This window comes from Marininema halotolerans (assembly GCF_900116235.1).
Lineage (GTDB): Bacteria > Bacillota > Bacilli > Thermoactinomycetales > DSM-45169 > Marininema > Marininema halotolerans.
Window position 1 is genome coordinate 115,344 of the sequence record NZ_FPAA01000006.1, and the last position, 115,343, is coordinate 230,686.

Annotated in this window: 103 protein-coding genes, 4 tRNA genes, 2 riboswitches and 1 other annotated feature (1 of these 110 only partly in view); of the genes, 92 read left to right on the forward strand and 15 right to left on the reverse strand. The window is 45.7% G+C overall.

The window, feature by feature from the left end; genetic code table 11:
- From cobA to CHX35_RS09455, 11 genes are all read left to right on the forward strand, one after another.
- Positions 1-423, forward strand: the 3' portion of a protein-coding gene (gene cobA / locus CHX35_RS09410) for a uroporphyrinogen-III C-methyltransferase (RefSeq protein ID WP_091836897.1). The gene continues 348 nt to the left of window position 1, outside the view; the window shows 423 of its 771 coding nt (coding positions 349-771); its start codon lies beyond the left edge, outside the window; its stop codon occupies positions 421-423.
- A 164-nt stretch (positions 424-587) separates the two neighbouring features.
- Positions 588-1,157 (forward strand): NAD(P)-dependent oxidoreductase, encoded by a 570-nt coding sequence (locus CHX35_RS09415; protein ID WP_176392002.1) that lies wholly within the window; start codon positions 588-590, stop codon positions 1,155-1,157.
- A 132-nt stretch (positions 1,158-1,289) separates the two neighbouring features.
- Positions 1,290-1,427, forward strand: a complete 138-nt coding sequence (locus CHX35_RS17540; protein WP_176392003.1) for a hypothetical protein — start codon at positions 1,290-1,292, stop codon at positions 1,425-1,427.
- Positions 1,428-1,678: 251 nt separating this feature from the next.
- Entirely contained in the window at positions 1,679-2,884 is a 1,206-nt protein-coding gene (gene ystJ, locus CHX35_RS09420) for an NADP-dependent malic enzyme (protein WP_091837082.1), read from the forward strand.
- A 23-nt stretch (positions 2,885-2,907) separates the two neighbouring features.
- Positions 2,908-3,591, forward strand: coding sequence for a FadR/GntR family transcriptional regulator (locus CHX35_RS09425; protein WP_245838722.1), 684 nt, complete (start codon positions 2,908-2,910; stop codon positions 3,589-3,591).
- A gap of 251 nt (positions 3,592-3,842) precedes the next feature.
- Positions 3,843-4,706, forward strand: a complete 864-nt coding sequence (accD, locus tag CHX35_RS09430; protein ID WP_091836901.1) for an acetyl-CoA carboxylase, carboxyltransferase subunit beta — start codon at positions 3,843-3,845, stop codon at positions 4,704-4,706.
- Positions 4,699-5,661, forward strand: a complete 963-nt coding sequence (locus tag CHX35_RS09435; protein ID WP_091836903.1) for an acetyl-CoA carboxylase carboxyltransferase subunit alpha — start codon at positions 4,699-4,701, stop codon at positions 5,659-5,661. Before accD ends, CHX35_RS09435 begins: the two co-directional genes overlap by 8 nt.
- 126 nt (positions 5,662-5,787) lie before the next feature.
- A complete protein-coding gene (gene pfkA, locus CHX35_RS09440; protein WP_091836905.1) occupies positions 5,788-6,747 on the forward strand; it encodes a 6-phosphofructokinase in 960 nt (319 codons plus the stop codon).
- Positions 6,748-6,764: 17 nt separating this feature from the next.
- Positions 6,765-8,513, forward strand: a complete 1,749-nt coding sequence (pyk, locus tag CHX35_RS09445) for a pyruvate kinase (RefSeq protein ID WP_091836907.1) — start codon at positions 6,765-6,767, stop codon at positions 8,511-8,513.
- Positions 8,514-8,991: 478 nt separating this feature from the next.
- A complete protein-coding gene (locus CHX35_RS09450) occupies positions 8,992-9,405 on the forward strand; it encodes an acyl-CoA thioesterase (RefSeq protein ID WP_176392004.1) in 414 nt (137 codons plus the stop codon).
- 22 nt (positions 9,406-9,427) lie between these two features.
- The gene (locus tag CHX35_RS09455; protein ID WP_091836911.1) at positions 9,428-9,829 is read left to right on the forward strand and encodes an FxsA family protein; all 402 of its coding nucleotides are present in this window, start codon (positions 9,428-9,430) and stop codon (positions 9,827-9,829) included.
- A 44-nt stretch (positions 9,830-9,873) separates the two neighbouring features.
- Here the strand turns inward: CHX35_RS09455 and ytvI are convergent, their stop codons facing one another.
- Entirely contained in the window at positions 9,874-11,007 is a 1,134-nt protein-coding gene (gene ytvI / locus CHX35_RS09460) for a sporulation integral membrane protein YtvI (protein WP_091836913.1), read from the reverse strand.
- 495 nt (positions 11,008-11,502) lie between these two features.
- On the reverse strand, positions 11,503-12,600 hold the full coding sequence (locus CHX35_RS09465) for an SDR family oxidoreductase (RefSeq protein WP_091836915.1): 1,098 nt from the start codon (positions 12,598-12,600) through the stop codon (positions 11,503-11,505).
- Positions 12,601-12,694: 94 nt separating this feature from the next.
- Between CHX35_RS09465 and CHX35_RS09470 the strand changes: the two genes are divergently transcribed.
- From CHX35_RS09470 to CHX35_RS09690, 41 genes are all read left to right on the forward strand, one after another.
- Positions 12,695-12,766 (forward strand) — tRNA-Ala (locus CHX35_RS09470).
- 206 nt (positions 12,767-12,972) lie between these two features.
- Entirely contained in the window at positions 12,973-13,344 is a 372-nt protein-coding gene (locus CHX35_RS09475) for a hypothetical protein (protein WP_091836917.1), read from the forward strand.
- Between the two features lie 353 nt (positions 13,345-13,697).
- Entirely contained in the window at positions 13,698-14,810 is a 1,113-nt protein-coding gene (locus tag CHX35_RS09480) for a citrate synthase (RefSeq protein ID WP_091836919.1), read from the forward strand.
- A gap of 75 nt (positions 14,811-14,885) precedes the next feature.
- Complete coding sequence (gene icd, locus CHX35_RS09485; RefSeq protein WP_091836921.1) at positions 14,886-16,172, forward strand: NADP-dependent isocitrate dehydrogenase; 1,287 nt, start codon at positions 14,886-14,888, stop codon at positions 16,170-16,172.
- Positions 16,173-16,207: 35 nt separating this feature from the next.
- Positions 16,208-17,146 carry a malate dehydrogenase gene (gene mdh, locus CHX35_RS09490; RefSeq protein WP_091836922.1) on the forward strand — a complete coding sequence of 313 codons (939 nt, stop codon included), beginning with the start codon at positions 16,208-16,210 and terminating at the stop codon, positions 17,144-17,146.
- A 270-nt stretch (positions 17,147-17,416) separates the two neighbouring features.
- Positions 17,417-18,127 (forward strand): response regulator transcription factor, encoded by a 711-nt coding sequence (locus CHX35_RS09495; RefSeq protein ID WP_091836924.1) that lies wholly within the window; start codon positions 17,417-17,419, stop codon positions 18,125-18,127.
- Positions 18,128-18,130: 3 nt separating this feature from the next.
- A complete protein-coding gene (gene pnpS / locus CHX35_RS09500) occupies positions 18,131-19,873 on the forward strand; it encodes a two-component system histidine kinase PnpS (RefSeq protein WP_140413587.1) in 1,743 nt (580 codons plus the stop codon).
- A gap of 139 nt (positions 19,874-20,012) precedes the next feature.
- A complete protein-coding gene (locus tag CHX35_RS09505; protein ID WP_091836927.1) occupies positions 20,013-20,957 on the forward strand; it encodes a PstS family phosphate ABC transporter substrate-binding protein in 945 nt (314 codons plus the stop codon).
- 84 nt (positions 20,958-21,041) lie between these two features.
- Positions 21,042-21,974: a phosphate ABC transporter permease subunit PstC gene (pstC, locus tag CHX35_RS09510; RefSeq protein ID WP_425435326.1), complete on the forward strand. Its 933-nt coding sequence runs from the start codon at positions 21,042-21,044 to the stop codon at positions 21,972-21,974.
- Positions 21,974-22,906, forward strand: coding sequence for a phosphate ABC transporter permease PstA (pstA, locus tag CHX35_RS09515; RefSeq protein WP_091836929.1), 933 nt, complete (start codon positions 21,974-21,976; stop codon positions 22,904-22,906). Before pstC ends, pstA begins: the two co-directional genes overlap by 1 nt.
- A 12-nt stretch (positions 22,907-22,918) precedes the next feature.
- The gene (pstB, locus tag CHX35_RS09520) at positions 22,919-23,692 is read left to right on the forward strand and encodes a phosphate ABC transporter ATP-binding protein PstB (RefSeq protein ID WP_091836931.1); all 774 of its coding nucleotides are present in this window, start codon (positions 22,919-22,921) and stop codon (positions 23,690-23,692) included.
- Positions 23,693-23,710: 18 nt separating this feature from the next.
- Entirely contained in the window at positions 23,711-24,367 is a 657-nt protein-coding gene (gene phoU, locus CHX35_RS09525; RefSeq protein ID WP_091836933.1) for a phosphate signaling complex protein PhoU, read from the forward strand.
- Positions 24,368-24,577: 210 nt separating this feature from the next.
- Positions 24,578-25,621 carry a CHAP domain-containing protein gene (locus CHX35_RS09530; protein WP_140413588.1) on the forward strand — a complete coding sequence of 348 codons (1,044 nt, stop codon included), beginning with the start codon at positions 24,578-24,580 and terminating at the stop codon, positions 25,619-25,621.
- Positions 25,622-25,731: 110 nt separating this feature from the next.
- Entirely contained in the window at positions 25,732-25,932 is a 201-nt protein-coding gene (locus CHX35_RS09535) for a heavy-metal-associated domain-containing protein (RefSeq protein ID WP_091836936.1), read from the forward strand.
- Between the two features lie 421 nt (positions 25,933-26,353).
- Positions 26,354-26,746, forward strand: a complete 393-nt coding sequence (locus CHX35_RS09540) for a DoxX family protein (protein WP_245838725.1) — start codon at positions 26,354-26,356, stop codon at positions 26,744-26,746.
- A gap of 223 nt (positions 26,747-26,969) precedes the next feature.
- Entirely contained in the window at positions 26,970-29,618 is a 2,649-nt protein-coding gene (polA, locus tag CHX35_RS09545; RefSeq protein WP_091836938.1) for a DNA polymerase I, read from the forward strand.
- Between the two features lie 22 nt (positions 29,619-29,640).
- The gene (gene mutM / locus CHX35_RS09550) at positions 29,641-30,465 is read left to right on the forward strand and encodes a DNA-formamidopyrimidine glycosylase (protein WP_091836940.1); all 825 of its coding nucleotides are present in this window, start codon (positions 29,641-29,643) and stop codon (positions 30,463-30,465) included.
- An 84-nt stretch (positions 30,466-30,549) separates the two neighbouring features.
- Positions 30,550-31,206 carry a sporulation membrane protein YtaF gene (gene ytaF, locus CHX35_RS09555; protein WP_245838728.1) on the forward strand — a complete coding sequence of 219 codons (657 nt, stop codon included), beginning with the start codon at positions 30,550-30,552 and terminating at the stop codon, positions 31,204-31,206.
- 29 nt (positions 31,207-31,235) lie between these two features.
- A complete protein-coding gene (coaE, locus tag CHX35_RS09560; RefSeq protein WP_091836943.1) occupies positions 31,236-31,844 on the forward strand; it encodes a dephospho-CoA kinase in 609 nt (202 codons plus the stop codon).
- Positions 31,805-32,440 carry a lytic transglycosylase domain-containing protein gene (locus CHX35_RS09565; protein ID WP_091836944.1) on the forward strand — a complete coding sequence of 212 codons (636 nt, stop codon included), beginning with the start codon at positions 31,805-31,807 and terminating at the stop codon, positions 32,438-32,440. The genes coaE and CHX35_RS09565 overlap by 40 nt, the downstream gene beginning before the upstream one ends.
- Positions 32,441-32,647: 207 nt before the next feature.
- Positions 32,648-33,688 carry a glyceraldehyde-3-phosphate dehydrogenase gene (locus CHX35_RS09570; protein WP_091837089.1) on the forward strand — a complete coding sequence of 347 codons (1,041 nt, stop codon included), beginning with the start codon at positions 32,648-32,650 and terminating at the stop codon, positions 33,686-33,688.
- A 590-nt stretch (positions 33,689-34,278) separates the two neighbouring features.
- Positions 34,279-35,544, forward strand: coding sequence for an LPXTG cell wall anchor domain-containing protein (locus CHX35_RS09575; protein WP_091836946.1), 1,266 nt, complete (start codon positions 34,279-34,281; stop codon positions 35,542-35,544).
- Positions 35,545-35,725: 181 nt separating this feature from the next.
- Positions 35,726-36,967 (forward strand): hypothetical protein, encoded by a 1,242-nt coding sequence (locus CHX35_RS09580; RefSeq protein WP_091836948.1) that lies wholly within the window; start codon positions 35,726-35,728, stop codon positions 36,965-36,967.
- A 171-nt stretch (positions 36,968-37,138) separates the two neighbouring features.
- A complete protein-coding gene (gene nrdR, locus CHX35_RS09585) occupies positions 37,139-37,594 on the forward strand; it encodes a transcriptional regulator NrdR (protein ID WP_091836949.1) in 456 nt (151 codons plus the stop codon).
- 132 nt (positions 37,595-37,726) lie between these two features.
- Complete coding sequence (locus CHX35_RS09590) at positions 37,727-39,250, forward strand: replication initiation and membrane attachment family protein (RefSeq protein ID WP_176392005.1); 1,524 nt, start codon at positions 37,727-37,729, stop codon at positions 39,248-39,250.
- Entirely contained in the window at positions 39,250-40,182 is a 933-nt protein-coding gene (gene dnaI, locus CHX35_RS09595; protein ID WP_091836952.1) for a primosomal protein DnaI, read from the forward strand. Before CHX35_RS09590 ends, dnaI begins: the two co-directional genes overlap by 1 nt.
- An 89-nt stretch (positions 40,183-40,271) precedes the next feature.
- Positions 40,272-40,347 (forward strand) — tRNA-Phe (locus tag CHX35_RS09600).
- A gap of 14 nt (positions 40,348-40,361) precedes the next feature.
- Positions 40,362-40,436: transfer RNA gene (locus CHX35_RS09605), tRNA-Gly, on the forward strand.
- 11 nt (positions 40,437-40,447) lie between these two features.
- Positions 40,448-40,535 (forward strand) — tRNA-Leu (locus CHX35_RS09610).
- Positions 40,536-40,798: 263 nt separating this feature from the next.
- The gene (gene sph / locus CHX35_RS09615) at positions 40,799-41,686 is read left to right on the forward strand and encodes a sphingomyelin phosphodiesterase (protein WP_091836955.1); all 888 of its coding nucleotides are present in this window, start codon (positions 40,799-40,801) and stop codon (positions 41,684-41,686) included.
- 309 nt (positions 41,687-41,995) lie between these two features.
- Entirely contained in the window at positions 41,996-42,658 is a 663-nt protein-coding gene (locus CHX35_RS09620) for a metal-dependent hydrolase (RefSeq protein WP_176392006.1), read from the forward strand.
- A 162-nt stretch (positions 42,659-42,820) separates the two neighbouring features.
- A complete protein-coding gene (gene ytxC, locus CHX35_RS09625; protein ID WP_176392007.1) occupies positions 42,821-43,669 on the forward strand; it encodes a putative sporulation protein YtxC in 849 nt (282 codons plus the stop codon).
- A gap of 329 nt (positions 43,670-43,998) precedes the next feature.
- Positions 43,999-45,933, forward strand: coding sequence for a threonine--tRNA ligase (gene thrS, locus CHX35_RS09630; protein ID WP_091836960.1), 1,935 nt, complete (start codon positions 43,999-44,001; stop codon positions 45,931-45,933).
- 310 nt (positions 45,934-46,243) lie between these two features.
- Positions 46,244-48,151 (forward strand): threonine--tRNA ligase, encoded by a 1,908-nt coding sequence (gene thrS / locus CHX35_RS09635; RefSeq protein WP_091836961.1) that lies wholly within the window; start codon positions 46,244-46,246, stop codon positions 48,149-48,151.
- Between the two features lie 342 nt (positions 48,152-48,493).
- On the forward strand, positions 48,494-49,015 hold the full coding sequence (gene infC, locus CHX35_RS09640) for a translation initiation factor IF-3 (RefSeq protein ID WP_091836963.1): 522 nt from the start codon (positions 48,494-48,496) through the stop codon (positions 49,013-49,015).
- Between the two features lie 12 nt (positions 49,016-49,027).
- Complete coding sequence (gene rpmI / locus CHX35_RS09645; protein ID WP_091836964.1) at positions 49,028-49,225, forward strand: 50S ribosomal protein L35; 198 nt, start codon at positions 49,028-49,030, stop codon at positions 49,223-49,225.
- A 39-nt stretch (positions 49,226-49,264) separates the two neighbouring features.
- Positions 49,265-49,624, forward strand: coding sequence for a 50S ribosomal protein L20 (gene rplT / locus CHX35_RS09650; protein ID WP_091836966.1), 360 nt, complete (start codon positions 49,265-49,267; stop codon positions 49,622-49,624).
- 168 nt (positions 49,625-49,792) lie between these two features.
- The gene (locus CHX35_RS18020) at positions 49,793-51,121 is read left to right on the forward strand and encodes an HYR domain-containing protein (protein ID WP_140413591.1); all 1,329 of its coding nucleotides are present in this window, start codon (positions 49,793-49,795) and stop codon (positions 51,119-51,121) included.
- A gap of 171 nt (positions 51,122-51,292) precedes the next feature.
- Positions 51,293-52,621, forward strand: coding sequence for an HYR domain-containing protein (locus CHX35_RS18025; RefSeq protein WP_091836969.1), 1,329 nt, complete (start codon positions 51,293-51,295; stop codon positions 52,619-52,621).
- Between the two features lie 251 nt (positions 52,622-52,872).
- Complete coding sequence (locus CHX35_RS18030) at positions 52,873-54,216, forward strand: HYR domain-containing protein (RefSeq protein WP_176392008.1); 1,344 nt, start codon at positions 52,873-52,875, stop codon at positions 54,214-54,216.
- A gap of 220 nt (positions 54,217-54,436) precedes the next feature.
- Entirely contained in the window at positions 54,437-55,087 is a 651-nt protein-coding gene (locus CHX35_RS09690; RefSeq protein WP_091836972.1) for a TVP38/TMEM64 family protein, read from the forward strand.
- A 60-nt stretch (positions 55,088-55,147) separates the two neighbouring features.
- Here CHX35_RS09690 and CHX35_RS09695 read toward each other — a convergent pair whose 3' ends face one another.
- Positions 55,148-55,567: a MarR family winged helix-turn-helix transcriptional regulator gene (locus tag CHX35_RS09695; RefSeq protein ID WP_091836974.1), complete on the reverse strand. Its 420-nt coding sequence runs from the start codon at positions 55,565-55,567 to the stop codon at positions 55,148-55,150.
- A 261-nt stretch (positions 55,568-55,828) separates the two neighbouring features.
- Here CHX35_RS09695 and ilvD point away from each other — a divergent pair, with 261 nt between their 5' ends.
- From ilvD to corA, 10 genes are all read left to right on the forward strand, one after another.
- On the forward strand, positions 55,829-57,517 hold the full coding sequence (ilvD, locus tag CHX35_RS09700) for a dihydroxy-acid dehydratase (protein WP_091836976.1): 1,689 nt from the start codon (positions 55,829-55,831) through the stop codon (positions 57,515-57,517).
- Positions 57,518-57,883: 366 nt separating this feature from the next.
- A complete protein-coding gene (locus CHX35_RS17275) occupies positions 57,884-58,090 on the forward strand; it encodes a hypothetical protein (protein ID WP_140413592.1) in 207 nt (68 codons plus the stop codon).
- Positions 58,091-58,177: 87 nt separating this feature from the next.
- Positions 58,178-59,899 (forward strand): biosynthetic-type acetolactate synthase large subunit, encoded by a 1,722-nt coding sequence (gene ilvB / locus CHX35_RS09705; protein ID WP_245838749.1) that lies wholly within the window; start codon positions 58,178-58,180, stop codon positions 59,897-59,899.
- Positions 59,896-60,387, forward strand: a complete 492-nt coding sequence (gene ilvN, locus CHX35_RS09710) for an acetolactate synthase small subunit (protein WP_091836980.1) — start codon at positions 59,896-59,898, stop codon at positions 60,385-60,387. Before ilvB ends, ilvN begins: the two co-directional genes overlap by 4 nt.
- A gap of 55 nt (positions 60,388-60,442) precedes the next feature.
- Positions 60,443-61,450, forward strand: coding sequence for a ketol-acid reductoisomerase (ilvC, locus tag CHX35_RS09715; protein ID WP_091836982.1), 1,008 nt, complete (start codon positions 60,443-60,445; stop codon positions 61,448-61,450).
- Between the two features lie 129 nt (positions 61,451-61,579).
- The gene (locus CHX35_RS09720; RefSeq protein WP_091836983.1) at positions 61,580-63,142 is read left to right on the forward strand and encodes a 2-isopropylmalate synthase; all 1,563 of its coding nucleotides are present in this window, start codon (positions 61,580-61,582) and stop codon (positions 63,140-63,142) included.
- A gap of 22 nt (positions 63,143-63,164) precedes the next feature.
- Positions 63,165-64,283: a 3-isopropylmalate dehydrogenase gene (gene leuB, locus CHX35_RS09725; protein ID WP_091837093.1), complete on the forward strand. Its 1,119-nt coding sequence runs from the start codon at positions 63,165-63,167 to the stop codon at positions 64,281-64,283.
- A gap of 173 nt (positions 64,284-64,456) precedes the next feature.
- The gene (locus CHX35_RS09730) at positions 64,457-64,825 is read left to right on the forward strand and encodes a hypothetical protein (protein ID WP_091836985.1); all 369 of its coding nucleotides are present in this window, start codon (positions 64,457-64,459) and stop codon (positions 64,823-64,825) included.
- A 226-nt stretch (positions 64,826-65,051) separates the two neighbouring features.
- Entirely contained in the window at positions 65,052-66,668 is a 1,617-nt protein-coding gene (locus tag CHX35_RS09735) for a long-chain fatty acid--CoA ligase (RefSeq protein ID WP_091836987.1), read from the forward strand.
- Positions 66,669-66,765: 97 nt separating this feature from the next.
- Positions 66,766-67,713 (forward strand): magnesium/cobalt transporter CorA, encoded by a 948-nt coding sequence (gene corA, locus CHX35_RS09740; RefSeq protein ID WP_091836989.1) that lies wholly within the window; start codon positions 66,766-66,768, stop codon positions 67,711-67,713.
- Positions 67,714-67,779: 66 nt separating this feature from the next.
- Here corA and CHX35_RS09745 read toward each other — a convergent pair whose 3' ends face one another.
- On the reverse strand, positions 67,780-69,012 hold the full coding sequence (locus CHX35_RS09745; protein ID WP_091836991.1) for an MFS transporter: 1,233 nt from the start codon (positions 69,010-69,012) through the stop codon (positions 67,780-67,782).
- A 193-nt stretch (positions 69,013-69,205) separates the two neighbouring features.
- Between CHX35_RS09745 and CHX35_RS09750 the strand changes: the two genes are divergently transcribed.
- From CHX35_RS09750 to CHX35_RS09760, 4 genes are all read left to right on the forward strand, one after another.
- Positions 69,206-69,754 carry a DJ-1/PfpI family protein gene (locus CHX35_RS09750; RefSeq protein WP_091836993.1) on the forward strand — a complete coding sequence of 183 codons (549 nt, stop codon included), beginning with the start codon at positions 69,206-69,208 and terminating at the stop codon, positions 69,752-69,754.
- 146 nt (positions 69,755-69,900) lie between these two features.
- Positions 69,901-70,056, forward strand: a complete 156-nt coding sequence (locus CHX35_RS17550; protein WP_176392009.1) for a hypothetical protein — start codon at positions 69,901-69,903, stop codon at positions 70,054-70,056.
- Between the two features lie 59 nt (positions 70,057-70,115).
- Complete coding sequence (locus tag CHX35_RS09755) at positions 70,116-70,484, forward strand: Hsp20/alpha crystallin family protein (protein WP_091836995.1); 369 nt, start codon at positions 70,116-70,118, stop codon at positions 70,482-70,484.
- 192 nt (positions 70,485-70,676) lie between these two features.
- Complete coding sequence (locus tag CHX35_RS09760; protein WP_245838731.1) at positions 70,677-71,765, forward strand: M42 family metallopeptidase; 1,089 nt, start codon at positions 70,677-70,679, stop codon at positions 71,763-71,765.
- A 74-nt stretch (positions 71,766-71,839) separates the two neighbouring features.
- On the opposite strand, the gene sspI is transcribed toward CHX35_RS09760, so the two are convergent.
- Positions 71,840-72,076 (reverse strand): small acid-soluble spore protein SspI, encoded by a 237-nt coding sequence (gene sspI / locus CHX35_RS09765; protein ID WP_091836998.1) that lies wholly within the window; start codon positions 72,074-72,076, stop codon positions 71,840-71,842.
- 312 nt (positions 72,077-72,388) lie between these two features.
- On the opposite strand from sspI, the gene CHX35_RS09770 reads away from it, so the two are divergent.
- From CHX35_RS09770 to CHX35_RS09805, 8 genes are all read left to right on the forward strand, one after another.
- Complete coding sequence (locus CHX35_RS09770; RefSeq protein ID WP_091837000.1) at positions 72,389-73,180, forward strand: TrmH family RNA methyltransferase; 792 nt, start codon at positions 72,389-72,391, stop codon at positions 73,178-73,180.
- Between the two features lie 57 nt (positions 73,181-73,237).
- Positions 73,238-73,483, forward strand: a binding site (T-box leader).
- Positions 73,484-73,533: 50 nt separating this feature from the next.
- On the forward strand, positions 73,534-74,568 hold the full coding sequence (pheS, locus tag CHX35_RS09775) for a phenylalanine--tRNA ligase subunit alpha (protein WP_091837001.1): 1,035 nt from the start codon (positions 73,534-73,536) through the stop codon (positions 74,566-74,568).
- A gap of 21 nt (positions 74,569-74,589) precedes the next feature.
- Positions 74,590-77,013 carry a phenylalanine--tRNA ligase subunit beta gene (gene pheT / locus CHX35_RS09780; protein ID WP_091837003.1) on the forward strand — a complete coding sequence of 808 codons (2,424 nt, stop codon included), beginning with the start codon at positions 74,590-74,592 and terminating at the stop codon, positions 77,011-77,013.
- A 93-nt stretch (positions 77,014-77,106) separates the two neighbouring features.
- Positions 77,107-77,358 (forward strand): cell division protein ZapA, encoded by a 252-nt coding sequence (gene zapA / locus CHX35_RS09785; RefSeq protein ID WP_091837005.1) that lies wholly within the window; start codon positions 77,107-77,109, stop codon positions 77,356-77,358.
- 19 nt (positions 77,359-77,377) lie between these two features.
- On the forward strand, positions 77,378-77,905 hold the full coding sequence (locus CHX35_RS09790; RefSeq protein WP_091837007.1) for a CvpA family protein: 528 nt from the start codon (positions 77,378-77,380) through the stop codon (positions 77,903-77,905).
- A gap of 70 nt (positions 77,906-77,975) precedes the next feature.
- A complete protein-coding gene (polX, locus tag CHX35_RS09795; protein ID WP_091837009.1) occupies positions 77,976-79,709 on the forward strand; it encodes a DNA polymerase/3'-5' exonuclease PolX in 1,734 nt (577 codons plus the stop codon).
- Between the two features lie 107 nt (positions 79,710-79,816).
- A complete protein-coding gene (sleB, locus tag CHX35_RS09800) occupies positions 79,817-80,833 on the forward strand; it encodes a spore cortex-lytic enzyme (protein WP_245838734.1) in 1,017 nt (338 codons plus the stop codon).
- Positions 80,834-80,925: 92 nt separating this feature from the next.
- Positions 80,926-83,283, forward strand: a complete 2,358-nt coding sequence (locus CHX35_RS09805; RefSeq protein ID WP_091837011.1) for an endonuclease MutS2 — start codon at positions 80,926-80,928, stop codon at positions 83,281-83,283.
- A gap of 293 nt (positions 83,284-83,576) precedes the next feature.
- On the opposite strand, the gene CHX35_RS09810 is transcribed toward CHX35_RS09805, so the two are convergent.
- From CHX35_RS09810 to CHX35_RS09840, 7 genes are all read right to left on the reverse strand, one after another.
- Positions 83,577-84,194 carry a DUF2238 domain-containing protein gene (locus tag CHX35_RS09810; RefSeq protein ID WP_176392010.1) on the reverse strand — a complete coding sequence of 206 codons (618 nt, stop codon included), beginning with the start codon at positions 84,192-84,194 and terminating at the stop codon, positions 83,577-83,579.
- Positions 84,195-84,432: 238 nt separating this feature from the next.
- Positions 84,433-85,563: a S8 family serine peptidase gene (locus tag CHX35_RS09815; RefSeq protein WP_091837096.1), complete on the reverse strand. Its 1,131-nt coding sequence runs from the start codon at positions 85,561-85,563 to the stop codon at positions 84,433-84,435.
- Positions 85,564-85,979: 416 nt separating this feature from the next.
- A complete protein-coding gene (locus CHX35_RS09820; RefSeq protein ID WP_091837015.1) occupies positions 85,980-86,195 on the reverse strand; it encodes a hypothetical protein in 216 nt (71 codons plus the stop codon).
- Between the two features lie 53 nt (positions 86,196-86,248).
- The gene (locus CHX35_RS09825) at positions 86,249-86,890 is read right to left on the reverse strand and encodes a lysoplasmalogenase (RefSeq protein ID WP_091837017.1); all 642 of its coding nucleotides are present in this window, start codon (positions 86,888-86,890) and stop codon (positions 86,249-86,251) included.
- Between the two features lie 133 nt (positions 86,891-87,023).
- Positions 87,024-88,403 (reverse strand): RsmF rRNA methyltransferase first C-terminal domain-containing protein, encoded by a 1,380-nt coding sequence (locus CHX35_RS09830; RefSeq protein WP_091837019.1) that lies wholly within the window; start codon positions 88,401-88,403, stop codon positions 87,024-87,026.
- A gap of 43 nt (positions 88,404-88,446) precedes the next feature.
- Positions 88,447-90,189: an adenine deaminase gene (gene ade / locus CHX35_RS09835; protein WP_091837021.1), complete on the reverse strand. Its 1,743-nt coding sequence runs from the start codon at positions 90,187-90,189 to the stop codon at positions 88,447-88,449.
- A gap of 86 nt (positions 90,190-90,275) precedes the next feature.
- The gene (locus CHX35_RS09840; RefSeq protein WP_091837023.1) at positions 90,276-91,541 is read right to left on the reverse strand and encodes a BaiN/RdsA family NAD(P)/FAD-dependent oxidoreductase; all 1,266 of its coding nucleotides are present in this window, start codon (positions 91,539-91,541) and stop codon (positions 90,276-90,278) included.
- 338 nt (positions 91,542-91,879) lie between these two features.
- Here CHX35_RS09840 and CHX35_RS09845 point away from each other — a divergent pair, with 338 nt between their 5' ends.
- The 5 genes from CHX35_RS09845 (at position 91,880) to trxA (ending at position 96,675) form a co-directional block, all read left to right on the forward strand.
- A complete protein-coding gene (locus tag CHX35_RS09845) occupies positions 91,880-93,583 on the forward strand; it encodes a long-chain-fatty-acid--CoA ligase (protein WP_091837024.1) in 1,704 nt (567 codons plus the stop codon).
- A gap of 172 nt (positions 93,584-93,755) precedes the next feature.
- Positions 93,756-94,343 carry a fatty acid metabolism transcriptional regulator FadR gene (locus tag CHX35_RS09850; RefSeq protein ID WP_091837026.1) on the forward strand — a complete coding sequence of 196 codons (588 nt, stop codon included), beginning with the start codon at positions 93,756-93,758 and terminating at the stop codon, positions 94,341-94,343.
- A 59-nt stretch (positions 94,344-94,402) separates the two neighbouring features.
- The gene (locus tag CHX35_RS09855) at positions 94,403-95,173 is read left to right on the forward strand and encodes an electron transfer flavoprotein subunit beta/FixA family protein (protein ID WP_091837028.1); all 771 of its coding nucleotides are present in this window, start codon (positions 94,403-94,405) and stop codon (positions 95,171-95,173) included.
- Positions 95,174-95,194: 21 nt separating this feature from the next.
- The gene (locus CHX35_RS09860; RefSeq protein WP_091837030.1) at positions 95,195-96,178 is read left to right on the forward strand and encodes an electron transfer flavoprotein subunit alpha/FixB family protein; all 984 of its coding nucleotides are present in this window, start codon (positions 95,195-95,197) and stop codon (positions 96,176-96,178) included.
- Between the two features lie 182 nt (positions 96,179-96,360).
- Positions 96,361-96,675 carry a thioredoxin gene (gene trxA / locus CHX35_RS09865; RefSeq protein ID WP_091837032.1) on the forward strand — a complete coding sequence of 105 codons (315 nt, stop codon included), beginning with the start codon at positions 96,361-96,363 and terminating at the stop codon, positions 96,673-96,675.
- Between the two features lie 104 nt (positions 96,676-96,779).
- Here the strand turns inward: trxA and CHX35_RS09870 are convergent, their stop codons facing one another.
- Together CHX35_RS09870 and CHX35_RS09875 are read right to left on the reverse strand one after the other, a co-directional pair.
- The gene (locus tag CHX35_RS09870) at positions 96,780-97,862 is read right to left on the reverse strand and encodes a hypothetical protein (RefSeq protein WP_091837034.1); all 1,083 of its coding nucleotides are present in this window, start codon (positions 97,860-97,862) and stop codon (positions 96,780-96,782) included.
- Between the two features lie 165 nt (positions 97,863-98,027).
- Entirely contained in the window at positions 98,028-99,002 is a 975-nt protein-coding gene (locus tag CHX35_RS09875) for a hypothetical protein (protein WP_091837035.1), read from the reverse strand.
- A gap of 152 nt (positions 99,003-99,154) precedes the next feature.
- On the opposite strand from CHX35_RS09875, the gene uvrC reads away from it, so the two are divergent.
- Both uvrC and mobA read left to right on the forward strand, forming a co-directional pair.
- The gene (gene uvrC, locus CHX35_RS09880) at positions 99,155-100,972 is read left to right on the forward strand and encodes an excinuclease ABC subunit UvrC (protein WP_091837037.1); all 1,818 of its coding nucleotides are present in this window, start codon (positions 99,155-99,157) and stop codon (positions 100,970-100,972) included.
- Positions 100,969-101,589 carry a molybdenum cofactor guanylyltransferase gene (gene mobA, locus CHX35_RS09885; protein WP_091837039.1) on the forward strand — a complete coding sequence of 207 codons (621 nt, stop codon included), beginning with the start codon at positions 100,969-100,971 and terminating at the stop codon, positions 101,587-101,589. The genes uvrC and mobA overlap by 4 nt, the downstream gene beginning before the upstream one ends.
- 53 nt (positions 101,590-101,642) lie before the next feature.
- Here the strand turns inward: mobA and CHX35_RS09890 are convergent, their stop codons facing one another.
- Positions 101,643-101,855, reverse strand: a complete 213-nt coding sequence (locus CHX35_RS09890) for a twin-arginine translocase TatA/TatE family subunit (protein WP_425435329.1) — start codon at positions 101,853-101,855, stop codon at positions 101,643-101,645.
- Between the two features lie 175 nt (positions 101,856-102,030).
- On the opposite strand from CHX35_RS09890, the gene CHX35_RS09895 reads away from it, so the two are divergent.
- The 11 genes from CHX35_RS09895 to CHX35_RS09945 all read left to right on the forward strand — a co-directional run bounded on the left by CHX35_RS09895 (position 102,031) and on the right by CHX35_RS09945 (position 115,236).
- On the forward strand, positions 102,031-102,363 hold the full coding sequence (locus CHX35_RS09895) for an SCP2 sterol-binding domain-containing protein (RefSeq protein WP_091837042.1): 333 nt from the start codon (positions 102,031-102,033) through the stop codon (positions 102,361-102,363).
- A 156-nt stretch (positions 102,364-102,519) separates the two neighbouring features.
- Positions 102,520-102,697: riboswitch (Lysine riboswitch) on the forward strand.
- Between the two features lie 120 nt (positions 102,698-102,817).
- Positions 102,818-104,056, forward strand: a complete 1,239-nt coding sequence (locus CHX35_RS09900) for an aspartate kinase (protein ID WP_091837044.1) — start codon at positions 102,818-102,820, stop codon at positions 104,054-104,056.
- Between the two features lie 913 nt (positions 104,057-104,969).
- A complete protein-coding gene (locus CHX35_RS09905) occupies positions 104,970-106,619 on the forward strand; it encodes a peptide ABC transporter substrate-binding protein (RefSeq protein ID WP_176392011.1) in 1,650 nt (549 codons plus the stop codon).
- 88 nt (positions 106,620-106,707) lie between these two features.
- Positions 106,708-107,640 carry an ABC transporter permease gene (locus CHX35_RS09910; protein WP_091837048.1) on the forward strand — a complete coding sequence of 311 codons (933 nt, stop codon included), beginning with the start codon at positions 106,708-106,710 and terminating at the stop codon, positions 107,638-107,640.
- A gap of 3 nt (positions 107,641-107,643) precedes the next feature.
- Positions 107,644-108,567 carry an ABC transporter permease gene (locus CHX35_RS09915; RefSeq protein ID WP_091837049.1) on the forward strand — a complete coding sequence of 308 codons (924 nt, stop codon included), beginning with the start codon at positions 107,644-107,646 and terminating at the stop codon, positions 108,565-108,567.
- 15 nt (positions 108,568-108,582) lie between these two features.
- Positions 108,583-109,611: an ABC transporter ATP-binding protein gene (locus CHX35_RS09920; protein ID WP_091837051.1), complete on the forward strand. Its 1,029-nt coding sequence runs from the start codon at positions 108,583-108,585 to the stop codon at positions 109,609-109,611.
- A gap of 65 nt (positions 109,612-109,676) precedes the next feature.
- A riboswitch (SAM riboswitch) is annotated at positions 109,677-109,794 on the forward strand.
- Between the two features lie 103 nt (positions 109,795-109,897).
- Positions 109,898-111,019: a homoserine O-acetyltransferase MetX gene (metX, locus tag CHX35_RS09925; protein WP_091837052.1), complete on the forward strand. Its 1,122-nt coding sequence runs from the start codon at positions 109,898-109,900 to the stop codon at positions 111,017-111,019.
- A 266-nt stretch (positions 111,020-111,285) separates the two neighbouring features.
- Complete coding sequence (locus CHX35_RS09930; RefSeq protein ID WP_091837054.1) at positions 111,286-111,936, forward strand: succinate dehydrogenase cytochrome b558 subunit; 651 nt, start codon at positions 111,286-111,288, stop codon at positions 111,934-111,936.
- Positions 111,937-111,951: 15 nt separating this feature from the next.
- A complete protein-coding gene (sdhA, locus tag CHX35_RS09935; protein WP_091837056.1) occupies positions 111,952-113,727 on the forward strand; it encodes a succinate dehydrogenase flavoprotein subunit in 1,776 nt (591 codons plus the stop codon).
- Positions 113,724-114,494: a succinate dehydrogenase iron-sulfur subunit gene (sdhB, locus tag CHX35_RS09940; RefSeq protein WP_091837057.1), complete on the forward strand. Its 771-nt coding sequence runs from the start codon at positions 113,724-113,726 to the stop codon at positions 114,492-114,494. Before sdhA ends, sdhB begins: the two co-directional genes overlap by 4 nt.
- 196 nt (positions 114,495-114,690) lie before the next feature.
- Complete coding sequence (locus CHX35_RS09945) at positions 114,691-115,236, forward strand: DUF6143 family protein (RefSeq protein ID WP_091837059.1); 546 nt, start codon at positions 114,691-114,693, stop codon at positions 115,234-115,236.
- Positions 115,237-115,343 lie beyond the last annotated feature (107 nt).

Here is a 115,343-nt window from a genome sequence, read left to right on the forward strand (position 1 = left end):
ACTGCGGGGATTGCGGCGCCTGCCTATGCGGGTATACCCGTCACTCATCGCGAACATGCGGCTACCTTTGCCTTTGTGACGGGTCATCGTAAAGAAGGAGAAAACGAAGATATTAAGTGGTCAAGCTTAGCCAAGGGAATCGATACCCTAGCGATTTATATGGGAGTGAAAAATCTCCCTTATATCCAAGAGCAGTTATTAATGCATGGAAAGTCCCCGACTACACCGGTTGCCCTTGTACAATGGGGAACTACCGAGGGGCAACGCACAGTGACGACGACCCTTGCTACGGTTGTTGAAGAGGCACGTCGCAAGGAAGTGAAAAACCCTACCTTGATTCTTATTGGAGAAGTGGTTGGGCTAAGGGATCAACTAAACTGGTTTGAAATAAGCGCAGAATCGAAGGGGGCTGTGGGGGAATGAGGTGGAACTCTCCTTCCCTTACGCATGATCCGATCCAATCTAGCAAACGCTATTTGTTTACTAGATTGGATTGTTTTATTGTGATGAAAAGAGTCTAATCGTGGCTAAAATAAAGAGAGAACTTGATTAAGTAGTTTGAGATTAATAAGGAAGGGGGAGGGATGATGACGCATATTCCACTCATGGTAGATCTTCGTAGTTGCATATCCGTCGTAATTGGAGGGGGGAGAATTGCGGCAAGACGTGTAGGAACTCTTTGTGATGCAGGGGCAAAGGTGACCATTATTTCTCCGGATCTTGTGCCGTCATTATTGGAAGGTGTGCAGATAGGAAAATGGCAATGGAAAAGAAAATACTTTGAACCCTCTGATTTGGAGAACGCTTTTATTATTGTTGCAGCCACTGATGATACAGCGACGAATCGGGTAGTTGCACAAGCTGCACCTCCCCACGCCCTTGTCAATGTAGTGGATGATCCTTCTTTAGGAAACTTTCATGTTCCTGTTTCTTTGAAAAGGGGACGTTTCACCCTAAGTGTTGCTACTGGAGGTGCGAGCCCGATTCTGGCGCGGCGTATCAGGGATGAATTAGCACGCCAGTATGACGAATCCTTTGGTGAGAAGGTGGAGCAGTTGTATCAATTACGCATGGCATTAAAAAGTAGTGAAGACGATCCAGAGGCAAGATTAAAACGCTTAGAGAATATGGTGGACTCAATCTTCGACAATGAATAAGGATAAAGCGATTGAAAAATGACTCACTAAACGCAATCCCCACATGATTTACGTTATGATAGGGACAGAAGGAAGTTAACGATTGGAGTAGGGTGAGTCAGGATGTAGTATGGTTTTAAAGGGGGGAGTCGGATGAACAACAAGAACGTGATGGACCAAGAAAAGGAACGGTTGCAAAAAGAACGGTGGATTCTTTTAACTTTGGCCTGTTGTGCAGTAACCTTTGCGGGTTTGGTATTAGTGTGTGGAATCGCATTGATCAGCAAATGAACAAGGGCGAAGATTAGGAATCATTGTCTCAATATTTAAAATTAGTGAAGCGAGTGTGTGAAAAGCGAAAAAGCAGGGAAAGTAGCTGGACGGTGGCCAACCAACTAAAGGAAATACCCTATTAAGCTAGGGTGTGTTTTCCATTGAACTCTCATCTGGTATAATTACACTGTGGCAACTGGTCTGACCACTGCTGTCATGGAGCTGAAGGAGTGAATAGCTTGTCCACTTTACGAGAAGAAGCGTTGAAAATGCACCGCGATAATCAGGGTAAACTAACGGTAAAGTCCAAAGTAACGGTAAACAATGCAGAAGATCTATCCTTGGCCTATTCTCCGGGAGTAGCAGAACCGTGTAAGGAAATCCATGCGGATGAAGGCCAAGTATACGACTATACGATGAAGGGGAACCTGGTTGCCATCGTCTCTGATGGAACAGCGGTACTTGGCTTGGGCAACATTGGCCCCCATGCCGCAATGCCAGTGATGGAAGGAAAGGCGGTTCTTTTCAAAGCTTTTGCTGGGGTGGATGCCTTCCCCCTATGTGTAGACACCAATGAAGTGGACAAAATCGTAGAGACAGTCAAGCTTTTAGCACCTACTTTTGGTGGTGTGAATCTCGAAGATATTGCCGCACCCAAATGCTTTTTAATCGAAGAGCGTTTAAAACGTGAGCTAGATATTCCTATTTTTCATGATGACCAACATGGGACTGCGATTGTTACCCTTGCAGGTTTGATCAATGCCCTTAAGGTCGTTAATAAAAAAATGGACGAGATTAGAGTGGTGGCCAATGGAGCGGGCGCTGCAGGAATTGCGATAATTAAGTTGCTCCTCTCTCTTGGTGTGAAGGATATTATTATGTGTGATAGCAAAGGAGCTATCTATGAAGGTCGCACGGATGGGATGAATAGTATCAAAGAACATATCGCAAAGGTTACGAACCAGAGTGGTATTCAAGGGGACCTTTCTGAGGCGATGAAGGACGCTGATGTATTTATAGGGGTCTCCGTTGCGGGTGCGGTAACCCCTGACATGATTCGTTCGATGAATCGTGATCCGATCATCTTTGCGATGGCGAACCCCGTTCCTGAAATTATGCCAGAAGACGCATATGAAGCTGGAGCGACAGTGGTTGGCACAGGACGATCAGACTTTCCAAATCAGGTAAATAATGTCCTTGCCTTTCCAGGAATCTTTCGCGGAGCGTTGGATGTGCGGGCACGTAGTATTAATGAAGAAATGAAGGTAGCGGCTGCCTATGCCATTGCTGAATTAATCAGTGAGGAAGAACTTTCTGCAAACTATGTGATTCCAGCTCCCTTTAATGAGAATGTCGCGCCACGTGTGGCAGCAGAAGTTGCAAGGGCCGCGATGGAAACGAACCAGGCACGCATTCAACGAGAACCAAGTGAAGTGGCTGAGAGAACCCGTCAACTAACACGTAGTGATGGTTGAGGAGCTGAAAATCGAGGTGTTACGTGGACAGGTATCCCATCTCAACAGATAGTAAATTTAATTCCATTGTTTTAAGGATCCATGATTTAATTGAAGAGGATAATTTATCACCGGGAGAGAAGTTGCCATCTGAACGTGAGTTAGTCTCTCGCCTTCAAGTGGGTCGCTCTACGGTTCGGGAAGCTCTACGAGCGCTTGAGCTTTTGGGTATTATTACGACGCGTCGTGGGGAAGGAACTTATCTTCAACCTTACGAATCTCATCGTTTAGTGGATCTGTTAGCTTTTTATATCCTGCGGGATGAACCGACCAAACAACACCTTTCGGAAATGCGTACCCTGCTTGAAACGGGAGCAGCGCGCCAAGCAGCTCTTCGAGGGACCATAGAGGATTGGGATGCCCTCGAAGGAATTTGCTTGGAGATGGCGAAAAAAATTTCTCAAGGTGATATTCCATTTGAAGAAGATTTCCGTTTTCATCGACGATTGGTAAAGGCGTCACACAATCATTTGTTATTGCGCGTTTGGTATCCAGTGGTGCAATATGGACAGGCCATGCGACAATCCGCACTTACGCGTGAGGGAAGAGTTTATAAAGCGCTTGAACAGCACCGGGAAATTGTAACCTATTTACGCCATGGGAATGCGGATGCTGCAGCGACTGCAGTGGAAAAGCACCTAACTGAAGCAGGCTTTCCCCTTGTTTGAAACCGTATGGTTACAATTGCGATGTGAAATCGTTCTATGCTATGATGACTCCGGTGTAATGAGGACGGCTGTGGAAGCTGAGCGTATCTCATTCCAAAATGTTCGTTGCGGAGTTCCTGTATGGATTGGATTACGCCAAATACCAAGGATGTAGTTATTTAATGAAGGTATGAAACAGGTGCAGAAAATAAGGAGCTGTTAATTTCTGTACTAGGAATTCCCACAATATACGCTCGGATGAGGTGTTTTTCGTGTTAAAGGACTTATTCCGGAAACAAAAGAAATACGCCACGATCCCTTCGGAACATGCAAAAAAGGATATTCCGGAGGGGATTATGCAGAAATGTCCCCGTTGTGGGACCATCCTCATCACCAAAGAACTGGAGAAGAACTTGAAAGTATGTAAGAGTTGTCAGTATCACTTCTCCATGTCTGCTCCAGATCGAATTCAATCATTGGTGGATGATGGACGCTTTTTTGAATATGATGCGGATTTGATATCCATGGACCCCCTTCAATTTCCTAATTACGAGGATAAGGTGAAATTGGATATCGAAAAAACAAAATTAAATGAAGCGGTAATGACAGGGGAAGGAACAATGGGGGGCTATCCTGCTGTCATTGGCGTGATGGACTCTCGCTTTCGGATGGGAAGCATGGGGTCGGTAGTGGGAGAAAAAATTGCACGTGCGGCGATTCGAGCCACAAAAAAAAGATATCCTTTTATCTTGTTCTCTGCTTCCGGTGGAGCCCGGATGCAAGAAGGGGTTCTTTCTCTGATGCAAATGGCGAAGACCAGTGCTGCCCTAGAGAGAATGCACCGGGAGAAAGTGCTTTTTGTGTCGGTATTGACGAATCCTACTACAGGAGGCGTATCTGCTAGTTTCTCTTCACTTGGCGATATTAACATCGCTGAACCCGAGGCCTTGATTGGGTTTGCTGGAAGACGAGTCATCGAGCAAACCGTCCGCCAACAGCTACCCGATGATTTTCAGACGGCAGAATTTCTCCTTAAGCATGGTCAATTAGACCAGGTAGTCCCTCGGGGAGAGATGCGAGAAATGTTGACTCGGATTCTAGACTTGCATGCAGGAGGAAGAGAGAGCCATGAATAATGGACAGCTCACCTTTGAAAAACCACTTAATGAATTGCGAGGCAAGATCGCAGAGTTACGGAAATTTACCCAGGAAAAAGAGATTGACCTGTCAGAGGAGATTGCTACTTTAGAGGAGAAAGCGCGCCGTTTGGAAGAGCAAATCTATGGTAACTTGTCGACTTGGCAAAAAGTACAAATCGCACGACATGTCGCACGTCCCACCACATTGGACTACATCCAGCAAATTTTCACAGACTTTGTTGAATTACACGGAGATCGTCTGTATGGCGATGATCCTGCCATTGTTGGAGGGATTGCGAAATTCAATGGTTCTCCAGTTACCGTAATTGGTCATGAGCGTGGGAAAGATACAAAGGATAAAATTGCTCGCAATTTTGGCCTCCCGCACCCTGAAGGGTATCGGAAAGCGCTCCGCTTAATGCAACAGGCAGATAAATTTAATCGCCCCATTATCTGTTTTATTGATACCCAAGGGGCACATCCCGGAATTGAAGCAGAAGAGCGAGGGCAATCTGAAGCAATTGCTAGAAATCTACGAGAGATGGCAGGGTTTCGTGTCCCGATTATCTGTGTGGTGACAGGCGAAGGAGGGAGCGGGGGAGCACTTGCCATTAGTGTAGGCAATCGCTTGCTTATGTTAGAGAACGCTTATTACTCTGTAATTTCTCCTGAAGGTGCCGCCGCTATTTTGTGGCGGGATGCGACCAAAGCGCAGGAAGCTGCAGAAGCGCTAAAAATTACAGCACAAGATCTTTATTCCCTTGGTGTTGTTGATGAAATCATAAAGGAGCCAAAGGGTGGGGCACATAAAGATGTGACAGCTCAGTCAATTGCCATAAAAGAGGCGATTAGCCAATCCTTATCACCGTTGTTGGCAATGAGTGATGAGGAACGAATGATCGATCGACATACCAAATTTGAAAAGATCGGGGTTTTTACAACCGTGGGTTGAGGGAAATCACCCCTCGGTTTTCTCTTTTTGTCCCACAGGGACATAAAAAGTCCCTGTGGGAGAGTATCGTCGTGCGATGGTAAAAAGGCTGAGCTGGGTATAACTATCATTGAGGTGAAAGCATCGATGGAACGTATTGCAGTGTTGACCAGTGGTGGGGATTCCCCAGGAATGAATGCGGCGATCCGTGCAGTTGTTCGTAAAGGTCGTCATCATGGATTAGATGTTGTTGGGGTTCAAAGGGGATATACGGGTTTGATTCAAGGGGATTACCTTTCGATGAACTTAGGTTCTGTGGGAGATATCATTCATCGAGGGGGCACAATTCTTCGTTCAGCCCGTTGTGAAGAATTTCGAACGCCAGAAGGGCGTGAAAAAGCCGTTTTGAATTTACAACAGCATGAAATTGGCGGGCTTGTGGTGATTGGTGGCGATGGAAGTTTTCGTGGAGCACAGCACTTAACAGCCCTTGGATTTCCAACCATCGGTGTACCAGGAACGATTGACAATGATATCCCAGGAACAGACTTTACAATTGGTTTTGATACGGCGGTGAATACCGCTATTCAAAACATTGATCGCATTCGTGATACAGCCTCTTCCCATGAACGCACCTATATTGTTGAGGTAATGGGGCGTAACGCGGGGGATATTGCTTTGTGGGCCGGGCTAGCTGATGGTGCGGAATCAATTCTTATTCCCGAGGCACCCTATGAGTTGGATGACATAGTGGAACGCCTTGCAAGAGGCGATCGACGGGATAAAAAACATAGCATTATCATTGTAGCGGAGGGTGTAGGAAGTGCTATTGAAATCGGTCAAATGATTAAAGAAAAGACCGGCGAAGAGAATCGAGTCACCGTGTTGGGACATATCCAGCGTGGTGGCTCTCCGACGGCATTTGATCGCGTGCTTGCAAGTCGAATGGGAGCAGAGGCGGTTGATTTGTTGTTGGCTGGGGAGCGAGATAAAATGGTTGCGATTCGCAACAATGAAATTACCAGCCTTCCCTTTGATACAGCTTTTGCCATGCAACATCAACCGGATATGTCAATCTATGACTTGGCTAGCATATTGGCGATTTAAGAAAGGATGGAAGTTGAATGAGGAAAACAAAAATCGTCTGCACGATTGGACCGACGAGTGAGAATCCTGAGGTTCTTCGGAGCTTAATGGAAGCCGGAATGAATGTGGCACGGCTTAATTTTTCTCATGGATCTCATGAGGAGCATAAAGAACGGATGGACCGTATTCGTGCAGTTGGAAAAGAGCTTGGAAAAAATATAGCCATATTACTGGATACTAAGGGACCTGAGATTCGTACGGGTGTGCTAGGGGTCGATGAGATTCAATTGGTAGCGGGTCAACGTTTTACCTTAACTGCTGAGACCGTTGAGGGAGATGCTTCTCGAGTTTCAATTTCTTATCCTGGACTGGTGAACGATGTTCATCCTGGTTCGACGATTCTTATCGATGATGGTCTTATCGGGTTGACAGTCGAAGAGGTTGAAGGAAACGAAATTCATTGTCACATCGATAATGGGGGCCCATTAAAAAGTCGTAAGGGTGTCAATGTGCCAGGCGTCTCCGTTAACCTTCCTGGAATTACTGAAAAGGATGTAGCGGATATTCTTTTTGGTATTCAAGAGGGTGTTGATTTTATTGCGGCCTCATTTGTACGTAAAGCGGCAGATGTGATGGAGATCCGCCGATTATTAGAGGAAAATGATGCGGATATCCATATTATTTCCAAGATCGAGAACAAGGAAGGAATCCAAAATCTTGATGCGATCTTAGAAGCATCCGATGGGTTAATGGTTGCTCGGGGAGATCTTGGTGTTGAGGTGCCAGCCGAAGATGTGCCGATTTATCAAAAGCGGTTGATTGAAAAATGTAACGATCGAGGAAAACCGGTCATTACAGCGACACAAATGCTTGATTCTATGCAGCGTAATCCTCGTCCGACGAGAGCGGAGGCAAGTGATGTAGCCAATGCGATCTTTGATGGTACGGATGCGATTATGCTCTCGGGTGAGACGGCTAACGGAAAATATCCGATTGAAGCCGTTAACACGATGGCTCGGATTGCCTGCCGCGCAGAAAGTTCACTAAGGTATCAAGATCTTTTCCGTGATCGCAAGGAAGCACAGGAAGTTAGCATCCCTGATTCAATCAGCCAAGCAGTTGTTCACACGGCCTCGATCATGAAATCCTCTGCGATCATTACTGCAACGGAAAGCGGTCGAACTGCACGACTGGTTTCCAAATATCGCCCCCAGGCTTCGATTATTGCGGTGACTGTTCATGACGATGTAATGCGTAAGTTAGCTCTTATATGGGGAGTGCATCCCGTCCGGAGTGAACCCGTTACCACTACGGATGAAATGTTGCAAACCGCAATCCGTTCTTCATTGGGAGCAGGATATGTGAACCATGGCGACTCTGTCGTCATTACTGGGGGAGTGCCAGTAGGACAGTCAGGTACAACCAACCTGATGAAAGTGCATATGATTGGTGATATTCTTGCCAAAGGTCAAGGGATTGGCCGCAAAGTGCTGACGGGTAAAGTGGTTGTGGGCACCTCCCCTGAGGAAATTCGTGGAAAAATGAAAGACGGAGCGATTTTGATCACTCCTGCGACGGACCGTGATATGATGGATTCCTTTGAAAGGGCTGCTGCCGTGATTGTTGAAGAAGGTGGGCTAACCTGTCACACAGCTGTCGTCGGTATTAATATCGGGGTTCCTGTCGTTGTTGGTGTGCAAAACGCGACGAGGATTTTTGGTGATGGAATGCAAGTAACGGTGGATTGTGAGCGGGGTCATATTTATTCTGGACGATCTGTTTTGTAAAGTACTAAAAAAGCACTGGGGCTTCCCCAGTGCTTTTTTAGTACTTATTCACCTAACGGAAGCCGACGGTAGATTAAAGAACGCGCAAACGGGGAAATATCCACCAACGCATTTTTTTTCGCCGCTTCTGGCGTTGTCGGCGTTTCATCAGGGACAACTCCTTTCGTTGACGGTTGCCGAGACGCTTATATTTGATGAGTGCCTTTATTGTATCTCCTTGAAAAAGGTTTGGCTATTCACAGGATGCGTAATATCGGAGTGAATTATGTAACTTTTCAACACAAGTTCACTGAGAGGCGATGATTCACACAATATCGCCTAAATCATCCAAATAAGCGGTCATGCATGGGATCGGGCTGTTTAAAGAGAAAAAATTTGGCTATCTGACACGGAGGTAGACGGCCTGGGGGCAAATCCTGCGCTATAATAGGGTCAATAAACGTAGGACCATAAGAATATTCAGGAGGAAAGAATGGTTATGGCCAAGACCCAGGTTCGTGTACGGTATCAAGAAACCGATCAAATGGGAATTGTACATCATAGTGTTTATGCCATATGGTTTGAGGTGGGTAGGAGTGAACTGATTCGAGAACTTGGATATTCTTATCAGTTCTTTGAGGAACGAGGACTTTTGTTGCCAGTGGTCGACTACCATTGCCGATTTGTTTCACCCGCACGTTTTGATGATCAAATCATCATTCAAACGACGATCAAAGAATTACGAGGTGCGAAAATGGTCTTTGCCTACGAATTATTTCATGAAACGGGTGCTCGCATTGCCCATGGAGAGACCATTCATCTATGGGTGGATCAGACAATGAAGCCGGTTCGCTTTCAAGAAGCACACCCAACTCTTTACAATAAATTTCAGGGTCGCTTGAAGGATATATAATGATCCGGGAGTGTGAATGCAAATGTTTCGCATCGGGATGTTAATGGTATTGGTTGTTGCGATGATAGAGATTTGGGGTCTTGTTGCCGCGGGCAATTGGATCGGACCACTACCGACTATTGGGATGGTAATTGGAAGTAGCTTAATTGGAGCGTGGTTCGCTCGAAAACAGGGATTGGCTGTCATTCGCTTGGCGAAGGTGCAATTGGATCATCGTCAAATCCCGGGCGAAGCAATCATCGATGGAATTTGTATCCTGTTCGGTGGTCTTCTGTTAATTATGCCTGGCTTTTTAACAGACAGTGTAGGAATTTTGCTATTGATTCCGCTCACTCGTGGAATCGTCAAGATCTTGGCGAAGCAGAAATTGCTATCTTGGATTCAAAATGGAAAGTTTACTTGGATTGATCGGCGAACTCCTTAAACGAAAAATGCCCTTGTATAAGGGCATTTTTCGTTTTGAAAGGATTATTTTTGTAAAGGGGTTCTACCGTTTCGTATGTAATTCCACAAATCGCGAAAGACATGGGCGCGATAAAGGGCGATTAGAATTACCGCGAGTGTTGGACCTGCGATTAAACCAATCACTCCCATCAGTTTGAGACCCACAAAAAGGGCAAACAACGTAAAGAGCGGGTTGAGCCCAATGTTGCTAGCAACCAACTTGGGTTCAATCGTCTGACGGACCAAAATGATAATTAAGTATAGGATGGCGAGGCCGATTCCTACTTCGATGTCCCCAGTAAGAAGGAGAACAAGTGACCAGGGGATTAAGACGGAGCCGACTCCTAAGTAAGGAAGTAAGTCAACAATCGCAGTAACGATAGCGATCGTCAGTGCATAGCGAATGCCAATGATCATCAGGCCAATCCATACGATAAAACCGGTAATTGAAATTAAGGTGAGTTGGGCTCTCATAAAACCAAACAGGGCGCGTTTTAAATCGACGATAATTAAACTTCCGGTATGTTGTACATGATGTGGAATTAAATTTTGCAAACTTCGTTTCAAACGGGGCCAATCAAAGGCAATAAAAAATGCAGCAAGTACACAAAATACCAATACAGTGGCAAAGTACGGGAGATTACCCAGGAAAGTCCCGATTCCTGAGATAATATCGGTAATTAATTGAGTGCCTTTGTTTGCCACGATGCCAATGTTGTTTTGAATGCTATTGACGATTTCTGATCGTTGCTGTGGATTTTTTTCAAGGTAGTTTTGAATATTGTCGATCAACTGGCTTAGCTCAGAGTGACCATTAAAAAAGGTGGATAGGATATAGGTATTGATATCATTAATCCAAGCAGGAATCCAATCAGATAATCGAATGAGTACGACAACGATTTCAGAGACAAGTAAGATCAAGAGAGTGAGCAAAATTGCGATTAATAGAAGCAATGTAATCGTGACACCAGCCCATCGAGGAACACGAAATCGTAATTCCAACCAGCGAACGATAGGCTCTGCTAGCATGGCAATCATCCAACCAATAAAAAATGGGTAAACGAGTGGAACAGCAAAGAGTAAAAAATAGTAACCCACGATGGCAACTGCTATGACTAGGAGACCCCGTGCAATGGGCCAGACAACTTCACGGTTCAACGTTTTGCTCCTCCATTCACGTAGTTTTTTCCAGCATTCCCCTTTAGGGGTTTGTAAAACCTAAAGTTTTTCATACAATGTGTTCAGTTTATCACGTTTTTCCCATCACCATTGTGATGATAAGGTTTTGATGTTGTGAACACGGTAAAAGGTTACGACATGATGATTTAAGGTCTGTTCAAAGCGGAAAGGAACGGATAAGCTTGAAATAAATGCCGTTTATTAGAGAATCACCGGGTTCAGATAAGTAGAGGTTTTGAGTAACCCGCTCTTGATTTTATCGAAAGAAGCTACCCTAAAAAATTTCAGGGCAGCTTCTTTCATATCAACGAGTACCGCTGATACCTAGTCTAATTTATTGAGGTAAATTAATCTAGAAGTAAATCACCAATAAGCAATACGGATCCTTTTTTAATGATGATCCACTCAGTTCGCTATGGAATCTTCGTGGATTCTTCTGTTCAAAATGCTTTTCAGCCATATTTCATACGTCCATTACCAATCGACTTGTTTATAGTCTTTAAAATAGACACCGGTCGTAGGTCGTTCAATATCCTTCCCTTCATAGATTGGATCGCAAATACGGGCAGCCGCATCGTGAAAATCAAGGGGGAGTTGTACTGAATTTTGCCCCTGTAATTTTTCAGGAAAGAGACTAGAAACCCACCCGGGATCAACACTTGATATAAAAATTTGATGTTTTTTGTACTCTTTTGCCATGGTTAATGTCATCATATTTAATGATGCCTTGGACATATTGGTATGAACATGGTTTTTACCTTTTCGTTTCACATTAAACTTTCCTTCGACGGAGGTCACATTAATAATAAAGCGGTTACGATTCGGGCTTCTTAACATCGAATTTTTTAGACGACTATTTAATAAAAATGGTGCTGTTACATTAATCAGTTGCACTTCTAGCATTTCCATTAATGAAATATCTTGAGATTTAGCAATCCAAGAATTATAATCTGCTAAATGCTTTTTTGGTACCTCGACTTCTTGATTAATCAATTGTAAAGGCATAAATTTTTCTGATATGTGTGGAGTTGATGTAAATTCTTGCTTTTCCCCCGAAGATAGTTGTAACAATGCTGGACTGAAAAGCTGAGTTTTTAAATTGGATTCGTTTAAAAGTAATGTATGATACTCCTCTTCTGGCATTCGAACCGTCTGAGCTGCGTTATTAATAATGATGTCGATATGAGAGAAGGATTGATCGAGTAAGTAAGCAAATTGTTCGACTTGATCAATATAGCGAAAATCGAGGCCGAAAATATGAATGCGATCTTTCCAAGTCTCATAATCATGCTCTTGTATATACTGTTGTAGGGCATCATACGGAAAGCGCGTTGTGATAATGACTCGAGCACCATCACGTAATAAACGTAATGCCGTAAAATATCCTATTTTTGTTCTACCTCCAGTAACTAGGGAGGTATATTGATGTAAATCATGCCTTCCTATTCGTTTCTTCTCATTTAAGTCTCCACATGATGGGCAAAGCTTTGAATAGTGTGGATGGGGAATAGTTAATGGTTGCTTACAAACATAGCAGGGGTAGCGTTTATTTTCGCTCTCTAGTCTTGTCATCTTTATCACCTAATGAGATAGTTTATCGAAAATTAATTTTCATAAAGTATGAAGTCATTATTTACATAAATAGTATCACTCGTTATAATCATTGTACAGGGTAGCTCAATTAGTAGAGTAATCGCCTTGCAAGCGAATGGTGAAGGTGCAAATCCTTCCCCTGTAGTGTTGGTAGTTTAATTAAAATTCCGACCTTTCAAGTCGGCGATGAAGGTAAAATCCTTCCCACACGAAAAAGCCTCCATTATGGAGGCTTTTTTATTAACTTTTACCAATTTTCTTAGGGCTGTCGTTAACCAAAGATAGGGTGTAGCCTGTTATAAATTATTCATTGAAGTATGGATCAAAAACATTCAAATTATAGGAGGGTCATTGGTCATTGCATCAGCAATAAACCAAGGAGAAATTCAAGGTAATGTTTGTCAAAGGTTCGATGAGGTGGAAAGGGATATCAGCCATATAAAAAGAAACAGGGCTTCTCATAATGAGCAGATTGATGCTCGAGGGTTTAAACACATGGACAGAACAATCGAGGAGGAAGCCATAGATGAAGTAACAAGAATTATAAGCAGGGCGAAGAACATAATAGACAATAACAACGACATCGTTGAAAGAAAAGATGATATCAATGAGTGTTTTAAAGCGATGCGTCATGTTATTGATCGATTGATAGACGAAATAATAGGGACATTTAATGAGAAACGTGGTGACTTTAAATTCAAGATGGTATTTTGTGTAATATAATCAAAAATGTGTTAAAAATTTTCACTAATGCTATCCATTCAATAGATGGAAATAACCTTTTACCGTGTACGCAACGTTTTTTTTTTTGTGGTACACTGGTATGGGCGAAACGGGGCACCCAAGCAGTTAGTTTTTAAGTAATTGAGCTGAAGAGACTGTGGGTCAAATACGGTTCTATTACTTCAACTTTCATGCGGAGCGCCTGTGTACAGGTTACGAATGCGACCTTTCCCGCATTCGTAAGCGCTTCGCCTTCATACTTATATAAACTGTAATCTTTCCTTCCAAGCGGTAGGAAAGGATTACCTTGTGCCCAGAATACCAAACCATATGAAGTAAAGGAGAGATTGAAAGTGTCGGTTTCTAAAGGATTGGAGGGTGTCGTTGCTCTCACTTCCCAGATCAGCTCAATTATTGATGGGGTTCTCACCTATAGAGGATACAACATCGATGAGTTAACCGAAAAAGCGAATTTTGAGGAGACTGCTTTTCTCCTTTGGAAAGGTCATCTACCTAACCGGGAAGAGCTGGCGCAACTAAACAAAGAATTGTCAGAGGAAGCTGTGCTACCTGAAGCAATTCTAGCCCAGTTAAAAACATATCCAAAGAGTGCGCATCCGATGGCTGCCCTTCGTACAGCAGTTTCTGCCCTCGGTCTGTATGATGATAATCCAAACGATAAGACTGTGGAAGGGAACTACAAAAAAGCAGTTAGCCTAACTGCGAAGTTGCCAACCATTGTCGCAGCATTGTATCGGATGGATAAAGGACTCGAGCCAGTTGCCCCACACCCAGAGTATGGGTTTGCGCAAAACTTTGTTTATATGCTTCATGGGGAAGAACCGTCGGCGGTTGCTGTTGAGGCGATTGACAAAGCATTGATCCTTCATGCGGATCACGAATTAAATGCATCCACCTTTGCGGCTCGGGTAACTACGGCGACCTTGACCGATCTTTATTCTGCGGTTACAGCAGCGATCAGCGCTTTGAAAGGACCTCTTCACGGTGGTGCTAACGAACAAGTGATGTGCACCTTGGAAGAGATCGGAAGTGTGGACCGTGCCCAAGAAGTGATTGAAAAGAAATTAGCTAACAAAGAAAAGATCATGGGCTTTGGTCACCGTGTGTACAAAGATGGAGATCCTCGTGCAAAACACTTGCGTGAAATGTCCCGTCAACTGGGTGATCAAACGGGCGATACCAAGTGGTATGAGATGTCCATTAAAATTGATGAAATTGTTCAAGCTGAGAAGGGCTTAAAGCCAAATGTGGACTTCTATTCGGCATCCACTTATCATTACCTCGGGATTCCGCTCAGCTTGTTTACACCCATATTTGCAATTAGCCGGGTAACAGGTTGGACTGCTCACATTCTGGAACAGTATGGAGATAATCGTCTCATTCGTCCTCGAGCAGAATATGTGGGTCCAACAAACCAATCCTACATTCCGATTGATGAACGCTAATTTTTAATTACTAAACAGAGAGATAGCTCGGACTGAAGCGAATCAAAAGTATGTACGATCAGGAGGAGTGATTCCATGGCACAGTATGAAGCGCCTAAAGCAGGAGAAAAAATCACCCTAAACAATGGTGAATTGCAAGTTCCCGATAAACCAATTATCCCCTTTATCGAAGGAGATGGAATCGGTCCAGATATCTGGGCAGCAGCACAACGTGTATTTGATGCGGCTGTGGAAAAAGCATACGGTTCAAAGAAAAAAATTGAGTGGTATGAAATCTACGCAGGTGAAAAAGCTCATGATCGTTTTGGTGAGTGGTTGCCAGAGGCTACGCTAAAAGCAATTGAAGAATACTATGTTGCGATTAAAGGTCCTCTGACTACACCTGTAGGTGGTGGAATTCGCTCCTTAAATGTAGCCCTCCGTCAAGAATTGGACCTCTTTGTTTGTTTGCGTCCCGTTCGTTACTTTAATGGTGTTCCCTCCCCTGTAAAGAAGCCTGAACAAGTCGATATGGTGATCTTCCGGGAAAACTCCGAGGACATCTATGCAGGAATTGAGTGGGAAGCTGAAACCGATGAAGCGAAAAAGATGATTCGCTTTATGCAAGAGGAGATGGGTGTGAAGAAAATTCGCTTCCCTGAGACCTCAGGGATTGGTATCAAACCAGTCTCCAAAGAAGGTACGGAACGATTGGTTCGTGCCGCGATTCAGTATGCCCTTGATCACGGTCGTAAAAGTGTCACCCTTGTTCATAAAGGCAACATCATGAAATATACAGAAGGTGCCTTTAAGAGCTGGGGGTATGAATTGGCTCACAAGGAATTCCGTGACCAAGTATTCACATGGCAGGATTATGATGCCATCAAAGATAAGCATGGTGTCGAAGCGGCTAACCAAGCTCAATCGGAAGCAGAAGCGGCCGGGAAACTATTGGTGAAAGACTCCATCGCAGATGCGTTCTTGCAACAAATTCTTACCCGTCCGGCTGAGTATGATGTGATTGCAACCCTCAACCTCAACGGGGATTATGTCTCGGATGCACTTGCTGCTCAGGTTGGTGGAATTGGGATTGCTCCAGGTGCGAACATTAACTTTGAGAGCGGTCATGCAATTTTTGAAGCGACCCATGGGACTGCTCCGAAATATGCTGGAATGGATAAGGTGAACCCGGGTTCTGTCATCCTTTCAGGTGTATTGATGTTAGAGCACCTTGGTTGGCAAGAAGCGGCTGACCGAATTTATCGTGCGATGGATAAAACAATTGGTCAAAAGACGGTGACCTATGACTTTGCACGTTTGATGGATGGTGCCGAAGAGCTGAAATGCTCTGAGTTTGCAACAAAGCTGATTGAAAACCTGTAATCATTTAAGGGATATGAATCGGGAGGTTACGTAACATGTCGATCCGCAGAAGAAAGATCTCCGTCATCGGTAGCGGGTTTACCGGGGCAACAACTGCATTGATGTTGGCACAAAAAGAATTAGGGGATGTCGTACTGGTAGATATTCCTCAAGCGGAGGGTCCTACCAAAGGGAAAGCCCTTGATATGATGGAAGCTTCACCCGTCGAAGGTTTTGATGCAAACATCATTGGAACGGTTGATTATGCAGATACCGCTGATTCCGACTTGGTAATTATTACAGCTGGTATTGCTCGCAAGCCCGGTATGAGCCGAGATGATCTTGTCAGTACGAACGCGAAAGTGATGCGTGCAGTTACTGAGCAAGTCGTAAAGTACTCTCCGGAAACGATTATCCTTGTCTTGACCAATCCTGTGGATGCCATGAGCTTTGAAGTTTTCCGGACCTCTGGCTTCCCAAAACATCGCGTCATTGGGCAATCCGGTGTGCTTGATACCGCTCGCTTCCGTACCTTCGTTGCACAAGAGCTGAATCTTTCGGTTGAAGATGTGACTGGCTTTGTGTTGGGTGGTCATGGCGACGATATGGTGCCGCTTGTTCGTTATTCCTATGCAGGGGGAATTCCTCTGACCAACTGGTTGTCTAAAGAACGGTTGGATGCCATTGTTGAACGGACTCGGAAAGGTGGCGGGGAAATCGTAGGACTCTTAGGAAATGGTAGTGCCTATTATGCTCCTGCAGCTTCCCTCGTACAAATGGCAGAAGCGATTCTAAAAGACAAACGTCGGGTCTTGCCGGCTATTGCATACCTCGAAGGTGAGTATGGTTACCAGGATATGTACTTAGGGGTACCCGTTGTTCTTGGTGGAAATGGACTGGAGAAGATCGTTGAGCTTGAACTGACGAAGGAAGAGAAAGCGGAACTGGACAAGTCTGCTGATTCAGTGCGTTCCGTAATGAAAGTATTAAACTAAGATACGTCTTTGGACAGTCCGAAAGGACTCGGTTCTTCCGAGTCCTTTCCCATCCTTGGATATGTAAGCGCTATCATAAAGGGTTTTGAAAAAAAAGAATTTGGATGAATAAGGAACGTCCGGCGTGATTTAGCGATGGATATTCCTTTTTATTTTGCTCTTAAAACATGTTCTTGTCCGATTGGGGTCTTTACGAAGAGAGAGTGAACCATGTACCATGATGAATGAATGGAGAGGAATTTCACTACAAATTAAGCGGAGGATGGGAAGATGAGTAAAAAGGTGCTGGTCGTCGATGATGAACCCTCGATTGTAAAGTTAGTCCAGTTCAACCTCGAAAAAGAAGGGTATCAAGTGCTTGTAGCAAGTGATGGAGAAGCTGCGTTAAGCAAAGTATCCGAAGAACAACCTGATCTGATTGTTCTTGATCTCATGCTTCCAAAAGTGGATGGTCTTGAGGTTTGTAAACAGGTACGAGCCCAAAATCATCACCTACCAATCCTTATGCTGACAGCGAAAACCGAAGAATTTGACAAAGTGTTAGGTTTAGAACTCGGAGCCGATGATTATATGACAAAGCCCTTCAGTCCCCGGGAACTGACAGCGCGAGTGAAAGCGATCCTTCGCAGAATGGAAGCCATGCGGCAGACGGATGAGAACACACCGAATCAGTTGCTGAAAATTGGTGATCTTATTATTGATATTGAAGGGTACGAAGTGCGCCATCATCAAAGGACGATTGACCTTACCCCCAAGGAATTTGAACTCTTGATTTATCTAGCGAATCATCGGGGGAAAGTATTATCCCGAGACCAATTACTCAACGCTGTTTGGGACTATGATTATATTGGGGATACTCGGATTGTAGATGTGCATGTGAGCCATCTTCGGGAAAAAGTCGAGGAGGATTCACGAAATCCACTCTATATAAAAACCGTACGCGGAATTGGTTATAAATTTGAAGGTCCCAAGGAGGGCTAGTTGGTGCGTGGGCGATTGTTCGTCACTTTTTTATGGTTGACTGGTTTATCCGTATTGATCACAGGATTGTTAGTCTCCTTCTTGATGAGGGCAGCATATATGGATTCCCTTGGAGAAAGGATGGGGAAAGAAGGGCAACTCCTTGCAAAAAGTTTAGATTGGGAGAGTACAGCGCCTGGAAAGCCTAATTTCAGAAGACAGACTAGGCTGTACAGTCAAACATTGGACGCTCACGTTACTTTGATGGATAAGAATGGAGATGTGCTCAGTGATTCCGATCAGCGTTCAAAGAAAGGGAAAAATAATAAAAATAACTCTGCGGTAAAAAGGATTTTGCAAAAAAAGGAACGATCGACCTATGAGCGTGTGGTTACTGACAACCAATTAGCGGTCTATGTGCCTGTTGATTACAATGGAGAACGAAAAGGGGTTCTACGTATTACAGTAGAGTTAGATTCCATCAATCATTCCCTGCGCCAAGTGTGGGTGTCGATGATTATTGGTCTCATCTTTGCATATGCAGTGGCCGCTCTAGTTAGTTCACGGTTGGCTTCACGCTTTACTCGCCCCATTGAGGAAATTACCCAAGTCGCAGTCGATGTTGCCCGTAATAAGTATCATCGACGCATTCCTGTGAAGAAACAGGATGAGATTGGACGCTTAGCAACCGCGATCAATCGGATGGGGGCCGGCCTTCGTTATCAGCTAGAAACCATCCGTAAAAGCGAGCGCCGGTTAACCGGTGTCATTGAAACGATGGAAAGTGGCCTTTTAATGGTGGATGCTGAAGGGAAGGTCACCGTCGCTAACCAAGCCATCCTATCGTTATTTGATCTTGGTTCGACTAGCTTGATCAACAAGTCCCTGACAGATTTACCCGTTTTCCATGAGTTGCAGGGGCTGGTCCATCATTGCAAAGAGTCACAGGAATCGGTTAGGGATGAACTTCACTTATATTTTCCTACCGAGCGAATTTTAGCTGCTTCATTAACACCGATATGGGGCGGTGAGACGACGGGTATGGGTGTGGTTATCGTGCTACATGATATCACCCCCATTCGTTATCTAGAAAAGTTACGCACGGAATTTGTGGCCAATGTTTCCCATGAATTAAAAACCCCTGTCACGTCGCTGCGTGGATTTGCCGAGACGCTTCTCGATGGCGGGGTGGATGATCCGAAGATGCGACGAGAATTTCTAGAGATTATTCATTTTGAAAGCCTACGCTTAGAACGATTGATCGGCGATTTATTAGACCTTTCCAAGATTGAATCCCGCAAGGTACGTCTGAATGTGGTGAAAGTGAGTATTGATGATTTGCTTCGTCCTACCATCAAGACAATGGAAGAAGAGATACGAAAACTAGATTTGCAATTGCATATGAAAGGGGAACGTGGGTTTAACGTTCGTGTTGACCCTGATCGTTTTTCTCAGATTGTCATCAACCTGGTTGCCAATGCAATGGCGTATACCCCTGCAGGTGGAAGCATTACCTTAACGACAGGGGTAGAGGAATCAAGTTGGTGGCTTCAAGTGGAGGATACAGGAATAGGGATTCCTAGTGAAGATCTCCCTCGTATATTTGAACGATTTTATCGTGTAGATAAAGCGAGATCCCGTGACTCAGGAGGGACAGGTCTAGGACTTGCCATTGTTAAACATCTCGTTGAGGCCCATCGAGGAACCATTGATGTAGAGAGCCAAGTTGGGGAAAAAACGGGTTTTACGCTCCGGTTTCCCCGCTAGGGGCTCTTTTTTTTGTGCATCGATTCTTTCGTCTTTACAAAACCTTTACAATCCATTCACTCTAGTACAAAAGACTCTCTTTATAGTAGTCAATGTAAGAAGGAAGAATGATTCCATCGACTCTAGGGGGTTACTTGTTATGTGGAAGAAAGGTTTGGCTGTTGCAGGGGCATTACTACTATCCGTCTCACTTGCGGCGTGTTCATCAAATGCTAGCGGTGGTGGGAGTGAAAAGGATAAAGGTCTCTCGGGTACCATCAGAATCGACGGCTCCAGCACGGTATTCCCAATCAGCCAGGCAGTAGCTGAAGAGTTTATGAAGAAAAACCCAAATGTCAATGTGACGGTTGCACAATCAGGAACAGGGGCTGGGTTTGACAAATGGACCAAACAAGAAACAGACTTGAGCGATGCTTCTCGTCTGATCAAAGATGAAGAAAAAGAAGCGGCTAAAAAATCGGGACTAGAGCCAAAGGAATTTCCAGTGGCCTTCGATGGAATCTCCGTTGTAGTCAATAAAGAAAATGACTTTGCGAAGACGATTACCACCAAGGAATTAAAAAAGATTTGGGAACCTGATTCCAAAGTGAAAACATGGAAAGACGTTCGATCCAACTGGCCTGATAAACCCATTAAATTATACGGTCCTGGAACTTCAGATGGTACCTTCGATTATTTCACAGGTGCGATCATCGGTGAAGAAGGAAAGAGCCGTACGGATTATACCCAGTCTGAAGACGATAATACCCTCGTAACAGGGGTTTCTGGTGATAAATACGCGCTTGGATATTTCGGATTCTCTTACTATGAAGAGAATAAAGATAAACTCAATGTTCTCAAGGTTGACAATGGTAAAGGTGGAGTTGCACCGTCCTTTGAAACAATTAAAAATGGTACCTATTCTCCGCTCTCCCGTTCCATCTACGTTTACGCTGATGAAAAAACGATGACTGAGAATAAGGCGATCAAAGAATTCCTCTCCTTCTATCTGAAAGAAGGGAAGCAGTTGGTATCCGACGTCGGATATGTCCCTCTAACAGATAAGGATTATGAAAAGGGAATTGCCTTGCTAGAAGATAAGTAACCTTGAACGACTGGGAGTGTGGACCTCCTCTACTAAGAGGGAGGGGCCACACTTTCCCGTGTTTATTGAAAGGAGTCAAACGTGGTGAAAAATCACTCACTGGGAACAGCAGGTCGCTTTCGACGAAGTCGTTCTTTGGGAAGAACCTGGGAAAATATGATTCCAAAACTTCTTCTCGCTTGTGCACTGATTTCTGTTTTTACAACGCTTGGAATCATCGGTACGCTCATTTCTGAGACGACCTCCTTTTTTAGTCAAGTTTCTTTTGGCGAATTTTTCACGGAGACAAAGTGGACAGCACTTTTTCATGAATCACAACAGCACTTTGGGGTATGGCCTTTAATTGCGGGTACCCTCTTAGTGACAGGGATCGCAGCAATCGTCGCTGTGCCAATCGGCCTGGCAAGTGCGATTTATCTGAGTGAGTATGCGAATCCCAAAGTAAGTAAAGTGTTAAAACCGATTCTAGAAGTATTGGCAGGAGTACCCACGATTGTATATGGCTTTTTTGCACTCACCTTTGTTACTCCCTTATTGCGCGGTCTTTTGCCAGAGATGGGTGTTTTCAATGCGCTGTCAGCAGGGATCGTGGTTGGGATTATGATCATCCCACTGATCGCTTCCCTGTCTGAAGATGCGATGAGTGCTGTACCAAAAAATATTCGTGAAGCGGCTTATGCGATGGGCTGTACCAAATTTGAGGTAGCATTAAAAGTGGTTGTACCAGCTGCCTTATCGGGAATTATTGCTTCCTTTGTACTGGGTCTTTCCCGGGCAATTGGAGAGACGATGATTGTGACGATTGCTGCTGGAAGTACCCCCCAATTGACCTTAGATCCTACGGAATCCGTTCAGACAATGACTTCCTTTATTGTTCAAGCAGCAACGGGTGACAATAGCTTTGGCTCGACTGCGTATGGAGCCATCTATGCGGTTGGGATGACCCTATTCTTATTTACACTGGTAATGAATCTGTTAGCGCAATATATCTCTCGTCGCTTTAAGGAGGAGTACTGATGAGTGCAGAAGAAGTTGTTATCCACCATCAAGAGGGGGAGTCAGGATCCCCTACGCTCTCACTTGTAGAGAAGAGAGAAAGAAGTCACTTTGGATTCCGTCGGTGGAAAAATCGTTTGGCCCACGGTCTATTCTTGATTAGCACAATGATTGGGGTCATTGTACTTGGTGCTCTACTTTGGAACGTAGTGAAGGATGGATGGGCATGGGTAACGCCAACCTTCTTCAATAATTTTGCTTCACGCCTTCCCGAACAAGCAGGCATTAAAGCTGCCTTCTGGGGAACGATCTGGGTAATTGGACTAACAGTTCCCCTCACCTTTATCTTTGGTGTGGGTACGGCGATCTATCTAGAAGAATATGCACGTAAAAATCGGTTTACTCGTTTTATTCAACTGAACATCAGTAATTTAGCGGGTGTTCCTTCCATTGTATTTGGTATTTTAGGTTTGACCTTGTTCGTACGGTTGATGGGATTGGGCAAAACAGTCTTAGCCGGTTCGCTCACGATGACCTTATTAGTATTACCCATAGTCATTGTGGCTGCTCGTGAGGCGATTAGCAGTGTGCCGAATAATTTACGGTTGGCATCCCTTGCAATGGGAGCAACTCAATGGCAGACGATCCGACGTGTGGTACTACCCTATTCCATGCCTGGTATTTTGACTGGGGTGATCTTAGCATTATCCCGTGCGATAGGAGAAACTGCACCCCTCATTATGATCGGGGCTGTATCTTTTATCGCTTTTACACCGGGATATGCACTCGACGCCTTCACTGTAATGCCGATTCAGATCTATAGTTGGGTAAGTTTACCACAACCAGCTTTTCAACATTTGGCTGCAGCAGGGATTTTAGTCCTATTGGCCATGTTGTTATCGATGAACGCGTTCGCTGTGTTTTTGCGAAACCGTTTTTCGAAGGATAAATAAGGGGGAACTTCTATGAGTCAGGCAACCATGACGCGGAATGCGATTCAGATCAAGGATCTTGATCTTTATTATGGGGAGAAACAGGCCCTTAAAAAGATAAATATGTCAATTGAAGAAAAAACGGTGGTTGCCTTAATCGGACCATCCGGTTGTGGGAAATCGACTTTTTTGCGGACGTTAAATCGCATGAATGACATGATTCCGGGTGTTCGCATCGATGGGACGATTACCATGCATGATGAAGATATCTATAACAAAGAGATTGATGTGGAAATGCTTCGCAAGGAAGTGGGGATGGTGTTTCAAGCGCCAAATCCGTTTCCAAAAAGTATTTATGATAACGTAGCGTATGGGCCTCGTGTACATGGGCAGAGGAATCGGAAGATACTGGATGAGATTGTTGAGCGAAGCCTACGTCAAGCGGCTCTGTGGGAAGAAGTGAAGGATCGCTTAAAAGATCGGGCGACGGGTTTATCCGGCGGACAACAGCAGCGGCTTTGTATCGCTCGAACCCTTGCAGTAGAGCCTGAAATTGTTTTGATGGATGAACCAACCTCAGCACTGGATCCAATTTCAACAGCGAAGATTGAAGAATTGATTCAAGAATTGAAACAAAAATATACCATCATCATTGTTACTCATAATATGCAACAAGCCGCTCGCATTTCAGATCGAACGGCATTTTTTCTCAATGGTGAGTTGGTGGAGGAGGATAAGACAGAGCGTCTGTTCTCCAATCCAAAAGATCAACGAACTGAAGATTATATTACGGGCCGTTTTGGTTAATGAAAGGAGAGAAATGCGATGATTCGACCCTTTGATACTTCGCTAAAAGAAGTAAAAGAGAGTCTTCTCACTATGGGCGAAAAGCTGGAGGTAGCGATAAATAAGGCAGTTAAATCCTTAGCAAATCTTGATGCTTCATTGGGTAGGGAAGTGATGCGCCACGATGCAGAGGTGGATAAAATTGAAGAAGAATTGGATATGAAAGTGGCGACCCTCATTGCAACCCAACAGCCTGTAGCAAAGGATTTGCGCAAGCTAATATCTGCCCTCAAAATCGCCTCTGACATGGAGCGAATGGCGGATCTGGCTGGAAACATTGCTGAAACAACGGTCAACTTGGTGGAAAATGATCAAAAACTCTTTAAAAAGCTTGAGAAAATCCCTGAAATGGCTCTCATTACACAGAAGATGGTTCATGACGGGATTAATAGTTATATCGATGGGAATGTCGAGTTAGCGAAAGAGATGGCACGGCGGGACGATGAAGTCGACCAAATGTATGAGGAAATTGTAAAGGAACTCCTTGAACGGATGATCCATGAGCAACAATTTACAGAGGTTTCCTTACGGCTTTGTTTTGTTGCTCGTTATCTGGAACGGATTGCTGATCATGCGACGAACATTGCTGAAGAAATTGTTTATATTGAAACAGGTAAAAGGGTCGATCTGAACTAGTTCGTTAGCAGTAAACCGTCTCGGAGAGGGACGGATTTTTTTATTGAATGGACCTATCACTTGTGATGGAGTCGTGTCGCTTTTTATATGTAGATGGCGTAATTGGCTGTTTTTTGTCAATGGATAGGGGTTGCCGTCAGACAATATTTATGTAAAATGAACAGGAGAGACCGGGAAATAGAGAGAGACTGGGAAACAGGGAGAGGTTTCATGAAACGAAGTTTTCTTGTCGGATTCCTTGCGGCTTGTCTGTTAGTAGGGACAATGCCTGCAGAGCACACCTTTGCAAATAGTAAGGTGGATTCAAAGAAATCTAAGTTAAAAGATGTGAAGAAGGAAAAAGAGAAGGCGAAGGAAGCCATTGAAGAGTTAAAGAAAGAGATTCAACCAAGTAAAGAAAAAGTGGAAGAGATTGAGAAAAAAATCTCGGAAACCAACAAAAAAATACATGAAGCTGAAAAAGAAAAAAAGAAAAATGAAGAGAAACTAAAATACTATGAGCATCTCTTTAAAGATCGCTTTAAGTTAATGTATCAACAAGGCGAAATGGCATCTATGCAGTCCTTGTTAGAGTCAAAAAACTTAGCTACCTTCTTGGAACGTTTTGAAACACTGCGGTTGATTTTGATGCGGGATCATGCCTTGTTTGATAAATATGACCAGATACGTAGGAAGCAAGAAGCACTGAAAGAGAAACACGAAGAGTTAGCTAAAGAACAGAAGAATGAGGCGGAAAAGGCACGGAAAATCTACGAAAAAGTACAAAAAGAGATGGAGAAAACCCGCGAGAAACTGTCCAAGCTGGATGATCAGGCGGATTCTATTCAATCGGAACTGGATCGCTTAACCATGGTTAGTGCCTCTCTTTATCCTTATAAATTTGCAGGTACAGCAGGGGTAGACCCTTGGGGTTTTTATAACCGTCAATGTACTTCGTTTGTCGCTTGGCGAATGAACCAGCATGGACTAAAGTTTACAAACTCCATGCGAGGGGGACATTTTGGAAATGCGGGACATTGGGATGAAAACGCACGAGCAATCGGGATGAAAGTAGATCAAGTGCCTCGAGTGGGTGCAATTGCTCAGTTTAATCCTGGAGTTAGTCGCGCAGGAAGTGTCGGTCATGTTGCCTATGTAACCGATGTGAATGGTTCTTCCGTTGTGATCGAAGAATACAACATGGAAACCTCACATGGCTATGGGAAGCGTGTCCTTCCCGCATCCGGGGTTAGCAACTATATTCATGTTCAGTAGAACCATCTTTCTCACACCGCCTTTTATGGCGGTTTCTTTTCTCTGAAGTAGGAAAAAGGTGTGTGGATAAGGAAATGATTATGAAGGGATTCTTTGAATGAGGTGATGGTGTGCGACAAGCGAAATTTGTGGTAACTGGATTACAAGGGGAAGAGAGTATTCAACACTTGCAAGAGGCCCTAGCGAGTATAGGAGTGGAAGGGCGGGTCGATCTAACCACAGGCAGTGTGGAAGTTGCTTTTGATGAGACGACGCTCTCCCTTGAAGAGATTAATCAAGTGATTGCAGGGCAAGGGTATGAAGTGATGTAATATGATTGTAAGCAATAGGGGGAAGGCGGATTTCCTGACCCCTATCTTCATAAAGGCTAAAGAAGTGGGATTCGCAAAGGTTGTTAGATAGAACGGATCCTGCCTCTTCAATTTGATTTCTTCGAATCGCTAAGTCCTTCCTGTTCACTTCTCACTTGCCCCCTTTTTCCTCATATAATTAATTGCAAAAAAATATAATTTTATTTATTGAGACGATGCATCCCTGAATAATATGATACAGAATACGTGGAAGCTTGTTTTATACCCTGAACATTTTTTGTTTTTTTAAAATAATTTAAACAAATCACCAACTTATTATGGTATGATAATTGCGAACAAGTGTTTTGCGAGTGTTTTTGTGGTGCATTTCTGGTGTTGGGTTTATCAACAACTATCCTTGTGGGTGAAAAGGAGTGTGGTTATGGTGAGCAAGGGATGGAAGGTAGTGGGCTGGATTGGCCTCATTTTGGTTGCGTTGCTTTTCTTACAATCCGGTGTGATGAAATTATTGGGAGTGGAGACGGCTGTTAAAGGCTTTCATAAATTAGGCTACCCTGACTGGTTCCGCCTCGTTATTGGGGCCCTTGAAGTCATTGGAGGGGCTGCCTTGTTGTTCCGTAAAGTTGCCCGTTATGGCGTTGCACTGTTAAGTGTGATTATGGTTGGAGCCATTGTCTCCATCCTGATGAAAGGCGATGCCATCCAAGCGATTATGCCTGGAGCCACACTCATCGCCCTGTTGGTGATCGGTAATTATAGAAAGCCTTTGAACCAAGCTGGACTTGATCACCCTTCCGAAAAACAAGTGATGTAGTCAACTAAAATAGTACAATCAATCTCCTTTCTGTATGGAGGTTTCGGTTGCGGGTGGTATACCCTCTTTGATGGGGTATACCACCCGTTTTTTCATCGTGATGTGTTTGTAATGGTGCTGTAGTGGAGTGGGGCGTGTCATCATGATAAAATGATAGTTAACGTCATTGAACGCACAAATGGATGAATACGGGTAAAGCCCGAGCTTACGGATGGAGGCTTCCATGGATAAATTAGTTTTAATTGATGGGAACAGTATTGCTTTTCGTGCATTTTATGCGCTGCCGTTGTTAACGAATCAACAAGGTACGTATACCAATGCCGCTTATGGTTTCACAATGATGTTGATGAAGGTATTGGAAGAAGAGAAACCCACCCATGTATTGGTTGCCTTTGATGCAGGACGGGTGACCTTTCGGCATTCCGATTACGAAGAGTATAAAGGGAAACGGGACAAGACTCCGAGTGAGCTTTCCGAACAATTTCCTTTGATCAAGAAGATCTTAGATACCATGGGGATTCGCCATCATGAGCTTGATGGATATGAAGCCGACGATATTATCGGGACGATGGCTTGTCAAGGTGATCAACAAAAAATGAAGACCACCATTGTTACAGGGGATAAGGATCTTCTCCAGTTGGTCACGGAGTACGTCACGGTTCTGATGACGAAAAAAGGCGTATCGGATGCCCAGCGTTATGATATTGCTGAAATCGATCAACGTTATGGATTAACACCCAAACAGATTATTGATTTGAAGGGGCTAATGGGAGATTCCTCTGATAATATCCCTGGAGTTCCAGGTGTAGGTGAAAAAACCGCACTTAAATTACTGCACGAATATGGTTCCGTGGAAGAAGTATTGGCCCATATTGATAAACTTCCCGGAAAAAAATTGAAGGAACGCGTCGCAGAACATCAGGAACAAGCAAAGATGAGTAAGCAGTTGGCGACAATTTTATGCGAGACTCCCCTCGATTTTGACCTTTCGGATCTTGAATATCATTCCTTTGATTCAGCAAAAGTGGCCCCGTTATTTAAACAATTGGAGTTTAAGACCCTTCTCCAGCGGATAAGTTCAGCGGATGAAGAGCTACCTGTTTCTACACAAGCGAAAGACCTAACCATTCATCATATTACCGAGGAGAATTTTGCTAAGTGGGATTCCTTATTTGATGAAGATCAGCTTTCTCTATTTGTAGAAATGAATCATCCAAATTATCACCGTGCCGAAGTATTGGCACTGGCTCTTTCCAGTGAAGAGAATCACCTTTATATTCCGATCTCAGTGGCTCAAAAATGGGAAGCCTTTAAGAATTGGCTAGCGGATCCGAAGAAAGAGAAGTGTGCTTACGATGGAAAAGGAGCCCATGTAGCGTTAAGACGATATGGACTATTGGCAACGGGGATCTCCTTTGATGTCATGTTGGCCTCTTATCTGATCAACCCTTCAGAATCAGGTCATGAGTTATCGGATATCGTTACGAGAAAGCTGGATGCTTCCTTGCCCGCAGATGAGGATGTATATGGGAAAGGAGCCAAACGGCGTCAGTTAGAGGGAGAGGAACTGGCTGTTCATCTTACTCGAAAAACCGAAGCCATGGTCAAGTTACAGTCCATCTTAGAAGAGGAGCTCGAAAATACAGGGCTTTCTTCGCTCTTTTTTCAGGTGGAATTGCCAGTTAGCCACGTACTCGCAGAAATGGAGTGGCAAGGGGTAAAGGTTGATAAAGAAGGGCTTCAAGAGCTTGGCAAAGAGTTGTCTTCTCGCTTGAAGGAGCTGACTTCCAATATCTTTGACCTGGCTGGCACGGAGTTTAATATTAACTCCCCAAAACAATTGGGGGAGATCCTCTTTGATCGATTGGGGCTACCCGTTTTGAAAAAAACGAAGACGGGATATTCCACGAGTGCGGATGTGTTGGAAAAGTTAGCACCCCAACATGAGATTGTAGAGGAAATCCTGCACTATCGACAGGTATCCAAGCTGATCTCCACCTATGTGGAAGGCTTGATGAAAGAGCGTTCTGAGGACGATGGGAAGATTCATACCCGTTTTCAACAGGCAATTGCCGCAACGGGTCGGCTCTCTAGTACGGATCCAAACCTACAAAACATCCCGATCCGTATGGAAGAGGGAAGAAGGATTCGTAAAGTCTTTATTCCTTCACAAGAAAATTGGCTACTGTTAGCAGCGGACTATTCCCAGATTGAGTTACGGGTACTGGCTCATTTGTCAGGGGATGAGAATTTGATCGAGGCTTTCCATTCCAATATGGACATTCATACAAAAACGGCGATGGATGTATTTGATGTAGAGGCTGATGATGTCACCCCTGAGATGCGTCGGCACGCCAAAGCGGTCAACTTTGGGATCGTATACGGAATCAGTGATTATGGCCTATCACAGAATCTCAACATCACGCGCAAGGAAGCCGGGGAATTTATCGAACGATATTTGGAGAGTTATCCAGGGGTGCGCAAGTATATGGATGATATTGTGAAGAAGGCGAAGCAGGATGGATATGTAACGACGATGCTGGATCGTCGTCGCTATCTTCCGGATATCAACTCTCCTAATTTTAATCGTCGTAGTTTTGCGGAGCGAACGGCAATGAATACACCCATTCAAGGGTCGGCAGCGGACATTATTAAAAAAGCGATGGTCGAGATGAAAAGTGCCTTGGATGAGGCTCATCTATCGGCGGTGATGCTTCTACAAGTCCATGATGAATTGATCTTTGAGGCTCCTGAAGAGGAATTGGAAAAATTGACAGAGGTTGTGCGTCGCGTCATGGAAGATGCGGTGGAATTAACAGTCCCGCTCAGAGTGGATGTGGATGCGGGAAAAACTTGGTATGATGCAAAATAAATGATGATTGGGAGAGAGAGAAGTGCCAGAGTTACCCGAGGTAGAGACCGTCAAAAAGACGTTACAAGCGTTAACTAAGGGTAAGACGATTGAAGAGGTGGTGGTGAGCTTGCCCCGGATTATTCAGGAGCCACCATCGCCTGCCCTTTTTCAAGCGATGCTAAAGGGCCAGACCATTCATGATGTCGGACGGCGGGGAAAATTTTTGCGATTTTTCTTAGATACCCACGTCTTAGTGTCCCATCTACGAATGGAAGGTCGATATTGTCTTGCTGAGAAAACCGATCCCATCGAAAAACATACACATGTTCGTTTTTCCTTTTCCGATGGAACGGAGCTACGTTATAAAGATGTGCGTCAATTTGGAACGATGCACCTATATCCAATGGGGGAAGATTTACACCTCCCCCCATTGGTAAAGTTGGGTCCTGAACCCCTTTCAGAAGATTTTACTCTGGATGGATTTCAACGCGCGTTAAGCGGGAGACGGACCAATGTGAAGGCGCTCTTGTTAAATCAGGCATTTTTGAGTGGGCTGGGCAATATCTATGTGGACGAGGCATTGTATACTGCTTCGATTCTTCCTGAGCGCCTTGTGGAGACATTAAGTATGGATGAGATACAACGCCTTTACACGAGTATTCGTACCGTTCTTGCCAATGCTGTTAAAGCGGGAGGTTCCTCGGTGCGATCCTATGTGGATGGCCATGGTGAGATGGGGATGTTTCAATTACAAATTAAGGTGTATGGAAGAAAGGGAGAAGCCTGTCATCAGTGTGGCAATCCCATTCAAAAGATCGTTCTCGCAGGGCGAGGCACTCATTTTTGTAAGACTTGTCAACGTTAACCTGAACAATTGGATCGGTCACATCAACATTTGCCCGGAAATAAGATAGGGTATTCAATTTCCTGTCGAATGGAGGGGTGGCTGGTGGGGGCCGTCTTTTTTCACCTATTGTTAGCCATGGCAGTTAGTTTAGATGGCTTTGGAGTGGGCATTACTTATGGTCTAAGGCGGATACGGATACCATGGATGTCCATTTTAATTATTGGATGTTGTTCAGGTGGAGTAGCAGGGCTATCGATGCAATTGGGGCGTTTCGGAGCCATGTGGATTCCTCCGCGAGTGACCTCGGTAGCTGGTGCTTTGATTTTAGTTGTGATGGGGTTATATACCTTAATGCAAGTAAAACATAGTCAACCATCACCATCTCAACAATTAAAGAAGGAATCGACCCTTGAACGTACTCATATCGTTTCCTTTGAACTACGAAGTTTGGGTCTTGTGATCCAAATTTTAAAATCGCCGATTACTGCCGACCGGGACGACTCGGGTGTGATTAATGCGAAAGAAGCCCTTTGGCTTGGGATTGCCCTTTCACTCGATGCATTTGGTGTTGGGTTAGGAGCAGCGTTGCTTGGGTTTTCACCTTGGACTGCGGCGGGCGCCATTGCTTTAATGAGTGTGCTCTTTTTAGCGGGGGGAATGATGATCGGTTTTCGTTTCCCAGGAAAAACGTTTTTCTCCGCGGGGGCGTATGTGCCAGGAATATTGTTAATTTTGATGGGAATCTTGCGGTTTTTCTAAGTGGAAGGATCCAATGGAGGGTGTCTATTGTGTCAATTGGATTAACGGGTGGCATTGCAACAGGAAAAAGTACCGTAGCAAAGATGATTGCGAGTCGTGGTGGACATATTATCGATGCAGATCAAGTGGCAAGGGAAGTAGTAGAGCCAGGTACTGAAGGGAGTAGAAGGGTTCGAGAGCGATTTGGTAATCATCTTTTTACTTCCTCAGGGGAATTAGATCGTTTGGCTCTGCGAAAAGTGATCTTTCATGACGAGCGGGCTCGTAAAGATTTAAACCAACTTCTCCATCCGCTCATTTTGCATCGGATGAAATCGATGCGGGACAAGATAGAAAGTAAGCCAGGGAGAATGGCTGTGCTTGATATTCCCCTACTCATTGAAGAAGGACTGGCTTCTCTGGTGGATCAAGTGATTGTGGTGGTTGTTCCTGAGTCGCTACAATTACAGCGGTTGGTCGCGCGGGAAGGAATTAGTGAAGAACAAGCCTTAAAGATGATACAAGCGCAAATGCCGATTGAAGAAAAAAAGAAATTCGCTGATGTGATTATTGATAACTCGGGAACAATGGCGGACACAGAAAGACAGGTTGATGTCTTATGGGAAACATGGGTGCGCGACAATGGATTCGTCCGGTAATTGATTCGCTACCTTCAAAAAAGAAGATGGGTATCGCTGTAATCATTCTGTTAGCATTCTTAGTCCTAGCAACGCCATTATTTAATCGCTGGATGTATCCGATCCGATATGAAGACGATATTTTAAATAGTGCCGAAACAACCGGGGCCGATCCCTTCTTAGTCATGGCAATTATTCGCGTTGAAAGTAAATTTGATCCCAAGGTGCGCTCGCGGGCAGGAGCACAGGGTTTGATGCAGCTGACGCCAGAAACGGTGGATTTGGTGGTGGATCGTGGAAAGTTTTCACCGGCTTTTAAGGATTATGTGCATGATCCAGCCATCAATATTCATATGGGTGCTTGGTATATTGCTGCCTTGACTCGAGAGTATAAAGGGAATGAAGTTGCGGCAATCGCAGCTTACAATGCAGGTCCTGGCAATGTTCACAAATGGATGAGGCAAGGGCGGTGGAATGGAACGCGAAAAGAAGTGAAAAGGATTCCCTTTGGTGAAACGCGTCATTATATTCAGCGGGTGTTCTACTATAAAGAAAAATACCGTGCCATTTATGCGCATCTTACAAAGAAACGCAATTTTTATACGCGTCCTGAGTAAACTTTTATTGAGACAATTTCAACATTTACATATTGCTTGGAGAACGATAAAAAAATCAGGGATACGGGTCTTCCCTGATTTTTTTTGTGGAAAGAAACCTTGTCAAGAGTAAGGCATTTCAACACAACACATTGCAATATGTGACATACTGTTTATAATAGGAGAGGAACTGGTATGGATCATATGATGATCAGGAAGGGGTATCTTATGTCGCTACGTATTGCAATTAATGGGTTTGGCCGCATCGGGCGGATGGTATTCAGAAAGGCGATCCAAGAACAGGATATAGAAGTGGTGGCAGTCAATGCTAGCTACCCCGCTGAAACCTTAGCGCATCTTGTTAAATATGATACGATCCATGGGATCGTTGATGATGAAATTAAAGCAGAAAATGGTCAATTAAATGTAAACGGTCACCTTGTTCAACTAATTTCCGAACGAGATCCAGCAAAACTTCCTTGGGCTGACCTTAATATTGATATCGTTGTTGAAGCCACAGGGAAATTTCGAGATCGTGAAGGAGCTGGGCTCCATTTGCAAGCCGGAGCACAAAAAGTAGTCATTACCGCTCCAGGTAAAAATGAAGATGTCATGATTGTCATGGGTGTGAATGAAAGCGCATACGATCATGAGAAGCATCATATTATCTCCAATGCCAGTTGTACAACAAACTGCCTTGCACCTTTAGTAAAGGTACTGCATGAAGAGTTTGGCATTGAACAGGGATTAATGACGACGGTCCACTCCTACACGAACGATCAGAAAAATTTGGACAACCCACATAAGGACCTTCGCCGTGCGCGGGCCTGTGCACAATCGATTATTCCCACCAAGACAGGTGCTGCCACTGCCATGGGTGAAGTGTTTCCGGAATTAGCTGGTAAACTAAACGGATTGTCCCTACGGGTACCGACTCCCAATGTCTCCGTGGTGGATCTGGTTGTTGATTTAAATACGATGGTGACTGCAGAAGAAGTTAATGGGGCTTTACAAAAAGCTGCAACAACCAACATGAAGGGGATTATCCAATACTGTGAAGATCCATTGGTATCCTCTGATTTTAATGGGAACACTCATTCTACTATTGTCGATGCTTTAACCACGATGGTAGTTGGGGAGCGTCAAGTGAAAGTGCTTGCTTGGTATGATAATGAGTGGGGTTATTCTTGTCGCGTGGTCGACCTTGTAAAAAAGGTAGGCGAACCTTTTTTAGTAGGTAAGGTCATGAAGGAGCAAATTCCTGTGTAATTTTAAGGGCTCCTTGGTGTCCACATGCACATAAAAAAACGAGTGGCAGCAGGGCTGCCACTCGTTTTTTTTTATAAAAAATAAACAAAAAATAAAAATAAAAACTACATTCATTTATTAAAAATTTAAAATTACATAAAATACCAAACAAGTCTTTAATGGAAAAATAATACCCTATTGGTGAGAACATGTGGTTGGACATCATCGTATTGATGATAAGAAAGTAGAAATCAATGCATCTCTTAAATGATTGTCAAACAAACCCCTTTCTAAAGGGGTTTGTTTGACAATGGGTGCCCCCTTGATGGCAACGATCCTATTCCCCTAACCACTCCCTTTCTGCATGGAAAGGAGATGAATTCATGGATCTAATGGGTAGACAACCTTTTGCTTTGTAGGGAAAAAGAGGGATTTTATTTAGTGAAAATTAACCTAAATATATAAAATTGACTACGGTTTTTTGAGAGGAGCCAGAATGACGGAAAATTATATTACGAAAAGTGACACTAAAATGAAGACCTGTTGCGAAATAAGTATATGGGGACACTTTTTAAGCAACCCGAGAAAAAGAAAAAGATGAGGTGGACAATTTGCGAAGAGGTTGGTTCGTAGTCTTAACAGCGATGGCGCTTTTATGGAGTTTAGTCGCTCCTGGAGTCGTTTCAGCTGATGGAGATCCTGTACTGAGTGTTACAACTGAACAAAAGGCGGATGAATTGGCAGTAAAGGCATCCGTGTCCGGTGAAAAGGTTGAAGAGGGGCATTATACATTTACTATTGGGGAAGACAAGAAAGAAAGCGAAAACGGAGAAGTTTCTTTTAAAGGACTATCCAACGGCAAGCATCAGTTGGATGTTACCTTTAAAGGCAAAGTCGATGGTCAGGAGAAAGAATTAGCTAACAAAGTTGATGTAGCTATTACGGCTACGACTGATGAACAACCAAAAGCGGATGAGCCGGCAGCTGGGAATGAAGATGGCACCAAAGCCGACGATAAAAAAGGCGATAAAAAAGACGGCGAAGATGCGACCAAGCCGGGTGATAAAAAGGATCAAGATGAAAAGAAACCCCAAGAAATGAGCCTTGGCTTCTACCCTGAGATTTACGATAATTATGTGGAAGTACAATCTGCAATTATTGATGGTGATTTTAATCTCATTGATGCAAAGCAGGTAAAGGGTACTTGGAAGATTAAATTTAAAGGACAAGCCGAAAGTGTCTACAAGGAAGTGACGGATTCCGGTTTAAGAGTAACGGAAGGTTTCATCGTGGAACATCCAGGTACACACGATGTACGTGTTTCCTTTAAAGGGAAAGTGGATGGTAAGAAAGTAAACTTGGCTGAAGTATTTACCTTTTCTTTCCCAAAGGCTTCGATAAAACTGAACTTTGATGGTAAGGATACATTGGGTGCACAATTAACCAATGCGAAAGAAGCAGAAGGTAGCTGGTTTGTTGTTGTTGAGTCAATGGATTCTGAAGATGTTTACTATGATTATGAGTCCGATGTAAAAAAGGGTCTTCGATTCTCTCATAAGTTGAAAGATCTAAAACCTGGAAAATATTGGGTTTGGGCGGGTTTTGAAGGCAGTGTGGACGGATATGATGGAGGACTGTTTAACAGTATTGAAATTACAATCAAGAAAGATGGTACCGTAACCGTTGACAATGACGGTGAGGGTGGAAAAACAGCTGGTGGAACGACAAGTGAAAAAATGGATAAGATTGTGAAGGACATCAAACAGGGTGGAAAGATGCCAAAAACCGCATCAGACTTACCGATGTTCACCTTGCTAGGTGGCGTGCTGTTAGCTGCAGGGCTACTGCTTTTGAAACGGAAACCTGCACAAGATTAAGCGCAAAATAATGGATGACAACGACCGCTACTGATGCGGTCGTTGTTTTTTTTTTTGAAATCATTTCGAAAAAGTGACACTAAAATGAAGACCTGTTGCGAAATAAGTATATGGGGACACTTTTTAAGCAACCCGAGAAAAAGAAAAAGATGAGGTGGACAATTTGCGAAGAGGTTGGTTCATGGTATTCACAGCGATGGCGCTTTTATGGAGTTTAGTCGCTCCTGGAGTTGCTTCTGCGGAGGAAACATCGATCCTTGGGATTACTTCTGTGCAAACCGCAGGTGAATTGGCAGTCAAAGCGTCTGTAATAGGTGAGACGATGGATGATGGACAGTATACCTTTACCATCGGAGATCTCAAGCAAGAAAGTAATAACGGAGAGGTTACCTTTAAAGGCCTGTCCAATGGGAAACATCAGTTAAACGTTACTTTTAAGGGCAAAATTGATGGAAAGGAGCAATATTTAGTACAAAATAAAGAAGTGAATATAACAAAAGCTACCGGTGAAGAAGAATCATTCACCAATGGTGAAGCCAAGGATCAAGAAGGTGGCAAGCCGGCTGATGACAGCGAGGAAGCGGAGGATCAGCAGGATATAAAACAAGCACAGGAGATGGGTCTTCGCTTCAATACCCAGACCTATACCCAAGGTGGAAAGTATTACGCTTATTTACAGTCGGATATTGTTGACGAAAAGGGCGATATTGATTATTCAAAGAAAGCAAAGGGTACATGGAAGATTCAATTTATAGGTAAAGGTGAAGCTGAAAGTATTCACCAGGAGAATGCTGGATTATCGGTAACGGAGAGTTTCTGGGTGAAAAAGCCAGGTACACACGATGTTCGTGTTTCCTTTAATGGTGAAGTCGATGGAAAGAAAACGAATTTAACTAAAGAGTTTACCTTCTCTTTCCCTATGTCTTCAGTAAAACTTAACATCGATAGCAAGCAGACCTTGAGTGCGGAATTGATCGATGCCAAAAAAGCAGAAGGTAAATGGTACGTTGATGTAGAGACAAGGAATAATGGTTTCGATGATGACGGTGACGATTATTATCATTACACGACCCAAGTCCAGAAAGGTCTTCGATTTTCCCATCAATTAAATCTAAAACCAGGAAAGTATCTTGTGCAAGTTAGATTCGATGGGAATGTAGATGGATATGATGGAGAGAATCTAGAGTGGGAAGATCAACAATTACTTACCGTTGAGAAAGACGGTACAGTTACCCTATATCATAACGATCAGGGTGGAAAGTCCACCGATGAGCATCCCCCTAGCAAAATGGATCAGAATGTGAAAAAGATTGAACAAGGTGGAAAAATGCCGAATACAGCATCCAGCTTGCCGATGTATATCTTGCTAAGTGGTTTGCTTGTCGCTTCTGGTCTTTTGTTTTTAAAGCGGAGGCCTTCATAAGGGTAAGTGCATGAAATAATGGAAAACAACCATCCGCTGTTCTTAGACAGCGGATGGTTGTTTTCCTGGAGACAATTTCCTATCTTTCGGACATAGGGAGAACAAATGTGTTATATTTAGGAGACAATTAACGAGGATCCGGAAGGAAGTACAATGCAGGAGGAATGAAGGATGAAGTGCCCGTTTTGTTATTCCATGGGGAGCCGTGTGTTAGATTCGCGTCCTGCTCATGAAGGGAAATCCATTCGCCGTCGAAGACAATGCGAAGGTTGTGAACGACGATTTACCACCTTTGAAATGGTAGAGGAGAAGCCATTAATTGTCATTAAAAAAGATGGTAGTCGTGAAGAGTTCAAACGAGAAAAATTGCTACGGGGATTAATTCGGGCATGTGAGAAACGATCCGTTCCGATGGAACGGTTAGAAAAGTTGGTGGATGAGGTACAGCGTTCTTTACAAGAGCGTAATGAGTCAGAAGTGCCTACCCGTGAGATTGGGAGTATGGTGATGGAACGGTTACTTGATGTGGATGAAGTTGCGTACATTCGTTTTGTTTCTGTATATCGGCAATTTCAAGATATCAATATGTTTGTGAAAGAACTGGAAGAACTGTTGAATCGGTCCTGATTGTCGATATCCAGTGATTTCATCCCTTGTATGGGTCATTCCATGATCTTATGGGGAAATTCAGGGTTTGTCCATCAAGGCCACTCTTGGTACAATGGGAATCCAACTTTCGACCGGAGTGGGGGCATGATGATGTCAATGACTTGGAGAGATTGTACACCGCAGGATGGCTGGAGTGTTCGAAGTTGCCGTCCGCTTTCAATTGCCGATATGATCGCATTGACACGCCTCTATCAACCCATTATTGGTACGCAGGCGACTAGTTTATATACAACCTATTATTGTTACTTACCACTTCATCAGGCTGGCACTTCCCGGCTGATGAATCATCTTGATCTGATGAAGGGACTCAGCCTCTCATTGGAAGAAGTCGTCGAGGCACGCTATCTATTAGAAGGGGTGGGTCTACTCAATACCTACCGTTACACTGAAAATGGTAAGCGTGTCTTAAAATATGAACTGATCCCTCCTTTAACCCCCCTGCGTTTTTTTCAAAGTGATGTCTTAAGCGTAGCGTTATACAATCGAATTGGAAAAGAAGGTTTTCAATTATTACGGAACGATTTATTATCGCCTTCGTTAAACAACGATAAGCAGGGGGTCGAGGTAACCAAATCCTTTGGTGAAGTCTTTGGCTCCCTATCCCCTACAGAGATTGCATCTGCGACAGAACTGAATCAAGAACACGCCTTCTTACGTCCTGCAGAAGAGCAGGAAAGTATCGAGGGTCGCCGTCCCGCCTTTAATCGAGAAGAAGATGACTTGACGATGGTGCGATCGCGATTAGCGGATCGTTTGGATGATGGGGCTTGGACGGTAGCTGTCGAAAACTGCCTGAGGGAGATTCGTTTTTTATATCAACTCGATGATTGGGATCTCATTAAAGCTTTACAAAACCCTTATGTGACCCAAGGGGGACGGATTGATATCCCGCGTTTTCGCTCTTTTGTACGAAGTCAATATCGGATGCGGTTTGGGAGTGCCCCTGTCGTTATCGGGCGCAAACAATTGTCTTCGATGACCGTCGAGCAACCTGAACCTCCTGGATCGGTACCTTTGCCACAAGAAAAAGAAGAGACGACAAAAAAAGAGCAAAAAGCTTCGGGACAGACTGAGGAGGAGGAACGTCATTTTCGTGCCTTGAATCAATTGTCACCGATTAAGCTATTGTCCCATTTCCAGAAGGGCAAGCAAATCCCTCGATCGGATCTGGAGTTGGTGGAAGACCTGGCAAGTCAATATGGATTAACAAATGGCGTGATCAATGTTCTTTTGGAATATGTTCTTTATACTTATGACTATAAACTTCCTCGACCGTTGGTGGAAAAGATCGCAGGTCATTGGCAACGAAAAAATATCGATACCGTAGAAGATGCCCGAGAAATGGTGCGTAAGGAGCTAAACTGGGAGTGGAACAAGCGAAATAACGGAGAAAATAAACGCCGTCAGGGCACGACTAGCCCTTGGAAGAAAAGGCGGATGGCCGAAGAAAAACTGCCTAAGGCAATCGCTCGCTCTCAGAAACAAAAACAAACGTCCTCTTCCTCAGCACAAGTGTGGGAAGTCGATCCGGAAGCGGCGGCTCAATTGCAAGCGGAGATTGAAAAAATGGAGCAAAGTTTTGCTGAAAGGGATAAGCAGAAGGGGAATGCATAATGGAACGGATCGGTAAAGTCGTCTCTCCTATTCGAGAAAAACTAAATCGCCGGGCAAACCCAGAACAGCAACTGCAAAAGCTCTTTGCGGCAAGAGAAGTACGAGCTTTTCAGATGGAACATCCAGAGGTGCCTGACGCGGTGTATCGCCGCTCAATGGGTGCACTGCATCAGCTGGTTAACGAACGGGGGCATTGTGATCAATGCCCGGGGCTTGATCAATGTCCGAACTTGATGCAAGGCCATCAACCTGAGTTAGCGCTTTATGGTGGTTATCTTGAACTTCGTTTAACGCCCTGTGCAAAATTAGTAGCCAAGGAAAAAGAGAAGGATCGAAAACGGTTGATTAAAAGCCATCATATCCCAACGGATATTTTGACGGCTACTTTCTCATCCATTACGCCTCACAAAACCCGAATTCCAGCGATTAGTGCGGCGATCAAGTTTTGTCGCCAATTTGCTGAAAAACAACCCGAGCGTGGGCTTTACTTATACGGTACCTTTGGCGTAGGGAAAAGTCGGATTGCAGGGGCGATGGCGCAGGAATTAGTCAATCATGATGTGGATTCCCTCATGGTTTATGTTCCCGACTTTTTAAGGGAAATTAAAGAATCCATCCGCGATGGCATGATCCAAGAAAAATTGGACGCCTTAAAAAAGGCGACGGTGCTTATCATGGACGATCTTGGTGCTGAAACCCTAACGCCTTGGACACGTGATGAGATTATTGGCGCCGTCTTGCAATATCGAATGACGGAAAAACTACCGACAGTGATTACTTCCAACTTGGATTTAGATGAATTGGAGGATCACTTTGCCTATTCCGATAAAGGTGGAGCAGAACGAATGAAGGCAAAGCGATTGATGGAGCGGATTCGGCCATGTATGGATGCGTACTGTGTAGAAGGACCTAATTGGCGAGAACAGGGATAAATAAAGAAAAAGAATAAAAAAAGTAAATAACCGCTTGCATTCATGATAAAAGCCATGCTATAATCGATTTTGTCGCCAAGAAAATAAAAGGTTCGGTAGCTCAGTCGGTAGAGCAGAGGACTGAAAATCCTCGTGTCGGCGGTTCGATTCCGTCCCGAACCACCATTATATTATGGTATGCGGATGTGGCTCAGGGGTAGAGCATCGCCTTGCCAAGGCGAGGGTCGTGGGTTCGAATCCCATCGTCCGCTCCATAATTGCCTAAGCCGGGGTGGCGGAATGGCAGACGCACGGGACTTAAAATCCCGGGGTGGGTTCCCACCGTGTCGGTTCGAGTCCGACCCTCGGTACCAACGTAAAAAAAGATCGCCTCATGATAGAGGTGATCTTTTTTGTTGTATGTGAAATCCCCAATAACCCTTACACCATAAAGCTTCCATGAATGATGTGTGATGGAGAGGTTGAAACAGCGTGGAGAGTTCGTAAAATAGGAAACCGGGGTTATTTTCTTTGGTAGAGTAAAGTATACCTATATTAATTTGAATAATCAGAAAATAAAAAGGAGGCGGATTTCGATGAGATTGCTAGAGCGAAATGACGGGGTGGGTGAAGCTTTATGAAAAAAATCGTGTTGACGGGGATGCTGTTGATGTCGATGCTGTTGATTTCTCCAATTGTGAGTGCAAATAATTCATCGGAGGACCTGCGCATCCTTACTCACAATGTGTATTTTCTTCCTCGCATTGTATCGAATGAAGGGCAAATGTCACGGGCGCGTTTAATTGCGAAGGCAGACTATGTAAAGGAAAATGATGTGGTTATTTTTCAAGAACTGTTTGATGATGGTGCTGCAGATCTTTTGTTGAAAAAATTAAAAGAGGACTATCCTTATCAAACGCCAGTCATCGGTGAGAGTAAAAAGGGTTGGGATAAAAGCATGGGAAGTTCTATGTGGTTTAATCTAACCAATGGCGGTGTGGCCATCTTAAGTAAATGGCCAATCGAGAAGAAAATTCAGTACATTTATAAACGGGAGTCGAAGGAAGATCAGTATGCAGGAAAAGGGTTTGCCTATGTCACCATCAATAAAAACGGAGAAAAGATCCATATCATGGGTACACATTTACAATCGGGTGCAAAAAAGAAGGAATTGAATATTAAGCAATCACAACTACGTGAAATCAGAGATTTTATTGAGGAGCGTAAAATTCCGCGGAGTGAAAAGGTATTCATTGGAGGGGATTTTAACATTCAGCCCGAGAAACGTCCAGAAGAATACGCCAATACGTTGGCAACCTTAAATGTGATGGAACCCATTCATACCGAGGATCAGCGCCTCGACTTTATCTTTGCTGTACAGGGATATGGGCAAGCAAGAAATTGGACAAACAAAACCCTCTATTTAACTTCACCGACGTGGAAGGTCTTTGATTTGGGAAAAATAAAAACGGTGGATCATCAATGGTATTCCGATCATGACCCCGTCATCGGATATAGCAACTAGATGAAAAGAGGTTGAGTCGTAAAAAGGTTCGATAAACCAACACAACTGTTATGAAAAGAGGGCTCTCTAGAAACCATGGTAACAGAAAGGTTACCTCACGATTTCTAGAGAGTTTTATTTTGTGAGAAAATAATTTTGGAATAAGGAGGATCGATGGGGATCGAAATATAGTGTAAAATAAATAAAGATCCATTTGATTGAAATAGGAGTATGTTAAATCGGGACGGGCGGTGGATACGTTAAGTATCGACCCTTTCTTAACGTTAGAGACCAAACGTATGTTGGTATGTCGGGGGAGGAGTGAAGATTGTGACAGGGAATACGCATTTATCGTTAGGCGTTGCTGCTGGGGCATTTACCGTTGCTGCACAAGGATTAGCCACGGATGTAGGTGCCTGTGTGACTGCGGTGGTGGTGGCATCGATTGGTTCCATCTTGCCGGATATTGATGAAGATGGGAGTACCCTCAATAACTTATTGTTTCGTTCGATTAAATATCGGTCGATTGCCTTAGCCATTCTAGGTGCTGCTGCGGTATTGTTAGGAATTCTTAAGGGATTGGCTTTATGGGTTGTATTGGCTGGGATGTACGCTATGGCCGTTGCGTTTATTCCCCATCGTAGTTTTACGCATTCATTACTTTCCTTATTATTAGTCTCAGGGATTACTTATATGGCAGAGCCCTCCTATATGTGGCCATTGGCAGCGGGTTATTTATCCCATCTCTTAGCAGATGGGATCACAGCCGGAGGCATTCCATTGTTTTGGCCATGGAAGAAGCGGATGGGGACAAAAAATATCGGTTTTAGTATTCGAAGTGGGGACATTGTAGACAAGGTAACTGGGAAAGTTGCGATGTATGGGGGATCGATTATCCTCTTATATTTGCTGTTTTCAGGAGCATCCTATGACCCTTTACTCGAAGCATTACGTGATCCGGTGGGTGCCTTCCGTTATATGTTTCGTAGTTGAAAAGAACAACCTTCACATGATTAGCTAATGACTTGTGTCCTGACGTATACAGAGTTGCTCCTGCCCATATACTAATCGTAAATGGACAAAGGAGCCGATCGATTGATGGGGGCTTATCAAATATCCGTACCCGGCCATGCGACCTCTCAGGAGGTATTATGCATGCGTGAGCTACTGACAGATCAACAGGACAATTTAGAGCGATCCGGTCTCAACTTCGAAATCGAGGAAGAACGGCAAGGGGATCGGACCATATTTACCTGCCAGAATCGTAAACGAGGCAAATATCGTGAATATGGATTGCGTCAACAAATCGGTCAGGCTGTAGCAGACTACCTGATCGCTGTGGATGAACCTGCATTTATTCGATACATTATCGCCAAAGAATTTTGTTATCGTGATCCACAGGAGTCCAGTCAGATAGAAAGTTATGCACTTCATCTCCTAGGGGATACAGAGGATGAAGTGGAAGACGAGCATAGTTACTTACCCCGTAAGGAAAAAATGGCTCGTCAGGTGTCTCACTATCTCATGCATTCACGATTTTTGGCGGTGGATGGTTACTTTCACTTCCGCATGAAACGGTATAAAAAAGTGCTGATCCAATTGGTTGAACATGCGATTGATGAATATTTACTTGATCAAGAGTATCAAGAGTTTATCAATTTATTACGCCATTTTGTTGCTTCACAACCATCCAAGGTGCCGCTTATTCATGTTGTGCACGGGGGTGGCAAACGACGCTTTCATCTTCTTACGGGAGAAGGAAAGCCCCTCGCATTAAATGAAATGGATGGCGTTGTCGAAGAGTTAATGGCGGATACGCTCTCCCAAGAAGATATGATTGTCAGTACGTTGTTGACGGCGGCTCCGGAACAAGTGGTTCTCCATAGTCTCAATCCAGAGGAAAATGTCATTCGAACCTTACTCCAAATATTCTCGGGTCGTATCACCCTTTGTGAAGGGTGTTCCGATTGCCAGTGGCATTTTAATATTGAAGAAGACGGTTGACTCCGATGGTGGGTGGTGATATGATACATACACATTTTGGTGCATGGCATGACGATGACGAGGCCAATGTGTTTCATATCATGGTATTAAGAGAGTGAAGGTCACCGGCTGAAAGCCTTCTAACCCACTGATTGAAACAATACCCCCTCTGAGTTGCAACAGGGAACGTGTATTGACAAGTATCTGTTGCCGGTAGCACGCCGTTAAGTGCCTGAGGATCGTACCGAGAAAATAAGGTATGATTGAATTAGGGTGGAACCACGTGTGACACACTCGTCCCTTTGTTGGGGCGAGTGTTTTTATTTTTGTCAAAAAGGGAGTGTCATGGAATGAGTGTTCGGGTTCGTTTTCCTGATGGTAGTGAACGCAGCTATGAAAAGGATGTTACCGTACTGGAAGTCGCAGAATCGATTAGTCGAGGATTAGCAAAAAAAGCGGTAGCGGGGATGATTGATGGTCAATCCGTTGACCTATCCCGCGAAGTTCCCGATGGAGCGGAGGTTAAGATTTTAACGCTGGATGATCCAGAAGGTTTGGAAGTATACCGGCATAGTGCTGCACATTTGATGGCACAGGCCATTAAACGCCTTTATCCTGAGGTGAAGTTGGGGATTGGGCCTGTCATCGAACATGGTTTTTACTATGATGTGGATTTGCCTGAGTCAATTACCGCAGAGGATCTACCGAAAATTGAAAAAGAGATGGAGAAGGTCGTCAAAGAGAACCTCCCAGTTACCCGTCAAGTGGTTTCACGAGAAGAAGCGCTACGTATCTATGAAGAGGTGGGCGATCATCTTAAGTTAGAGTTGATTCGTGAATTGCCAGAGGGTGAGACGATTACCATCTATCATCAGGGTGAATTTTTCGACCTGTGTCGCGGACCCCACCTTGCTTCAACTGGAAAATTAAAAGCCTTTAAACTCCTCAGTGTGGCGGGAGCTTATTGGCGGGGTGACTCAGACAATCAGATGCTACAACGGATCTATGGGACGATTTGGCCGAAAAAGTCCCAGTTGGATGAGCATCTGCAACGATTGGAAGAGGCGAAGGAACGGGATCACCGTAAGTTAGGAAAAGAGCTTGGCATTTTCACTTTATCGAAGGAAGTGGGACAAGGGCTCCCTCTTTGGCTCCCCAAAGGGGCGACGATTCGGCGCACGATTGAGCGCTACATTGTCGATCTAGAAGAGCGTCTTGGCTATGAGCATGTATATACGCCTCATCTAGCCAGTGTGGAATTATACAAAATCTCCGGTCACTGGGATCATTATCATGAGGATATGTATCCGCCGATGCAGATGGATAACGATGAACTAGTTTTGCGCCCGATGAACTGCCCGCACCATATGATGGTGTTTAAAAATGATCTCAAAAGTTACCGCAACTTACCCATCCGGATTGCTGAATTAGGGATGATGCACCGTTATGAGATGTCAGGAGCCCTTTCTGGTTTGCAACGTGTACGGGCGATGACCTTAAATGATGCCCATATCTTCTGTCGTCCTGATCAGATTAAAGGCGAATTTATCCGTGTGGTGCAATTGATCGAACAAGTTTATAAGGATTTTGGCATTAAAGATTTCTGGTATCGCCTCTCCTATCGCGATCCAAAGGATAAGAAGAAATACGTAGATAATGATGCGATGTGGGAAAAGAGCCAGCTCATGCTCAAAGAAGCGATGGACGAATTGGGTGTGGATTATGTCGAAGCGGAAGGGGAAGCGGCCTTTTATGGTCCGAAGCTTGATGTGCAGGTCCAGACTGCACTTGGCAAAGATGAAACCCTCTCCACGGTTCAACTCGATTTCCACTTACCGAACCAGTTTAAACTGGAGTACATTGGAGAAGATGGCGGGCGACATCGCCCGGTTGTGATCCACCGGGGGATCGTTGGTACGATGGAGCGGTTTGTTGCCTTCCTATTGGAGTATTACAAAGGCGCACTCCCGATTTGGTTGTCTCCCGTTCAAGCGAAGGTGATGACGATTGCGGACACCTATCATGATTACGCCTCGGATGTTGTGGACCAATTAAAAGCTGCAGGGATTCGTGCCGAATTGGATGCGCGGAGTGAGAAAATTGGTTATAAGATTAGGGAAGCGCAATTGCAGAAGGTTCCCTACATGTTAGTCATTGGTGAGAAGGAGCAAGAACAAGGAGCGGTCGCAGTTCGTAAGCGAGGCGTTGGGGATCAAGGTGCACGCCCTGTTGCTGAAGTGATCGCTGAAATGAAGCAAGTGATCAACGATAAAAATGAAGGATAAGATCGGATTTGCAAAAAAGACTGGGATAAGGCCATGATGATGGATCGAAGGTTGACAGAGAATGAAGGTGACCCGCTGAAAGCCTTCTAACCCGCTGGATCATTCATTACCTCCTTGGAGTCGCGATGGGGAATAGGTGGAGTTTGGATAGTACCCCCTGAGTATCCTTCGCCGGTGACACACCGTTATGTGTAAAGAGTGACCCTTCCATGGATTCGGGGTCGCTAAATTAGGGTGGAACCACGTGTGACACACTCGTCCCTTGCATGGGACGAGTGTGTTTTTTTATATATAAAGGAGGCGGGTTGGAATGGAGATAGCGATTCAATTACCGGATGGTTCTTCGATGGCGGTGAAGAAAGGGGAGACTGTCGGCGATGTGGCGCGTCGAATTAGCAACAGCCTTTATAAAAAAGCCGTTGCTGGCATGATGGATGACAAGGTGGTGGATCTATCTACCGAGGTGGTTCATGGGGGAACCGTGAGAATTTTGACCCTGGAGGATCAGGAAGGGCTTGCCGTGTACCGGCATAGTGCGGCTCATTTGTTGGCTCAAGCGGTAAAGCGGCTATATCCTGATGGGAAGCTTGGGATCGGACCCGTGATAGAAAATGGTTTCTACTATGATGTGGATCTTCCTCAGTCCCTGACAAGTGCTGATTTGCCTCGCATTGAACAAGCGATGGAGCGTATCGTTCAAGAGAATCACGCCATTCACAGAAAGCTGGTGACGAAGGAAGAGGCCCTTGCAATCTATGAGCAAGTTGGCGATCCCTATAAAGTGGAACTGATCCACGAGTTATCTGCCGATGAGCCCATCACGCTTTATGTTCAAGGGGAGTTTTTTGATCTCTGCCGTGGTCCTCATCTTCCTCGTACGGGTATGTTAAAGGCTTTTAAACTTCTTAGTGTGGCAGGGGCTTATTGGCGTGGCAATACGGACCATCCGATGCTACAACGAGTCTATGGCACGATCTGGCCAAATTCTTCCCAGCTGAAGGAGCATCTACAATCATTAGAAGAAGCGAAGAAAAGGGATCACCGTAAGATTGGAAAAGAACAAGAATTGTTTATGTTTGCCGAGGAAGCACCTGGGATGCCTTTTTATTTGCCGAAGGGAATGGCACTTCGCCAGCAATTGGAAAGCTTTGTGTGCAGGATCTTTCAAGAATCTGGCTATCAAGAAGTACAAACGCCCTTGATGATGAATCGAAAACTTTGGGAGGCATCAGGCCATTGGGAGCACTACCGTGAAAATATGTACGAGACAACGGTAGATGATACGAATTTTGCACTCAAACCGATGAGTTGTCCAGGTCATATGATGATCTTTAAGCAAAAGCGAAGGTCGTATCGGGATCTCCCGCTTCGCTTCGCCGAGTTTGGTCATGTGCATCGTCATGAATATTCTGGTGCACTGCAGGGACTCTTTCGGGTGAGAGCCTTTACCCAGGATGATGCCCATCTCTTTGTCAGACCCGATCAAGTCAAAGAAGAAGTTGCGCAAACGATGAACTTGATTGATCGCATCTATTCAGCCTTTGGTTTTAAGTGGTCCGTTGAGTTGTCCACCCGCCCGGTTGACTCCATGGGAGAGGAGAATTTATGGGTAGAGGCAGAGAATGCTTTAACAGCCGTCTTAAGGGAGCGCGGAGCAGCGTACCGGATTAATGAAGGGGATGGTGCGTTTTATGGACCCAAAATTGATTTTCATATCCGTGATGCCTTAGGGCGCAGTCATCAGTGTGCTACGATTCAACTCGATTTTCAGATGCCTGAGAAGTTCGATCTAACTTATATTGGGGAAGATAATCAGCGTCATCGACCCATTGTCATTCACCGGGCAGTGATGGGTTCCATTGATCGTTTTCTAGGGATCTTGGTAGAACATTATGGTGGAGGGTTTCCGCTATGGCTAGCGCCTGTACAGGTAAAGGTGCTCACCCTTTCCGATTCGGATCGTGAGCAAGGCACCCTTGTTGTGCATCAATTAAAAGCGGCAGACATTCGCGTGGAACTGGATGCCCGACAGGAGAAAATCGGGTACAAGGTGCGTGAAGCGCAACTGCAACAAGTCCCCTACATGCTAGTGATTGGAAAAAAGGAACGGGAACAGAATGGGGTCTCCGTTCGTAAACGGGGGATTGGAGAAATGGGGATCGATTCGTTAGAAACGGTGTTATCACGGATACAAGAAGAGATCAAAGAAAGAAGATGAGGGCAAGGGTTGATGTGCCATGTGCCTGCATCCCTTGACAAGGAATACGTAAGGTGATAATATTTTTTAGGTATCAAGCAGAAGCGCCCGCTTCTCACCTGATCGACGCACCGGCTGTCGGCAGGTTCCCGGATCCTTAAATGATGGAAGTGGACCGAGGTGTGGGCATGCATCTGCCAACACCTTTTTTGTATGTCTGTCTTCTTTGTGGTTATGTACTGAAAAGAAACAGATACGAAAGGTTTAAGGCTGGACGAAGCCTTCACCCTGACCGTTATGGTTGTGTGAATGGGTGAGAAGCCCTTGGTACGTCAATGAACTTTCCATCGGAGGTGGCAGGTTATTAGCAGGGAACAGCAACAGCTGAACGAGGCAATCCGTGCCCGCGAGGTGCGGCTAATCGATGCGGAAGGTAACCAGTTGGGAATTAAGCCTTTCCGTGAGGCACTAAGCATGGCGCAGGAAGCCGAGCTGGACCTCGTGAACGTCGCTCCTCAGGCCAAACCGCCTGTTTGTCGGATTATGGATTACGGCAAATACCGTTATGAGCAAAGCAAGCGGGAAAAAGAAGCGCGTAAAAACCAGAAGACCGTTCAACTCAAAGAAGTACGCTTTAGCTCGAACATCGAAGATCACGATGTGAATACCAAGCTTCGCAACGTGAAAAAATTTCTTTCTAACGGGGATAAAGTGAAACTATCCATCCGTTTTCGTGGTCGGGAAATTACCCACCAGGACTTGGGTCGGAAGATGTTGGCCCGAGTTGCGGAAGAAGTGAAAGATATCGGAGATGTGGAGCGCCAGCCCAAGCTGGAAGGCCGCCAGATGATTATGATTTTGGCGCCGAAAAACACCAACAGCTGAGGAGTGACCCCCATGCCGAAAATGAAGACGCGCCGTGCGGCCGCAAAGCGTTTCAACAAAACCGGCACCGGCAAGATCAAACGCAACCATGCGTTTACCAGTCATATTCTTGAAAGCAAATCCCCTAAACGTAAGCGTAAATTACGTAAGGGTGCCTTGATGGCTAAAGGTGACGTGAAACGCACCAAGCAACTTATCGCTTATAAGTAACTACTACGGACGACCGTTTGAGTCTGGAGGGAATTAATCATGGCACGTGTCAAAGGCGGTACCGTTACACGTCGGCGTCGCAAAAAGGTTTTAAAGCTCGCCCGCGGTTATTACGGTTCAAAACATACGCTCTTTAAGACGGCAAAACAAGCAGTGATGAAATCGTTGATGTTCGCTTATCGCGATCGTCGCCAGAAAAAACGGGATTTCCGCAAGCTGTGGATTACCCGGATCAACGCTGCTGCACGTATGAATGGCCTGTCCTACAGCAAGCTAATGTTTGGTTTGAAGCAAGCTGGAGTGAACGTCAACCGTAAGATGTTGGCGGATCTCGCTATTCATGATGAAAAAGCCTTCTCTGAACTAGCAAAACTAGCAAAAGATAAGGTCAACGCTTAATAATGAAATAATCCCATCTCTTATCTTCATGATAGGAGAGAGTGTATAGGCTGTCGAGACCATCTCGACAGCCTATTTCTTTTGCATCGAACTCTGTGTATTACTTGGATCGCTACCATATATATAGGAATATACGAGGTGTATACGAGGTGTAGAGGAGGGTTTTCGATGCCTACATTTATCTATACCGGAGGGTTACAGACCCTGACAATTCCCGAGGGAGTATGTACGGTGACCATTCAGGCGCAAGGGGCAGCGGGGGGGAGTAACCCAGCTCTAGTGGGTTCTGATGGAGGATTAGGTGCCTCTATCCAAGGGTTGTTTACCGTTACCCCTGGGGATGTGTTATCCATTGTGGTAGGGGGGCAAGGAGGCGACGCCAGTGGTACGGGAATAGGTCTTCAAGGAGGCGGCGGCGGGGGAGGAGGTTCCTTTGTTTGGTTTGGTAGTAGCTTTGGGGAGGTAAACCCGTCCACCCTGATGGTAGCAGCAGGAGGTGGAGGCGGGGGTGGTGGATTGAACGTATTAAGTGAAGTAGGCGGAAGTGGGATGACGACGAGTAGTGGACAGGACGGCGGAAATGCAGCCGGTGGATTTGGTGCTGGAGGGATGGATGGGTCTGGTGGGTCTGGTGGGAATGGCGGAATGGGTATGGCTAGGGGAGGGGGAGGGGGAGGCGGTGGAAGCCCTTTCTCTAACGGAGGGAATGGAGCGGGGAACGCTGGTGGGGATGGGGGAGTGAGTATCGTAGCAGGTGGAGCGGGAGGAGGGGGAGGAACCGGTAGTAGCGGTGTCATTATAGGTGGAGATGGAGGATTTGGTGGCGGAGGCGGAGGAAGTGATCGGAATGGCGGAGGAGGCGGGGGATTTAGCGGAGGCGGAGGAGGCACCGGAATTAATGTTGATATCGGAGGTGGAAGCGCCGGAGGCGGAGGAGGCGGAGGCTCCTTTAATGGAGGCTCCAATCCAGTGAATATGGCCGGGGTACGTGCAGGGAATGGGGTTGTGGAGATCACCTATGAAGCGCCGACACTTACCTGCTCAAACATTACGGTCGCCAATGATCGTGGCGCCTGTGGAGCCAACGTTACCTTTAGCGGGCTTGAGACGTGTCCCGGGCTCAGTATCGACTGCTCTCCGGCATCGGGTTCCTTTTTTCCCGTGGGCACGACGACAGTAACGTGTACAGGGAGCAATGAGGCGGGGAGCACCACCTGTAGCTTTACGGTCACCGTCATCGATACGGAGCCCCCCGAGATCTCCGGGCTTAACGATATCGATATAGAAACGAGTGATCCCAATGGTACTGTCGTCACCTACCCGGACCCCAGGGTGACGGATAATTGTCCGGGAGAGATTACTGTCACTTGTTCCCCTGCTTCGGGCTCTTTCTTCCCCTTAGGAATGACGATGGTTACTTGTACTGCGACGGATCCAAGCGGCAATACGGCAACGGGCACCTTTATTGTCGTGGTTACTTCGTCCCAAGAGGAGTAAGAGAAATCGCTTTTCTTCAACGATAGTAATCCTGATTTGCTGGAGGTTACTCTGTTAAGAAATTAGGAAGCGGGAAAAATGAGTAATATTTTTATGTATAATGAAGAGATTTATATTATATATAATGGATAATCGATAAATTTTGATTTTTAATATCAAGGAGGGCTTTCGATGCCTACATTTACGTATACCGGGGCGTTACAGACCCTGACAATTCCAGGAGGAGTTTGTACGGTGACCATTCAGGCGCAAGGGGCAGCGGGGGGAAGCAACCCAGCTCTAACAGGTGCTGAAGGGGGATTAGGTGCCTCCATCCAAGGGTTGTTTACCGTTACCCCTGGGGATGTGTTATCCATTGTGGTAGGGGGTCAAGGAGGCGATGCCATTGGTGCGGATATATCCTTTCAAGCAGGCGGCGGCGGGGGAGGGGGTTCCTTCGTCTGGTTTGGTAGTAGCTTTGGGGAGGTAAACCCGTCCACCCTGTTGGTCGCAGCTGGTGGTGGCGGCGGGGGTGGTGGATTGAATACATCAAGTGAAGTAGGCGGAGATGGGATGACAACGAGTAGTGGTCAGGACGGTGGGAATGCAGCCGGTGGATTTGGTGCTGGGGGGATGGATGGGAATAGTGGGTCCGGTGGGAATTTTGAAATGGGTTTGGCTACGGGAGGTGGAGCCGGAGGCGGTGGAAGTCCTTACTTTAACGGAGGAGATGGGGCGGGGAACGCTGGTGGAATTGGGGGAGTGAGTATCGTAGCAGGTGGAGCCGGAGGAGCGGGAGGAACCGGTGGCGGTGAGTTTACAGGTGGAGCCGGAGGATTTGGCGGAGGTGGCGGTGGGAGTGATCGGAATGGCGGGGGTGGCGGTGGATTTAGTGGAGGCGGAGGCGGCACAGGAACTAGTAATGCTATGGGAGGTGGAAGCGCTGGAGGCGGAGGAGGCGGCGGCTCCTTTAATGGGGGATCCAATCCAGTGAATATGGCGGGGGTACGTGCGGGGAATGGGATTGTGGAGGTCACCTATGAAGCGCCAACTCTTACCTGCTCCAATATGACCGTCGCCAATGATCGTGGCGCCTGTGGAGCCAACGTTACCTTTAGCGGGCTTGGGACGTGTCCCGGGCTCATGATCGATTGTTCCCCTGCCTCAGGTTCTTTCTTTTCCGTAGGGACTACGAGCGTGACGTGTACGGCAATGGATACCGTGGGAGGGAGTGCTACCTGTAGCTTTACTGTCACTGTCATCGATACAGAACCTCCAGTCATTTCCGGGCTCCACGATATCGATGTGGAAACGAACAATCCCAATGGTACGGTCGTTACCTATCCCGATCCCACGGTGACGGACAATTGTCCGGGAGAGATCACCGTCACCTGTTCCCCTGCCTCAGGTTCTTTCTTCCCCTTAGGAATGACGATGGTTACTTGTACTGCGACGGATCCAAGCGGCAATACGGCAACGGGCACCTTTATTGTCGTGGTTACTTCGTCCCAAGAGGAGTAAGAAATCGTTTTTCAGCGAAGAATTAACCAGAACACCATCCGATTGTAGGTACAGGTCAAAGGAAGGTGAAAAACTTTCATAGAAAGCAGAATGATCGCAATATCGATTTTATTTATTAGCAATCTTAAATAATAAAGCTGTTTAGAGAGTCGATATCAAACTAAACAGCTTTTTTTATGTGCTATGACGTTCATCCGATGAATATCTGCAACATACATAAAGAGATAAGAGTTTGAAAAGGAGGGCGTGTTATGCCCGCATTTACATATACAGGAGCATTGCAGACGCTAACAATCCCAGGAGGGGTCTGTCGTGTGACGATTCAGGCCCAAGGTGCTGCAGGGGGAAGTAATCTATTTTATAGTTCCTTTGATGAGGATGGAGGCGGGCTAGGTGCATCGATTCAAGGGACGTTTGCGGTTGCACCTGGTGATGTGTTATCGATTGTCGTTGGCGGGCAAGGGGGCGACACACCGGATATTAATGAACCGAATGGTGGGGGTGGAGGCGGAGGTGGTTCCTTCGTTTGGCAAGGCAGTAGTTTTGGGGAGTTAAATCCGTCTACCTTATTAGTAGCGGCAGGGGGTGGAGGCGGGGGTGCGGGATTTGACTTTGGTGAAGATGACAGTGGGAGTGCTTCTGGTGGAAGTGGGATGATTGGGAGTATCGGGCAGGATGGGGGGAATGCAGCCGGTGGATTTGGTGCAGGGGGGACTGCTGGGAACGGTGGGTCAGGTGGAAATGGCGGGATGATGGCGGGGTTGGGCGGAGGAGGCGGAGGCGGAGGCGGAATAAATTTTAACGGAGGAAATGGTTTTGGGAACGCAGGCGGTGATGGGGGAGTGAGCATTGTTGCGGGTGGAGCTGGCGGTGCAGGGGGTGTGGGTGCCATGGGTGACTATATCGGAGGCGATGGAGGATTTGGTGGCGGCGGGGGTGGGAGTGATCGGAATGGAGGAGGCGGAGGTGGGTTTAGTGGCGGTGGTGGCGGTACGGGTGTTGGTTTTTTTGTAGCGGCTGGAGGAGGCGGAGGCGGAGGTTCCTTTAATGGGGGCACTAATCCGGTCCATATGGAGGGAGTACGCGCGGGGAATGGCATTGTAGAGATTATTTATGAAGCGCCGACCCTTACCTGCTCGAACATTACGGTCGCCAATGATCGTGGCGCCTGTGGAGCCAACGTTACCTATAACGAGCTTGAAACATGCCCCGGACTCGACGTCACTTGCTCTCCTGCCTCGGGTTCCTTCTTTTCCGTGGGTACAACGACGGTGACGTGTACCGCGATGGATACCGTGGGAGGGAGCACTACCTGTCGTTTTATCGTTACGGTTATTGATACGGAGCCCCCTGAGATCTCCGGACTTAACGATATCGATGTCGAAACGAATGATCCCAATGGTACGGTCGTCACCTACCCCGATCCCATAGTGACGGATAACTGTCCGGGAGAGATCACCGTCACCTGTTCCCCTGCCTCGGGTTCCTTTTTCCCCTTCGGGATGACGACGGTTACTTGTACTGCGACAGATCCGAGTGGCAACACGGCAACCGAGACGTTTACGGTGTTTGTGACCTCATCTCAAGAAGAGTAATGGATTTTTTTGCAAACGGTATCGATCAATTACACCCTCGTGAAGATCCCCTACATGATGAATGTAGGGGATCTTTATGGAGAAAAAAGGTAATGAAATATGGTTTTGATTCTTCACTGAAGATTGAAATAAGGCCTTCTTTCAATTTGAAAAGGAGGGATTTTACGAAATTGGGGGATATTAATAGGGACAAGGGTGTTTGAGGGGGCGTGTAGGGTCATTGATTAATAAGAAAAATTTATCCTTGATGGTATGGCTCATCGTGCTTGTACTGGGTGCCTGCACGTTCCTATTCATGGATCGAGGGCAATTCAACCCAGAGACCATTCGATATGTGGTGCTTTCATATGGTGTTTGGGCACCGATTCTCTATTTGTTGATGCATATCGTTCGGCCTTTATTCTTGGTGCCTGCCACGGTACTAGCGGTTGCCTCAGGGATTACTTTTGGACCCTGGTGGGGGACTTTGTTGGATGCAAGTGGTTCTCTTGCTGGAGCGATGGTAGCTTTTTCGCTTGCCCGCTGGTTAGGCAAGGAGACAGTGAGTCGATGGCTAAATCAATTTACGCATTGGGAACGATGGATGGTGGATGAAGGGTTTCGTACGATTGTGATTTCTCGTTTAATCCCCTTTCTTCCCTTTGATGCGATTAGCTATGGTGCAGGGTTCTCCAATATCAAGGTGAACGATTATTTTTGGGCGACAGTGATTGGGATTCTCCCTGGGGCCTTTGTGTTTAATGTGCTAGGGTATTCGCTTCATGATCTGTTCTCTCCGTTGTTCTTTGCCTCACTGGGAGCAGCTCTTGTACTCGCCATCTCACCCTGGTTGTTTCGACGACTTCGTCGTAATTATGTGAAACAAAAGTAAGAAAGTGACCCGGGAAAATAGATCACTTTCTCTTTCATGATGACGGTTTATGTACAATGCTTAATCAATTAATTTTTGGAGAAGGTGCAACAGTGAATCAAGCTCCTCATCGGATAGTGTATGAAAGAGCTGTTGGAAATACTGGAACCGACGTTTTACCATTTCATTGTAAACCTCGGTTCCAGCTGGGGTAATCGCAAGTTCTACAATTCGTTTGTCATCAGTGGAGCGGTGACGACTGATCCAACCTTTTTTCACCATGCGATTCACATGTTGCGTAACATGGCTGTTGGTTACGTTTAGTTCGCTAGAAAGATCGGAACCTTTGCTAGGGCCCTGTGTATGTAATTGATGCAAAAATACAAAATCAGCGACTCCCCAGTTCTCTTCCAGTTGTTGTTGAATGCCGCGACGAAGTTTATGAACGACATGTTGAAAGGCTTGAATAGTATCATGGGTCATTTGTGTACGATCAGACAAGGTGATCCTTCCTCTCGAGTAACTAATAGTTAATATTGTTAAGTATATGCCATTTGCATTCTACAGTGCGGAAACTTTTTTGTCAATCAATGGGTATGAAAATGTTGCCAATGAGAAAGCATCCACTGAGCCGAGAAGAAGAATTCTTCCATGCAGATCCAGCTTTTTAGATCCAATCAGGGAAAAAAATCGTGACTTCTGTCAGGGAATCGATTAAACTGGTCTGAAAAATGTTGACCGATGACAAGGAGGTAACAACAATTGAGCACCAATGAGACAAAAGATCTGCGGATTCGAAGCCATGTCATCAGCGAAGGGGCAAACCGCGTACCGAATCGGGCGATGCTTAGAGCGACAGGCTTTACGGACGAAGATTTTCAAAAACCGATGATTGGTGTTGCAAGTACCTGGTCTGAAGTAACGCCGTGTAATATGCACATTAAAGAGTTGGCAGAAGAGGCGAAACGAGGCGCAGTGGAAGCGGGTGGGGCTCCGATGATTTTTAATACCATTACCGTTTCCGATGGCATTTCCATGGGACACGAGGGAATGCATTATTCCCTACCTAGCCGTGAAGTGATTGCCGATTCGATCGAAACGGTGATTGGTGCTGAGCGATTGGATGCCTATGTAGCGATTGGCGGTTGTGATAAAAACATGCCAGGGTGCATGATCGCAATCGGACGTACCGATGTTCCTGCAGTTTTTGTCTATGGCGGGACGATTCGACCAGGAAAACTGGACGGAAAAGATATTGACATTGTCTCTGCCTTTGAAGGGGTGGGCCAGTATAACCAAGGAACAATCGATCGGGAAGGCTTGCACGAGATTGAGTGTCATGCCTGTCCAGGAGCAGGTTCTTGTGGTGGGATGTATACCGCCAATACCATGTCCTCAGCGATTGAAGCCTTAGGGATGAGTCTGCCAGGAAGTTCCTCTAATCCCGCTGAAACCAAGGAGAAATTAGCGGATTGTCGGGAGGCTGGAGCAGCAGCTGTCGAACTATTGCGTAAAGGAATCTATCCCAAGGATATTATGACGAAAGAAGCATTTGAAAATGCCATTACTGTGGTGATGGCGTTGGGAGGGTCCACCAATGCCATTCTGCATTTACTGGCAATGGCCCATTCGGTGGATGTGGATCTAACCATGGATGATTTTGAACGAGTGAGGGAACGGGTGCCCCATATCGCAGATTTAAAACCTTCGGGTCGATTTGTTATGCAGGATCTGTATGAAGCTGGAGGTGTGCCAGCAGTGATGAAAGTCTTGTTAGAACAAGGTCTTCTTCATGGTGATTGCCTTACGGTGACGGGTAAAACGATAAAAGAAAATTTGGCGGAGGCAGAGCCCCTTCGCGCGGGACAAGAAGTAATACGCCCTTTTGACAAACCATTCCGAAAAACTGGTCCACTGGTGGTTTTAGAAGGGAATCTCGCACCTGAAGGGGCAGTTGCGAAGGTGTCGGGCCTCAAGGTGAATCAGTTGACTGGTCCTGCGCGTGTTTTTGATTCCGAAGAGGCAGCGACAGCAGCCATCCTTTCTGATCAGATTAAGGTAGGCGATGTGGTCATTATCCGCTACGAGGGACCCAAAGGGGGGCCAGGGATGCCGGAAATGCTCTCCATCACAGGAATGTTGGTCGGAAAGGGACTAGGTGAGAAGGTAGCCCTGTTGACAGATGGTCGATTTTCGGGGGGTTCTCATGGGTTGGTCATTGGACATATTGCCCCAGAAGCCCAAGTAGGGGGTCCAATCGCACTGGTAGAAGATGGTGATCAGGTAACCATTGATTCGGTAAAGCGAGAATTATCCGTAGCGCTTTCTCCTGAGGAGCTAAGCCGTCGCCGCTCTGCGTGGCAAGAACGGCCCCTTCCTGTACGCCGTGGTGTCCTTCATAAGTACAGTAAACTCGTCTCTTCTGCCTCAAAGGGAGCTGTCACCGATTGATCAAAATTTATTTTGAGAGACTGGTTGACAAAGGTAGAAGCACCTGCCTATAATAGCACCTAAATAATTCAAGAATTTAGCGATGAGATGCATGAAAGCAACTCCGTGTATGATGGGAGGGTACCTAGGGTTCCGCTCGCTTTGCGAGGTCTGTGACCGAGTGGTACCAACACCAACTGGTGTACACCGTGAGGATAAAAGCCTCTGCGGAAGGTCCTACCTTGATTGAGGTTGAAAGGTATGGATTTTCCCCAGGGGCTTCTTGTATGCCCTAGGAAACTGAAAATAATTAAGATTCAATGGATTATGTGAATGCGATGAAGAGGCCATACCCTTTGGAAAATCCTATCACAGAGAGTCCTGGAAATGCTGAAACCAGGACAGTGGACCCAAAGGCGTGCTCACCTCGGAGCTGTGCGTCGAAAGGTGGGAAACCCCTTAGTAGAACGTTACCGGATGATCGCCGTTACCGATCAGGGTATTTCAAAGTTGGAATACCTGCCGAGTCTGTTCGCCGCGAGGCGACAGAGATATTGGGTGGTACCGCGAACCCTTCGCCCCAATCAACTGTAACAGCGTTAGACTGTCTATGGTTGGTGGGCGAAGGGTTTTATTATTTTACAATTAGGGGGTTGAACCTGGATGGGCCATACAGTGACAATGGTTGGCAGTCAGTCAGGAAAGGCGGAATCACCCAAAACAGAGTATACGGGCTCCGAAATTTTACTTCGGTGCTTGATTGAAGAGCAGGTTGATGTCGTATTTGGCTATCCAGGAGGCGCTGTTCTTCCAATCTATGATTCGCTCTATGAAGGGGGTTTGCGGCATCTTTTGGCTCGTCATGAACAAGGAGCCATTCACGCTGCTGATGGATATGCAAGGGCGACGGGGAAACCGGGTGTGGTGATAGCGACATCGGGTCCAGGTGCGACGAATCTAGTCACGGGAATTGCGACGGCTCAGATGGATTCGATTCCCATGGTCTGTATCACGGGGAATGTATCCCAGGAATTGATGGGTACGGATGCTTTTCAAGAGGCAGACATTATGGGAATTACCATGCCCATCGTCAAACATAGCTACTTGGTTACGGATGTATGTGACCTTCCTCGCATCGTCAAGGAAGCCTTCCATCTTGCAAGTACAGGGCGACCCGGTCCGGTTCTCATCGATATTCCCAAGGATGTGGCTAATGCAAGAGACACCTTTCACTATCCAAAGGGCGTCTCCATTCGTGGCTATCAGCCAACATCAAGTGCCCACCCCTTGCAGTTAGCACGGCTTCGAGAAGTGATTGCAGAAGCAAAAAGGCCAGTGATCCTTGCAGGTGGTGGGGTGGTGACAGCAGGTGCGGAAAAGGAATTGATCACCTTTGCCGAACAAACGCAAATTCCTGTCATTACGACCTTGATGGGGCTAGGGGGATTTCCCGGGCAACATCCTTTGTGGTTGGGGATGCCGGGGATGCATGGAACCTATGCAGCGAACCATGCACTCTTGGAAACCGACCTCTTGATTGGAATCGGAGCTCGCTTTGATGATCGGGTCACCATGGGGCGTCTTGATAAATTTGCAACAAAGGCGAAAATTGTGCACATGGATATCGATCCCGCTGAGATTGGAAAAAACGTCAACACATTTATTCCCATCGTCGGGGATGTGAAAAATGTTTTACAGGCGGCCAATGTCGATTTACCACAAAGTGACTCAGCCGCCTGGATTGAAAAAGTGACGGGCTGGCGAGAGTCTTACCCGCTTTGCTATCGGGATTCCGAAGACCGGTTAAAGCCCCAATGGGTCATACGCCATCTCTATGAAACAACAGGCGGGGATGCCGTTGTAACGACGGATGTGGGACAGCATCAGATGTGGGTGGCACAATATTTCCACTTTGCACGTCCGCGTTCTTTTATCTCATCGGGAGGACTCGGTACGATGGGGTTTGGCTTTCCCGCCGCCCTGGGTGCACAACTCGCTACACCAGAACAGCTGGTGATCAGTGTTACCGGGGATGGCGGTTTTCAAATGACCAATCAAGAATTGGCTGTAGCTAGCTTGGCCAATATTCCGGTGAAAGTTGTCATTATCAACAATCAAAATCTTGGCATGGTACGCCAATGGCAAGAGGTTTTTTACCATAAACGGTACAGTGAAGTGGATCTATCGGGGAGTCCCGATTTCGTGAAATTGACCGAAGCATACGGAGTGAAGGCTTGGCGCGCAAAAACGAAGGAAGAGGCAATTACCGCATGGGCGGAGGCGTTGGCCCATCCGGGTCCCGCAGTTGTTGATTTTTGGGTGGCCCCTGATGAAAATGTCTATCCGATGGTCGCTCCAGGGAAAGGGCTCGATGAAATGATCATGGGAGATGAAAAAGCGTGAGACATGTCCTATCAGTTCTAGTCAATGATCAACCCCGTGTACTGGCTCGGGTATCCACACTATTGGGGCGTCGTAATTTCAATATTGAGAGTATTAGTGTGGGAGAATCTGAAGAAAAAGGGTTGTCACGGATGGTGATCGTGACTCACGGGGATGAACGAACGATGGAGCAGGTGCAAAAACAACTTCACAAGTTGATTGATGTGATTAAAGTGCATGATTTGTCGAATCATCCTGCAGTTGAGCGAGAGCTCCTCTTGATTAAGGTGGAAGCTGGACCCGCGGCGCGTATGGAGATATCGGGAGTGGTTGAGCCCTTTCGTGCGGCAGTGGTCGATGTAGGCTCGCAGAATATGATGGTGCAGGCCACGGGGGAACGGGCGAAATTAGATGCATTGATTGAGTTACTTCGCCCCTATGGAATTAAAGAGATCGCTCGGACCGGCGTGACCGCCCTCTCACGAAGCATGGTGCAGGGAAACAGTTAAAAAGATGATGCAAGGAACTTCGATGAAAAATATCCACTTATAGGGGGAATGGAACATGGCAACAGTCTATTACGCAAAGGACGCAGATCTCAAGCAATTAGCAGGTAAGACGGTAGCGATCATCGGGTATGGTAGCCAAGGTCATGCACAAGCACAAAACCTACGGGATAGTGGTGTGCAAGTTGTAATCGGATTACGCAAAGGGAAGTCCTGGGAGAAAGCTGAAAAGGATGGATTTATAGTATTGGAAGTAGCTGAAGCTGTGAAAAGATCCGAGGTAATCAACCTTTTGATGCCAGATGAAACGATGGCACAGGTGTATAAAGAAGAAGTTGAACCGAATCTAAAGCCCGAAGCGGCTCTCCTATTCTCCCATGGATTTAATATTCATTTTAATCAGATCCAGCCACCTCCTCATATCGATGTTGCCTTAATTGCACCCAAAGGACCCGGTCACTTAGTACGGCGGGTCTATACAGAAGGGTTTGGCGTCCCAGGGTTGATTGCTATTCATCAAGATGCGAGTGGATCTGCAAAAGCGATTGGTTTAGCCTATGCCGAGGGGATTGGGGCAACGCGTGCCGGTGTGATTGAAACGACATTTAAAGAAGAAACCGAAACGGATTTGTTTGGTGAGCAAGCGGTACTTTGTGGTGGGGCGAGTGAACTCGTGAAAAAAGGGTTTGAAACCCTAACGGAAGCAGGGTATCAACCAGAAATTGCGTATTTTGAATGTCTTCATGAACTGAAGTTGATCGTGGACCTCATGTATGAGGAAGGGCTTGCAGGAATGCGGTATTCCATTAGTGACACGGCGGAGTACGGGGATTATGTCAGTGGGAAACGTGTGGTTGGCGATGCTTCCAAAGCAGCAATGAAGGAAGTGCTTAAGGAAATTCAAGATGGTACCTTTGCTCAACAATGGATTACCGAAAATAAAAATGGTCGTCAAGAGTTTACGAGGATTCGGAAAGAAGAAGGGGAGCACCTGTTAGAAACCACTGGAGAAAAACTAAGGGAAACAATGGCTTGGATCAATCAAAAACAGAGTGTTAAAGCCTGAACGACAAACTCTTAGCAGGCTCTCGCAGTCCCTGGGATGAAAACGAAGGAGGCTTGACTCGCTCCCAACTTGAGCAGGGTTTCGTAACTTCGGTAAACAGTTTAACAAAAATCGGAAGGAGGATGCGGCATGAGTAGTCGAACCGTCCAATTTTTTGATACGACCCTACGCGATGGGGAGCAATCCCCTGGTGTGAACCTCAATGTAGAAGAGAAGGTGGAGATCGCTCTACAACTTGAAAAATTGGGCATTCAAGTGATTGAAGCAGGATTTGCCGCCTCCTCTGCCGGCGATCGTGAAGCGGTAAGGAGGGTTGGGGAAGCGGTTCACACCCCGATTGTTGTCAGTCTGGCTCGCGCTGTGGATGTCGATATTGATGCGGCTTGGGATGCGTTAAAAACGGCAACAAACCCAGGGGTCCATATTTTTTTAGCCACCTCGCCCATTCATCGGCAGTATAAGCTCAACATGACCAAGGAGGAGATTTTAAATCAGGTGGAGGCGGCTGTCCGCTATGCAAAGCGATTCTTCCCCCATGTTGAATTTTCTCCAGAGGATGGCGGACGTACGGAGCTGGATTTTCTGTGCCAAGTTGCCGAACGAGTCATTGAAGCGGGTGCGGATGTCTTAAATATTCCAGATACGGTAGGATACCTTTCTCCCCAGGAGTATGGGAATATCTTTCGGCATTTAAAGTCCCATGTAAATGGAATCGAAAAGGTAAAACTATCGGCACACTGTCATGATGACTTGGGTATGGCGACAGCTAATACATTGGCAGCCATTGAAGCCGGTGTGGAACAAGTAGAGGGGACAATCAATGGCATTGGTGAACGTGCTGGAAACGCTGCGCTTGAAGAGGTTGCAATGGCTTTGGCCACCCGCTCAACCTATTATGGTGTGAAGACGAATCTTCAATTGGCGGAAATTGCTCGCACGAGCCGGATTGTCTCGAAGATGACGGGGATGTTTGTTCCAGGAAATAAGGCGGTTGTCGGTGCGAATGCATTTGCCCATGAGTCTGGGATCCATCAAGATGGCATGTTAAAGCATGCATCTACTTATGAAATCATGCGCCCAGAGACGGTGGGACAGGCGGATACACGGCTTGTATTAGGGAAGCATTCTGGTCGCCATGCTTTCCGCGATAAACTGGTGCAATTGGGTTATGCCTTTAATGATCAGCAGATTAATCATCTCTTTCACCGGTTTAAAGAACTGACTGATCGGAAGAAATTGATTGAAGATGATGATCTGGTTTCCCTTGTCGAAGAACGGATCGGTGACGAAGAAGAAGTGTACTCCTTTGAAACGGTACAGGTAGCTTATGGTAATCAATCCGTGCCAACGGCATCGCTACGAATTAAAGATAACCGAGATCAACGCCTACTCGAAGAAGCAGCCTGTGGAAATGGCTCCGTCGATGCCATCTTTAAAGCGATCGATCGCATCACCAATGAAGCTTGGCACCTTGAGGATTATCGCATTGTGTCCGTGACGCACGGAAAGGATGCGCTGGGTGAGGTATACGTAAAGCTTTCGGATGGAGAAGAGAGCACGGTTCAAGGAAGAGGGGTATCGACGGATGTGTTAGAGGCAAGTGCACGTGCCTATATACATGGGGTCAATCGCTTACTCGCTCGGCGAAATCGTGAGAAACAACCCGCTGGAGTTGGATCAATAAGTGGGTAATGAAGGGGAAGGAGTGATCAAGATGACAAGACCGAAGCGTATCGCAGTACTACCTGGAGATGGAATTGGTCCGGAAATCGTGGAAGAAGGGGTCAAAGTGATGAAAGCGGCTGGAGAGCGCTTCGGTTATCACTTTGAGATTGACTTTGGATGGATAGGCGGTTCCGCGATTGATCGCTTGAAAAATCCATTGCCACAAGAGACGTTAACCTTGTGTCATCAAGCGGATGCTGTATTGCTCGGTGCTGTTGGGGGACCTCGTTGGGATCAACATCCTCCTGCATTACGACCTGAAAAAGCCCTTCTCGGATTACGAAAAGAGCTGGATTTGTTTGCTAATTTACGACCTACCACTCTTTTCCCAGGGTTAGAGGACAGCTCTACCTTAAAGCCGGAAGTGCTAAAAGGCGTTGATTTTCTGGTGGTGAGAGAGTTAACTGGTGGGATTTACTTTGGTGAAAAGTTTACCGAAGATACACCGGCAGGAGAGAAGGCAACGGATACGTTAGTTTATTCGGAGACAGAGGTAGAACGCATTCTCCGCCGTGCCTTTGACATTGCGCAACTTCGTGGTAAAAAAGTGACCTCCGTCGATAAAGCCAATGTACTTGAAAGTTCTCGATTGTGGCGAAAAGTGGCCGATCGGGTAGCGAAGGATTACCCGGATGTCGAACTGACGCACCTCTTAGTGGATAATTGTGCAATGCAAATGATTCGTCGACCAGCAGACTTTGATGTCGTCGTTACTGAAAATATGTTTGGGGATATTCTGAGTGATGAGGCGGCGATTCTTACGGGCTCCATCGGTCTTCTTCCTTCTGCAAGTCTGGGTGAGGGTCATCAAGGGTTGTATGAGCCGGTACATGGTTCAGCCCCCGATATCGCAGGGCAAGGGGTAGCTAATCCGATTGCAACGATCCTTTCCGTTGCACTGATGTTCCGCTACTCCTTTCATGATGACACCGTTGCCAAGGCGATTGAGGGAGCCGTAACCGATACCCTTGCTTCTGGAGCGCGGACGATGGATCTGGTCTCGACAGGTAGATTGGCTTACTCGACGGAGGAATTCGGGGATAAGGTGGTCGAAGCGCTTAACAAGTATCAACCCGACCCTACTCTGCCAGTAGAAGCGATGATGTAGTGGATCCTTGTAAGATGGATAAGTGAGATGCAAGACTGCGGAAGGTGTATGGATGGGAGATCCGCAGTCTTTTCATTTCATAAAAAAGTGGTTTATAAATCATGAATTAACGGAATAATAAGAATTATAAACCCAAGTGATCGGATAGAAATTGGGAGAAAGGGAGATGCTCTGTGGCGATAAATGAAGGGTGGCTAGCTCACCTCCATGCCTTGAATGCTTTGGAAAGGCTGTATCATGAGTATTGGGATTTGGATTTAGCGGAAAAAGTACGCAGTGAATTAGCGCGGAGTGTGGATCTGCTCGGTTCCCATGTAGACAAAGTGCCATGTCCTTGTGGGGATACCCGTGAAGATGTAACCTTTTATCGATCGCTCCTCCGACATGCGGAAGCATCTGTAGCAGAGCGAAATCTTTTTCCTCTACCCTTGGTACAAGAGGCACTGACTCACCATTTCACCCATAAAAGCGAAAAACATCGTTGTATCGGGCGACTAATTGGGCGGGAGCATGATTGGGTGAAAGGGATGGAAACAGGTTGAGGTGAATGATTAAAGAAGAAAAAGAGGGAGGCGATGAATCCTCCTTCTTTTTCTTCTTTATAAAGGTCATCCAATTGGAAACAAATTCTATCTTATGGGATAGCAATCTATATTTTTCAAGGGATTGAGTGTGGATCACTTTCTGCGGAAGCGTTTTCAATATAGTTTGTATCGAGTATAATGAAGAATAGAATATACTACAGATCAAGAGAGGTGGGAATGGGCGATGATGAATGTGCCTTTGTTGATTTCCCCCATGTTGGAACGGGCGGAACGCGTGTTTCCGAAAAAAGAGATCGTTTCCTGTACCCCTTCGGGAATTCACCGGCAAACTTATGCACAGATGGGTGAGCGGACACGAAAGCTGTCTGACGCACTGCAAAAACTAGGTGTAAAACAGGGAGATCGAGTCGGTACCTTAGCCTGGAACCACTATCGCCACTTAGAAGCCTATTTTGCGATTCCATCGATGGGAGCCGTTCTTCATACCATCAATTTGCGACTCTCTCCTGAACATCTTGCCTATGTCATTAACCATGCAGAAGATCGGATTTTGTTAATTGACGATAGCTTACTTCCACTTATTGAAGCCATTCGTGAGAAATTAACCACCGTCGAAGCCTTCATTATTATGTCAGATCAATCAGAATTGCCAAAAACAACCTTGTCGCCACTGTACTCGTATGAAGATCTCTTATCCGAAGGGGATCCCCATTTTGAATATCCAAAGGACCTTGACGAGAATTCTCCTGCGGGAATGTGCTATACTTCCGCAACCACCGGGATGCCTAAGGGCGTTGTCTACACGCAACGGAGTATTTACCTGCACAGCATGACAGCGGGCTTAGCCGATACCATTGGTTTGTCTGAGGGAGATACCTGTCTATCCGTGGTACCTATGTTCCATGTAAATGCTTGGGGGCTTCCCTTTGCAGCGACGTGGTTTGGTGCAAAACAAGTCTTACCCGGTCCGATGCTAAAAGCAGAGGTACTCGCTAACTTGATTCAATCGGAGAAGGTTACCGTGACTGGTGGGATACCAACGATTTGGATGGAACTTTTGAAAGAATTAGAGCATAAGACCTATGATCTTTCTAGTCTCCGGATGTTGTTATTTGGCGGATTATCGGCGCCTCCTAGCATGATTCGGGCGTTTGAAGAGAAACATGGCATTCCAGTGGTACATGCTTATGGCATGACCGAGACGAGTCCGATTGTAACGGTCTCCCATTTGAAAAGCTATCAAAAGGATTTGCCCTTAGAAGAACGTTTAGCCATTAAAGCCAAACAAGGGTTAGTTTCCCCGGGTCTAGAAGTTCGTGCCATAGGCTCTGATGGAAAAGAGATTGCCTGGGACGGCAAAGAGATGGGGGAGCTACTGATTCGTGGTCCTTGGATTGCGGATGCGTACTATAAAGGGGATCGTTCGAGTGATGCCTTCCAAGATGGGTGGCTGCATACAGGCGATGTGGTGACCATTGATGAGGAAGGGACGATCAAAGTTGCCGATCGAACCAAAGATTTGATAAAAAGTGGCGGCGAGTGGATTAGTTCGGTGGATCTTGAAAATGGGATTATGTCACACGAAGGGGTATATGAAGCGGCGGTGGTTGGGATGCCCCATGAAAAGTGGCAGGAACGACCCGTTGCTTGTGTCGTGTTAAAAGAGAACTATAAAAATAAGGTTTCGGAAGAGAACATTATCGATTTTTTGAAACCACAAGTTGCGAAATGGTGGTTACCTGATGAAGTGATTTTTATGGATGAATTGCCTAAATCCACCGTTGGGAAGTTTTTGAAACGTGCCTTACGGGAACAACTAGAGCATCGGCTTTCCAAGTAAAGGGCTTCAACGTGAAGCAGGGAGATAAAACAACGCCCCCGATAAAGGGGCGTTGTTTTATTTTTTGAAAAAGCGACTCGATTACGGAGGGGTTTCGATGGTTTATACCTATGCCGTTACTCAGGACGGGGAAGCACTTCATGACATCCAATTATCGCAATTAAAAGAAGACCACATTCAGTGGTATTGGGTAGACTTTGCCAAACCATCAGCGGATGAGACGCAGTTATTAGCGGACTTTTTTGATTTTCATCCCCTCGCGATTGAGGACTGTCTTCATCGACTTCAACGGCCTAAAATGGACTATTATCACGATCATGTTTTTCTTATCGTCCATGATGTACATCCGGATACCCTAGAGCCAGAGGAAGTGAATCTTTTTGTAGGTGAAAATTTTATTGTCACTTTTCATCTGCATGGCTCTGAAGAACTAGCAGAAACTAGGGCACGTGTATGGAGGGAGAAGGATCCTTCAGTGCTAAACCCCAGCGTGATTGCCCATCGGATTATGGATAAGATTGTGGATACGTTATTTCCTGTGATCCATAAGATTGAAGATCGCTTGGATGAATTGGACAGCCGGCAGGAGGTCTCTACACCTGAATTAATTGACGAGGTATTTGATATACGAAGTGAACTGATCCGCCTTCGTCACAGCGTAATCCCGATGCGAGATCTTTTGTATCGCATTATTAACTCCAGGCGATTTATGCAAAACGATGAACGTCGTTTTTATTTTAGTGATATTCATGATCACTTAGTGAAGCTAGCTCATATGATTGACTCCAATCGGGAGATGACGGCGGATATTCGTGATAGTTACCTATCTCTCAACTCCTTCCGAATGAACCGGATCATGAAAACCCTAACGGTCATCACGGTGATATTTATGCCCCTCACCTTTTTAGCAGGGGTTTATGGCATGAATTTTGTGTATATGCCCGAGTTACACAACCGAGAGGGATATTTTATTGTTCTTGGCGTCATGGTACTGCTTGCCTTAAGTCTGACGCTCTGGTTTAAAAGTAAAGGTTGGTTTAATTAAGGTTTCCTTACGCTAAAAGGCCCCACACACCTGTAATGACGGTGATGTGGGGCCTTTTCAATACGATTACAAATTCGTTATGGAGGATCTTGTTTTTGCGCTACTCGGTTGATTCTTCAACATAGGAGCTCCGATTAAGACCGAGCTGATCAATAAAACAGAGGCGACCAGGTAGACGGATCGGGCGCCAAAGTGATCCGCGATGGCACCGTTGATTACGACACCGAGGCCAAATATTCCATACATCAAGGTCCCATGAGCGGAAAAGGCCTTAGGGAGAACATCAGCAGGAATCGCTTGTTGAAAAAGCGTTTGTTGTGTTATATCACGCAATTGGTAACAGGGACCCATCAAGACGCAAAGCGCAAGGGATACGAACGGATAGGGGACGAGGGCGAATAAGAGTACTAAAAAGCTATTGCACGTCGAACCGATAAGCATCCCAATGGCGAGTCGGTGAGCCAATAGACGCGAAAGGGCAAGGATTAGTACGCCTCCCAATACTGTGCCCAGTAAATAACTGGTGTTCATCCACGACCACCAGATGGATCCGCGATGGAGAACCTCTTTGACAAAGACCAACATGATTGCACCGACCCAGATCGAGCTGGCGACTGTCTCAATCGCATCCATCCAGGTAATTCGACGTAGGCTGGGATTGTGTAGGATCATCAACCAACCTTGTTTCAGGGTCTGCCAGCGCGAAGGGGTTGTTGTCGCATCAATCGATGGACTTTTCGGAACACGCACGGGTGCTAGGGCAAGGCAGGAAATCGAGAAGAGGATGACACACCCCCATAAAAGGGTGTCGCTTCCCATCCATGTGACAAGGAGACCGCCGCTGGCCCATCCCAAAAGCATGACGGTTTGATCCGTGGTTGCCAGCCAGCTATTTCCCCGCATAAGCAAGTCCGATGGAATCAGCTGGGGTAATAAGGCGTTTCTTGTCGGTGTGGTCCATCCATCTAAAAAGGAGATACATAAAACGAGCAACAGACTATAGAGTGGGTGTAACTTTCCACTTGTCATGATTGCAAGAATAGCAAGGAGCATGGTTTGCCCCAATTGGGAGACCAATAGAATCCGGTGTAATCGCCATCGTTCAAATAAAAGGGGAGCAATGAATCCTCCTAGCATCATCGCTCCCATCCGGACAAGGGGAAAGGATGCGGCCATGGTCGCAGAACCGCTCATCGTGTATAACATCGTCACCATGGCAATCGTGTATAAGGAATCCGCAAGATTAGCGATTCCTTGACCGATCCAGAGTGCATAAAACGGGGGTGGGAACTTGTTCATCGTTGCTCTCCTATTGATCGCAGTATTTGATTGTATGAGGTTTTTATATATCAGCGATTAATAGGGATCACACGGGTCGATTCCGCCCTTTCATGCAAGGTATCCTTACTGTAACACAAATTTTTTGGCGAAGAGAGGTTTAATGATTTTCATATCAGGAAAAATATCATACAAACTTGTGCGGGAGGGTGTTATGATGGCGAAGATTTTAATCTTAACGGGGGATGCTGTTGAGGCGTTGGAGGTATTCTACCCATACTATCGCTTGCTTGAAGAAGGACATGAAGCCGTGATTGCTTCACCAACAAAGAAAAAATTACAAACCGTGGTTCATGATTTTGAACCTCACCTCGATACCTTTACAGAAAAACAAGCCTATGGCTTAGAGAGCCATCTCTCCTTCGATGAAATTAACCCAACGGATTACGATGGATTGATTATACCTGGGGGGCGTGCTCCAGAGCATATTCGGATGCATGGAAAATTGCCAGATATCGTGCGGCATTTTTTTACGACAAATAAGCCAGTAGGAGCCATCTGTCATGCGACGTTAGTGTTTAATGTCGTTCCCGATGTATTGAAAGGACGGTCCCTCACGGCCTTTTCAAATTGTCGCCCGGAAGTAGAGGCAACTGGAGCGCGATACGTTGAGGAAACTCTTCACACCGATGGGAATTTGGTTTCAGGTCACGCTTGGCCTGATCTACCTGGGTTTATGAGGGAGTTCCTACGCCTCCTATAAATCATTAAAGAGTGGGGGATACAGAAAAACGCTCGCGATTTGCGGGCGTTTTTTCATGGGAATTAGGGCATTTATCCATACCGGAATGGTTCTTTATACATACCCTATACCGAGCGCCTGTGTGGGGGGAGAGGAGGTGGAAGTCGATGACTAAAGCAGAAACCAGCGGTGGTTATTTTGGTTATGCCAGAGGAGGGTGGTACCCTGGCCTCTGGATTGCAATTGCAGTAATCGTCATCCTCTTGATCTTCTTCGCATGCTTCTGGTGGTGGAGTGCCTTGGGTGGCGGTCCATATTATTAAATCATTGCTAGTGGAAGCCCCTTAACGGTGGGATTCACTGGTGGGAAAGGAGGATCGGGATGTTACGGCCATGGTTAACAAAGGGTCCCGAGAATTGGTTGGGAGAGATTTTTAACCAAATGGAACAACTCTCCCTTCAGTTAGAACACAATCGAATACGGGGAGATCTCTACCAGAAAAATGGGAAGGTCGTTGTGATGATGGAGATTCCAGGGCTGCAGGACCGACATGAAATCGATGTGCGTGTGGAAGACCAGATCCTGATCGTTCGAGGAACCACAGGGTCGGGTTCATCGACAACAACATCAGTGGAGGAATCCAGTTTTATCTATGAGATGCTTCTCCCAACAAAAGTCGAAGTATCCAAGATGGAAACGGTTATCAATCCCACTGAGCGCTTGTTGACGATCCGCCTTCCAGTCCTGTGAATGGAACACCGTCAAGGTTTAATTAAGTAAAGCCCGGAACTAACCGGGCTTTACTTATGTGTTGATGGTTTGCATCCATTCGTAAATTGTGAATGAGGAATAAGGAGTGGCGCTTATGATAAGATAGCAAGAGTGAACAATTAGCACTTAAAACCGGAATGGTTTTGTGGTTAGGAAGAGGTGGATGGAATGGTGGAAAAATCATGGAGTAGGTTGAAACAATCCTTAGCAGAATTGGCGAATGTTGCTGGCCCCCCCGGGCATGAAAGAGCCACCAGGGAAGTGATGGAGCGGCAGATGGCCCCCTTTGCGGATGAAATTTCTCAGGATCATTTGGGAAGTGTGATTGCACGGCAAGGAAGTGAGGGTCCTCGCATCATGATCGCCGGTCACCTGGATGAAGTCGGCTTTATGGTGACACGAATTACTCGTGAAGGGTACCTTCACTTTCGAGCATTAGGTGGTTGGTGGAGTCCTGTCGTCACCGCGCAACGGGTAGAAGTGATGACGAAAAAGGGGAAAGTGCTAGGGGTCGTGGGTTCTAAACCTCCACACTTGATGTCTTTGGAACAACGGAAAAAGGTAACGCCGTTGGATGATCTTTTTATTGATATTGGGGCATCCAGTGAAGAAGAAGTGGAATCCTGGGGAGTACAACTGGGTGATGTAGTGGTACCCTATTCACCATTTACCGAGATGAACAATCCGAAGTATTGGTTAGCCAAAGCCATGGATAATCGGTTAGGTTGTGCAGTAACAGTGGAAGTTCTTCGTCGCCTAGAATCGATCGATCATCCCAATGCTGTTTTTGGAGTGGGGACTGTGATGGAAGAAATCGGTCGCAGGGGCGCCTATACGGCTACTGCAGTTGTAAAACCCGATATCGGGTTTGCTGTGGATGTAGGGATTGCCTCCACACCAGGTTGTACTCCAGATGAAGCCTCGAGTCATATGGGGGATGGCCCCACATTAGTGCTTTATGATGCGGGGCATATTCCTCATCGAGGGCTTCTTCGCTTGATTCAAGAAACAGCAAAGGAAAAGGGTATTCCGCTTCAATATGAATGGATTAATGGTGGGGCGACTGATGCGAGTCGCATTCATTTACATGGGGAAGGTGTACCGACGGTGTCACTGGGGGTTCCTGCCCGGTATATCCATAGCCATACTTCCTTGGTTCACGAAGATGACACGGAACAATTGGTGGATTTATTGGTGGCTGTGGTACAAAAATTAGATCAAAACATGGTCGATCAGTTGGCAGATGGTACTTATACATAAAATGACATCAAAAGACGGCCCTTCATCGTTGAGGGCCGTTTTTCGATATAAAGGTCCATACCAGTTAAATGATTTTATTGAGCGACAGGAGGCTGAGCCTTATCCCGAGGCATGTGTTCGTGCAAGGTATTTATGAGGCGTTCTTGCTCCGATGCGTCAGAGTTTTTCCAGATCACCTCAAATAAGACACCGAGTCCAGGGAGTAACTTTTCATCTCCACTTTTGATGGAGTCTAGAACCATATCACGTAATTCACTGGCCTCCATGTCTTTAATATTGTGATACACCGCACCACGTATGGGAAAATTCATCAAGTTTCCCTCCTTTCTTCTGGTATTGTTGCCAGGAGTCACCCGGTTCACCCCATTTGTCTGGACGAATTCTCTGGTAAGTGCTGGAGAAGCGTATTTGATGGATCGAGAGATTGATAGTTCGGTGTGATATAATGTAAATCAATGAAGTACCGTTAGAAAACCGATTCAACAACAAGTCGGATGCGTAATATAAAATGATCGATCATTGATCTGAATGGATCGAGATAAGAACGAAAACGGTTGATTGGGATGAACCGAATCGAGATGAAGGATCTTATGTACATATGAGGAGGATAAGGCGTAACGCTTATGGAAATCCGAAAAATTAGTTCCGCACGGAATGATCGCGTGAAACACTGGCGTAAGCTAAGTACACGAAAAGGAAGAGATGAGTATGGCTCCCTTTTGATTGAAGGGATTCATCTGTTAGAGGAAGCCGTGCGTGCAGGTTGGTCTGTTCGTTCGGTGATTATACCGGAAGAAGGAACGGAGATCCTTAACCGATTGCCTAAACTGGAGGGTGTACCGGTCTATTCACTTCTTGATTCCACCTTCCGTCAAGTGGTGGAGACACAAGCTCCTCAGGGTGTTGCAGCGGAAGTAGGAATGGCTCTTGAGCGTGGCCCTTTTCAACCAGAGGCAAATAATCGGGTATTGCTATTGGATGCGATTCAGGATCCAGGTAACTTGGGTGCGATCCTACGGACAGCAGAAGCCGCTGGGGTACGAGATGTATGGTTGGGTTCAGGTACTGTGGATCCTTATAATCCTAAGGTAGTTCGTTCTGCGATGGGCTCTCTATTTCGGACACGAATTCGGCGAGTGGATCTTAAGAAGGCGATTCCTGATTTGCAAGAACTGGGTTACACCGTGATCGGGACGAGTCCACGTGCAAACAAAAGTCATTTTGCCTTTGATTACCCGGATCGCGTAGCGATCCTTTTAGGAAATGAGGGGAAGGGCATTTCCCCCGTCATTGGTGCCTTGGCAGATACCAATGTACGTATTCCCATGCCCGGGGAAGTAGAATCCCTGAATGTATCGGTAACAGCGGGAATTTTATTGTATGAACTTGTGCGTCAAAGCGAGGATTCCCCTTAAGGTCCCCATTGCATTGCGTAAGGGTTTTCGCTATACTATGGAGCACAACTGTTATAATGATTGGCGTTGAAGGAGAAGAGTACTACAAATCGCCCCACCAGGGAGAAGGTGTCATGACTGGAAGCACCTTTAGGTGTGCGATTGTAGGAAGTTCGCTCTGGAGCTGTGCCTCGAACCCAGGTTTGGATCTGGCAGTAAAGGTGACCGGTTCATACCGTTATCGTTGAAGGAGTGGGGCTATTCCAGGCATCGGGTGCTTGGATGGCCCAACCAGGGTGGTACCACGAATCTCTCGTCCCTCGGACGTGGGGTTTTTTTATTTTAAAGAGGAAAAATGAGGAGGCTTGACGGGTATGCGTGAACGGTTAGAAGCATTGAGAAAAGAAGCAGAAGTGGCAATCCAAGCTGCTGATGACTTGGAACAATTACGTGACTTGCGCGTGCAATATCTCGGGAAAAAGGGTGAATTAACCGCGGTTCTTCGTGGAATGAAGGATGTATCAGCAGAGGACCGTCCTGTCATTGGGGGACTCGCTAACGAGATTCGCAGCCAGATTGAAAATCTGTTGGCAGAAAAAGAGACGGCAGAACGGGAAGCAGCGTTAGAAAAACGCCTAGCGGCTGAGGCGATTGATGTGACATTAGCAGCCCGTCCCCAACCCTTAGGTGGTATGCATCCCATTACGGCCGTTGTTGAACAGATCGAAGATATTTTTACAGGAATGGGGTTTGTTGTAGCAGAAGGGCCTGAAGTTGAAACGGATCGGTATAATTTTGAAGCCCTTAACCTCCCCCAGGATCACCCCGCTCGTGATATGCAGGATTCCTTTTATATCACGCCAGAGATTTTGCTTCGTACCCACACCTCTCCGGTTCAAGTACGCACGATGGAAGAAAAGGAAGGTCAAGTTCCTGTGAAAATTATTTGCCCTGGGAAGGTGTACCGGCGGGATGACGATGATGCTACCCATTCCCATCAATTTTATCAAGTGGAAGGTTTAGTAGTGGATCGTGGGATTGCAATGAGCGAACTGCATGGTATTTTGGCTGCCTTTGCTGAGAAAATGTTTGGCATGGCACTTGAAACGCGTCTACGTCCAAGCTACTTCCCCTTCACGGAACCGAGCGTTGAAATGGACATCTCTTGTATTAAGTGTAGCGGTAAAGGGTGTCGCATGTGTAAACAGACCGGATGGATCGAAATTTTAGGTGCAGGAATGGTTCATCCCCGTGTATTGGAAGGGGCGGGTTACGATTCGGAACGGTATACTGGGTTTGCCTTTGGTATGGGACCTGACCGAATCGCTCTACTCAAGTATGGTATTGATGATATTCGCCACCTCTATACCAATGACTTAAAATTCCTACGTCAATTTCAATCCGTATAAGAGATAAAGGGGGAAGTAGCGATGCTAGTATCATATCGATGGTTACAAAAATACGTCGACCTTAAGGAGACGACACCCGCTCAATTGGCAGAAGCGTTGACGCGTGGTGGAATTGAGGTGGATGTGATTGAAAATCGGGATGGTGGCGTAGAAAAAGTCATCGTAGGCGAGGTAGTCGGAATGGAGCCACACCCCGATGCGGATAAGTTACGCGTTTGTTCAGTAGATGTGGGTACCGATGAACTGCTGCAAATCGTATGTGGAGCAGCCAATGTTGCACCCGGACAAAAAGTACCAGTCGCGATCCATGGTGCAAAGTTACCGGGCGGAATAAAAATCAAAAAATCAAAGTTGCGGGGCGTTCCTTCCCAAGGAATGATCTGTTCAGCAAAGGAATTGGGTTTACCTGAAAAATTACTGCCGAAGGAACAGCAAGAGGGAATTTTGGTACTTCCTGATGAGGCTGGTATCGGGACCGATGTAAAAGAGATATTAGGGCTAAATGATCATGTATTGGAACTGGATCTAACACCCAACCGATCCGATTGTCTGAGTATGACCGGTGTGGCCTATGAAGTCGCTGCGTTGCTGGACCGAGAAGTAAGCCTACCCCAATCGAAAGAAGCAGCAACCAAGGGTGAAAAGCCGTTAGAACTGGTGTTAGATGCGGAGGATGACTGCCCCTTTTATGCAGCACAGGTCGTTGAAGGACTGCAAGTCGCCCCATCCCCTCAATGGATGCAAAATATCTTGCTTGCCTCAGGCATTCGACCCATCAATAATATTGTTGACATCACAAACTATGTGATGTTAGAAATGGGTCAACCCTTACATGCATTTGATTATGACCAAGTGACAGATGGGGAGATTGTGGTACGTCGGGCTCATCCTGGTGAACAGGTAGTAACATTGGATGGTGTAACACGGGCATGTGATGCGGAAACCTTACTGATTACGGATGGAACACAGCCCATAGGAATTGCGGGTGTGATGGGTGGAGCTAATTCAGAGGTGAAGGAGACGACAACCACCCTTTTGTTGGAGTCGGCCTACTTTGCGCCCCCTTCTATCCGGAAAGCGGCCCGTAAATTGGGGCTTCGCTCCGAAGCGAGTAGCCGATTTGAAAAGGGAGTCGATCCAGAACGGATCATTCCAGCATTAAATCGGGCTGTTGAGCTCCTCGGTGAATATGCTTTAGGTAAACCGGCGTCCAATGTGAAAACCCAATCCCTTGGTGGAAGCAATGAGGTTACCGTCACCCTGCGTCATGAGCGATTAATTGGTGTTCTTGGGGTGCAGATTCCTGAGGAAGCGGTCCAAGATATTTTCCGCCGACTTCGTTTTCCTATGGAAAAAGGGGATGGAGTCTATCATGTTCAGGTACCTTCTCGTCGTCCTGATATTTCCATCGAAGTGGATTTGATTGAGGAGGTTGCGCGCTTATACGGATACCATCGTATACCGACTACACTTCCATGGGGTCAACAATCTCCTGGCGTGTTGACAGAAGAGCAACGAATTCGCCGTATCATTCGTCGTACATTGCAGGAGGTAGGTCTATTTGAAGTCCTCAACTATAGTTTGACCTCTCCCGCACGGTTGTCTGAAGTGGAATTTCCCCTTGCAACAGGTTACCGACCGATTCGCTTAACCATGCCTATGAGTGATGAGCGGAAGGTTCTACGCACCTGCCTCATTCCTCAATTGATTGAGACCGCAGAGTATAATGTTCACCGACGTGAGGCAGGAGCACAGCTTTTTGAGCTTGGTAAAATCTATTTGAGTGACGAAAAGAAGTTGACGCAACTCCCTGAAGAACGTTGGGAACTGGCGGGTCTTATTACGGGGGAGACGCTTGCGAAACATTGGGATCAAGAAGCACAAAGCCCTGACTTCTTCTCGGTAAAAGGAATTCTCGAACACCTTTTCCTACGGCTTGGGGTGAAGGATGTGTCCATGCGGAGTGCGCGTTATAAAGGCTGGCATCCTGGGCGAACCGCAGAGATTTTGTTAGATGGGACTCCGATTGGTTTGCTGGGTCAATTGCACCCTCAAGTTGAGGAGGCACATGATTTAGGTGAGACCTATGCCTTCCAAGTGGCGGTGGCACCCATAATCACAAAAGTAGAAGGGGTTATCCCTACGGCTCGTCCACTGCCCCGATATCCTGCAGTTACACGGGATTTAGCGCTTGTGGTGGATCAAGAGGTGCCTGTAGCGCAATTGGAAGCGACCATTCGCGAAATCGGTGCCGATTTAGTTGAAAGTGTGACACTGTTTGATATGTTTACTGGCGCGCAAATTGGGGAAGGAAAGAAAAATATTGCCTATGCATTAAATTATCGCGCGGAGGAACGAACGTTGACCGATGATGAAGTAAACCTTCGCCATGATGAAATCGTTGCGCAATTAAGCACCCGTTTTGATGCCAAGTTGCGTCAATAAATTTGAAATCACTTTTCGGGGGCAGGAGGTTCATCTTTCTGGAACGAATTAGGAGGAAGTGGATCTTTTTGGCGGCTGGGGGGATTTGCACACATGAGTAAGAATAAACAAAGTGTAGAGATTTATGGACAGAAATACCATATTGTTGGTAAAGCGAGCCCAAGTTACATGCGTGATGTAGCTCGACAAGTGGACGACAATATGCGTCACATCGCCGAAGGCAATCCCCGCCTCGATACGACGAAACTAGCTGTATTGTCCGCAGTGAACATCACGGATGCGTATATGAAATTGAAACAGGAATATGAAGAGATTATCCATCTGATTGAAGATGAGCACGTGTGATGAAAAGCGAGGGAATTAAATGGGCATCTTAGATTGGATCATCTTGTTGTTAGTTCTCGGTGGAGTGGTGCAAGGATATCGAAAAGGGTTGATTAAGGAAGTAGCATCCCTGATCGGTGTAATACTCGCAGTATACATTGCTTGGAAGTTTAGCGGTGATCTCGCGCCTACTTTGGCAAAGATCGTTCCATTGCCAGACTCTTGGACGGCAGGGGCTGCTGGATTACTTTCACTGGATACGGTTGTATATAGTACACTGGCGTTCATCCTGCTATTTTTCATTACCAAAATGGCAGTTTCTATGATCGCATCCTTTCTCACACAGATCACTCGTGTACCGGTATTATCTCAGTTAAATGGAGTCGGTGGAGCCGCTCTTGGTTTATTAAAAGCTTTCTTAATTACCATGGTGATCGTTAATCTACTTCATTTGGCACCCTGGGAAAATGGAAAAAAAGCAGTGCAGGATTCTGCCCTGGGAAAAGCAATTCTAGATGTTACCCCTGATTTAAAGGATACATGGGTAAAGGATCAAAGCAAGGTATGAGAAAGAACCCCCATTGAGGGGTTTTTTTCACTTTTGGGGAAGATGGAAAGAAGAGAGTGGAGGCAGATATATGGATAATAAAAGGGTAGCAAACATGGTACATGAATTGGCTGATATGATGGAGTTGCAAGGAGAAAACTCCTTTAAGGTGGGAGCATACCGAAAAGCGGCACGCGCCATCGAAAATAGTCGAGTGGCATTGCATGAATTAGAAAAGGGACCGATTGAATTAAATGGGGTGGGCAAAGGAACTGCAGCAGTGATTCAAGAAATTTTGGATACGGGTCAGCTGCAAATGTTACAAGAGTTAAAAGCGGAACTTCCCCCCGAACTCCCTCCGTTACTTAAAATCCCAGGATTAGGGCCGAAGACGGTACATACCTTGTATCAATCGTTAGGGGTTACAGGATTAAACGAGTTAGAAACGGTGATTGAGGAAGGGAAAGTGAAGCAGCTTCCTGGGTTTGGTCCCAAAAAGGAAAAAAATATCGCAGAGGGTATTCGTAAGATGAAGGAACGCCCGGAACGATACCTACTGGTGGACGCGTATAAGGTCGCAGAAATCATCCAGGCGCGTTTACGTGAATGTCCACACGTTCTTCGTGTGGAATTGGGTGGAAGCTTGCGCCGGATGAAAGAGACCGTCAAAGATATTGATGTAGTCGTTGCGACAGAGCATCCCAAGGAGGTTGCTTCGGTTTTGAAAAAGATGCCCGAAGTGGCTGATGTGATAAACGATGGAGATCGCAAAGTTAGTTTACAAGTAGAGATGGAGATCCCCATCCAAGTGGATGTGCGTTTTGTCCTTCCTCATCAATTTATTACGACCCTTCATCATTTTACAGGATCAAAGGAGCATAATGTTCGGGTGCGCCGGCGTGCAAAAACCTTTGGTTGGAAAGTGAGCGAGTACGGGATTTTTGACCCGGAGACAGAGGAAGAACACCCCTTTGAAACGGAGAAGGATTTATATGACCGACTCGATTTACCCTTTATTGCCCCCGAGATGAGGGAGGATCAAGGAGAGTTTGATCGTGATGAAAAGGATCTTCCCAAGCTCCTTACAAATGAAGATTATCAGGGTGATCTTCATATGCACACGCGTTGGAGTGATGGTACAGCTTCCGTCAAAGAGATGGCCCTTACTGCACAGAAGCGGGGGTATCGTTATATTGCAATTACGGATCATTCCCAATCCCTAAAAGTGGCTGGAGGATTGACAGCAGAGGATCTTAAAAAACAGCGGGAAGAAATTAATGCGGTGAATGAGGAGCTTTCTGGTATTACCGTACTTGCAGGGGTCGAAATGGATATTTTACCCAATGGTCAGTTGGATTTTCCTGATGAGGTACTTAAGGAATTGGATTGGGTAATCGCCTCGGTGCACACGGCTTTTCAACAGGATGAAGACACGATTACTAAACGAATGCTACAGGCGATGGAAAACCCATATGTTCATATGATTGCCCATCCTACGGGTCGTCTGCTCAATCGCAGGGAACCGTACCGAGTCGATATGGATCGGGTGTTTCAGTGTGCGAAGGAGACAGGAACCATACTTGAATGTAATTCGAATCCCTATCGGCTGGATCTCAATGATGCGTACTTACGGCGGGCAAAGGAAGAAGGGATCACGATTGCCATTAATACGGATGCTCACTCGCCTCAGGGAATGGAGCTGATTCGATACGGGATTGGAACGGCACGTCGGGGTTGGCTTGAGGCGAAGGATGTCTTAAATACATGGCCGCTTGAGAAAGTATTGAGCCGTTTACAAGCAAAAAAAGAAGGCACGCTCTCTTGAAATATGTGTTGGGAGAAGAGAAGGTTCGATCATGTGAATAGGGGTGGAAAACGATGGGATACTAATCACACATAAACCCCACCTCGAAAGAGAAAGGTTGACACAGTATGTTTAAGCGTAAATGGCTATTTCTCTTCACAATCCTTATCCTAGGAACCTTCATGGTTCCCTCCTTCTCCTATGCGAAGTCGATACCGATCCAACCTGGGAAACCAGCAAAGGCATCAGCGATGCAAGGTACCCTTCGAATGGGATCATCAGGTGGTGAGGTGAGTGAGTTGCAAGCACGCCTCAAGTACCTGGGTTTTTATCAGGGTAAAATTGATGGCCAATTTGATTGGCGAACCCATCGTGCCCTTCGCGCTTTTCAGAATCAATTTAGAGTAGCAGTGGACGGTGTATATGGATTTAAAACAAAGAAATTGTTGCGTGAGGCAACGAAAGGCTGGGCGCCTGGAGTTGAAAACCGCATTTATCACAAAGGTGATCGTGGCGGTTATGTCTATGAATTACAAGGACGATTAAAGTACCTCGACTATTATCGGGGGAAAGTGGATGGCAAATTTGGTGCCCAGACAGATCGTGCAGTAAAAGATTTTCAGTATCGGTTTGGTATGAAAGTGGATGGTGAAGTAGGCGCACGTACCAAGCTGAAGTTGTGGCGAGCTACGCGTGGCTACACAACCGCCAAAAAAGGGGCAACAGCACAACCCTCGAAGATGACGGAAGTAAAGCCAATGAAGGATGTACCTGCTTCCAACAATGGTTTATCACCACAAGATATTGATCTGATTGCAAAAGCGGTGACGGGTGAAGCGCGTGGTGAGCCCTATTCTGGACAAGTTGCAGTTGCTGCGGTGATATTAAACCGGCTGGATAGCAATCAATTTCCGGATAGTCCATCGTCAATTATTTATGAGCCGCTGGCTTTTACGGCGGTCGCAGATGGTCAAATTAATATGGCGCCAGCTTCTAGTTGTAAGCGTGCGGTTTATGATGCTCTCAATGGCTGGGACCCTTCTAATGGGGCACTCTACTACTTTAACCCTGAAACGGCTACCTCAGAATGGATTTGGGGTCGACCGCAGATCAAGAAAATCGGTAAACATATCTTTATGCGTTAACAAGACAACCGACCGACTAAGGTCGGTTTCTTTTTGCTGACCATGGTATAATATTTGAAAGAATTTGCGGTTTACAAAAAGGGAGTGTCATTTTGGAATTACATACGCTTCAAACCCTTGAATATTCTCATATATTGGCGTTATTAGAAGAGCAGGCTTCCTCTGAAATGGGGAAAGAAGTGATTCGAAAGTTATCGCCCAGTGATGATCCTGAAAAGGTTCGTCATATGCTAGCGACAACAGCGGAGGGCATGGATGTACTGCGACTAAAGGGGTTTCCGTCCTTAGCTGGAGTAAAAGATATACGTAGTGTCGTCAAGCGCGCCCGTCTGGGAAGTATTCTTTCTCCGACGGACTTAAGGAAAGTGGCAGGTACAGCGTATGGCGAGCGTCAAGTAAAAAATGTGATCGCTTCCATTGAAGAAGAAGAGACTCCCCTCACCATCTTACGAGGGTTTATGGAGAATCTTACGGACCTAGCTGAATTGGTAAAATCGATTCACTCCGCGATTGATGTGGATGGACAAGTTATGGATGACGCGAGTACGGAACTTGCGCGAATTCGCCGAAGTATGACGCAATTGCAAGGGGGAATTCGCTCTACCCTTGATCAAATGATTAAAAGCTCACAATATCAAAAGATGCTACAGGATCCAATTGTCACCCAACGTAATGATCGTTATGTACTCCCAGTTAAGCAGGAATATCGTTCGGCCTTTGGTGGCATGATTCATGATCAGTCTGCTTCTGGTCAAACCTTATTCATTGAACCAGAAGCGGTTGTCCAACAAAATAACCGTCTGCGCGAATTAGAGTGGGAAGAAGAAAGAGAAGTTGAACGGATCCTTAGTCAATTGACCGAACAAGTTGCTGAATGTGGTGAGGCGTTATTAGTTAACTTAAGCGTGTTGACTGAATTGGATATTGTTATAGCAAAGGGACGCTTTGGGGGGGTATTAAAGGGAGTTTGTCCCGAGATAGCTGAAGGTGGCATGTTGATCTTGAAAAAAGCGAGACATCCCTTAATTCCCCTCGATCAAGTGGTACCCTTGGATGTAGAACTAGGTGGTGAGAGACAGGGAATTATCATCACTGGACCCAATACGGGGGGGAAAACGGTTTCCTTAAAAACAGTCGGTCTCTTGGCGTTAATGGGACAGTCGGGCATGCCAATTCCTGCGGAGGATGGGAGTGTCTTACCCGTTTATAATGGGATCTTTGCGGATATTGGCGATGAGCAGAGTATTGAACAAAATCTTTCTACTTTTTCTGCTCATATGACCAATATTATACGCATTTTAGATAAGGTTGAAAAACGAAGCCTTGTTTTACTTGATGAACTTGGAGCGGGAACCGACCCAACTGAAGGGGCTGCTCTTGCCATTTCGATATTAGAGTACATTCTCGCTAAGGGATCTCCTTTAATGGCAACCACTCATTATAACGAATTAAAAGTCTTTGCCCATTCTAGAGCGGGAGTAACCAATGCAAGTGTAGAGTTTGATGTAGAAACACTTAGCCCCACTTATCGCCTCTTGATGGGTGTACCCGGGAAAAGTAATGCCTTTGATATCGCTCGACGTTTGGGATTGCCCCAAGAAATTGTTGCAGAGGGACGTTCCCATATCTCGACGGATGAGAACCGATTAGAAGAGATGATTTCGGGTTTAACAAAAGATCGTCGCCAAGCAGAAGAAGATCGTACAGAAGCTGAGCAACTTCGCATGCAGGCGGAGCATCTTCATCAAGAGTATGAAGAAAAATTACAAACTTTGGAGACGGAGAAAGAAAAATTACGAGAAAAAGCCCGATTAGAAGCTCGAACCATCGTTACTCGTGCGAAAAGAGAAACCGAAGAAGTCATGAAGGAGCTCAGGGAATGGGCGAAGGCGCGTCCCCAAGAGCTAAAGGAACATCAGTTGACTGAAATGAAAAAACGATTGGATCAAGCGGAACCCGAGGCTTCCATTCGACGCTCGAGTCGTGTGACGACTACCAAACCACGCTCGATTCAAGTAGGGGATCAGGTACTAGTGCGCAGTTTTGGTCAGAAGGGACAAGTTACCGAGGATTTAGGTGGTGGAGAATTTCAAGTGAGCCTGGGTCTGATGAAGATGAAAGTCTCCGAAAAGGATATGGAATGGAAATCATCACCTAAACCGGCGAAGGAGCAAGGCAGTACCTTTTATCGTCGTCAGTCTGTGGATGTCAAACATGAGTTGGACCTGCGTGGGAAGATGGTAGAAGAGGCAATTCCAGAAATTGATAAATATTTGGATGATGCACTGATGGCAGGTTATCCAAAAGTCTCTCTGATTCATGGAAAAGGGACCGGTGCTCTTAGAACGGGTGTGCAAAAATATTTACAACGTCATCCACGAGTGAAAGAGTACCGTCTAGGTGAGCAAGGTGAGGGCGGTACAGGGGTAACCGTCGTCGAACTTCGCTGATTTGATCGCAAAGGAGAATCAACATGTTAGCACGCTTATCTCTCATTTTATGTACAATTGCCCTCATCTTTTTTATAGTGGGGTCCATCTGGTTTTACTTGCATGCCATGTAATGGGTGATTAAAAAACACATGCGAGGAATCATGTATGGATGGATTAATTGAAGGAAGGTAGGGTAACCTTTTTGTCTGCTCACGTCGCTCTCCTTCTGCCTTCAATCGATGTTCATCACCCCGCCCCGTAATGAATGATCAAAAGAACCTCCTGGGTGGATACCGGGAGGTTTCTTTTGCTTAGTGACTCTTTTGTTTCTTGTGGGCAATTTGTCGATCATGGAGTTTATGGAAGAACAAAAGAGACAGAATACTACCAGATAAAGCACAAATCATGTCCCACTGCGTATCCCAAGGATCTCCTTGAGTACCTAGAAAATTTTTTATATCTCCCTGTTTGAAGAAGACAGACAAGAATTCGATTAACTCGTAGCATGCGGATACAGCTAAGCTAAGGCCAATAACGACCATGGGTAAGTAGTGATTGACTATTTGTTTTCGGATAAACACTTCTCGAAAAAAGAGAGCGGACACGATTCCTTGAAAGAGATGTCCAAACCGATCGAAGTCATTTCTTTGTGACCCTAAAAATGATTTTAACTCGTTAAATAGGGGAACATTGCTGTAGGAATAATGCCCGCCCACTAGCATAATCAGTCCACTAAGGAAGGCAACTATATAAAATAGGGTAGTAAATGAAAAACGTCGATACGTCCAGCAGAGGATCCCTATCCCCAACAGTGCGGGGCTGGTTTCTAAAAACCATGTCACACGGCTCTTAGGATCAATACCTGACCAGATGAATACGACAATGAAGCAGACGAGCATGATCATATAAAGCCATGTCCATCGACTCAAAACCATTACCTTCTTTGCTGATGGGATATGAAAATGGCCCTTCATATCCTATGAATTTACGATTATGTTTGAAACTATTATTTGTATTATCTGTGGTTAAAGGGTAGCTTATACCATTCCCACAAGTGGCATGTTTTGTTAGTGCATGCGCATGATCGATAAAAATCAAAGGGGTTCCTCAAGAAGGAACCCCTTTGATCAATCCCCGAAGATGAAAGTTTCCAATCTGCAGAACTACTTAGTAGCGAACCGCGTTGTATGCGTTTACCCGTCCATTGGCCCAATAAAATCCGGTGCCAGAAATTTTATCTGCGGACTTTTCAAGGGCTTCACGAATTTGGCTAGCGGAACGACCTTGTGAGGCAAGAAGCCCTGCTACACCAGCCACATGGGGGGTTGCCATGGATGTACCGGAAAGGCTTGCGTAAGTGTTTCCCTTAAAAGTGGAGTAGACATCAGAACCGGGTGCAGCGATATCCACCCACCAGCTGCCCCACTGGGAATAGGAGGCTTTTTTGTCCTTGGAATCGGTAGCCGCTACAGCGATTGCATTGCTGTAGTAGGCTGGATAACTGGGGAGGAAGGTACCATTGTTTCCTGCTGCAGCGACAACAACCGACCCTTTATTCCAAGCATAGTTGATCGCATCTTTTAGAGTGGAAGCACCACTTAGAGCACCAAGGCTGAGGCTGATGACATCGGCGTTATTATCTGCTGCGCTGATAATCCCATTGGCAACATTATCAAGGGAGCCGCTTCCATTGTTATCCAAGACGCGTACGGCGTAAATCTCTGCTTTCGGTGCTACACCGGCAATGCCTGTGTTGTTATTCGCCGTCGCAGCTGCGATGCCAGCACAATGTGTACCATGACCATTGCCATCCTGTGAGATATTGTCGTTATCGACAAAGTCATGACCATTGACTACTTTTCCTTTTAAATCTGGATGATCGGCTTGTACACCTGTGTCTACGATGGCAATCCGTGCACCGTTACCCATCGTTGTATCCCAGGCTTTATCAGCTTGAATAATTTGAGGACCATATTGCTTGGTGGCGAAATCCGGATCATTTGGGGTTGAGTAGGCTCTTAAGATCAAATTGCGCTCGACAGAAACCACATCTTTATTTTTCTTGAAAAGTTTCATTGCTTTATCGAGGGAGGTATTCTTGTCTAGTTTAACGACATCAAATCCAAGTGCATTGTTATGGGAGAGTACTTTAGCATTGTTTGAGCTAGCAAGGGATTTTTTTGCATTACTTTTTGTTCCTTTCTTATATTTGACGATCAACTCATTGGCGACATACTCGGCAGAAGTGGATTTCTTGGCAGAGGATTGAGCACCAGCCTGCTGACTCGGCAAAATCATACTGACGGTTATAGCGGCTACCCCTAACAACACCAAACTACGTTTCACAAGACATCCCCTCCATTTTCAGGATGATCTAAATATTCAATCTTTTTCCATCCGATTCCTCCTTGCAGAAGATTATTTTTTTAATTTATTAAAACTTAAATTTTATAACCCTTTTGACGACCAAAAACAAAGGGGAGGGAAGGGGTTGTACTTCTAGGCTCTGTGGCAAGGAAACTAGCTTTATTGAAAATGACCTTGATAAATTGAATGGAGAAATAAAATGATTTTTTAAGTAATATTTTATATGAATTATCAGAATCTTCAACTTGTTATGAATTTGTCTCAATATAAAAAGAGAATGTAATTACAAAAACATACAAAAAGCCCCCTTGGGGCTTTTTGAGGAATACGAGTGATTGTGCGAAGGATTATGTTGAAGCGGAATCAAGGGTGTTGCGTGCACGAATGGTTATTTTAATGGGGGTCTTTTGAGAAGATGAAGGGGATGAAATGGCTGGTGAGGGGATATTTTCTTCTTCAACCGGATAAAGAGGAAAGAGATCTGGGTAGATCCAGCCCATGGAAAAGGGGGGATAGGGAGTCAGTTGCGGCCATCGATAAGTAAACGTTGGTTTGGGAAGCAAGCGTCCTCCTCCTCGTTATCCGTGTTATATGTGGTCGTTAGCTTGACCTATGCTCAGAAACCCGATTGAAGGGCTACACTGTAGGCAATCATTACCTGAGCAAAATAATAGGTGAGCATGACTGCAAATTGACCACGAGGATATTTCTTGATAAAGCGATTCCAAGCTAAAATGGCATCTGATAGATAGAAAGAACAGGCGCCAATGATTAGAATGAGTTCGCCACTGAGAACGGCTTGATAGACCATGAAGGAGATGATTGTCATATATGCGATGACTGCAAGAAGGAGAGGAAACCCGCCTTCTGCTTTGACATGATTTGCAATGACAAATAAGTACAGAACCCCGATTATGATTAATAAAAGTGCGATGGAGATGGAGTGGACCTCTATGCTCCCGGCTCTTTGAAATGCGATGACATAGATGACATGGGCGATAAAGAAGGAAATTAGCCCTTGGATAAATCGATCCGCGGGGTGCATCAAGTAAATGTCCCCAGTGACAGAAAAAACAAGACCCAAAAGAATAAGCCAGCCATATATTCCCGCATCCTGGATATGAAGGAGAACGAGTACGATCATGAACAACATGGTTCCCGGTTTGAAAATATAATTCCAGGTGGTGAGATCTTTAAACAGTCCATAAAAATACCCAATTGCTGATAACATGATCGCACCCATGATGAATCCAGTCATGAATATAACCTCCTGATTGAGAGTAGGGAAGTGAAGCTCATACTTGAGAACCGGGTGTTTTCGTCTGAAAAGAGTTCGGATTGCAAAAGAAGCTTTCAATATGAAAGCTTCTTTTCGATGACAAGTTCTTTTGTTAGATTATCTCAGATCGTAACCATTTGGGATAGTGATTCTTTAACAAGCCCCCAGAAACCTTTCCCCATCCCAGAGGGAAATAATCGACAGTCACCAAGGTCCAACCCTTTTCACCTTGACAGGGAAGGGCTTCGCCTCGAAGGTAACGTTGCAATTGATCATCCTCAGGCGAAAAATTGAGCTTTCGTTGTACCTGATCTGGCTGGAGAGCCAGAGCAAGGGCATGGGAAGGAGCAAAGTGTTTTCGCTTTGCTTGCCCGAGATGTAAACCCGGTCGTTCAACAACCAGGCCTTTTAGGGAAGGCAACTCAGCAGGAACGTGGTAGAGATGGTCGCCAAACAGAGTATAGGGACCCGGAAAAAAATTGCTGCTAGTCAGTGTCTCATTTACAAACTGGTTAAACACATGGAGCGCTTCTTTATGGACTGGGGGAAGCTTCCCTGGTTTTTGACGTGCGCCCTCCTCCCCTGCCTTTTTTTCCAACACACAGAGGAAATGACCCTCGCCACGGAGGCGGTGAGGCCAAAGGCGAGCAGCTAGGTCGAGGGAAGGGTTTGCATGTGCCCAATCCGGTCGAGCCGGAGAAAAATGATTGGACCCAGGTACCTCACGGATTTGGAATTCAGGGTGGTTTCCAAGAAATTGTTGAATGATCGATTCGTTTTCACTGGGATTAAACGTACAGGTAGAATAGACTAAACGTCCACCAGTCTTCAGCATGGGTGCGGTGGCCTCTAAGATGGATTGTTGGAGTTCCGCAGCTGCTTGAGTGGAACGAAGACTCCACCGTTCCATTGTGGCGGGGTCTTTCCGAAACATACCTTCTCCCGAACAGGGTGCGTCTATTAGAATTCGATCGAACCAACCAGCAAAACGGGTGGTGAGGTGATGAGGGTCTTCCCCAAGGACAATGGCATTTTTAACACCGCAGCGTTCTAAGTTTTCAATCAGGGCTTTGCGACGTTCCCGGCTAATTTCATTGGCAATCAGTATCCCATCCCCTTGCATCTTTGCTGCCAATTGGGTGGTTTTCCCGCCAGGTGCTGCACATAAATCAAGAACCCGCTCTCCAGGTTGAGGGTCAAGAGCTTCTGCAGGCGCCATTGCACTGGGATCTTGAATATAGTAAAGGCCAGCAGCATGGAAGACGTGCTTTCCTGGACGGTCCCGATGATGATCATAGAAAAAACCCGTGTCTGCCCATGGGATAGGTGTAAGTGCAAAGGGGAGGCGTTGTTTCCCATCCTGGGGAGAAAGTTTCAATGCATTCATCCGAAGACCACGGGAGGGTTCCTCGTCATAGGTAGCAAAAAAAGAATCACTTTCCTCTTGCAGTAGTTGGGACATTTGCATGCGAAAATCGGTAGGTAAATGCATAACGCTTCTCCTTCAAGGTTTAAAATTGATCGATTGAGAGGGTTCATTCATCGATCCCCACATCGACAAAGCGGAATGCTTCGACATCGAAGAGTCCTCCATCGGTTAATTTCAGGCGTGGAATTACCGGAAGAGTAAGGAAGGATAAGCTGAGAAATGGGTTGGAAAGTGTAGTCCCTACCTCCTCTAAAGCCTTTGTAATCGTGTCCAAACCGGTAAGTAGATCCTTTGCTGAACCATTTGAGATAAGACCAGCAATGGGAAGTGGCAAGCAGGCTAGCACTCGATCACCATCGGCTACAGCTAACCCACCACCCACTTCTTTAACTGCACGAGCGGCTGTTAACATCGATAAATCATCTACCCCAGCAAGCACAAGATTATGAGAGTCATGGGCGACTGTAGAAGCGAGGGCCCCTTTGTTTAGGCCTAAACCTTTGACGATAGCAAGTCCAATTCTGCCCGAAGCTTGGTGCCGTTCCACGACGGCTAATTTTAATAAATCTTGGGTGGTACTCGGTTGAAAATAACCTTTAATTGTTGGAGGTGAGGTAATGACGTGATCGGTGACTAAACTGTCTTCAATAATTCCAATGACACGCGCCTGACTATTTTTCATGGGAAGCTGTAACTGTTCTGAGGTGAACTCAGGGAGACGGACCGTTTGTAATAGAGACGGTGGGGTCTTATAGGAGTGTGTTGGGTAAGCATCCTTTAATGGCTGACCTTGATGAGCAACGCACTTTCCTGATTTAAAAACCCTTTCGATAGCAAAGGTGTCGATCCCATCGACCAGTAAAAAATCAGCATCATACCCAGGGGCGATGGCGCCTTTTTTTCGTAGGCCAAAACATTCAGCGGCATTTAACGTCACCATCTGGATAGCAGTGATCGGGTCAAGTCCTTGACGAATCGCTTCCTTGACACAGTAGTTTACACTGCCTTCCGCTTCTAAATCATCCAAATGTTTATCGTCTGTCACGAAGAGACAACGACGGGCATTACGTTCGTTTACTACGGGAAGAAGCGCATTCATATTTTTGGCGACAGAGCCCTCCCGGATCATCAAATACATGCCGCGTTCTAAGCGTGTTCTCGCTTCATCAGCCGTTACACATTCATGATCGGTGCGGATATGTGCGGTCAAATAGATGTTGATGCCGGTCTCATCTAAGCCTGCAGCATGACCATCGATTTGAGGGATCGGTTGATGCATCGCATCAATCAACTTATCGATCATCTCAGGTGACCCATCTCGTACCGATGGGTAATCCATTACTTCTCCTAGTCCGAGTATACGAGGGTGTTGATAAAGAGGGGCAAGCGCTTTTGCATCCAACTGCGCACCATTTTTCTCCCATGGCGTAGCAGGTACCGAGGAGGGTAACATGTAGTAAATATCCAAGGGGAGTCCTTCAGAGGCATTGAGCATGTAGTCAATTCCATCGATTCCTGCCACATTGGCAATTTCGTGGGGATCTGCGATTAACGTTGTGACGCCATGGGGAACGACTGCTTTTGCGAAGATCTCAGGGGTAACCATGGCAGATTCAATGTGCGCATGACCATCGATTAAGCCCGGTACAATGGTCATCCCTTTCGCGTCTAGGACTTCTTTTCCTTCGTAGGATCCGATCCCGACAAAGGAGCCGTTACAGATGGCAATATCTCCAGAAATTAACTGGCCATTAAATACATCGACAAGTTGCCCGTTTTTGATGACGAGATCAGCAGGCTCTTTTCCAGAAGCAACATGGATGTGTCTTTGTAGTTGGTGTCGTTCCATTTGAATATCGTCTCCTCTAGTGATGGGTAATCCGTCGATGGATGGATCGGAGAATTGGATGGGTGGCTGCTGTATCCATGGGTTGGTTAGGATTGAGCAGAAATCGCCGCATGCTTTCCTGCGGTATATCCAGTCGTAAAGGCAGCGGTAATATTGTACCCGCCAGTGTAGCCATGGATATCCAAGATCTCTCCAGCAAAATATAAACCAGAGGTTTTCTTTGATTCCATCGTTTTGGGAACGATTTCTTTTAAGTGAATACCTCCGCCCGTGACAAACGCTTTCTCGATCGACAACGTTCCATTGACTTGAATAGGAAATGCCTTTAAGTACTGGAGCAACGCTTGCCATGCTTCTTTTGGTCGAATGGCGAAGGTGATGTCTTCCGCCATCCCTGCGCTGTGTAGCAAAAAGGGGATCGCGCGTTCTGGGAGATGTCTTTTTAGTACCGTTTTGATCGATTGTTTGGGGTGCTTTTTCCAATCGGCTTCAAATCGTTGCTCTAAGCGCTGGAGACTCTCCTCTGGAAACCAATCGAGTGATAAGTGGACAGACTTCCCTTTATTCTGTTTTTGTGTTTTGACAACAAACTGACTGCAACGAAGGGCAATGGGGCCAGAAAGGCCAAAATGGGTAAACAATAGATCGCCAGTGTGAGAAATTAACCGTTTCCCTTTATGATTATAGACGGTTAAGGTGACACCACGTAAGGATAACCCCTGCCACTCCCGTTGCTGTATAAAACGTTCATTCGAGGTGAGTGGAACTTCTGTGGGAAACAACTCCGTAACGGTGTGACCAGCATCTTGCGCCCAACCGTATCCATCTCCCGTAGAACCGGTCTGTGGGACGGATTTTCCACCAACCGCAACAATAACCGTGTGAGCGGATAGTTTCTCACCCGTAGCTAGAGTGACGCCCGAAACTGCACCATCTGTAAGGAGGAGGTTAGTGACTGCGGTATGAAGGCGAATGGCAACGCCGAGATTTTCGATGCGATTAATTAGGGCATCGACAACGGCTTGGGCTTTATCTGAGACGGGAAACATTCTTCCTTCATCTTCCTCCTTCAATGCAACTCCGATCTTTTCAAAAAAACGAATGATATCTCGGTTATCAAAGGTAGCAAAGGGGCTATAGAGAAAACGTCCATTTCCAGGAATATGTTGAATGACCTGTTCCGGGTCACGGTTATTGGTGACATTACAACGTCCGCCTCCCGAGATGGCTAGTTTCCTTCCGAGCTTTGCACCTTTCTCTAGAAGAAGGACATCTCCTCCTTGTTCGGCGGCTGCGACAGCTGCCATCAATCCTGCGGGTCCACCACCGATAACGATGCAATCATGAATCATTTAAGTATACTCCTTCAATTTCGTATCGCGAGATTCTTCTCATTGTACCCGAAAGAGGAGTGCGGGAAAATGGGGAAAGAGATTCGTTAAAAAAGTAGGACCTGGAAAAAGGTACATTGGGAAAATAAGAGAGGCACAGAGGGGAAATAGCTTGTTGCGTATGGTATTTGTACAAGAAAGTAGCGAGGTAGAGGGGAAGGGTGGATTTTTTTTGTGCAAGTAGGTTCAAAAGCAAGAAAAAGTCCGTTAGAATGAAAGAAAGCCAACGAAGCATGGTTTAGTTATTTATTGATCCTAAATGAATGATCCATCATTCACAGGATAAGGAGGGAACATTTATGGCAGCACAAGAGAAAGTATGGTTGCGTAATTACCCGACGGAAACGAAAGCAAATCTGGACTATCCAGAACAACCGCTTACCGCCTTTCTAGAAAAATCTGCAGCAGACTTTCCAAATCGGGAAGCCATTCACTTCATGGGTAAGCGCATCCGCTACCGTGAACTTCTCTCTGATGTGTACCGTATGGCACATGCTCTAAAGGAGATGGGTGTACAAAAAGGCGAACGGGTTTCCATCATGTTGGCGAACTGTCCGCAAGCAGTCATCTCGTATTATGCCGTTTTGTTTTTGGGTGGGATTGTTGTCCAAACCAACCCCATGTATAAAGAACGGGAGTTGGAGCACCAATTAAAAGATTCCGGAACTGAAACGATTATTTGTCTGGATCTTGTATATAACCAGGTAGCGAAAATTAAGGACAAAACCTCACTCAAACGGGTCATTGTGACAGGGATCCAAGATTATCTTCCTTTTCCAAAGAATATTCTCTATTCGTTAAAATTGAAAAAGGATGGTATGAATGTTGCAATCCCGAACCAACCGGGTATTTATTCCTTTTCTAGCATATTGAAGAAAGCGCTTGCAGATCCTTTTGAATCGCAAGTCACCTCGATGGAGGAAATTGCTCTGCTTCAATACACTGGTGGCACAACCGGCTTAGCCAAAGGAGCGATGCTGACCCATCGCAATACGGTTGTAAATGTGATGCAATGTTCTTCCTGGGTATATCGAGCGGAATATGGTGGTGAAAAGGTACTAGGGATGGTTCCGTTTTTCCATGTGTATGGTATGACGGTGGTGATGAATTATGGTATTTATCACGCTGCCACATTAATCCTCTTGCCAAAATTTGATGTAGAGGGCGCTCTTAAGGTAATTACAAAGGAAAAACCAACCCTTTTCCCTGGTGCACCAACCATGTATGTTGGTTTGATTAATCACCCAAAGATCGCTAAATACGACCTTTCTTCGATTGAAGCTTGTATCAGTGGATCAGCACCGCTACCTTTGGTTGTGCAGGAGAAGTTTGAAGCGTTAACAGGAGGTCGTTTGGTAGAAGGTTATGGGCTTACTGAATGCTCACCGGTTACCCACGCGAACCCGATTTGGGAGAAGCGCAAGAACGGGACGATTGGAATTCCATGGCCCGATACAGAATGTCGCATCATGAATCCTTCCACAGGTAAAGAACAATCTCCAGGAGAATCGGGTCTTCTTCAAATTCGTGGACCTCAAGTCATGAAGGGGTACTGGAATATGGAAGAAGAGACGAAGAAAGTGATTCAGGATGGATGGTTGAATACCGGCGACATCGCTAAGATGGATGAAGATGGGTATTTTTATATCCTTGATCGAGAGAAAGATATGATTATTGCGGGTGGCTTTAATATCTATCCTCGGGAAGTTGAAGAAGTTCTTTATGATCATCCAGATATTCAAGAGGCGGCTGTTATTGGTGTTCCCGATCCGTATCGTGGAGAGACCGTAAAAGCTTGTATTGTATTTAAGCCCAATCGGGAGATTACAGAAGAGGAACTTAATAAATATTGCCGTGAAAAACTGGCAAATTATAAAGTCCCTCGCATCTATGAATTCCGTGAAGAATTACCAAAATCGACAGTTGGTAAAGTGTTGCGACGGGTTTTGGCGGAGGAAGCACGGCAAAACGCTTCACAAGAAGCATTGAAAAAAGGCAGTTGAAGAAGGTAGCCGGCAAGAGTTTCTTGGTGAAAGCTGGATACGCTTACACGCCTGATGAGACACGATTTCCCCTTTGTTCATGTTGACAGAACGAGGGAGTATGACATACACTGATCATGAATGAATGATCATTCATTATCGCTCACCTCACTGTAGAAGGGGAACGGGACACATGGCAGCAAAGCGCACCGGTGAAAAATACGACGCGATTATTGACGCAGCGGTTCGCGTCATCGCTCAATTCGGCTATCATCAGGCACAAGTATCTAAAATTGCCCGTGAAGCGAAGGTGGCGGACGGGACCATCTATCTTTACTTTGAAAATAAGGATGATGTTTTGATATCCTTATTTAATGAAAAGATGGGCGCCTTTATTTCCGATATGGAACAATCGCTGAGCGAGGTCCCGACACCTGATCAACAATTGAGAGAGCTCATTCGTTTACATTTTGAATACTTGGTGGGAGATCAACAGTTGGCAATCGTCACCCAGATTGAATTAAGGCAATCGAATCCGGATGTGCGCCGGGAAATTGGGTGGATCCTTAAGAAGTATCTTAATGTGATTGACCAAGTTCTGATCTTCGGAGTGGAGAAGGGGTTGTTTGGACAGGATTTAAACGTACGAACAGCCCGCAATATGATCTTTGGAACCATTGATGAAACGGTTACCTCATGGATCATGAATGATTGTAAATTCAACCTGATGGATCAGGTGGAACCAATTCATCGCCTTTTCTTGAAGGGGCTCCAAAATTAACAACCACGGAATAACCTCTGTGGTTCAGTAGATCGATTACAAAGGGGGAACCGAATACCATGAACATTTTGGTGTGCCTAAAGCAAACCTTTGACACGGAAGAGCGTATTGCTATTGAAGATGGCCAAATCAGTGAAGAAGGCGTAGAGTTTGTTGTAAACCCCTATGATGAATATGCTGTAGAAGAAGCAATTCGTTTGCGGGACGAGCATGGTGGAGAAGTTACTGTCATTACCATTGGCCCTGAGCGTGCAGAACAAGCGCTTCGTACAGCCATGGCAATGGGTGCAGATAAAGGGATTATCGTTGATGATGAGGATTTAGAAAGCCCTGATGAAAACTCCATTGCGAAAATCTTGGCTTCTGTGATTGGCGATCTTGAATATGACATTATTCTCGGAGGGTATATGGCAGTGGATGATGGTTCTGCGCAAGTGGGTCCTCGCTTGGCAGAATTGCTGGAAATCCCCCATATTGCCACGATTACAAAGTTGACGATCGATGGTGATCGTGTCGAAGTAGAAAAGGATGTAGAAGGGGACATCGAGTATATCGAATCGAAACTTCCTATCCTTGTAACTGCTCAACAAGGGCTTAACGAGCCACGTTATCCTTCCTTGCCAGGAATTATGAAGGCGAAGAAGAAACCGCTGGAGCGCATGGATATCGATGATCTTGATATCGATGAAGATGAGTTAGAAGGGCGCACCGAAACCCTTGAAACTTATCTGCCACCAGCGAAAGAAGCCGGAAAAATTCTAGAAGGCGACTTGGATGTTCAAGCCAAAGAACTCGTTAAACTTTTGCGTAGCGAAGCAAAAGTTATCTAAGGGAAAGGGGAGGAACCACTCATGAGCAAAAATGTACTTGTATTGGCAGACGTACGCGATGGTGAACTGCGGAATGTGACTCTGGAATGTTTAGCAGCTGGAACAACAGCTGCTGAGGGAGGCACGGTTACTGTTGCTGTGTTTGGAAGCAAAGGCAATGATATGGTAGAAAAACTCTCCCACTACGGAGCCGACCAAGTTCTCTTGGTAACGAATTCCGAACTGGATCAGTATACAACGGATGGATACTTCCAAGCATTTAAAGCCGTGATTGAAAAAGTAAACCCTGAAGTCATTCTCACGGGTCATACCGCGGTGGGCCGCGATGTTAGCCCACGAATCGCTGCTCGCTTTGACATCGGTATGGTCTCTGATTGTACTGCTGTGGACTTAACTGAGGGTCGTCTTGTCTTTACGCGCCCGATCTATGCAGGAAAAGCGTTCGTGAAGAAGTCCTTTAAAGAAGGCACGGTACTTGCGACCTTGCGTCCTAACAACATTCCTGCAATGGAAGCGGACACAAGCCGTTCCGCTACCGCGGAAGAGCTAAGTGTTGATCTACCAGCGGATTCCATCCGTACATTGGTAAAGGAATTGGTTCGGAAGGCTTCTGACGGTGTGGACCTATCTGAAGCACGGGTTATCGTTTCGGGTGGTCGTGGTGTCAAAAGTGCGGATGGATTTAAGCCGTTGCAAGAGCTTGCTGATGTGTTGGGTGCTGCAGTTGGTGCTTCCCGTGGAGCTTGTGATGCGGAGTATTGTGACTATGCACTTCAAATTGGTCAAACGGGTAAAGTTGTTACCCCAGACCTTTATATTGCCTGCGGAATTTCTGGCGCGATTCAACACTTAGCGGGTATGTCCAACTCGAAAGTGATCGTTGCTATCAATAAAGACCCTGAGGCCAGCATTTTCAGTGTCGCTGACTATGGTATCGTTGGCGATCTATTCGAAGTAGTTCCCATGCTAACGGAAGAGTTTAAAAAGTTGTTAGCTGAAGGCTAAGGAAAATTGTTTAAGCCTTGTTCTCAAACCGGTGACGAAGAATATTTTCGTCACCGGTTTATTTAATACGGGTAGGGGGTATCTAACCATAGGGGTCTTTCGATAATCGAAAGGCTTGGAAGAATCCCTTACTCAGTGGTATACTGAGAATATCTCTTACAAGTACGAAGGAGTGAAGCCTTGTGGCTATTGCAAATATTACCGACCAAAACTTTAAAGATGAAGTTGGCACGGGTACTGTTCTTGTGGACTTTTGGGCACCTTGGTGTGGACCTTGTAAAATGGTTGCTCCTGTTTTGGAGGAGATTGATCAAGAGGTTGGCGATCAACTAAAAATTGCGAAGGTGAATGTGGATGACAACCCAGACAGTGCAGGTCGCTTTGGTGTGATGAGCATCCCTACCTTGATGGTCTTTAAAAACGGAGAAATGGTTGATAAGTTGATGGGCTTTCAACCGAAGGAACAGCTACTTGAGTGGCTCCGCCCTCATATGTAATTGGTCCAAGAGAGGCAACTTGTATGTTGCCTCTCTTTTTTAAATAAAAAACCCTCCTACGTTGAAGTAGGAGGGTTTTATTTTGGCCCTAACTGTATTACGAATTAGGAGTTATGAGGATCCGTCGGGAATGACGGATATGGGGCGTTTGATTGTTGGTTTGGAGGGGCGGGTTCATGCGGATCCCTCGGAAATGCTGGATAAGGAGAGCTTGGTTGTTGGTCTAGAGGAGCTTGATCAGGATAGGGTGATGGTTGCCCAGGGTTAGAACCAGGTCCTTGAGTTGGAGAATGGGGAGGATTTCCTGGAAAGATTAAAGCACGCATATCACGATGATAACGCACCGCCAGTAAGATATTCATTCCTCCCTGGAAGAATGGCATGATGAGAAAGGTTAACATATAGAAGATAAATAGCCCCATCAGGTCAGCCGCACTTGGCGTATCTGTGAACAATGAAAGACCAAACGATAGGAAGAGAACAACAAAAATGATGTAGAAAATCAAGACATTGAGGACTATCCATAAAAAAGTCGTAAAGTGCTTTCCTTTTGCTTTGCGAAACAGCTTCAAAGAATGAGTAAATGCTTTCCATGCTCCTATATTTTCAGCGATTAACATCGGGAAAGCAAACATCGTACTGATTCCAGTGAAGATGGGAAGGAGGAGCATAATGAAGGCACCGATTCCAGCAAGGATAGCGAGGGAGGTATTTCCTGACTCATCGGCGTAACTGGTTACTGTGATGAGAATAAGGAAAGGAATCACTGCTATAAAAGTATAGATGGAGATTAATAAGGTAAGTAGAAAGGTTCGCCACATGTAGCGAAACCCTAAGGAGAAGTAACTCTCAAATCGTGTAGATCCGTTGGTAGTGGCTTCATTGGCTATACCAAAACCACCAGCTAGGTGAAAGGATTGAATAAAAAACATGGCTCCATAAATGATGAACACAAAAAAGATGACGAGAAATATAAGACCACCTAATTGGGAAGGGTCATTTAATAGTGCTTGAGGGTCAGAAACTCCTAATGCCCCAAAACCGAGCGCAACAACAAGTAACGCACCTACTAAATAAAGAATGAAGGTCACAATAGAAGCTGCGAAACTGGTGATCAGCGTGCCTAAAAGTAATGTCCCTCCAATCTTCATTCCATTTCGTTTCCATACATTAAAAAACGTAAGCATTAAACGACCTCCTGTAGTCATTGGATTGCTGTGTAGATCAGCGGTATACTTATATCATAAACGAACAGAAGACGTTTTGGGTGATAAATTATAACCATTTCCCTTGTGTGCTTTTTATTTATTTGACCAAAAAAAGCCCAGCTACGATGGCTGGGCCAAGAATGTTTATGTACGATAAATTCGTTCCGTGGAGGTCGCCTCCCAATCCTTATCATGGGAAGTTGGGCGAAGTAAAGTCGCTTGTAAGTGATCCTCAGGAAATAGATCCCCTTGAATGACTTGGGTGTAACGGGTAAAAAGAACAATGAGGGTTAATATGACTGGCAAGGAACCAAGGAGAACCAAAGCCAGGCCACCAATGATGACGCCTACCATGAGTGCAACGGTACCATCCTTGAAAAATTGAAGGACAAACCAGGGAAATAAGGCGACGCCTCCAATCACCACCGCCCCAAGTAAGGCTGTAAAATAAGTGGTAAGAAAGGTCGTAAGCGTGGATAGAAAGTTGCCAAAAAGGCTACGAAAGCTGTAACTGAGAGAGCGGAAGACGCCAAGTTCTTCTGAGAACAAGATGACGAGGGAGTAGGTTTTAATGATCAATAGGAACAGATAAATGACCCCTCCGATGATCCCTGTAACGATTAAGGCGCCTGACTTCAGTCCTGAAAGAATAACTAACGCACCAATGGCAGCAAGAAAGAGCCCTGTCATCACCATATGGCATAGAAATAAGCCAAGTAATGAGAATGTCTTACGAAGCCCTTCGGTGAAAAAGTGGCTGATGACTACATGATGATCTGTGACGGCATCATGAATCGTCGATACCAATCCCGCGATGTAGTACGTAGCAACCAGAAAAGTTAAGAGGGCTCCAAAAGCCGTATAGATGATGAGAAGTGGCCCACCTTGATCAAGGATATAAACAACCAATTGGATCACTTGTTCATAGGAAGCATCGGTAAGAAACGATGTGGCCCATAGTTTGAAGAATCCATTGGCATCGGACCAGTTCGTTCGGATCATGGCTCCGATAAATAGGTGTGGAATCATTAAAAGAATTATGGCAAATAAGCCACCTGCTAGCGAGCTCAGCCAAAGCTTCATACCGAAGCGATTGAATAAACGCAACGACTCTCGCACTTTTAAATCCCTCCAATCTACTTGGATTATCTTCTTCTATGGTATCCTTTCATTGCGAAGAGGACAATGTCTTGTTGCTTCTTTTTACTTCGTTTGTAAGATAAAACTGAATATTTTTGGTGTGATGACTGAAAAAGAAGGGAGTGGCAGGATTGAGCAGCGATACAATTAAGGGGAAATTGTCTTTATTACCCGATCAGCCCGGTTGTTACCTAATGAGAAATGATCAGGGGACAATTATCTATGTCGGTAAGGCGAAAAGTTTAAAGAGTCGTGTTCGTTCCTATTTTACCGGAAGCCATGATGGAAAAACACAGCGACTCGTCTTAGATATTAGTGACTTTGAATACATCGTGACAGATAGCGCAATTGATGCACTCATCTTAGAAGCCAATTTAATTAAGCGCCATCGCCCCTACTATAATGTGTTAATGAAAGACGATAAGTCGTATCCCTATATCCGCCTGACGAAGGAGGAGCATCCACGCTTAGAGGTTACTCGGAAAGTGAAGAAGGATGGTTCTCGGTATTTTGGACCCTACCCCAATGCCTTAGCAGCACAACAAACAAAGAAACTACTTGATCGGCTATATCCTTTACGTAAATGTCAAACCCTGCCTAAGCGAGTATGTCTCTATTATCATTTGGGACAATGTCTCGCCCCCTGCGAATTTAATGTGGACGCTACACAATATGAAGAGATGACCCGGGAAATCATACGTTTTCTTAACGGAGGCTATAAAGAAGTCCAACAAGATCTGCGAAAAAAAATGGAATTAGCCGCTGTAGAACTTGATTTTGAACGGGCAAAGGAAATGCGGGATCTTATTCGCCATATCGAGACGGTCATGGTGAAACAATCCGTCACCCTAAAAGATGAGACCGATCGGGATGTGATCGGGTATGCTGCGGACAAGGGAATGATGTGTGTACAAGTGTTCTTTTTACGTCAAGGTAAACTCATTGAACGCGATGTTGCGATTTTTCCTCATTACAATGAGCCTGAAGAGGATTTTCTTTCTTATGTAACGCAATTCTATTATGAAAAACCTGCCTTGCCAAAGGAAGTGGATTTGGTACCGGAAGTCGATATCGAACTGCTTGAGGGATTTCTTAAGGGCGTTGATGTTCGAGTTCCAAAACGGGGGCTTAAAAAAAAGCTGGTGGATATGGCGGGGCAAAATGCACAAATTGCTTTGGAAGAACGATTTCAATTAATTGATCGTGACAAGGGGCGTACAGTGGAAGCGACACGTGAGCTCGGGGAAGCGATAGGGATCGGTTATCCGAAGCGGATCGAAGCCTTCGATAATTCCAATATTCAGGGGGCAGATCCGGTATCGGCATTGGTGGTCTTTATTGATGGTGCACCCGAAAAGAAGGAATACCGTAAGTTTAAAATTCGCACAGTGCAAGGAGCTAACGATACGGCGACGATGCGAGAAGTCATTCGTAGACGCTATTCCCGCGTGTTAAAAGAAGATCTGCCCCTTCCTGAATGTATTCTGGTGGATGGAGGTCGTGGGCAAATGTCAGCTGCAATCGATGTGCTGGAAAATGAGCTTGGGCTATTTATTCCCGTAGCCGGTTTAGTAAAGGATGATAAACATAAAACGGCTAAATTGCTCTTTGGTGATCCGCCAGCGGAAGTGTCGTTGCGAAGGGGGAGTCAAGCGTTTTATTTACTGCAACGCATTCAAGAAGAAGTCCATCGGTTTGCCATTACTTTTCACCGACAAACCCGTGGAAAACAGATGCTCCATTCTGTGTTGGATGATATCCCAGGTGTTGGCCAAAAACGAAAAACCTTATTATATAAACACTTTGGATCGGTAGAAAAAATGAAGCAGGCATCGGTTGAAGAATATCGGAACGCGGGGATTGGCGATAAATTAGCGCGTGAAATCCTCGTTCACCTGGGGGTAACAATTACTGATCCGAGGGAGAAGAATAAGGAGAAGGAAGAGTGAAGGGGATTCATGCCCTACCTTCACGAAAGTTGATCTTGCTAATGGGCGGGCGCTCTCGGCGAATGGGTACTGACAAGGCTTTTCTAGAGATCAATGGGGAGCGGATGTTGGAGCGAGTCCTTCGCCGTCTTGATGGGGTTGGAGCGCCGGTAGTTGTATGTAATCAACATGTTGTTTTCCCTTCTATCAACGTTCCTGTCGTCAGGGATCATTGGGATCATCGGGGCCCATTAGCAGGAATTCATGCGGGACTTTCTCACGGAGAGGAAGAAATCGCCTTCGTAGTGGCTTGTGATATGCCCTTTGCTTCGGCAGCGGTTGCCCATTTTTTAATGGATGTGATGATGAAGAAAAAGGTGGATGCGGTCGTTCCTCGTGTAGGGCAGAGGGAGCACCCGTTGTTTGCAGTGTATCATCGCCGCATCCTCCCCATCGTAGAATCGATCCTAACAAAGGAAAAAGATTACTCGATGCATCATTTGTTGCGCTGTATTCAAGCGCACTATGTGGAACAGGTTAGGGGATTGACCCCTGTCGAATTGAATCAGGCACTTTTTAATATGAATCACCCGGGTGATCACCTGTTGGCAAAAGCTTGGCTATACTCGGAAAAATAAAAACAGCCCCCACCGATTGTTCTCAATACGAGATTTCGATGGGGGCTTATTTTTTACGCTTTTGGTTCATTCTTGAGATTTGTTGTGCGGGTGTCGGTGGTGATTGAGTCAGCGTCCTGAGATTCCTGGGTCTGAGAAGGACTGGAAACCGCATTTTTAAATTCTCGCAACGTACGTCCTGCAGATCGGCCTAACTCAGGTAACTTTTTAGGGCCGAACAGGAGCAACGCGACGAGGATAATCAGGATGAGACCAGGCATGCCCATTTGACTAAGCATTCCCTACAACTCCCTTCTCGCAATTTTACACACACTCATTATCTTTAATATTCCCAAGCTAAAACTATCACATCCGTGGCGAATTGACAAAAGGGGAGAGAGAGGGCTACACTTAATTTATCATCATCATGAATGAATATTCATTCAAATAGGAGGCTTTTTGATGTCGACACAAGATCTACTACAAACGATGACCCAACGAATGAATGAACGCCCGGATGGGATTCAAAATGTGAAAGCGGTATATCAATTTGATTTAAAAGGGGATGGCGGTGTGACCTCCCATCAAGTACGCCTCGCAGATGGTTCTGCAGAATATGCTGAGGGTACTCCTTTTGAAGCAGATTGCACCTTGCAATTATCCGATGATCACTTTATTAAATTAGCTGAAGGTAAGCTAAACCCTGCGACTGCCATGATGACTGGAAAGCTGAAATTGAAGGGTAGCATGGGATTAGCTGCAAAACTACAAAGCTTATTAAAAGACTATCAATAATAGAGAATGGATTCACACGCTTTTAATATGGATGGTACTTAAATCCATTCCGTTATTTGCCGGTAACTAAACATTGTTTATCAGGTAACAGATGTGTTACGATGGCAGATAAATGATGTTGTTGAACACAAAACAAACAAATACCTCACAAACCATGTGTGAATGAGAGGCGCAAGGGACCATGAGTATCCACCGCGAGGAAACGGTATCTGTTGACCGGTGGAAAAAGGGGTCATTGCCGAAGTCGATCACCCTACCGAAGGGGAGCGACTGGGTCCGTCACTGAATAAGGGCGGGACTGTCACGGAGTTATCCGTGGAGCACTGATATCACCGGGATTGAGTGAGGCTGTGGGCCATCACAAAGGCAACGGCTGGAACTTCCCGCTGTTGCCTTTGTGTATTTTTAATCCGGTATGGAATGGCCAAAAAAGAGAGGAGATTTTATTAGGATCATGGGCATTGTCGTTCAGAAATTTGGTGGGACGTCTGTTGGTAGTGTAGAACGCATCCAGAAAGTAGCTGAGCGGGTGGCACAGGCTCATGCTAAAGGAAATCAGGTCGTTGTCACTGTCTCTGCCATGGGAAAGACGACAGATGAACTGGTTTCTTTAGCAAAGCAGATGAGTGATCATCCGCCAGAGCGAGAGATGGACGTCCTTTTAACCACTGGTGAACAAGTAACGATTGCACTTCTCAGCATGGCGCTAATGCAAAAAGGATTACAAGCACATCCCATGACAGGCTGGCAAGCGGGAATTCATACGGATGCGATCCATGGTAAAGCACGGATTGATCATATTGATCCAAACAAAATAAAAAAATGCTTGGATGCTGGGGAAATCGTGATTGTGGCGGGCTTTCAGGGGATCTCTCCCGATGGCGAGATCACTACTTTAGGTCGAGGTGGTTCTGATACAACAGCGGTCGCCCTTGCTGCTTCACTGAAGGCGGAGCGATGTGAAATTTATACCGATGTGACGGGAGTTTATACTGCAGATCCACGGATTGCTCCCCAGGCGAGTAAGCTAACAGAAATCTCCTATGAGGAAATGCTAGAGTTAGCGAACTTGGGAGCGGGTGTTTTACATCCTCGATCGGTAGAGTGTGCGATGACGCATCAGGTTCAACTGGTGGTACGCTCTAGCTTTTGTGAAGAGGATGGTACGATGGTAAAGGAGGCAGGACAAATGGAAGAAGAAATGAACGTCAGAGGAGTCGCCCACGACTTGCATGTTGCTCGAATCAAGGTACTGGGACTTCCCAATCAGTCGGAAACATTGAGCACATTATTTACACGTTTGTCCGAGGCAACCATCAATGTGGATATGATTGTGACGAGTGAACATGAACAAGAAAGAATTAGTGTGGCTTTTAGTGTCCACGAAGAAGAAGGGGACAAAGCGAGGGAGGTAATCCTTCAGTTACAGGATGAACTTGGTTATCAAGACGTAATATCGGAAACGGGGCTTGCGAAGGTGTCTACCGTTGGAGCAGGCATGGTGACGAATCCAGGAGTGGCGGCTCGGATGTTTAACACGTTGTCCGAAGCGGGGATAAAAATTAAAATGGTTTCAACCTCAGAGATTAAAATCTCTTGTGTGATTCCACGGGATCAAGCGCAACAAGCAGTGCGTACATTACACACCGCCTTTGGTTTAGATGCGAAGCACGAAGTGCTCCTAGAGGCGTAATGTGAAAACATACCTATAAGCCGCGGCGGAAAGTAGCCGCGGCTTATAGGTATGTTTTCATTCACAACAGCAGTATCGACAATGAGAAAAAGGGTAGCAGATCGATAATGATTACTTTAGCAGATTCGTTGGGGATTTCTTTATTTTTTATCCGATTAATCAAACAAAATTAAAAATAAGCGCGATTTTATGTGCTGGTAATTCACCTAACTATTATATTTATGCATAAAAAATAAATTTACACTACCACCTACTATAGAGAACGGAGGTAATTTTTTCACGGAAGGATGTGAAGACTAGAATGTTCAATCTATCACATTTTCAGCCATTCAAAGTTGACCGGGTCGACCTTGTGTTTCTCCTTCGCCAATTGATTGAATCTGTCCTGCAGGCTGTGTTTGTATATTTTCTCTAAGGCATTTCCTTTGATGGCATATGAGAAAGAACTTTTTGCAAGAAAGACTTATGTACTTGCGGTTGGGTTGTCTGTATAATATTAGAATTTTTTTATGTGAGTAGATGGGTCTTCTATTTGATTACTTCCATTCTGAAGTACCCAACGGAAGTGTTTTTGGGATGCTTTAGAATGGTAATAATAGTCAATCGAGAAGATAATATTAAAAAATTATTATGAACTTTAAATAATATATCAATAATACCTTTGATTAATTAAATAATTTAATATAAATAAATATTTTAATGCATAAAAAATTCAAATAAATTAAATATATATTTATTTTTAATAAATAAAAACTTCGGTCTATTTTGCAGGACTTTTCTCAACATAATGGAATATAAATTAATGGGGCGATGGCCCGTTCAACCTTGCTGTTGGAATTCCTTCATTTTCCAAACGAGAACGGGTCGCTTGCAAACAAATTTGTTTGTTTATTTCTCAAGGGGGTTATATCTCATGTCGAAGAGCTTAATCAAATGGCTGGGTATCTGCATGGCTCTGATGTTAGTTCTACTGACTGCCTGTACGGGCAATGAAAGTAGCGATGCAGGAAAAGGAAACAGTAATCTGGCCAAAGAGCAGGTCCTCAATGTTGGGAGTATGTCAAGTGAACCACCGGGTCTGGATCCGTTAAAAGCACAAGATAGTGCTTCAGGGTTGGTTCTTTCCCAAATGATGGAGGGGCTTGCCACGACCGACACGGAAGGAAAAGTACTTCCGGGAATCGCAGAAAAATGGGAGGCCAACGAAGATAGTAGTGAGTTCACCTTCCACTTAAGGGATGCCAAATGGTCTAATGGCGATCCTGTGACCGCCATGGATTTTGAATATGCGTGGAAACGTATGCTCGATCCGAAAAACGCAGCAATCTACGCTTACCAACTTTACTATCTGAAAAATGGCGAAAAATACAATCAAGGCAAAGCAAAAGTGGACGATGTAGGTGTGAAGGCAGTCGATGATAAGACGCTTAAAGTCACCTTGGAAAAACCAACGCCCTATTTCCCTAGTTTGACTGCGTTCTACGCGTTACTTCCTGTAAACAAGAAGGTAGCAGAGAAGGATAAAAACTGGGCAGGCGAAGCAAGTACCTATGTTTCAAATGGTGCATTCAAGATGAAAGAATGGAAACACAATTCAAAAATTGTTTTAGAAAAGAACGATCAATACTACAAGAAGAAAAAAGTGAAGATTACCCAAATCAACTTTCCCTTTGTAGCGGATTCGAAAACAGGTTATCAGCAATTTGAATCAGGAGAACTGGATGAAGGGAATGGCAATATCGTTCCTTCGGATCTAACGAAATCTCTCCTTGATAAAAAAGAAGCAAAAGCTGATCCCAATCCTGCATCCTATGGCATTGACTTTAATACCAAGGAAAAGCCGTTTACCAATGCAAAGGTTCGACGTGCTTTTGCTTTAGCCATTGATCGGAAATCGATTGTGGAAAATGTTACCCAAGGAGGACAAGAGCCTGCTGATGGCTGGGTGCCTTGGGGAATGCCAGATTTTAGTTCGGATAAGGAATGGGTTAAAAACCATGATCAGTATTTGAAGCCGACTGCAGAACCTTCGAAAGCGAAAAAATTACTAAAAGAAGGTCTGAAAGAAGAAGGTCTGGATAACATGCCAACGGTGACTTTCAGTTATAACACGGACGATGGTCATAAAAAAATTGCGGAAGCTCTTCAGCAAATGTGGAAAAAGAACCTGGGCGTTGATGTGAAATTGGCCAATATGGAATGGAAAGTTTTCCTTGAGAAAAAGAAATCTGGAGACTATGATTTTGCTCGAACAGGTTGGTTGCCAGATTATATTGACCCCATGACATTCATGGACATGTATATGACAGGTTCTGGTCAAAATGATGCCAAGTATAGTAATAAGAAATTTGATAAGTTGATTAAAAAGGCGAAATCTAGCAATGATCAAGATCAACGGATGAAAGCGATGCACCAGGCAGAGGATATTATGATGGAAGATATGCCGGTGGCACCTCTTTATTGGTATACGCGTGTCTATATGGAAAAGGATTACGTGAAAAATGTAAAACGAAGTATCGATGGAAACGTTTACTACACTGAAGCTTATCTGACTGAACATTAAACAAACTCAGCTAGGATAAGCAAAGTCACTCCTTTTATGGAGTGACTTTGCCAATTCCTGGGCTTTGACAACACAGGAGGTGAGGTCGTTGCTTCACTTTATTGGAAGACGAGTGGTTCTGATGTTGCTTTCATTATGGGTAATTGCCACCTTAACATTTGTACTGATGAAAAGTATTCCTGGGGATCCTTTTACCTCAGAGAAAAAGTATCCGCCTCAAACCATCGCCAATTTAAAAGCACAATATGGGTTGGACAAGTCTATTCCAGAACAGTATGTCACGTATTTAAAAAACCTGGTTACCTTTGATTTGGGTTTTTCAATTAACAATACATCCCGAACAGTAAATGACATGCTCTCGGATGGGTTCCCCATATCAGCAGAACTTGGAGGGTACTCGGTATTCTTGGCCTTATGTGCGGGTGTATTGATGGGATCTGTAGCCGCTCTTTGGCAAGGGCGTCTACCCGATTATGCGATGATGATTCTTGCAGTCATCGGAATTTCCGTCCCCAGTTTTGTATTGGCGCCATTTTTACAAAAATACTTGGGGCTTGAATGGCGGTTATTACCGCTAGCAGGGTGGGGGAAACCTGAACAAATCATTTTACCTGCGAGTGCGCTCGCCTTAGGGCAGGTGGCGTTGATTGCTCGTTTGATGCGCTCAAGCATGTTAGATGTCGTCACCCAAGATTATATTCGCACCGCCCGTGCCAAGGGACTTCCTCCCTGGCGAGTGGTGAGTCGGCATACGATCCGAAATGCAATTATTCCAGTCGTAACCATTATGGGACCAGCAATTGCCGCTGTCTTAACCGGTTCATTTGTCATTGAAAAAATATTCTCAATTCCAGGCATGGGAAAATACTTTGTAGAGAGCATCACAAATCGTGATTATCCGGTGATTATGGGTACAACCATTTTCTATGCCAGTTTTTTAATCTTAATGAATCTCATTGTGGATTTGATGTATGGTTGGATCGATCCGCGTATTAAAGTGAGTGGAAGGGAGGGGAGCTAACCGATGGGGATACCAGCACAACGATTTGAACCTTCTCCAAAGAGGCAGGCAGCGATGGAGGTCCTTTCACGTCCCAGTGTAACCTACTGGCAGGATGTGTGGCGCCGTTTACGGAAAAATCGCCTGGCGATCGTGGGTTTGATTGGAGTAGCACTGCTGATTCTGATGGCGATTATTGGCCCCTATCTTCAGGACTATAGCTACTATGAACAAAACCTTGCAACGGGCAAAAATCTCCCTCCCTCGGGCGAACACCTCTTTGGTACGGATGACCTGGGTCGGGATGTGTTTGTAAGAGTCTGGTATGGTGCGCGAATCTCCCTCATCGTTGGATTTTCTGCAGCGCTGATTGATTTAGTGATTGGCGTGCTCTGGGGAGGATTTGCTGGCTTTAAAGGGGGCCGAATCGATGAGTTCATGATGCGAATCGTCGATGTGCTCTGGGGGCTTCCCTACCTACTCATTGTGATTTTGATCTTGGTTGTGATGAATGATCCCGGGTTAATCCCGATTTTAATTGCCCTGACCATTACGGGTTGGCTTAATATGGCTCGGTTGGTGCGAGGACAGATCTTACAGCTGAAGGAACAGGAATTTGTGTTAGCAGCGCAAACATTAGGGGCAAGTACCAGACGCTTAATGTTTAAACATTTAATTCCGAATGTAATGGGTCCCATTATCGTCATGATCACTTTTACTGTACCGACAGCGATTTTTGCTGAGGCCTTCTTAAGCTTTTTGGGTCTAGGGATCCAAGCTCCCTTTGCCAGTTGGGGAACCATGATCAGTGATTCCCTCATTGTGATCTTGATGGATGACTGGTGGCGTCTCTTTTTCCCAGCTTTCTTTTTAAGCATGACGTTGCTCGTGTTTAACTTTTTGGGTGACGGTTTACGTGATGCACTTGATCCGAAAATGCGAAAGTAAGGAGGGGGTGAATGGATGAGTACTCCGATTTTAGAAATAAAGGACCTACATGTCTCCTTTAAGACCTATGCAGGTGAAGTGCAAGCGGTACGAGGCGTTAATCTCCAATTAGAAAAAGGTGAAACCTTAGCGATTGTGGGCGAATCCGGTAGTGGGAAGAGTGTAACTGCTCAATCCATGATGCGCTTGATTCCATCCCCACCCGGTAAAATAAAAAAGGGTGAAATTTTGTTTGATGGCAAGGATCTTACGAAGATATCGGATAAGGAAATGTATCAGATCCGCGGTTCTGAAATTGGGATGATCTTTCAAGATCCAATGACCTCCCTGAATCCGACGATGACAGTTGGGAAACAGATTATGGAAGGGTTGATGTGGCATCAAAGATTAAATAAAAATGAAGCCCAGCATCGAGCCATTGAAATGTTGCGCTTGGTGGGAATTCCCACACCGGAAAAGAGAGTGAAACAATTCCCCCACCAATTCAGTGGTGGAATGAGGCAACGGGCGATGATTGCCATCTCTCTTGCGTGCAATCCCAAGATTCTGATTGCCGATGAACCAACTACAGCCCTTGACGTGACCATTCAAGCGCAAATCCTGGAGTTAATGAGAGATCTACAGATCAAAACGGAAACGGCCATTATCTTAATTACCCATGATTTGGGTGTGGTTGCTGAAACTGCCCAGCGCGTTGCCGTGATGTATGGGGGGAAGATTGTAGAGACAGGGAAGGTAGAGGAGGTATTTTATCGCTCCCGTCACCCGTATACTTGGGGATTGATGGGCTCGATGCCCCGACTGGATATTGAACGGGATGAAGAACTGTCTCCCATCCCAGGCTCGCCTCCGGATCTCTTTGATCCGCCTAAAGGGTGTCCCTTTGCTGATCGTTGTCCCCATGCTATGCATATCTGCCATGATGAAATGCCTGAAGTGACCGAGGTGATTCCTGGGTCTCATCAAGTAGCCTGTTGGTTAGAGCATTCTGAAGCGCCATCGGTTGGGCGTGGGACGATGCAGGTCAACATTGCTTCCAAGTAAGCGCTTGACAACCGACAGAGGTTCATCATAAGATGAGCTAAATAAAAAATTGAAAATCCTTATTCTTCTTATCCAGAGCGGCGGAGGGACTGGCCCGATGATGCCGCGGCAACCCCATTTCCTTAAGTGGAAGGGAGGGTGCTAATTCCTGCAGGGTGAAAACTTCATCCTGGAAGATGAGAAGAGGTACTGGTTTGTGAATGGTAATCATTGTGTAATCCAGCCCTCTTCGTATTAACGAAGAGGGCTTTTATTGTGATCGATGTTAAAGAGGGAGGGGACAACGATGTCATTTACGACGAAGTCTACGGGGCATCACAGGATTGGAGTGGCAAAGGGTGAGGGTAGCCTCCAACGGGTATCAATTGGAGATGTTCCATTAGACTCGGGAGTCGTATTGCCTGAGGTAGAGGTCGTAGTAGAGACAGCGGGTTCCTTCTCTGCTGACGCGAATAATGCGGTGCTAGTTTGTCATGCTTTAACGGGGGATGCCCATGCAGTTGGAAATGAGGAGAAACCTGGATGGTGGAGAGGATTAATTGGTCCCCAGGGGTATATTAATACCGAAAAATGGTTTGTCATCACGATGAATGTATTGGGGGGGTGCAATGGAACCACAGGTCCGACCTCGATCAATCCTCAAACGGGAAAGCATTATCGGTCCGACTTTCCGTATGTAAGCATCCGGGATATGGTACGTGTACAGAAACGATGTTTGGACGTACTGGGGATTTCTTATCTACATGCGATCATTGGTGGGTCCATGGGTGGGATGATGGTTTTAGAATGGGGATTACTTTTTCCAGAATGTGTGGGACGTTTAGTTCCAATAGCGACAGCGAGTTCATTGACACCGACAGCGATTGCCTATAATGATATTGGTCGGCAAGCGATTGTGTCCGACCCAGATTTTAAACAAGGGAATTATGATTACGCACAACCGCCTACCAAAGGGTTGGCGATTGCACGGATGATGGGCATGATTACGTATCGTACTAATTCCTTGTTTGAAAAACGCTTTAGCCGTGCATTGCAAGCAGGCGTGCAGGAAGGGGAGGATTCGGTTTTTCAAATTGAGAGTTATCTTCGCTATCAAGGGAGAAAACTTGCCGAACGCTTTGACGCCAATAGTTATTTGAGGCTATTGAAGGCAATGGATACCCACGACCTGGGCTGGGGTAGAGGGGGTGTGACGAAAGCGCTTCGTCAATTACAGTGTCCCGTCCTAGTGATTGGTTTTCAGGAAGATATTTTATTTCCAATTGACCAACAACGGCAACTTTATCAGCATATTCAACATGTACATCCAAGCAATCAGTTTCTAGAGATGACATCCGAGTATGGACATGATGCATTTTTGATCGAGTTTGATGAATGGGGTTCCGCTACACGGGACTTTCTTGGGTAAATTCTTCTTTCCGCCTCGTTCACAGGATTGGATGAGGGTATAAGAAATGTCGTATATCGGAAGTAAGCCCATTGGCACGCTCCTTGACGCGTCTTAAACCTTGGGAGTACAATAACTATGAAACCTCATGAAACTTCTTGATTCCATAGTGATTCCAAAGATTACCGGCACTTTGCCGGTTACACTTTTGTGGAGAGAAGTTTTTTGATGAGGAGTTTGGTGTAAAGTAAGTGCACAACCTTAAAAGGGGCAATAGGGGGAAGAAAATGAGTACGCACCGTAGTTTCTTTAACCGGCGGCTACACTCCCTGTTGGGTGTCATCCCAGTCGGCTTTTTTTTGCTTGAGCACCTGTGGACCAATTATCATGCCACCCAAGGGGCAGCTGCCTTTGAAGAGAAAGTAAACTGGTTGTGGGACATTCCGTTCTTGGCTGTGTTGGAGATCTTCTTCATCTTTTTGCCGTTGATGTATCATGGCGTGTACGGTTTGTATATCGCTTTTACAGCGCAAAATAATGTAGGAAACTTCGGCACTTTTCGTAACGTGATGTTTATGTTACAACGGGTAACTGGCGTCATTACTTTAATTTTTGTCACGATTCATGTGTGGCAGACTCGATTACAAGTTGCTTTGAATGATATGTCAGCAGCAGACCTCAGTCATCAGACTGCAGAAGTACTAAGTAATCCGATTAATGTTATTTTGTATCTCATTGGTATTGTAGCAGCGGTTTTCCATTTCTCTAATGGAATGTGGTCTTTCCTCGTAAGTTGGGGTATTACAGTCGGGCCTCGTGCTCAGCGGGTTTCTACCTGGATTTGGATGGGTGTTTTTGTACTCCTGTCGTATATCGGTATTCAAGCAATGCTTGCGTTTACCAGTCCAGAATTCACTAGTATGTTGGCTCATCGTTAAGAAAGGGGCACTGCCATCATGAAAGAGAAAGTCATCGTCGTCGGCGGCGGCCTCGCAGGCTTAATGGCTACGATTAAAGTGGCCGAAGCGGGAGCCGATGTCGACCTCTTTTCCGTCGTACCTGTAAAACGTTCTCATTCGGTTTGCGCCCAGGGCGGGATCAATGGGGCTGTTAACACCAAAGGGGAAGGCGATTCTCCTTGGGAACACTTTGATGATACCGTATATGGTGGGGACTTCCTTGCGAACCAGCCACCAGTTAAAGCTATGACTGAAGCAGCACCGGGAGTTATCTACTTAATGGACCGAATGGGCGTTCCTTTTAACCGTACGCCAGAAGGTCTGCTTGATTTCCGCCGCTTCGGGGGTACCAAACATCACCGCACAGCCTTTGCTGGTGCGACAACCGGGCAACAACTTCTTTACGCACTGGACGAGCAAGTTCGTCGCTGGGAAGTGGCTGGTCGAGTTACCAAATACGAGATGTGGGAATTCCTCTCCGTTATTCAAGACGATGAAGGACGTTGCCGTGGAATTATTGCGCAAGATCGTCGGAGCATGGAAATCCACTCGTTCCAAGCAGATGCTGTGATTATGGCAACTGGTGGACCGGGGATCGTCTTTGGTAAATCGACTAACTCGCTAATTAATACGGGTACTGCAGCCAGTGCGGTCTATCAACAAGGCGTCTACTATGCAAACGGTGAGTTTATCCAAGTTCACCCCACGGCAATTCCTGGGGACGATAAACTCCGTTTAATGTCTGAATCCGCTCGTGGTGAGGGTGGACGTGTTTGGACATATAAAGACGGGAAGCCTTGGTATTTCCTTGAAGAGATGTATCCGGCTTATGGAAACTTGGTTCCACGGGATATTGCGACTCGTGCGATCTTCAAGGTCTGTGTGGATATGAAGCTCGGGGTGAATGGAGAGAATACCGTATACCTGGACCTCTCCCACAAAGATCCGAAAGAGCTCGATGTTAAACTGGGTGGGATCATCGAGATATATGAGAAGTTCATGGGTGAAGATCCTCGTAAAGTGCCGATGAAAATCTTCCCAGCTGTTCACTATTCCATGGGTGGTATGTGGGTTGACTTCAACCAAATGACCAACATCCCAGGGCTTTTTGCAGCAGGTGAATGTGAGTATCAATACCATGGCGCGAACCGCCTGGGTGCAAACTCCCTTCTCTCCTGTATCTATGGTGGAATGGTTGCTGGACCTAATGCGCTGGAGTACATTCGTGGGTTGGATAAGTCAGCAGATGACCTCTCTTCCAACGTCTTTGATACCCAACGTGAAGTGGAACAGCAAAAATACGACAACATCCTGAAGATGGATGGGGATGAAAACCCCTACAAAATCCATAAAGAACTTGGTGAGTGGATGACGGATAATGTGACGGTAGTTCGTTACAATGACCGTCTGAAAGCGACCGATGACAAGATCCAAGAACTGATGGAGCGTTATAAACGGATCAATGTAACGGACACAGGGAAGTGGAACAACCAATCCGCTGCCTTCATCCGGCAACTTTGGAACATGCTCGAGCTGGCACGTGTCATTACGATTGGTGCATACAACCGGAATGAGAGTCGTGGTGCTCACTATAAACCCGACTTCCCTGAACGGAATGATGAAGAGTTCCTAAAAACCACGAAGGCAAAGCATACGCCTAATGGTCCAGTCTTTGAATATGAAGACGTCGACACTTCCCTGATCGAACCTCGTGCCCGCCGCTATGATGTGGCGAAGCAATCCGAGGAGAAAGGGGCAAAACAAGCATGAGCCAATCAGCGACGGCGACGCAGAAAAAAACCGTAAAGTTTATTATTACTCGGCAAGATTCCCCGGACTCCCAACCCTTCGTCGAAGAATTTGAGTTGGAATGGCGCCCCAATATGACCGTCAACTCTTCGCTCATGGAGATCCAACGGAATCCGGTAAACTGTAAAGGGAATAAAGTAGACCCGGTCTCTTGGGAGGCGAACTGCCTGGAGGAAGTTTGCGGTGCATGTTCCATGGTGATCAATGGAACCCCACGTCAAGCGTGTACTGCATTGATAGATAACCTTTCCCAACCCATTCGTGTCGAACCGATGAAAACCTTCCCTGTGATGCGAGATCTGGCAGTGGATCGTAGCCGGATGTTCGATGCCTTGAAACGAGTAAAAGCATGGGTTCCCATCGATGGCACCCATGATCTCGGACCTGGACCACGGATGCCCGAAGTGGATCGTCAATGGCGTTATGAACTCTCCAAATGCATGACCTGTGGTGTTTGTCTGCAAGCGTGTCCGAACGTCAACGAGAAATCCGACTTTATCGGACCCTTTGCAGTAGGACAAGTGGATCTCTTTAACAGTCATCCAACGGGTGGGATGAACAAACAAGAGCGCCTCGATGCATTGACTGAGGACGGTGGCCTCCAAGAATGCGGAAACTCCCAAAACTGCGTTCAGGCATGTCCAAAAGGCATTCCACTAACAACGGCTATTGGTCGTATGAACCGGGAAAGCACAAAACAGATCTTCCGGAAATGGCTATCCGTTTAAAAAAACTCCCCCTGGATAAGGGGGAGTTTTTTTATAATGAAATTTATCATGCATTTTCAATTAGATAAGTCTGTTCGTAGATTTTTATTTTCACTTAATTGTTTAGTGGGAGGCTAAACTCTGTATCATCAATTACCCACCCCATACTCATTGGTGGTACATAGAATGTGGCAACAATATGGATGGAGGAGTGCGTGTGAAGAAATTGGTGAAAGCGCTACAAGCATTTCCGCCGACTCCAGGGATCATTCGACAGGTAGAGGGACGCCATTTTATTGCGCAGTCTGAGTTGTTAACTCCAGGAGGACGTACTTATGCATGGGGTGGGGTGTTTAATCCACCCAATTCGGGGGTCAATTTAGTCGTTGATCGGCTGACCTTTACTAATTTTTCACCTACGCCATTTACAGGCCGTATCTATATCAATTCGTCTCCACCCGGAAAGAAAATACCAACAAAATTAGTCGCATCTTCCAATGCAACGCCTTTGCGAGTACCTCCTCCACAACCTAAAGCAACATTTAAATTTAATCCAAGGGTAAATCGTTTTCCAAAAGGAGGGAACTATCTTTTTACCCGTCGAATAAAACCCAATGAGACGGAAGTAGTCGATGACTCAGAAACATCCGTGTATATCGTTGCACCTGGAGGTTCGATGTTAGGATTTTTTATTAGCGAAATCCGTTCAGTGATCACAAGGAGTGTAATCGGTTGGTGGGAGGTGCCAATTCGTAGAGGGTGATTTGTAATACGAGGTTGAACTTGTAAAATGGGTTTGAGGTTTCGCGTAGATCGATGAAGACATAAAAAAGCTTCCGTGGGATTAGCACGGAAGCTTTTTTTATGGCG

Coding starts and splice junctions, on each gene's coding strand:
- CHX35_RS09415 (WP_176392002.1), top strand. CDS start 588: ATGACGCATATTCCACTCATGGTAGATCTTCGTAGTTGCATATCCGTC.
- CHX35_RS17540 (WP_176392003.1), top strand. CDS start 1,290: ATGAACAACAAGAACGTGATGGACCAAGAAAAGGAACGGTTGCAAAAA.
- ystJ (WP_091837082.1), top strand. CDS start 1,679: ATGCACCGCGATAATCAGGGTAAACTAACGGTAAAGTCCAAAGTAACG.
- CHX35_RS09435 (WP_091836903.1), top strand. CDS start 4,699: ATGAATAATGGACAGCTCACCTTTGAAAAACCACTTAATGAATTGCGA.
- pfkA (WP_091836905.1), top strand. CDS start 5,788: ATGGAACGTATTGCAGTGTTGACCAGTGGTGGGGATTCCCCAGGAATG.
- pyk (WP_091836907.1), top strand. CDS start 6,765: ATGAGGAAAACAAAAATCGTCTGCACGATTGGACCGACGAGTGAGAAT.
- CHX35_RS09450 (WP_176392004.1), top strand. CDS start 8,992: ATGGCCAAGACCCAGGTTCGTGTACGGTATCAAGAAACCGATCAAATG.
- CHX35_RS09455 (WP_091836911.1), top strand. CDS start 9,428: ATGTTTCGCATCGGGATGTTAATGGTATTGGTTGTTGCGATGATAGAG.
- CHX35_RS09465 (WP_091836915.1), bottom strand. CDS start 12,600: ATGACAAGACTAGAGAGCGAAAATAAACGCTACCCCTGCTATGTTTGT.
- icd (WP_091836921.1), top strand. CDS start 14,886: ATGGCACAGTATGAAGCGCCTAAAGCAGGAGAAAAAATCACCCTAAAC.
- mdh (WP_091836922.1), top strand. CDS start 16,208: ATGTCGATCCGCAGAAGAAAGATCTCCGTCATCGGTAGCGGGTTTACC.
- CHX35_RS09495 (WP_091836924.1), top strand. CDS start 17,417: ATGAGTAAAAAGGTGCTGGTCGTCGATGATGAACCCTCGATTGTAAAG.
- CHX35_RS09505 (WP_091836927.1), top strand. CDS start 20,013: ATGTGGAAGAAAGGTTTGGCTGTTGCAGGGGCATTACTACTATCCGTC.
- pstA (WP_091836929.1), top strand. CDS start 21,974: ATGAGTGCAGAAGAAGTTGTTATCCACCATCAAGAGGGGGAGTCAGGA.
- pstB (WP_091836931.1), top strand. CDS start 22,919: ATGAGTCAGGCAACCATGACGCGGAATGCGATTCAGATCAAGGATCTT.
- phoU (WP_091836933.1), top strand. CDS start 23,711: ATGATTCGACCCTTTGATACTTCGCTAAAAGAAGTAAAAGAGAGTCTT.
- CHX35_RS09530 (WP_140413588.1), top strand. CDS start 24,578: ATGAAACGAAGTTTTCTTGTCGGATTCCTTGCGGCTTGTCTGTTAGTA.
- CHX35_RS09540 (WP_245838725.1), top strand. CDS start 26,354: ATGGTGAGCAAGGGATGGAAGGTAGTGGGCTGGATTGGCCTCATTTTG.
- polA (WP_091836938.1), top strand. CDS start 26,970: ATGGATAAATTAGTTTTAATTGATGGGAACAGTATTGCTTTTCGTGCA.
- CHX35_RS09565 (WP_091836944.1), top strand. CDS start 31,805: ATGGGAAACATGGGTGCGCGACAATGGATTCGTCCGGTAATTGATTCG.
- CHX35_RS09570 (WP_091837089.1), top strand. CDS start 32,648: ATGTCGCTACGTATTGCAATTAATGGGTTTGGCCGCATCGGGCGGATG.
- CHX35_RS09580 (WP_091836948.1), top strand. CDS start 35,726: ATGGTATTCACAGCGATGGCGCTTTTATGGAGTTTAGTCGCTCCTGGA.
- nrdR (WP_091836949.1), top strand. CDS start 37,139: ATGAAGTGCCCGTTTTGTTATTCCATGGGGAGCCGTGTGTTAGATTCG.
- CHX35_RS09590 (WP_176392005.1), top strand. CDS start 37,727: ATGTCAATGACTTGGAGAGATTGTACACCGCAGGATGGCTGGAGTGTT.
- dnaI (WP_091836952.1), top strand. CDS start 39,250: ATGGAACGGATCGGTAAAGTCGTCTCTCCTATTCGAGAAAAACTAAAT.
- sph (WP_091836955.1), top strand. CDS start 40,799: ATGAAAAAAATCGTGTTGACGGGGATGCTGTTGATGTCGATGCTGTTG.
- ytxC (WP_176392007.1), top strand. CDS start 42,821: ATGCGTGAGCTACTGACAGATCAACAGGACAATTTAGAGCGATCCGGT.
- thrS (WP_091836960.1), top strand. CDS start 43,999: ATGAGTGTTCGGGTTCGTTTTCCTGATGGTAGTGAACGCAGCTATGAA.
- thrS (WP_091836961.1), top strand. CDS start 46,244: ATGGAGATAGCGATTCAATTACCGGATGGTTCTTCGATGGCGGTGAAG.
- rpmI (WP_091836964.1), top strand. CDS start 49,028: ATGCCGAAAATGAAGACGCGCCGTGCGGCCGCAAAGCGTTTCAACAAA.
- rplT (WP_091836966.1), top strand. CDS start 49,265: ATGGCACGTGTCAAAGGCGGTACCGTTACACGTCGGCGTCGCAAAAAG.
- CHX35_RS18020 (WP_140413591.1), top strand. CDS start 49,793: ATGCCTACATTTATCTATACCGGAGGGTTACAGACCCTGACAATTCCC.
- CHX35_RS18025 (WP_091836969.1), top strand. CDS start 51,293: ATGCCTACATTTACGTATACCGGGGCGTTACAGACCCTGACAATTCCA.
- CHX35_RS18030 (WP_176392008.1), top strand. CDS start 52,873: ATGCCCGCATTTACATATACAGGAGCATTGCAGACGCTAACAATCCCA.
- CHX35_RS17275 (WP_140413592.1), top strand. CDS start 57,884: ATGCTGAAACCAGGACAGTGGACCCAAAGGCGTGCTCACCTCGGAGCT.
- ilvB (WP_245838749.1), top strand. CDS start 58,178: ATGGTTGGCAGTCAGTCAGGAAAGGCGGAATCACCCAAAACAGAGTAT.
- ilvC (WP_091836982.1), top strand. CDS start 60,443: ATGGCAACAGTCTATTACGCAAAGGACGCAGATCTCAAGCAATTAGCA.
- CHX35_RS09720 (WP_091836983.1), top strand. CDS start 61,580: ATGAGTAGTCGAACCGTCCAATTTTTTGATACGACCCTACGCGATGGG.
- leuB (WP_091837093.1), top strand. CDS start 63,165: ATGACAAGACCGAAGCGTATCGCAGTACTACCTGGAGATGGAATTGGT.
- CHX35_RS09735 (WP_091836987.1), top strand. CDS start 65,052: ATGATGAATGTGCCTTTGTTGATTTCCCCCATGTTGGAACGGGCGGAA.
- corA (WP_091836989.1), top strand. CDS start 66,766: ATGGTTTATACCTATGCCGTTACTCAGGACGGGGAAGCACTTCATGAC.
- CHX35_RS09745 (WP_091836991.1), bottom strand. CDS start 69,012: ATGAACAAGTTCCCACCCCCGTTTTATGCACTCTGGATCGGTCAAGGA.
- CHX35_RS09750 (WP_091836993.1), top strand. CDS start 69,206: ATGATGGCGAAGATTTTAATCTTAACGGGGGATGCTGTTGAGGCGTTG.
- CHX35_RS17550 (WP_176392009.1), top strand. CDS start 69,901: ATGACTAAAGCAGAAACCAGCGGTGGTTATTTTGGTTATGCCAGAGGA.
- CHX35_RS09755 (WP_091836995.1), top strand. CDS start 70,116: ATGTTACGGCCATGGTTAACAAAGGGTCCCGAGAATTGGTTGGGAGAG.
- sspI (WP_091836998.1), bottom strand. CDS start 72,076: ATGAATTTTCCCATACGTGGTGCGGTGTATCACAATATTAAAGACATG.
- CHX35_RS09770 (WP_091837000.1), top strand. CDS start 72,389: ATGGAAATCCGAAAAATTAGTTCCGCACGGAATGATCGCGTGAAACAC.
- pheS (WP_091837001.1), top strand. CDS start 73,534: ATGCGTGAACGGTTAGAAGCATTGAGAAAAGAAGCAGAAGTGGCAATC.
- pheT (WP_091837003.1), top strand. CDS start 74,590: ATGCTAGTATCATATCGATGGTTACAAAAATACGTCGACCTTAAGGAG.
- zapA (WP_091837005.1), top strand. CDS start 77,107: ATGAGTAAGAATAAACAAAGTGTAGAGATTTATGGACAGAAATACCAT.
- CHX35_RS09790 (WP_091837007.1), top strand. CDS start 77,378: ATGGGCATCTTAGATTGGATCATCTTGTTGTTAGTTCTCGGTGGAGTG.
- polX (WP_091837009.1), top strand. CDS start 77,976: ATGGATAATAAAAGGGTAGCAAACATGGTACATGAATTGGCTGATATG.
- sleB (WP_245838734.1), top strand. CDS start 79,817: ATGTTTAAGCGTAAATGGCTATTTCTCTTCACAATCCTTATCCTAGGA.
- CHX35_RS09815 (WP_091837096.1), bottom strand. CDS start 85,563: ATGATTTTGCCGAGTCAGCAGGCTGGTGCTCAATCCTCTGCCAAGAAA.
- CHX35_RS09825 (WP_091837017.1), bottom strand. CDS start 86,890: ATGACTGGATTCATCATGGGTGCGATCATGTTATCAGCAATTGGGTAT.
- CHX35_RS09830 (WP_091837019.1), bottom strand. CDS start 88,403: ATGCATTTACCTACCGATTTTCGCATGCAAATGTCCCAACTACTGCAA.
- ade (WP_091837021.1), bottom strand. CDS start 90,189: ATGGAACGACACCAACTACAAAGACACATCCATGTTGCTTCTGGAAAA.
- CHX35_RS09840 (WP_091837023.1), bottom strand. CDS start 91,541: ATGATTCATGATTGCATCGTTATCGGTGGTGGACCCGCAGGATTGATG.
- CHX35_RS09845 (WP_091837024.1), top strand. CDS start 91,880: ATGGCAGCACAAGAGAAAGTATGGTTGCGTAATTACCCGACGGAAACG.
- CHX35_RS09850 (WP_091837026.1), top strand. CDS start 93,756: ATGGCAGCAAAGCGCACCGGTGAAAAATACGACGCGATTATTGACGCA.
- CHX35_RS09855 (WP_091837028.1), top strand. CDS start 94,403: ATGAACATTTTGGTGTGCCTAAAGCAAACCTTTGACACGGAAGAGCGT.
- CHX35_RS09860 (WP_091837030.1), top strand. CDS start 95,195: ATGAGCAAAAATGTACTTGTATTGGCAGACGTACGCGATGGTGAACTG.
- CHX35_RS09870 (WP_091837034.1), bottom strand. CDS start 97,862: ATGCTTACGTTTTTTAATGTATGGAAACGAAATGGAATGAAGATTGGA.
- CHX35_RS09890 (WP_425435329.1), bottom strand. CDS start 101,855: ATGGGCATGCCTGGTCTCATCCTGATTATCCTCGTCGCGTTGCTCCTG.
- CHX35_RS09895 (WP_091837042.1), top strand. CDS start 102,031: ATGTCGACACAAGATCTACTACAAACGATGACCCAACGAATGAATGAA.
- CHX35_RS09900 (WP_091837044.1), top strand. CDS start 102,818: ATGGGCATTGTCGTTCAGAAATTTGGTGGGACGTCTGTTGGTAGTGTA.
- CHX35_RS09905 (WP_176392011.1), top strand. CDS start 104,970: ATGTCGAAGAGCTTAATCAAATGGCTGGGTATCTGCATGGCTCTGATG.
- CHX35_RS09915 (WP_091837049.1), top strand. CDS start 107,644: ATGGGGATACCAGCACAACGATTTGAACCTTCTCCAAAGAGGCAGGCA.
- CHX35_RS09920 (WP_091837051.1), top strand. CDS start 108,583: ATGAGTACTCCGATTTTAGAAATAAAGGACCTACATGTCTCCTTTAAG.
- metX (WP_091837052.1), top strand. CDS start 109,898: ATGTCATTTACGACGAAGTCTACGGGGCATCACAGGATTGGAGTGGCA.
- CHX35_RS09930 (WP_091837054.1), top strand. CDS start 111,286: ATGAGTACGCACCGTAGTTTCTTTAACCGGCGGCTACACTCCCTGTTG.
- sdhB (WP_091837057.1), top strand. CDS start 113,724: ATGAGCCAATCAGCGACGGCGACGCAGAAAAAAACCGTAAAGTTTATT.